Origin of the sequence: Roseovarius pelagicus (assembly GCF_025639885.1) — a bacterium.
Classification (GTDB): domain Bacteria; phylum Pseudomonadota; class Alphaproteobacteria; order Rhodobacterales; family Rhodobacteraceae; genus Roseovarius; species Roseovarius pelagicus.
Genome location: NZ_CP106738.1, coordinates 2,971,424 through 3,086,766 on the forward strand (window position 1 = coordinate 2,971,424; position 115,343 = coordinate 3,086,766).

The 115,343-nt window shown below is 58.0% G+C and carries 106 protein-coding genes, 1 tRNA gene and 4 pseudogenes (2 of these 111 running past the window's edge); 71 read left to right on the forward strand and 40 right to left on the reverse strand.

Going from position 1 to position 115,343, the window contains the following annotated elements:
• A protein-coding gene (locus N7U68_RS15740) for a response regulator (RefSeq protein ID WP_263047421.1) crosses the window boundary here: on the reverse strand, positions 1-674 show its 5' portion. It extends 343 nt beyond the left edge of the window; only the first 674 of its 1,017 coding nucleotides appear in the window; the start codon lies at positions 672-674; its stop codon lies beyond the left edge, outside the window.
• A 381-nt stretch (positions 675-1,055) separates the two neighbouring features.
• Between N7U68_RS15740 and N7U68_RS15745 the strand changes: the two genes are divergently transcribed.
• Entirely contained in the window at positions 1,056-2,063 is a 1,008-nt protein-coding gene (locus N7U68_RS15745; RefSeq protein ID WP_263047422.1) for a response regulator, read from the forward strand.
• A 233-nt stretch (positions 2,064-2,296) separates the two neighbouring features.
• Here N7U68_RS15745 and N7U68_RS15750 read toward each other — a convergent pair whose 3' ends face one another.
• The 4 genes from N7U68_RS15750 to N7U68_RS15765 form a co-directional block, all read right to left on the reverse strand.
• The gene (locus tag N7U68_RS15750) at positions 2,297-3,688 is read right to left on the reverse strand and encodes a S8 family peptidase (RefSeq protein WP_373322932.1); all 1,392 of its coding nucleotides are present in this window, start codon (positions 3,686-3,688) and stop codon (positions 2,297-2,299) included.
• A 24-nt stretch (positions 3,689-3,712) separates the two neighbouring features.
• Positions 3,713-4,375 carry a hypothetical protein gene (locus tag N7U68_RS15755; RefSeq protein ID WP_263047424.1) on the reverse strand — a complete coding sequence of 221 codons (663 nt, stop codon included), beginning with the start codon at positions 4,373-4,375 and terminating at the stop codon, positions 3,713-3,715.
• Complete coding sequence (locus tag N7U68_RS15760) at positions 4,372-5,025, reverse strand: sigma-70 family RNA polymerase sigma factor (RefSeq protein WP_263047425.1); 654 nt, start codon at positions 5,023-5,025, stop codon at positions 4,372-4,374. Before N7U68_RS15760 ends, N7U68_RS15755 begins: the two co-directional genes overlap by 4 nt.
• A 194-nt stretch (positions 5,026-5,219) precedes the next feature.
• A complete protein-coding gene (locus N7U68_RS15765) occupies positions 5,220-5,681 on the reverse strand; it encodes a hypothetical protein (RefSeq protein WP_263047426.1) in 462 nt (153 codons plus the stop codon).
• Positions 5,682-6,166: 485 nt separating this feature from the next.
• On the opposite strand from N7U68_RS15765, the gene N7U68_RS15770 reads away from it, so the two are divergent.
• The 3 genes from N7U68_RS15770 to N7U68_RS15780 all read left to right on the forward strand — a co-directional run bounded on the left by N7U68_RS15770 (position 6,167) and on the right by N7U68_RS15780 (position 11,776).
• On the forward strand, positions 6,167-7,312 hold the full coding sequence (locus tag N7U68_RS15770; protein WP_165194031.1) for an efflux RND transporter periplasmic adaptor subunit: 1,146 nt from the start codon (positions 6,167-6,169) through the stop codon (positions 7,310-7,312).
• 40 nt (positions 7,313-7,352) lie between these two features.
• Entirely contained in the window at positions 7,353-10,457 is a 3,105-nt protein-coding gene (locus tag N7U68_RS15775; protein WP_165194029.1) for an efflux RND transporter permease subunit, read from the forward strand.
• A gap of 368 nt (positions 10,458-10,825) precedes the next feature.
• Positions 10,826-11,776 (forward strand): helix-turn-helix domain-containing protein, encoded by a 951-nt coding sequence (locus N7U68_RS15780; RefSeq protein ID WP_263047427.1) that lies wholly within the window; start codon positions 10,826-10,828, stop codon positions 11,774-11,776.
• A 21-nt stretch (positions 11,777-11,797) separates the two neighbouring features.
• Here the strand turns inward: N7U68_RS15780 and N7U68_RS15785 are convergent, their stop codons facing one another.
• The 3 genes from N7U68_RS15785 to N7U68_RS15795 form a co-directional block, all read right to left on the reverse strand.
• Complete coding sequence (locus N7U68_RS15785) at positions 11,798-13,861, reverse strand: ABC transporter permease (protein WP_263047428.1); 2,064 nt, start codon at positions 13,859-13,861, stop codon at positions 11,798-11,800.
• A complete protein-coding gene (locus tag N7U68_RS15790) occupies positions 13,858-14,910 on the reverse strand; it encodes a quaternary amine ABC transporter ATP-binding protein (protein ID WP_263047429.1) in 1,053 nt (350 codons plus the stop codon). The genes N7U68_RS15785 and N7U68_RS15790 overlap by 4 nt, the downstream gene beginning before the upstream one ends.
• Before the next feature lie 61 nt (positions 14,911-14,971).
• Entirely contained in the window at positions 14,972-15,943 is a 972-nt protein-coding gene (locus N7U68_RS15795) for an ABC transporter substrate-binding protein (protein WP_263047430.1), read from the reverse strand.
• A 300-nt stretch (positions 15,944-16,243) separates the two neighbouring features.
• Here N7U68_RS15795 and N7U68_RS15800 point away from each other — a divergent pair, with 300 nt between their 5' ends.
• Positions 16,244-17,002, forward strand: a complete 759-nt coding sequence (locus N7U68_RS15800) for a sulfotransferase-like domain-containing protein (protein ID WP_263047431.1) — start codon at positions 16,244-16,246, stop codon at positions 17,000-17,002.
• 59 nt (positions 17,003-17,061) lie between these two features.
• Here N7U68_RS15800 and cysQ read toward each other — a convergent pair whose 3' ends face one another.
• Both cysQ and N7U68_RS15810 read right to left on the reverse strand, forming a co-directional pair.
• On the reverse strand, positions 17,062-17,862 hold the full coding sequence (gene cysQ / locus N7U68_RS15805) for a 3'(2'),5'-bisphosphate nucleotidase CysQ (protein WP_165194019.1): 801 nt from the start codon (positions 17,860-17,862) through the stop codon (positions 17,062-17,064).
• 36 nt (positions 17,863-17,898) lie between these two features.
• Complete coding sequence (locus N7U68_RS15810) at positions 17,899-19,611, reverse strand: bifunctional sulfate adenylyltransferase/adenylylsulfate kinase (protein ID WP_263047432.1); 1,713 nt, start codon at positions 19,609-19,611, stop codon at positions 17,899-17,901.
• 100 nt (positions 19,612-19,711) lie between these two features.
• Between N7U68_RS15810 and N7U68_RS15815 the strand changes: the two genes are divergently transcribed.
• Both N7U68_RS15815 and N7U68_RS15820 read left to right on the forward strand, forming a co-directional pair.
• Positions 19,712-19,876, forward strand: a complete 165-nt coding sequence (locus N7U68_RS15815) for a hypothetical protein (protein ID WP_263047433.1) — start codon at positions 19,712-19,714, stop codon at positions 19,874-19,876.
• Between the two features lie 2 nt (positions 19,877-19,878).
• Positions 19,879-20,676, forward strand: a complete 798-nt coding sequence (locus N7U68_RS15820) for an SDR family NAD(P)-dependent oxidoreductase (protein WP_263047434.1) — start codon at positions 19,879-19,881, stop codon at positions 20,674-20,676.
• Between the two features lie 92 nt (positions 20,677-20,768).
• Here the strand turns inward: N7U68_RS15820 and N7U68_RS15825 are convergent, their stop codons facing one another.
• The 3 genes from N7U68_RS15825 to N7U68_RS15835 all read right to left on the reverse strand — a co-directional run bounded on the left by N7U68_RS15825 (position 20,769) and on the right by N7U68_RS15835 (position 24,686).
• Complete coding sequence (locus tag N7U68_RS15825) at positions 20,769-22,088, reverse strand: aspartate aminotransferase family protein (RefSeq protein ID WP_165194011.1); 1,320 nt, start codon at positions 22,086-22,088, stop codon at positions 20,769-20,771.
• Entirely contained in the window at positions 22,085-23,620 is a 1,536-nt protein-coding gene (locus N7U68_RS15830) for a trimethylamine methyltransferase family protein (protein ID WP_263047435.1), read from the reverse strand. The genes N7U68_RS15825 and N7U68_RS15830 overlap by 4 nt, the downstream gene beginning before the upstream one ends.
• Before the next feature lie 100 nt (positions 23,621-23,720).
• Entirely contained in the window at positions 23,721-24,686 is a 966-nt protein-coding gene (locus N7U68_RS15835) for a LysR family transcriptional regulator (protein ID WP_165194007.1), read from the reverse strand.
• A 130-nt stretch (positions 24,687-24,816) separates the two neighbouring features.
• Here N7U68_RS15835 and N7U68_RS15840 point away from each other — a divergent pair, with 130 nt between their 5' ends.
• The 3 genes from N7U68_RS15840 to N7U68_RS15850 all read left to right on the forward strand — a co-directional run bounded on the left by N7U68_RS15840 (position 24,817) and on the right by N7U68_RS15850 (position 30,743).
• The gene (locus tag N7U68_RS15840) at positions 24,817-25,854 is read left to right on the forward strand and encodes a GlxA family transcriptional regulator (RefSeq protein ID WP_263047436.1); all 1,038 of its coding nucleotides are present in this window, start codon (positions 24,817-24,819) and stop codon (positions 25,852-25,854) included.
• A gap of 99 nt (positions 25,855-25,953) precedes the next feature.
• Entirely contained in the window at positions 25,954-28,341 is a 2,388-nt protein-coding gene (locus N7U68_RS15845) for a GcvT family protein (protein WP_263047437.1), read from the forward strand.
• On the forward strand, positions 28,338-30,743 hold the full coding sequence (locus N7U68_RS15850) for a GcvT family protein (protein ID WP_263047438.1): 2,406 nt from the start codon (positions 28,338-28,340) through the stop codon (positions 30,741-30,743). Before N7U68_RS15845 ends, N7U68_RS15850 begins: the two co-directional genes overlap by 4 nt.
• Positions 30,744-30,860: 117 nt before the next feature.
• Here the strand turns inward: N7U68_RS15850 and N7U68_RS15855 are convergent, their stop codons facing one another.
• Positions 30,861-31,772 (reverse strand): NAD(P)-dependent oxidoreductase, encoded by a 912-nt coding sequence (locus tag N7U68_RS15855; protein ID WP_263047439.1) that lies wholly within the window; start codon positions 31,770-31,772, stop codon positions 30,861-30,863.
• A gap of 186 nt (positions 31,773-31,958) precedes the next feature.
• Between N7U68_RS15855 and betA the strand changes: the two genes are divergently transcribed.
• From betA to N7U68_RS15900, 9 genes are all read left to right on the forward strand, one after another.
• Entirely contained in the window at positions 31,959-33,608 is a 1,650-nt protein-coding gene (gene betA, locus N7U68_RS15860; protein WP_263047440.1) for a choline dehydrogenase, read from the forward strand.
• Positions 33,609-33,674: 66 nt separating this feature from the next.
• Entirely contained in the window at positions 33,675-34,247 is a 573-nt protein-coding gene (gene betI, locus N7U68_RS15865) for a transcriptional regulator BetI (protein WP_263047441.1), read from the forward strand.
• 187 nt (positions 34,248-34,434) lie between these two features.
• A complete protein-coding gene (locus N7U68_RS15870; RefSeq protein ID WP_263047442.1) occupies positions 34,435-35,397 on the forward strand; it encodes a branched-chain amino acid ABC transporter permease in 963 nt (320 codons plus the stop codon).
• 23 nt (positions 35,398-35,420) lie between these two features.
• Positions 35,421-36,302, forward strand: a complete 882-nt coding sequence (locus N7U68_RS15875; RefSeq protein ID WP_165193995.1) for a branched-chain amino acid ABC transporter permease — start codon at positions 35,421-35,423, stop codon at positions 36,300-36,302.
• A 4-nt stretch (positions 36,303-36,306) separates the two neighbouring features.
• Entirely contained in the window at positions 36,307-37,014 is a 708-nt protein-coding gene (locus N7U68_RS15880; RefSeq protein WP_263047443.1) for an ABC transporter ATP-binding protein, read from the forward strand.
• A gap of 3 nt (positions 37,015-37,017) precedes the next feature.
• A complete protein-coding gene (locus N7U68_RS15885) occupies positions 37,018-37,761 on the forward strand; it encodes an ABC transporter ATP-binding protein (protein WP_165193992.1) in 744 nt (247 codons plus the stop codon).
• 24 nt (positions 37,762-37,785) lie between these two features.
• Positions 37,786-39,012: an amino acid ABC transporter substrate-binding protein gene (locus N7U68_RS15890; protein WP_165193990.1), complete on the forward strand. Its 1,227-nt coding sequence runs from the start codon at positions 37,786-37,788 to the stop codon at positions 39,010-39,012.
• A gap of 79 nt (positions 39,013-39,091) precedes the next feature.
• Entirely contained in the window at positions 39,092-40,489 is a 1,398-nt protein-coding gene (locus N7U68_RS15895; protein ID WP_263047444.1) for an amidase, read from the forward strand.
• Between the two features lie 24 nt (positions 40,490-40,513).
• Positions 40,514-41,956, forward strand: a complete 1,443-nt coding sequence (locus N7U68_RS15900; protein ID WP_263047445.1) for an N-acyl-D-amino-acid deacylase family protein — start codon at positions 40,514-40,516, stop codon at positions 41,954-41,956.
• Here the strand turns inward: N7U68_RS15900 and N7U68_RS15905 are convergent.
• Positions 41,929-42,861, reverse strand: a complete 933-nt coding sequence (locus tag N7U68_RS15905) for a LysR family transcriptional regulator (RefSeq protein ID WP_263047446.1) — start codon at positions 42,859-42,861, stop codon at positions 41,929-41,931. The two genes, N7U68_RS15900 and N7U68_RS15905, sit on opposite strands and share 28 nt — an antisense overlap.
• An 85-nt stretch (positions 42,862-42,946) precedes the next feature.
• Positions 42,947-43,954 (reverse strand): GlxA family transcriptional regulator, encoded by a 1,008-nt coding sequence (locus N7U68_RS15910; protein ID WP_263047447.1) that lies wholly within the window; start codon positions 43,952-43,954, stop codon positions 42,947-42,949.
• 119 nt (positions 43,955-44,073) lie between these two features.
• Here N7U68_RS15910 and N7U68_RS15915 point away from each other — a divergent pair, with 119 nt between their 5' ends.
• Genes N7U68_RS15915 through N7U68_RS15930 form a run of 4 tightly spaced genes read left to right on the forward strand, consistent with a single transcriptional unit; the run spans position 44,074 to position 47,908 of the window.
• Positions 44,074-45,060 (forward strand): TRAP transporter substrate-binding protein, encoded by a 987-nt coding sequence (locus N7U68_RS15915; RefSeq protein ID WP_165193983.1) that lies wholly within the window; start codon positions 44,074-44,076, stop codon positions 45,058-45,060.
• A gap of 21 nt (positions 45,061-45,081) precedes the next feature.
• Positions 45,082-45,576: a TRAP transporter small permease gene (locus tag N7U68_RS15920; RefSeq protein WP_263047448.1), complete on the forward strand. Its 495-nt coding sequence runs from the start codon at positions 45,082-45,084 to the stop codon at positions 45,574-45,576.
• 4 nt (positions 45,577-45,580) lie between these two features.
• Positions 45,581-46,861, forward strand: a complete 1,281-nt coding sequence (locus N7U68_RS15925; protein ID WP_263047449.1) for a TRAP transporter large permease — start codon at positions 45,581-45,583, stop codon at positions 46,859-46,861.
• A gap of 27 nt (positions 46,862-46,888) precedes the next feature.
• A complete protein-coding gene (locus N7U68_RS15930; protein ID WP_263047450.1) occupies positions 46,889-47,908 on the forward strand; it encodes a proline racemase family protein in 1,020 nt (339 codons plus the stop codon).
• A gap of 199 nt (positions 47,909-48,107) precedes the next feature.
• Here N7U68_RS15930 and N7U68_RS15935 read toward each other — a convergent pair whose 3' ends face one another.
• Positions 48,108-50,081 (reverse strand): RiPP maturation radical SAM C-methyltransferase, encoded by a 1,974-nt coding sequence (locus N7U68_RS15935; protein ID WP_263047451.1) that lies wholly within the window; start codon positions 50,079-50,081, stop codon positions 48,108-48,110.
• Between the two features lie 64 nt (positions 50,082-50,145).
• Positions 50,146-50,499 carry a hypothetical protein gene (locus N7U68_RS15940; RefSeq protein WP_263047452.1) on the reverse strand — a complete coding sequence of 118 codons (354 nt, stop codon included), beginning with the start codon at positions 50,497-50,499 and terminating at the stop codon, positions 50,146-50,148.
• 130 nt (positions 50,500-50,629) lie between these two features.
• On the opposite strand from N7U68_RS15940, the gene N7U68_RS15945 reads away from it, so the two are divergent.
• Both N7U68_RS15945 and N7U68_RS15950 read left to right on the forward strand, forming a co-directional pair.
• Positions 50,630-50,815, forward strand: coding sequence for a nuclear transport factor 2 family protein (locus N7U68_RS15945; protein ID WP_263047453.1), 186 nt, complete (start codon positions 50,630-50,632; stop codon positions 50,813-50,815).
• A gap of 75 nt (positions 50,816-50,890) precedes the next feature.
• Complete coding sequence (locus N7U68_RS15950; protein WP_263047454.1) at positions 50,891-51,520, forward strand: cysteine hydrolase family protein; 630 nt, start codon at positions 50,891-50,893, stop codon at positions 51,518-51,520.
• Here N7U68_RS15950 and N7U68_RS15955 read toward each other — a convergent pair.
• Complete coding sequence (locus N7U68_RS15955) at positions 51,517-51,912, reverse strand: SRPBCC family protein (RefSeq protein WP_308446145.1); 396 nt, start codon at positions 51,910-51,912, stop codon at positions 51,517-51,519. The genes N7U68_RS15950 and N7U68_RS15955 overlap by 4 nt on opposite strands.
• Positions 51,913-51,969: 57 nt before the next feature.
• Complete coding sequence (locus tag N7U68_RS15960) at positions 51,970-52,539, reverse strand: MurR/RpiR family transcriptional regulator (protein ID WP_308446186.1); 570 nt, start codon at positions 52,537-52,539, stop codon at positions 51,970-51,972.
• Positions 52,540-52,639: 100 nt separating this feature from the next.
• Between N7U68_RS15960 and N7U68_RS21080 the strand changes: the two genes are divergently transcribed.
• The 6 genes and pseudogenes from N7U68_RS21080 to N7U68_RS15985 all read left to right on the forward strand — a co-directional run bounded on the left by N7U68_RS21080 (position 52,640) and on the right by N7U68_RS15985 (position 56,295).
• A complete protein-coding gene (locus N7U68_RS21080; RefSeq protein WP_373322933.1) occupies positions 52,640-52,741 on the forward strand; it encodes a hypothetical protein in 102 nt (33 codons plus the stop codon).
• Positions 52,742-52,746: 5 nt separating this feature from the next.
• Positions 52,747-53,184, forward strand: a complete 438-nt coding sequence (locus N7U68_RS15965) for a glycine cleavage T C-terminal barrel domain-containing protein (protein WP_308446146.1) — start codon at positions 52,747-52,749, stop codon at positions 53,182-53,184.
• The gene (locus tag N7U68_RS15970; protein WP_263047455.1) at positions 53,181-54,263 is read left to right on the forward strand and encodes an alcohol dehydrogenase family protein; all 1,083 of its coding nucleotides are present in this window, start codon (positions 53,181-53,183) and stop codon (positions 54,261-54,263) included. The genes N7U68_RS15965 and N7U68_RS15970 overlap by 4 nt, the downstream gene beginning before the upstream one ends.
• Positions 54,260-54,577: pseudogene (locus tag N7U68_RS15975) on the forward strand (mandelate racemase/muconate lactonizing enzyme family protein); the annotation flags it as partial. The gene N7U68_RS15970 and the pseudogene N7U68_RS15975, both read left to right, overlap by 4 nt.
• Before the next feature lie 200 nt (positions 54,578-54,777).
• Positions 54,778-54,996: pseudogene (locus tag N7U68_RS15980) on the forward strand (enolase C-terminal domain-like protein); the annotation flags it as partial.
• A gap of 3 nt (positions 54,997-54,999) precedes the next feature.
• On the forward strand, positions 55,000-56,295 hold the full coding sequence (locus tag N7U68_RS15985; RefSeq protein ID WP_263047456.1) for an aspartate aminotransferase family protein: 1,296 nt from the start codon (positions 55,000-55,002) through the stop codon (positions 56,293-56,295).
• 25 nt (positions 56,296-56,320) lie between these two features.
• On the opposite strand, the gene N7U68_RS15990 is transcribed toward N7U68_RS15985, so the two are convergent.
• Positions 56,321-57,385 (reverse strand): Glu/Leu/Phe/Val family dehydrogenase, encoded by a 1,065-nt coding sequence (locus N7U68_RS15990; protein ID WP_263047457.1) that lies wholly within the window; start codon positions 57,383-57,385, stop codon positions 56,321-56,323.
• A gap of 205 nt (positions 57,386-57,590) precedes the next feature.
• Between N7U68_RS15990 and N7U68_RS15995 the strand changes: the two genes are divergently transcribed.
• From N7U68_RS15995 to N7U68_RS16035, 8 genes are all read left to right on the forward strand, one after another.
• A complete protein-coding gene (locus N7U68_RS15995) occupies positions 57,591-58,061 on the forward strand; it encodes an Lrp/AsnC family transcriptional regulator (RefSeq protein ID WP_241188235.1) in 471 nt (156 codons plus the stop codon).
• A 318-nt stretch (positions 58,062-58,379) separates the two neighbouring features.
• Positions 58,380-59,612, forward strand: coding sequence for a 3-methyl-2-oxobutanoate dehydrogenase (2-methylpropanoyl-transferring) subunit alpha (locus tag N7U68_RS16000; protein WP_263049174.1), 1,233 nt, complete (start codon positions 58,380-58,382; stop codon positions 59,610-59,612).
• A gap of 1 nt (position 59,613) precedes the next feature.
• On the forward strand, positions 59,614-60,627 hold the full coding sequence (locus N7U68_RS16005) for an alpha-ketoacid dehydrogenase subunit beta (protein WP_263047458.1): 1,014 nt from the start codon (positions 59,614-59,616) through the stop codon (positions 60,625-60,627).
• Complete coding sequence (locus tag N7U68_RS16015) at positions 60,628-62,310, forward strand: 2-oxo acid dehydrogenase subunit E2 (RefSeq protein ID WP_308446147.1); 1,683 nt, start codon at positions 60,628-60,630, stop codon at positions 62,308-62,310.
• Between the two features lie 2 nt (positions 62,311-62,312).
• Positions 62,313-63,758 carry a dihydrolipoyl dehydrogenase gene (gene lpdA / locus N7U68_RS16020; protein ID WP_263047459.1) on the forward strand — a complete coding sequence of 482 codons (1,446 nt, stop codon included), beginning with the start codon at positions 62,313-62,315 and terminating at the stop codon, positions 63,756-63,758.
• A 34-nt stretch (positions 63,759-63,792) separates the two neighbouring features.
• Positions 63,793-64,938: an acyl-CoA dehydrogenase family protein gene (locus N7U68_RS16025; RefSeq protein ID WP_165193955.1), complete on the forward strand. Its 1,146-nt coding sequence runs from the start codon at positions 63,793-63,795 to the stop codon at positions 64,936-64,938.
• 32 nt (positions 64,939-64,970) lie between these two features.
• Positions 64,971-66,572, forward strand: coding sequence for a PHA/PHB synthase family protein (locus N7U68_RS16030; protein WP_263047460.1), 1,602 nt, complete (start codon positions 64,971-64,973; stop codon positions 66,570-66,572).
• Positions 66,573-66,747: 175 nt separating this feature from the next.
• Positions 66,748-67,572: an alpha/beta fold hydrolase gene (locus N7U68_RS16035; protein WP_263047461.1), complete on the forward strand. Its 825-nt coding sequence runs from the start codon at positions 66,748-66,750 to the stop codon at positions 67,570-67,572.
• A 42-nt stretch (positions 67,573-67,614) separates the two neighbouring features.
• On the opposite strand, the gene N7U68_RS16040 is transcribed toward N7U68_RS16035, so the two are convergent.
• From N7U68_RS16040 to N7U68_RS16050, 3 genes are all read right to left on the reverse strand, one after another.
• The gene (locus N7U68_RS16040; protein WP_263047462.1) at positions 67,615-68,685 is read right to left on the reverse strand and encodes a phosphotransferase family protein; all 1,071 of its coding nucleotides are present in this window, start codon (positions 68,683-68,685) and stop codon (positions 67,615-67,617) included.
• Positions 68,686-68,687: 2 nt separating this feature from the next.
• Positions 68,688-69,878, reverse strand: coding sequence for an acyl-CoA dehydrogenase family protein (locus N7U68_RS16045; RefSeq protein ID WP_263047463.1), 1,191 nt, complete (start codon positions 69,876-69,878; stop codon positions 68,688-68,690).
• A gap of 422 nt (positions 69,879-70,300) precedes the next feature.
• A tRNA-Thr gene (locus N7U68_RS16050) sits at positions 70,301-70,375 on the reverse strand.
• Positions 70,376-70,461: 86 nt separating this feature from the next.
• Between N7U68_RS16050 and N7U68_RS16055 the strand changes: the two genes are divergently transcribed.
• The 11 genes from N7U68_RS16055 to N7U68_RS16105 all read left to right on the forward strand — a co-directional run bounded on the left by N7U68_RS16055 (position 70,462) and on the right by N7U68_RS16105 (position 80,219).
• Entirely contained in the window at positions 70,462-70,629 is a 168-nt protein-coding gene (locus N7U68_RS16055) for a hypothetical protein (RefSeq protein WP_263047464.1), read from the forward strand.
• Between the two features lie 5 nt (positions 70,630-70,634).
• A complete protein-coding gene (gene murA / locus N7U68_RS16060) occupies positions 70,635-71,903 on the forward strand; it encodes a UDP-N-acetylglucosamine 1-carboxyvinyltransferase (protein WP_165193943.1) in 1,269 nt (422 codons plus the stop codon).
• Positions 71,900-72,373 carry a DUF2948 family protein gene (locus N7U68_RS16065; protein ID WP_263047465.1) on the forward strand — a complete coding sequence of 158 codons (474 nt, stop codon included), beginning with the start codon at positions 71,900-71,902 and terminating at the stop codon, positions 72,371-72,373. The genes murA and N7U68_RS16065 overlap by 4 nt, the downstream gene beginning before the upstream one ends.
• Positions 72,374-72,392: 19 nt before the next feature.
• The gene (gene hisD / locus N7U68_RS16070) at positions 72,393-73,694 is read left to right on the forward strand and encodes a histidinol dehydrogenase (RefSeq protein ID WP_263047466.1); all 1,302 of its coding nucleotides are present in this window, start codon (positions 72,393-72,395) and stop codon (positions 73,692-73,694) included.
• A gap of 190 nt (positions 73,695-73,884) precedes the next feature.
• A complete protein-coding gene (locus N7U68_RS16075; RefSeq protein WP_165193937.1) occupies positions 73,885-74,364 on the forward strand; it encodes a UPF0262 family protein in 480 nt (159 codons plus the stop codon).
• Positions 74,365-74,368: 4 nt separating this feature from the next.
• Entirely contained in the window at positions 74,369-74,851 is a 483-nt protein-coding gene (locus tag N7U68_RS16080) for an arsenate-mycothiol transferase ArsC (RefSeq protein WP_263047467.1), read from the forward strand.
• Positions 74,852-75,163: 312 nt separating this feature from the next.
• Entirely contained in the window at positions 75,164-76,228 is a 1,065-nt protein-coding gene (locus tag N7U68_RS16085; protein ID WP_263047468.1) for a Hint domain-containing protein, read from the forward strand.
• 289 nt (positions 76,229-76,517) lie between these two features.
• Complete coding sequence (rpsD, locus tag N7U68_RS16090; RefSeq protein WP_165193931.1) at positions 76,518-77,138, forward strand: 30S ribosomal protein S4; 621 nt, start codon at positions 76,518-76,520, stop codon at positions 77,136-77,138.
• 125 nt (positions 77,139-77,263) lie between these two features.
• Complete coding sequence (gene hisC / locus N7U68_RS16095; RefSeq protein ID WP_263047469.1) at positions 77,264-78,349, forward strand: histidinol-phosphate transaminase; 1,086 nt, start codon at positions 77,264-77,266, stop codon at positions 78,347-78,349.
• A complete protein-coding gene (locus N7U68_RS16100; protein WP_263047470.1) occupies positions 78,346-79,263 on the forward strand; it encodes a prephenate/arogenate dehydrogenase family protein in 918 nt (305 codons plus the stop codon). Before hisC ends, N7U68_RS16100 begins: the two co-directional genes overlap by 4 nt.
• Entirely contained in the window at positions 79,263-80,219 is a 957-nt protein-coding gene (locus N7U68_RS16105; RefSeq protein WP_263049176.1) for an extensin-like domain-containing protein, read from the forward strand. Before N7U68_RS16100 ends, N7U68_RS16105 begins: the two co-directional genes overlap by 1 nt.
• A 50-nt stretch (positions 80,220-80,269) precedes the next feature.
• On the opposite strand, the gene N7U68_RS16110 is transcribed toward N7U68_RS16105, so the two are convergent.
• Positions 80,270-81,277, reverse strand: coding sequence for a DUF2125 domain-containing protein (locus N7U68_RS16110; RefSeq protein ID WP_263047471.1), 1,008 nt, complete (start codon positions 81,275-81,277; stop codon positions 80,270-80,272).
• A 67-nt stretch (positions 81,278-81,344) separates the two neighbouring features.
• Here N7U68_RS16110 and N7U68_RS16115 point away from each other — a divergent pair, with 67 nt between their 5' ends.
• The 3 genes from N7U68_RS16115 (at position 81,345) to N7U68_RS16125 (ending at position 85,539) form a co-directional block, all read left to right on the forward strand.
• Positions 81,345-81,875, forward strand: a complete 531-nt coding sequence (locus tag N7U68_RS16115; protein ID WP_165193923.1) for a gamma-glutamylcyclotransferase — start codon at positions 81,345-81,347, stop codon at positions 81,873-81,875.
• A 92-nt stretch (positions 81,876-81,967) separates the two neighbouring features.
• Positions 81,968-83,185 (forward strand): biopolymer transporter ExbB, encoded by a 1,218-nt coding sequence (locus N7U68_RS16120; protein ID WP_263047472.1) that lies wholly within the window; start codon positions 81,968-81,970, stop codon positions 83,183-83,185.
• Positions 83,186-83,187: 2 nt separating this feature from the next.
• Entirely contained in the window at positions 83,188-85,539 is a 2,352-nt protein-coding gene (locus N7U68_RS16125) for a peptidoglycan -binding protein (protein WP_263047473.1), read from the forward strand.
• 9 nt (positions 85,540-85,548) lie between these two features.
• Here N7U68_RS16125 and N7U68_RS16130 read toward each other — a convergent pair whose 3' ends face one another.
• The 3 genes from N7U68_RS16130 to gloB form a co-directional block, all read right to left on the reverse strand.
• On the reverse strand, positions 85,549-86,523 hold the full coding sequence (locus tag N7U68_RS16130) for a M23 family metallopeptidase (protein ID WP_263047474.1): 975 nt from the start codon (positions 86,521-86,523) through the stop codon (positions 85,549-85,551).
• The gene (gene clpA, locus N7U68_RS16135) at positions 86,523-88,847 is read right to left on the reverse strand and encodes an ATP-dependent Clp protease ATP-binding subunit ClpA (RefSeq protein WP_263047475.1); all 2,325 of its coding nucleotides are present in this window, start codon (positions 88,845-88,847) and stop codon (positions 86,523-86,525) included. The genes N7U68_RS16130 and clpA overlap by 1 nt, the downstream gene beginning before the upstream one ends.
• 159 nt (positions 88,848-89,006) lie before the next feature.
• On the reverse strand, positions 89,007-89,774 hold the full coding sequence (gene gloB, locus N7U68_RS16140; RefSeq protein WP_263047476.1) for a hydroxyacylglutathione hydrolase: 768 nt from the start codon (positions 89,772-89,774) through the stop codon (positions 89,007-89,009).
• A gap of 83 nt (positions 89,775-89,857) precedes the next feature.
• On the opposite strand from gloB, the gene N7U68_RS16145 reads away from it, so the two are divergent.
• The 7 genes and pseudogenes from N7U68_RS16145 to N7U68_RS16175 all read left to right on the forward strand — a co-directional run bounded on the left by N7U68_RS16145 (position 89,858) and on the right by N7U68_RS16175 (position 96,587).
• Positions 89,858-90,604, forward strand: a complete 747-nt coding sequence (locus tag N7U68_RS16145; RefSeq protein WP_165193911.1) for a class I SAM-dependent methyltransferase — start codon at positions 89,858-89,860, stop codon at positions 90,602-90,604.
• Positions 90,605-91,078: 474 nt separating this feature from the next.
• Complete coding sequence (locus N7U68_RS16150; RefSeq protein ID WP_165193909.1) at positions 91,079-91,645, forward strand: F0F1 ATP synthase subunit delta; 567 nt, start codon at positions 91,079-91,081, stop codon at positions 91,643-91,645.
• A pseudogene (gene atpA, locus N7U68_RS16155) lies at positions 91,646-93,185 on the forward strand (F0F1 ATP synthase subunit alpha).
• A gap of 18 nt (positions 93,186-93,203) precedes the next feature.
• Positions 93,204-94,079: a F0F1 ATP synthase subunit gamma gene (locus N7U68_RS16160; protein ID WP_165193906.1), complete on the forward strand. Its 876-nt coding sequence runs from the start codon at positions 93,204-93,206 to the stop codon at positions 94,077-94,079.
• Between the two features lie 17 nt (positions 94,080-94,096).
• On the forward strand, positions 94,097-95,521 hold the full coding sequence (gene atpD / locus N7U68_RS16165) for a F0F1 ATP synthase subunit beta (RefSeq protein ID WP_165193904.1): 1,425 nt from the start codon (positions 94,097-94,099) through the stop codon (positions 95,519-95,521).
• A 90-nt stretch (positions 95,522-95,611) separates the two neighbouring features.
• The gene (locus tag N7U68_RS16170; RefSeq protein ID WP_165193902.1) at positions 95,612-96,046 is read left to right on the forward strand and encodes a F0F1 ATP synthase subunit epsilon; all 435 of its coding nucleotides are present in this window, start codon (positions 95,612-95,614) and stop codon (positions 96,044-96,046) included.
• A gap of 190 nt (positions 96,047-96,236) precedes the next feature.
• Positions 96,237-96,587: an H-type lectin domain-containing protein gene (locus N7U68_RS16175; protein ID WP_165193901.1), complete on the forward strand. Its 351-nt coding sequence runs from the start codon at positions 96,237-96,239 to the stop codon at positions 96,585-96,587.
• Between the two features lie 38 nt (positions 96,588-96,625).
• On the opposite strand, the gene N7U68_RS16180 is transcribed toward N7U68_RS16175, so the two are convergent.
• Positions 96,626-97,642 carry a ribose-phosphate pyrophosphokinase gene (locus tag N7U68_RS16180; RefSeq protein WP_165193899.1) on the reverse strand — a complete coding sequence of 339 codons (1,017 nt, stop codon included), beginning with the start codon at positions 97,640-97,642 and terminating at the stop codon, positions 96,626-96,628.
• Between the two features lie 107 nt (positions 97,643-97,749).
• Here N7U68_RS16180 and N7U68_RS16185 point away from each other — a divergent pair, with 107 nt between their 5' ends.
• The 3 genes from N7U68_RS16185 to N7U68_RS16195 all read left to right on the forward strand — a co-directional run bounded on the left by N7U68_RS16185 (position 97,750) and on the right by N7U68_RS16195 (position 99,804).
• Positions 97,750-98,349, forward strand: a complete 600-nt coding sequence (locus N7U68_RS16185; protein ID WP_165193898.1) for a 2-hydroxychromene-2-carboxylate isomerase — start codon at positions 97,750-97,752, stop codon at positions 98,347-98,349.
• Positions 98,350-98,352: 3 nt separating this feature from the next.
• Entirely contained in the window at positions 98,353-99,171 is an 819-nt protein-coding gene (locus tag N7U68_RS16190) for an alpha/beta fold hydrolase (protein WP_165193896.1), read from the forward strand.
• 360 nt (positions 99,172-99,531) lie between these two features.
• Positions 99,532-99,804 carry a hypothetical protein gene (locus N7U68_RS16195; RefSeq protein WP_165193895.1) on the forward strand — a complete coding sequence of 91 codons (273 nt, stop codon included), beginning with the start codon at positions 99,532-99,534 and terminating at the stop codon, positions 99,802-99,804.
• A gap of 355 nt (positions 99,805-100,159) precedes the next feature.
• Here N7U68_RS16195 and N7U68_RS16200 read toward each other — a convergent pair whose 3' ends face one another.
• The 4 genes from N7U68_RS16200 to N7U68_RS16215 all read right to left on the reverse strand — a co-directional run bounded on the left by N7U68_RS16200 (position 100,160) and on the right by N7U68_RS16215 (position 103,587).
• Positions 100,160-101,200, reverse strand: coding sequence for a threonine aldolase family protein (locus tag N7U68_RS16200; RefSeq protein ID WP_263047477.1), 1,041 nt, complete (start codon positions 101,198-101,200; stop codon positions 100,160-100,162).
• Positions 101,200-101,652 carry a YcgN family cysteine cluster protein gene (locus tag N7U68_RS16205; RefSeq protein ID WP_263047478.1) on the reverse strand — a complete coding sequence of 151 codons (453 nt, stop codon included), beginning with the start codon at positions 101,650-101,652 and terminating at the stop codon, positions 101,200-101,202. The genes N7U68_RS16200 and N7U68_RS16205 overlap by 1 nt, the downstream gene beginning before the upstream one ends.
• A complete protein-coding gene (locus N7U68_RS16210) occupies positions 101,649-102,587 on the reverse strand; it encodes a bifunctional riboflavin kinase/FAD synthetase (RefSeq protein WP_263047479.1) in 939 nt (312 codons plus the stop codon). The genes N7U68_RS16205 and N7U68_RS16210 overlap by 4 nt, the downstream gene beginning before the upstream one ends.
• 85 nt (positions 102,588-102,672) lie before the next feature.
• The gene (locus N7U68_RS16215) at positions 102,673-103,587 is read right to left on the reverse strand and encodes a LysR family transcriptional regulator (protein WP_263047480.1); all 915 of its coding nucleotides are present in this window, start codon (positions 103,585-103,587) and stop codon (positions 102,673-102,675) included.
• A 146-nt stretch (positions 103,588-103,733) separates the two neighbouring features.
• Here N7U68_RS16215 and N7U68_RS16220 point away from each other — a divergent pair, with 146 nt between their 5' ends.
• Positions 103,734-104,009 (forward strand): DUF4242 domain-containing protein, encoded by a 276-nt coding sequence (locus N7U68_RS16220; protein WP_263047481.1) that lies wholly within the window; start codon positions 103,734-103,736, stop codon positions 104,007-104,009.
• A 96-nt stretch (positions 104,010-104,105) separates the two neighbouring features.
• Here N7U68_RS16220 and N7U68_RS16225 read toward each other — a convergent pair whose 3' ends face one another.
• From N7U68_RS16225 to N7U68_RS16235, 3 genes are all read right to left on the reverse strand, one after another.
• The gene (locus N7U68_RS16225) at positions 104,106-104,549 is read right to left on the reverse strand and encodes a MaoC family dehydratase (protein WP_165193885.1); all 444 of its coding nucleotides are present in this window, start codon (positions 104,547-104,549) and stop codon (positions 104,106-104,108) included.
• A 100-nt stretch (positions 104,550-104,649) separates the two neighbouring features.
• The gene (locus N7U68_RS16230; protein ID WP_263047482.1) at positions 104,650-105,525 is read right to left on the reverse strand and encodes a TIGR01459 family HAD-type hydrolase; all 876 of its coding nucleotides are present in this window, start codon (positions 105,523-105,525) and stop codon (positions 104,650-104,652) included.
• 147 nt (positions 105,526-105,672) lie between these two features.
• A complete protein-coding gene (locus tag N7U68_RS16235) occupies positions 105,673-106,593 on the reverse strand; it encodes a manganese-dependent inorganic pyrophosphatase (RefSeq protein ID WP_263047483.1) in 921 nt (306 codons plus the stop codon).
• Positions 106,594-106,690: 97 nt separating this feature from the next.
• On the opposite strand from N7U68_RS16235, the pseudogene N7U68_RS16240 reads away from it, so the two are divergent.
• Positions 106,691-107,355 (forward strand): annotated as a pseudogene (locus N7U68_RS16240) (DUF2161 domain-containing phosphodiesterase).
• Positions 107,356-107,457: 102 nt separating this feature from the next.
• Here N7U68_RS16240 and N7U68_RS16245 read toward each other — a convergent pair.
• Together N7U68_RS16245 and N7U68_RS16250 are read right to left on the reverse strand one after the other, a co-directional pair.
• On the reverse strand, positions 107,458-108,447 hold the full coding sequence (locus N7U68_RS16245; RefSeq protein WP_263047484.1) for a TraB/GumN family protein: 990 nt from the start codon (positions 108,445-108,447) through the stop codon (positions 107,458-107,460).
• 76 nt (positions 108,448-108,523) lie between these two features.
• A complete protein-coding gene (locus tag N7U68_RS16250) occupies positions 108,524-108,913 on the reverse strand; it encodes a hypothetical protein (RefSeq protein ID WP_165193877.1) in 390 nt (129 codons plus the stop codon).
• A gap of 287 nt (positions 108,914-109,200) precedes the next feature.
• Here N7U68_RS16250 and N7U68_RS16255 point away from each other — a divergent pair, with 287 nt between their 5' ends.
• From N7U68_RS16255 to N7U68_RS16270, 4 genes are all read left to right on the forward strand, one after another.
• Complete coding sequence (locus N7U68_RS16255; RefSeq protein ID WP_165193875.1) at positions 109,201-109,488, forward strand: co-chaperone GroES; 288 nt, start codon at positions 109,201-109,203, stop codon at positions 109,486-109,488.
• A gap of 72 nt (positions 109,489-109,560) precedes the next feature.
• Positions 109,561-111,207, forward strand: coding sequence for a chaperonin GroEL (gene groL, locus N7U68_RS16260; RefSeq protein ID WP_165193873.1), 1,647 nt, complete (start codon positions 109,561-109,563; stop codon positions 111,205-111,207).
• 255 nt (positions 111,208-111,462) lie between these two features.
• Positions 111,463-111,951, forward strand: coding sequence for a GNAT family N-acetyltransferase (locus tag N7U68_RS16265; protein WP_263047485.1), 489 nt, complete (start codon positions 111,463-111,465; stop codon positions 111,949-111,951).
• Positions 111,951-112,799, forward strand: a complete 849-nt coding sequence (locus tag N7U68_RS16270; protein ID WP_263047486.1) for a DMT family transporter — start codon at positions 111,951-111,953, stop codon at positions 112,797-112,799. Before N7U68_RS16265 ends, N7U68_RS16270 begins: the two co-directional genes overlap by 1 nt.
• A gap of 33 nt (positions 112,800-112,832) precedes the next feature.
• On the opposite strand, the gene N7U68_RS16275 is transcribed toward N7U68_RS16270, so the two are convergent.
• A complete protein-coding gene (locus N7U68_RS16275) occupies positions 112,833-113,270 on the reverse strand; it encodes an NUDIX domain-containing protein (RefSeq protein WP_165193870.1) in 438 nt (145 codons plus the stop codon).
• A 57-nt stretch (positions 113,271-113,327) separates the two neighbouring features.
• Between N7U68_RS16275 and N7U68_RS16280 the strand changes: the two genes are divergently transcribed.
• Positions 113,328-114,050 (forward strand): esterase/lipase family protein, encoded by a 723-nt coding sequence (locus N7U68_RS16280; RefSeq protein ID WP_165193868.1) that lies wholly within the window; start codon positions 113,328-113,330, stop codon positions 114,048-114,050.
• Entirely contained in the window at positions 114,047-115,201 is a 1,155-nt protein-coding gene (locus N7U68_RS16285) for an alpha-D-ribose 1-methylphosphonate 5-triphosphate diphosphatase (RefSeq protein ID WP_263047487.1), read from the forward strand. The genes N7U68_RS16280 and N7U68_RS16285 overlap by 4 nt, the downstream gene beginning before the upstream one ends.
• Here the strand turns inward: N7U68_RS16285 and N7U68_RS16290 are convergent.
• On the reverse strand, positions 115,165-115,343 hold the 3' portion of the coding sequence (locus tag N7U68_RS16290) for a DMT family transporter (protein WP_263047488.1). 745 nt of this gene lie beyond the right edge of the window; the window shows 179 of its 924 coding nt (coding positions 746-924); its start codon lies beyond the right edge, outside the window; the stop codon is at positions 115,165-115,167. The two genes, N7U68_RS16285 and N7U68_RS16290, sit on opposite strands and share 37 nt — an antisense overlap.

A 115,343-nucleotide genomic window follows, 5' to 3' on the forward strand; every position in this document is an offset into this window, starting at 1 on the left:
TTTCCAGATGAGGCCGCCTCTGAAATCTGAACGCTCGCTGAGTGCAACCTCGCCACCAGTTTCATAGGATCGGCCAGTTTGCTGATTTCCCGGAACCTTGCGATCCGGATGCGAAACACGCTCAATTGGTAATGCCCTTTGTCGAGCCGGAGCATGCGGTTCTCAAGCTGGTAGTAATCAAGCATATTGGGTACGTCGGAAAAGCACACTTTCTCGTTTGGATCGATTACCTCCACATCGATTCCGCATGATACAAGCGCCTTCAACGCCTTTCGCGTGCGTTTTTCCCTGTTGGTCGCTTCCACCAAAAACATTGCTGTCTTGATACGTCCGGCTATCTCGACTTCATTCAGGGGCTTTCTTAGGAAATCTGTCGCTCCGGCTGCGAATGCTGCTTCCATTGAATGCGAGGTTTGCTTGGATGTAATCATGATGATCGGCGTCGTGCGCGCCTCTATGCGTTGTCGCAATTGGCGGCAAAGCTCGATTCCATCCATTTCACCGAGCACTATGTCCAGTAGGTAGCAATCGAAGCTATGCTGCTGCTGATCTACCAGTTCTAACGCCGCTTCCGCCGAAGACGCTACAGTTATCTGCGTGAAACCCTGCGCGGCAAGCTTTGCCGTAAATAGCTCGCTGAAGATCAGGTCGTCATCGACCAACAGAATTCGCATTTATTTGCTCCCAAGTTACGCGACTTGTACTCTTACTCACCCCTAGCGAGAGATCATGGCCATTTTTAGGTTTTGGTGAGGGTTCTCGAGTCGGCTTTGAAATCGCATAGGTGATTGTAAATAAATGTTTTTTATCTCTGAGCGAGTTTCCCGACCAAGATTTCCGTCAAATTTCCGCCCCAATCTGATGTCGAGGAACCACACGCATGACGGGTTGGGCTGGGAAAAGTCTTTTATCCAAACGACATGCGCATCACGCAATGAAAATCAGAGCAGTTCATATTTTGGCCAACTTGCCCGGATAGAAGTTAGCAACCTAGTGGCTACCCGCGATGGACGAGATGCCAATAGTTTCTAAATCGACACAAAAGGAGAAACGTAATGAAAATAATGGCTGTCGATGATGATATACTTTCACTGGATTTGCTCGGTGAATGTCTCTCTGAAGGGGGATATGAGTGCGTGTCCCTTCTCTCATCTCCGAACGACGCAATTAAGAGACTAACCGAAACAGCCATTGCGTACGAGTGCATCCTTCTGGATGTGGACATGCCCGAAAAAAACGGTATCGAACTCTGCGCTGAGATCCGGAGGCTGCCTAGATACGCCAGTACACCGATCATAATGATCACAAGGCACAAGGATCGCCGTGCAATTGAGAAATCATTCTCAAGAGGAGCTACTGACTACATTACCAAACCATACGAGTTCTTTGAAGTTCTGACACGCATCAGGATCGCCGAACGATTGGTTCAGGAACGTCAAGCGGCGATTGATAGCTACTTCGCTGCTCAGAATAGCGCCCGAGGGAAGCCGCTCTTGCCAGCCACATTGCGAGATAGGAGCGCCAATAGCACGGTGATGGCGGATGATCCCGAAATCGTAAGTGAACAAATCATGTCGTTGTCGGTTTTCCAGAACTACCTAGAACAGGTCACGCGAACGGATGAGTGCACGATTGATCTGATCGCAATCAAAGTTCGTCGAATCGATGAGATATTCGCAAACACGAGCCCCGCAGATTTCGTCGGGTTCCTGAAAACTGTCGCAGGCGTCGTCGTCGAACACTTTGACTCGAAGAGAACGTTTTTGACCCATGTAGGCAACGGCACTTTTTTAAGCGCTGTAACTGGTGCTTGCAGTGCCACTTCAGCAGAATTGGAGGCGAGAATGCTGGGGCGCTTGCAAACGAGAAAATTGCCGCTTGTGTGTCTCCGGGAAATCCCTACGGCGTTAATCGTAGGAGAGCCGCTGACGTTAAAGACTGCGCCAAAGCTCAACTTCAGACGCGCAACAAAGGCGGCAATTGCCCGCGTGGAAAGCCGTGATAGCGAATTGTATGGTATGCGCCGCTCTCTGGACCGTTCCAACCTGATGACGAGCGCCTGAAGCCTTTCGTCGGCTCATTGGTGGTGGAGAACGTACACTACCAATGAACTTTCAGCTATGAACGCGCTTACAGGACATTTACTAAGCCGAGCACCATTGCAGTACAGCACCTTAAAATGCCGCCATCGGTAGGTAGCGCGGCGCGTGTTGGTCGTAGGTCATAAGGTCCAAGCGTTTGCACTCCGTGACCATGGCTTTTGACAAAGTTGTGTGTCTAAGACAGCTGGAAAGGGTTAGTTATTCAAGCCGACGATGGCCACCGCAGCGTTGGGAATGCCAGATCCGAAAACACGGTCTTTGCCCGGCTCGCCCAGATCAGTGGAACTGTTTTCCAGCATTGATCGAAGTATCGAATAGTCAGCCCCTGGATTTGCAGACAATATTAGCGCAGCAATTCCGCTAACATAGGCCGTCGCCATCGAAGTGCCCGATGAGGTCCGAAAGCCGGAGGAATTTCCCAAAACCAAGAGGCCTACACCGGGCGCGGATAGGTCAACATGTTCCCCTATATTGGCTCTGGAATATATCTTGTTTTCGCTATCGAGCGCAGTCACAGCAATCACCGCGTCATAGCCGGCGGGAAATAGTGTTGCGGCCTCGGGCCCTTCGTTCCCTGCCGCAGCAACGGGTAGAATGTTTTGTTTTTTGGCGCCATTCATCGCTTGTTCAAGCAATGGGTCGGCAGGGCCTGCAAAGCTCATGTTCAAAATATCGACACCCTGCTTGAGGGCCACATTCGTGGCTTCGAGGACTGTCCAGGTATTTCCGACGGTGTTGCCTGACGCATCCTTGGAGAAGGCGGCAATGCTGATAATCTCTGCCTCTGGCGTGACACCTGTCAGTTTTGCGTCTGCAGCCAATATACCTGCGATCGATGTGCCGTGCGGATCGACGTTGCCGCCATCATCGGTTACATCAAATGACGAGATGTTCGAGTTTGAAAATTCCGGATGCGTTCCATCAATCGCCGTGTCGATTATTGCGATGCGGATGTTGGCTCCTTTTGTCGTTGCATGAGCGTCGCTCAAATGCACCCTGTCATTGCCGAATTGGGGCAATTTATTGATGCTCTGATCCTGTTGAAGAAAATAAAGATAGTTCGGCTGGGCATTCACGACGGCAGCATTTGCCTCTAGTTGTGTGATGGCCTCCTGGACGCCGATGCCTGCGGGCAAACGGTAGCGATGCACCGTGACACCGGCCAAAAAGAACGTTCGCGCGTTCAGATGGGTCATGCCCAGACCGCGGATCGCCCGAAGTTGTGCACCGGGGGTCGACGAAAGCTGAAACCGGACGATCACTTCGTCAACGACAAACCGGGATTCACCGGCAGGTGGTTGCCCGCTCGGGGCGGATTCAACAATTCGCGGGGCTGGTTTTCGGCTTTGCCGTTTCGGCTTGGGTGAGGTGCTCGCCTCAGTCTGAGCCGTGGCACTTTTCTTTTTGCCATAGGATATCGCAGGAGCCTGAGATGTTGAAGCACTCGTCGAAGGTTTGGAATGGAGGCTGGGTTCGGGGCCGCGCCCGCCGTCGGCATGCGCAGATGGCACCGGTATTGCAATCGCGTAGACGAACATCAGAATTCCAACATAACGGATGGATGAATGGACTAATCTATCAGGCATGTTTTTCTCCTCTTCCGGCGTGGCCTAGTTCGCAGGTAAAACAAATTCAAAAATACCGGTCTCAGCCGCCATTTTTTCGGCAAGCTTATCAGCCGTTTCAAACGCCAGCTCATAAAGTCCGTCCGGGGTCGGCCCCTTTACGATCTGGCCGCGGTTCTCGCTTAGAAATGCGTCTATGTCAGTCCAAACGGCATCGGAATTGAATTTGACCAGCGTTCGCGTTTTCCCGAGGATGGTTTCCTCTTCTCCGGAAGCCGTTTGATATTGGCCCGTCTGCTGATTTCCGACCACGATTGAGTATATCACAACCGCCGGTGCGAACAAAATAAACACAGCGGCGACAACAGCATAAGCGCGTGGTCTGGCAGGAAACAAAACGGAAATAATGTGATTTATCAGGCTCTCGCCCGCTTCACGCGGTCTCGCGCTTGTTGCTGGTTCATCCTGTTCGGCATTCAGCGCCGCCTTGAACCGTTCAGCCATGGAAACGGGAACCTCTTCTTCGGAAACCAGCTCGACCACGGCCATCTGGTCTTCCAGTACAAGGTCAAATTCCCGGGCAAGCGCATCATCCTGAGCCAGCGCGGCCTCAACTTTGCGGCTGTCTTCGCTGTTCAGTGTTCCATTCGCATACCAAGGCAGCAGCAGTGACACTTCTTGTTTTTCTCTTTCGCTCAGAGTGCTCATGGCCACCCCCTATCAAGACCTTGGGCGTTCATTTCCGCAGACAGTTGCTTGCGCGCATGAAATGTCCGGGTCTTTACCGTGTTTTTCGGAATATCGAGTATCTCTGAAACTTCCTCGATAGATTTTTCATGGTAGTAAATCAGTTCCAGAACCACCCGATGATCGCGCGATAGCGTTCTCATACAACGCTTGATCGCTGTTCCCTTATCGCGCTTTTGAGAAACCATTTCCGGGTCATCTGCGTCATCTTCCAGTGTATCCAGTATCTCACCGGACTTTGAGTGAACTGGTTTTTTCTTGCGAATTTCTGATAGGGCTTTGTATCTGGCGACGCCCAGCAACCAGCTGGAAACTTTGGAACGGCCTTCATATGCCGAAGCCTTTTGCCAAACCTCTATAAAGACATCATTCGTGAGGTCCTCGGCGGCTCCAACGTCGCTGACATAACGTCGAACAAAGTGAAACACCCGTTTATGGTAACGTTGGTAGAGAAGGCCTATGGCCTGCCGGTCACCATTGGCGACTCTCTCAAGCTGGCGCTGATCATCATCCTCTGACATTCCCAACCCCGCCATTATCCACAGCATCACTTTAACCAAGTATGGTGAGCAGAGCAAAACAGGAGTGGGCGTCGCAGTCATCGCAGTCATGGTCTTCTCCTGAGGTGTCGCCGAAGGGGGCGTAGCCCCTGCAAACACCGTGATCCCAAGCGCCGGCATGGAGCCTGAGGGCGGTGGGATCCTGATTGAAATCCGGGCCAAGATAACGCCCCTATTTCTCACCGTTCGGTCATCAACAAACTGATTTGGATCATCAGACCGAACGGTGAATGTGGGCGCGGGCATTACCGGTCAGCGCCAGTGATGGTGGTGCTTGTGCCGTCCGCGTTGTGCAGGGTGACGAACGCCTTGCCCGGCTTGCTGGGTTTCGTGACGGTGCGGCTGGTGCCGTCCGCGTTGTGGATGGTGACGAACGCTTTACTAGGCTTGCTGGGTTTCGTGATCGTGCGGCTGGTGCCGTCCGGGTTGTGGATGGTCACGAACGTTCCGCGATTTTTGTTAATGCGCTTCTTGTTGACGACCTTGCCGTTTTTGGTCCGCGTGAGGGTAAAGGTCTTGGCGGCGTTGCGCGACCGAATGCTGGTCTTGCTGCCGTCAGGATTGACCGTCGAGATGGTGCTGACCCGCTCGGCTGGATCACGGCCACCGCCACCACCGGCAAGTGCCGGGTTAATTGAGAAACTGGTTGCAACGACAGTTGCAGCAAGAGTGGAAAGAACGGTCTGTTTGAAGGTTGAGTTGAACATTTTCTGTCTCCGTTTGATTGAGCCAATCGGCTTGTTTGCTTGGGTAACGGTGATAGGTCGTTTGAGGACGCGAAAAGGTTCAAAGAAAGTTTGAAAAAGGACTCAATAAACGCATAACATACTGAATAAATACATTTTTATATGGCGTTATTGCGCGGACCGGGTGGCGTTCTTGCCTCATGATCCAGTTGATGGGCATGTTGGCCGGGTTCTATGAGCAGGCAGCGTTGTCGCGTTAGCTACAAATGTCGCAGGGCTGCGTGCCGGCTCAATCACACCAAAGAGCCACAGTCTCCGACGCCCAAATCGCTGTGAGGTCCGATTTCGAATGAGGACAGACACACGAAATAGTCATCATTGATCCGGGCGGGTTGCCCAAGACGTCCAGAGGGATATAAGAGCCACCAAATGCACAGACCCCAAGGCCTGTTGCGACAGTGCCGTTTCCACCCTGGATATCGACCCGCGCCGAATGGATGTTGCCCATGTTTATCACCAATGCCGTACTACGTCCGCTGATCCTGACATTCGCGTTGCTGGCCGGGGCAGGGGTTGCCATGGCCCAGCAGGGCGACCAACCTCCGCCCGCCGTGACCGTCGTTACCGTCACGCCGCAGGATGTGGAACTCAGTACAACACTGCCCGGTCGCATCGTTGCCTCTGCCGAAGCCGAAGTGCGGCCGCAGGTGGCAGGCATAATCACCGACCGGCAGTTCACCGAAGGTGGGCATGTCAACGAGGGTGATATCCTCTACCAGATCGATCCGGCGACCTATCTGGCGGCTGTGGCGCAGGCAGAGGCCGCCGTGGCGCAGGCCGAAGCAATGGTGGGCGCGACTTCCCGCGAGGCGGAGCGACTGACCACCCTGTCCACGCGCAATGTGGTCAGCGAACAGGCGCTGGATACCGCAATCACCGAACGCGATAGCGCCGCTGCGGGGCTGCAAGCCGCCAAGGCGCAGTTACAACTGGCCCGGATCGAACTGGACCGGACCAAGATACACGCCCGCCTGTCGGGCGAAATCGGCCGTTCGATCGTCAGTGCCGGGGCGCTGGTCACGGCCAGCCAGCAACAGCCGCTGGCGATCATTCGCAACATCGACCCGATCTACGTTGACGTGACCCAATCGGCGGCTGAATTGCTGGATTTCCGGCGCGGCAATACCGAGGCCCGGCTGGGGGATGCGTCACGCGACGTGACGCTGCGGCTGGCGGATGGCAGCCTGTTTGACCAGACCGGACAACTGACTGCCGCCGAGCCGACGGTGAATATGCTAACCGGGGTTGTTGTCCTGCGGCTGGAGTTTGCCAATCCGGACAAGCTGTTGTTGCCGGGGATGTATGTGCAGGTGCAGATGCCCAATGGCATTGCGAAGGGCGCGTTTCTGGTGCCTCAGGAGGGGATCAGCCGCAACCGGCGCGGTCAGCCCACGGCGTTGGTAGTGAATGCCGAGGGCGTGGTTGAGCAGAAAGTCGTCGAGGTGATTCAGGATCGCGGCACGGATTGGGTGGTGCGCAGCGGTTTGCAAAGTGGTGACCGTATCGTGGTGGAGGGGCTGCAACGGGCCTCGCCCGGTGCCACGGTGACCCCGCAGGAACGCAGCTCGAAACCCGAGGTCGCGGCGGAGTAGAGCCGCCACCGAGACAGTATTCAGACCGGAGCCCCCCCGTATGGCGCGTTTCTTTATCGACCGACCGATTTTTGCCTGGGTCATCTCGATCTTCATCATCGGGATTGGCGTTCTGTCGATCCTGATACTGCCAGTGGCGCAGTATCCACAGATTGCGCCGCCCACGGTGACCGTCTCTGCGACCTATCCGGGTGCCAGCGCCGAAACCGTGGCCAATACGGTGACGCAGGTGATCGAACAGCAGATGACCGGGCTGGACGGGTTGCGCTACATTTCGTCCAGTTCGACCAGTGCGGGCGGCACGTCGATTACTCTGACATTCGAGACCGGGACCGACCCCGATATCGCGCAGGTGCAGGTCCAGAACAAGTTGGCTCAGGCTACGCCGCTGTTGCCTGAGCCGGTGCAACGGCAGGGCGTTCCGGTGCAGAAATCATCGTCAGGGTTCCTGATGGTGATCGCGCTGATCGCCGAAAGCGGGACCTATGACGCGACTGATTTGGGTGACTATCTGAACACCTACATGGTGAACGAGTTGAGCCGCGTCGACGGTGTCGGCAATGTCCGGGTGTTTGGTGCGCGTTATGCGATGCGCATCTGGCTGGACCCGGCCAAGCTGGCCGCGTTCGAACTGACGCCGCAGGATGTGGTGACGGCGGTGCGTGCGCAGAATGCGCAGATTTCAGCGGGCGAGTTTGGTGCGCGCCCGGCGACCGACGGGCAGGTGTTGAACGCCACGATCACCGCGCAGTCGCTGCTAACCACGCCGGATGATTTCCGCCAGATCGTCATTCGCGCCGAAACCGACGGGGGGCTTGTGCTGGTGAACGATGTGGCGCGGGTCGAGATCGGCGCAGAGAATTACGGCACCATTTCCCGGTTCAAGCGCAATCCGTCCTCTGGGCTGGCGATCAGTCTGGCGCCCGGCGCCAACGCGCTGGACACGGCCGAGCTGGTCAAGGCGCGGGTGGCCGAACTGGCGGCGTTTTTCCCCGAAGGGGTCGAATATGTCATTCCCTACGACACGACGCCCTTTGTCAAAATCTCGATCAAAGAGGTGGTCAAAACGCTGATCGAGGCAATCATCCTCGTGTTTTTCGTGATGCTGTTGTTCCTGCAAAACCTGCGCGCGACGCTGATTCCGACGCTGGCGGTGCCGGTGGTTCTGATGGGGACGTTCGGGGTGATGGCGTTCTTCGGGTTTTCGATCAATACGCTGACGATGCTGGCCATGGTGCTGGCGATCGGCCTGTTGGTGGATGACGCGATCGTTGTGGTCGAAAACGTCGAACGGATCATGGAGCAGGAAGGGCTGAGTCCGCTGGAGGCAACGCGCAAGTCGATGGATCAGATTACTGGCGCGCTGATCGGTATCGCGGTCGTGCTGTCGGCGGTTCTGGTGCCGATGGCGTTCTTTCCCGGCTCAACCGGGGTCATCTATCAGCAGTTCTCGGTCACGATCATCTCGGCGATGGCGCTGTCGGTGGTGGTGGCGCTGACGCTGACACCGGCACTGTGTGCGACGATGCTCAAGGCCAAGCACGGCGAGAAAACCACAGGTTTCTTTGGGCTGTTCAATCGCGGCTTTGACAAGCTGTTGGGCGGGTATGCCGGTACGGTGGGTTACATCGTCAAGCGGCCCGTGCGGGTGGGGATCATCTATCTGATGATCGTGGCGCTGATGGTCAGCATGTTCATGCGCACGCCGCAAGGGTTCTTGCCGGACGAGGATCAGGGGATTCTGTTCACTCTAATTCAGGGTCCGACAGGCACCACGGCCGAACAGACGCTGGACGTGGTCAAGCAGGTCGAAAACTATTTCCTCGATCAGGAGGGCGAGATCGTCGAAAGCGTCTTCGGCATTGCCGGATTCAGCTTTTCGGGGCGCGGGCAAAACATGGGATTGGCCTTTGTCCGGCTCAAGGACTGGGACAAACGCGAAGAGGCCGCGCAAAGTGTTCAGGCACTTGCGGGCCGGGCCTACGGGGCATTCAGCCAAATTCAGGGCGCGATGGTGTTTCCCATCGTGCCACCGTCGGTGATCGAACTGGGCAATGTCTCGGGCTTTGATTTCTACATTCAGGCGCGCGGCGGGCAGAGCCACGAGCAACTGCTGCAGGCGCGCAATCAGATGCTGGGCATGGCAGCGCAAAGCCCGCTGATTGCATCAGCCCGGCCCAGCGGGCTGGAGGACGCGGCGCAGTTCAATCTGGATATCGACTGGCGCAAGGCCGGAGCCATGGGGGTCAGCGCGACGGATGTGGGCAACCTGCTCGGCACCGCGTGGGCGGGCACCTATGTCAATGATTTCGTGGATGAGGGCCGGATCAAGCGGGTCTATGTGCAGGGTGAGGCACATGCCCGCAGCGTGCCGTCAGACATCGAGAAATGGCGTGTGCGCAACGCCAGTGGTGGTCTGGTGCCGTTCTCCAACTTTACCACTGCGCAATGGTCCTATGGGCCGCAAGGGGTGACGCGTTACAACGGTGTCCCGGCAATGCAAATTCAGGGCGCCCCCGCGCCCGGCGTCAGCACTGGCGAGGCGATTGCCGAACTGAAACGCCTCGCCGGTGACCTGCCACCGGGGTTCCAGATCTCGTTAACTGGTCTGTCGCTGGAAGAGCAGGAGTCGGGCAATCAGGCACCGCTGCTCTATGCGCTGTCGTTGGCGGCGATTTTCCTCGCGTTGGCAGCATTGTACGAATCCTGGTCGATCCCGTTCGCGGTGATGCTGGCGATGCCCATCGGGGTGCTGGGCGCGCTGGTCGGTGCGTGGCTGGGCAGTTTCGATAATGGCGTGTTCTTTCAGGTCGGCCTGCTGACGGTGATCGGCCTGACCGGCAAGAACGCGATCCTGATCGTCGAGTTTGCGCGCGATAAACGCGCGGCGGGCGAAACTATTTTGGAGGCCGCAGTCGATGCCGCACGCCAGCGGTTCCGACCGATCCTGATGACCTCGATGGCGTTTGGTCTGGGCGTGTTGCCACTGGTGCTGAGCACCGGGGCGGGGTCCGGTGGGCGCACGGCCATCGGGGCGGGTGTGCTGTCGGGCACGATCGCCGCGACGGTACTGGGGGTGCTTTTCGTGCCGCTGTTCTTTGCGGTGATCTCAAAGATGAGCGGCTCGCGCGGCAAGCCGGACTGATCCTCTGGACGGTTATCGCGCTGGGCAGCCAAAATATAGCCGGTTTCCCAACGCTGCGGTTCAGACGACGGCGGGTCAGTGACTGATATATCCACGTCTACGCGTAGCTCGGCCTGCATGGCCTTTGTACGGAGCGAAGTGCCAATAGACGCCATGTGATTTTATTATTAAAAATCAAGTACTTTAAGTAGCGTGAATTTTTCGGCCATGCCCCCGGAGTTAACAATGTCCATATTGATTGACGTGCAAAATGGGATGACGGAAGAGCGTAAATCTGATACATAAATCTTGTGTATCTAAGGGGGATCGCCTCGTGGATGGGCGGACGCACCAAAGACCCTATGGATGACCAAAAAACGTACCCAGATATGGCGAAGCACGAAACCCTGACCTGTTTCCGCACTGTCTTTGAAGCCGTCGGAACACCTGACTTTGAAAAGGAGCTTGCCGATGCGATGGGCAATGTCCTTGACTTTGATTTCATCACGATGGCCCGTTATTCCACGCGTGAGATGCCACGTTTTCTGATCCATTCGCATACGTTTCCCTCGCACATGGCGGAACTCTATCTGTCAGAGTTTGCCGCGTCTGATCCATATCTTGACCATTGGCGTCGGACTAGGAAGGAAGGCGTTGTTTGGTTGCAGGACTTTGTACGAGATCACAATCGCTATAGCCACTACACCGGGGGTCTTATGCCGGAAATCGGTGTCACTGACGAAATCGGTGTTTTTCTGCCCGGCGTGGCCGACAGTTCGGTTGCGATCTTTTTCAACAAAAAGGATGCGCTGTTTTCGTTGGAGGACAGTCAGGCTTTGCGCGGCATTTTTGATGCTTGCGCGGCGCTCTATCGCTTGCATATCCGCTCGCTTTTGCGGGTTAGCCCGGAACATATCGACAGCTCGCCCTCGCTTGGCTACCCGCTGCGGATCACCAATAGCGCCGGCTCTACGATCTGGGTCACCAACGAATGGAGCAAGCAAGAGGTGCCGGAGGCCGAGTTGGAGTGCTTTCCGCTGGAGGCCAGCTTTGGACTGCCCGAGCGGTTCTTATGGACATTGACGCCAAAGGATCTGTCGGATCAGCCCGCGGCCCAAACCTCGACGATTGAAAACTGGAGCAACCAGATGGGGCTGACGCCGCGCGAGAAGGATATCGTGCAGTTAATCTTTAAGGGCCACAGCAGTACGAATATTGCTCATATGCTTGATCTGTCGTTGGGGAATATCAAGAATCACAAAGGGCGAATCTATCGTAAACTGGGCATCACCAGCGAGCGGGAACTGTTCCTGATGTTCTTTGGCGCGATGGCTGAATAGGGGATCGGTGCCAAAGTGAGGTCAGGTATGGCTGTTGACGACGGCCTGTAGAATACGATCAAGGCTCATAGCGATAAGGGCCATGCCCAAGCCCGCAACGATACCCATTCCTGCATCAGCCCGGCCAAGCGCGACATAGATCGCTTGACCTAGCCCGGTGGTGCCGACCAGTGCCGCGATGACCAGCATTCCCAGTGAATAAAGCACGGTCTGATTCACCCCGATCAACATCTGTGGAATGGCTTGGGGCAGTCGTACAAGCCAGAAAAGTTGCCAACGCGAGCAGCCACCCGACACGCCAACGTCGACCAGCGTTCCCGAAACGTTGCGCAGGCCGAATTCGGTGTAGCGGATCATGGGGACGATAGCATAGGCGATGATCGCCAGCAGTGCCGTGAACTCTCCGACGTGAAAGAGCATGAGAGCAGGGATCAGCAATACGAATTGTGGCAGGGTCTGGAGCACATCGTTGATTGAGCGGATGATACCCGACATCAGGTCCGAGGCGGCGGCCCAAACTCCAATCAATCCGCCAAAGAGCACGCAAAGAAAGACCGATACAAAACATAGATAGACGGACAGCATTGCCTGCGACCAAAGCCCGTTGATGAGCAAGAACACGATTGTCCCACCTAAAAACAGGGCCAGACGCCGCCCGTCCACGGCGTAACCCAGCATGATCGACAGCAGCAGCACACTGGCCCATGGCAACCCGGTGGTGCCGAAATACAAAACGCCCATGACCACGATAATCGCAACGCCGGTTTTCCACCAACCGGAACCAAAGGCAGTGAGACAGCCAATTGCCGTCAGCGCCCAGTAGGCGGATTTTAACAGCGGGGTGAAGGTGAAGCCCCATGTGAAGGGCTGTATGACCTTCTCGAAGCCCATCTTCACGGGCAGGAGCAAATGATAGAGCACCCAGTTCTTAACGCTGGCCATCTGCGCGCCAAATCGGGTGGTAAAAGTCTCGACCGCATCGTTGATGTTTTGGGCGGGATAGACGACCCACCGATCCGGCCAGATGGTGAAGCCGGGCATAGAAACCGCCAGAGCAGATCCGATAGCTATGAGCGCTACAGCCCAAAGTGCGAACCGATCGCCTGACATTCCCACATGGCTGGCGGTTGGCAATTGTCGTGCGGCAAAAGCGGCCGTTACGCGGTCCAGCATGATTGCCAAAAGCACGATGACGATGCCAGAAAGCAGGCTTTGCCCAAACTGCGCTTTGCGCATGGACGAGAGAACCTCCCAGCCGATATCGTCGAAGCCGCCGATAATTGCTGCGATGATGATCATCGACAGTGCCGCCATTGTGGTCTGATTGACACCGATCAGCATTTGCGGCCAAGCGGTCGGCAATTCGGCCCAAAGAAATTTCTGGAACGGGGTGCAGCCCGACATGCGCGCGCTTTCGACAATGGCGGGCGGAATCCTCTGAAATCCGAGAATCGTATTGCGCACCATTGGCGGTACGGCGAACACGACGCTGGCAATCAAGCCGACCACCGGGCCAAAGCCAAACAGCAGTAGGATCGGGATCAGGTAGGCGAAAGCAGGGATCGTCTGCATCAGGTCAAGCGTCGGCAAGATTACCCGGAGCATCCGCCGAGAGCGAAACCCGACATACCCCATCAGAAACCCCAGCAACACCGACAGAGGCAGCGCGACGACCACCAGCGAGAGCGTGTTCATTGCTGCGATCCAATAGCCCGAGATCAGCGTATAGAGCAGTGCCAACACCGTTAACGCGGCCAGCCTGATCCCGCCGGCCTGCCACGCGATGAGCGCGACGAGTGAGAGTGTGATGATCCACGGAAAGCCCAGCAGAATATATTGCACGCCAACAAGGGCCAGTTGCAATGTGCTGCTGACTGCGCGGAACATCCATTGAAACTGTGGTACGAACCAATCCATGTAGTGATTAATCCAGTCGGCAATGGGCAGTGTCCACGCGTCTGGATAGTCAATGACGGCAGGCAAGGTATTACGCACTATGATCAGCGCCGCGCTGATGGCGAGGATCAAGAGCCATGGCCACGCCGATCGGGCAGCGGCCGCCAAGGTATCGACGATGCGGGTCATGTCTGCGCTGTTGTCACGTCGTCGTGATAGAGTGATCGGATCACCTCCAACGGATGCAATGACCCAAGAACACGGCCATCATCGCCGATCACATCGACGGTTTCAGTGTTCTCGTCAAAGAGCTTGAGCGCCTCATCAAGGATCGAGTTATGGGCAACGGTGGGATGCGTTTTGCCATCGGCATAGGCCGCGCCCATCACATCCTTTGCGTGGATCACCTTGGCCAGCGGCACGTCGCCGATAAAGTCCTTTACGTAATCATTTACCGGGCGCATCACGATTTCGGACGGAGAGCCAATCTGAACGATTTCTCCATCTTTCATAATGCAGATATTGTCTGCAAGTTTGAGGGCTTCGAGGAAATCATGGGTGACAAAGACGATGGTTTTGCGCAACTGCGTCTGAAGGCGCAGAAATTCGTCCTGCATCTGGGCGCGTATGAGGGGATCAAGGGCCGAGAATGGTTCGTCCAGAAACCAAATTTCCGGCTCTACTGCGAGCGACCGTGCGATGCCCACGCGCTGCTGTTGTCCACCTGACAGCTCGTGTGGATAGGACTGTTCCTTGCCTTTCAGTCCGACCAGTTCGATCATCTTACGCGCGTGAGCGCGGCGTTCGGCGCGCGGGCGACGTTGGGCCTTGAGTGGGAAGGCCACGTTCTGAACCACGTCAAGATGTGGCAGAAGCCCGAAATTCTGAAAAACCATCCCCATCTTGTGCCGACGGATTTCGATCATTTCGCGGGCGCCGGCTTTTAACAGGTCGTTGCCATCCAGAAAGACCTGCCCATATGTCGGCTCGATCAACCGTGATATGGCACGCAGAACGGTTGATTTGCCCGAGCCGGACAACCCCATGATGACAAAGATCTCGCCTTCAGAAATATCAAAGCTGACATCGGCAGCCGCCACGAAATGGTGATTTTCGCGTATATGTGCCAACCGCTCTTGGTGGCACATGGCAGGGAAATCTCTGGAAACCAATTTTTCTGGATTCGGGCCGTAGATTTTCCAGAGGTTCCGAACCGAGAGCTTTGCCGCTGCAGTCATGATGTACTTTCTTGAAAAAGACGCAGCAGCGCTGGACCGCTGCGCCGGGGATCGGAGGGGTTCACTTGCTTGCGGCGTCGATCCAGGGTCCCCAGACGTTTTGGTTCTCCGCGACCCAGGCGGCGACGACGTCCTCGACATCCCTGCCGTCCTGATCGATCGCCTTCATCATGATTTCCTGCTCTGCGGTATCCATTTGCAGCGCATCAAGCAGGGCATAGGCGGCGGGCCATTTTTCCTCGAATCCGGCCCAGGCGACTTTCATCGTGACCGGCGCCTCTACCCCACAATCGCCTGTGGCGTTCGGGTTGGGTCCCCATGAGGGGTCTGTCAGGCAGGCGTCCTCAAACGCGGGCAATTCGACCCAACCGGCCTCGATCTCGGCAAAGATCCAGTGCGGTGCCCAAAACATCATGACCAGCGGTGTCTGCTGCGCTTCTGACGATTTCAGTTCTGCAACCAGCGCGCCTTCGGATCCTGCGGGCACGGCCTTGAAATCAATCCCGAGACTTTCGATGATATCGGCAGATCGCGTGCCCCAGTCGGCAGGGTAGGCAAGGATTCGGCCCTGCGGAAAGGCATCTGGCGTCACGAGTATATCCTTGCACGCGCTCAAAGCTTGCCAATCGGGCAGACCGGGACACAGATCTTCCATGTGTTTGGGATACATCCACCCCTCGCGCGTGGTCAGACCCAGCGCGCCGATATCGACGATCTTTCCCGCTTCCTTCATCTTGGGGTAGATATCGCCGACGTTATTTGTCCAGATTTCCAGCGAGGCATGCAAATCGCCATCGGCCAGAGCAGTATGCTGCGGATAGTTGCCAGCGGTCACATAGTCCACGCTATAGCCCATCTTCTCGAGCAGATCGCCAGCGACATGCGTCGAGATGTGCTGGCCGGTCCATTCGTTGATCGCCAGTTTGATCGGCTCATCCGTTGCGCCCAGATCGGCGGCGGTTGCGGCGTTAGTGAACGTGGCCACCGTGACAGAGGCCAGAAGGGCCATGGCGCAGTTGGTTGTGTTTATCATTCTTGTTTCTCCCTTTGGATTTTTTATTGCGCACGGAGCGTTTTCCAGCCTTTGACAGCTGGTAAAGCAAGGCGACGGTTGGGGCCGGTCACCAAGCAAAAGCGCACCCGGTGCGGGCGTTCAGCTTCTAGTACGCATGCATTATGAAAAGCGGCCCACAGGGCGGATAGATGCCTTTAGGCACTATGTCGTGCGAGAGGAGGGGGCAGTGTCTAAAGGCATCATGACGGGGCCTCGTGGGTCGTACAATCTAGACCCAATGCGATCTCATCGCGCGATTCCCGGCAATGGAGGCCCCTTATGTACCCGATTATTGCGCTATGGTCGCACCCACGATCCATGTCGACGGCGACAGAACGTGTGATGCGCGAAAGGGCGGACCTGACCTGCTTTCACGAGCCGTTCATGTATGACTATTACATCAACCGCAAGGTTCGGAGGATGCCGCATTTCGAGGCGGAGAAGAACCATCCTATCACCTACGAAGATGTCCGGGATATGATCTTGGAAAAGGCGCAAAGCGGCCCGGTGTTTTTCAAGGACATGAGCTATTACGTCATGCCGCATGTGCTGGAGGACAAAGCGTTTTGCGACCGCTTGACCAATTGTTTTTTGATCCGCGATCCGATCGCGTCGATCCCATCCTATTTCAAACTCGACGCGGAAGTAACTTGCGACGAGATCGGACTAGAGGCGCAATCACGCCATTATGACGGGCTATGTGCGCTATCAGATGAGGTGCCGGTGGTGATCCGCGCAGAGGATATCCGCGCTGATACCAGCAAGGCAATCGGCGCGTTGTGGAAGCAGATTGGCCTGCCGGCTGCTGATCATGCCTTCGAATGGCAGGACGAAAAGCCAGCAGACTGGAAACAGGTTGCAGGCTGGCACGGAGATGTGAGCGCCTCGAAAGGTATCCGCCCGATCACCCCCGAAGAAGTCGCCGAGCAAAAGGTCGCTTTTGAAACCATGTGCAGCGCGCACCCGAATATGCGCGTCTATCTCGATCATCACATGCCATATTACAAGGCGCTCGGGGCGCATGCGCTAAAGCCCTGAGAAACCGCGCACGTGATTGGTCATCGGCGGCTCCCCATCTGCGAGCCGCCGGTTTCGTTTCATGTCTTGAGGTCGAAACCCGGCGCGCAAGCAATGAAATGCGGGTTCTCAAAACCGAGCTTGCCATAGGTGAGCGGGGTCAGAGTATCGGCGCGCAGGACTTGCCCACCCGCACCTTTGAGCACAGCCTGTCCTGCTGCGGTGTCCCACTCCATCGTGCGGCCCAGTCGCGGATAGAGGTCGGCCTCTGCACAGGCCACGAGGCAGAACTTCAGCGATGAACCGGCGCTGCGCATATCGGCCACGTGATACTGGGCGATATAGGCATCGGTAGCCGCGTCCCGGTGTGATTTAGAAGCCACCACAATCAGCGCGTCAGGATCGGGTTTTGACACGCTGAGCGGCCTTGTCTCCCCCACCTGATCCGCCGAGAGTGCGCCCAATTCCTCTACCGTAGTGCCGTTTTCGTCAGTGTAGAAAAGCCGGGCGCGTGCCGGGGCGTAAACCACTCCCAGCACAGGCTCGCCCGCCTCAACCCACGCGATATTGACGGTGAATTCGCCGCGTCGGTGAATAAATTCCTTGGTGCCGTCGAGGGGATCGACGATGAAAAAACTGCGGGCCGTTTCCGCATGGGTTGCGGCTTGTTCTTCGGTTACGATGGCAGTGTCGGGAAATGCCGTGCGCAGCCCATCATGGATCAGCCGATCCGCCAATTGATCAGCGAGCGTGACCGGGCTGTCGTCAGATTTGGTGCAGATGTCAAAATCGTCTCGCTCGTAGATCTGCATGATCTCGTGGCCGGCCAAAATGGCCAGCCGCCGCATCACCTGCACCTTGATGTCTGCTGGATTCGTCATCTGTTATTCCTTTCACATCTGCACCGGGTGCCTTTGTCATCCTTTAATGAGGCCCATTTGTTCCAGCTTCAGGATGACCTGATGGGCGCAGTTGTCGACTTCGACATTTTCGGTCTCGACGCTGAGTTCCGGGTTTTGCGGCGTGTCGTATGGGTCTGAGATGCCGGTAAACTCTTTGATCTTGCCTTCGCGTGCCAGCTTGTACAGGCCCTTGCGATCGCGGCGTTCGCATTCCTCCAGCGTGGTGGCGACATGGACCTCCACGAAGGCACCAAAGGCCTCCACGTCCTCGCGCACGGCGCGGCGCGTGGTGGCATAGGGGGCGATGGGCGCGCAGATGGCGATGCCGCCGTTCTTGGTGATCTCGCTTGCGACATACCCGATACGGCGGATGTTCAGATCGCGGTGTTCCTTGCTGAAGCCCAACTCGCTTGAGAGGTTTTTGCGCACGATATCGCCATCCAGCAGCGTGACGGGACGCCCGCCCATCTCCATCAGCTTGACCATCAGCGCGTTGGCGATGGTCGATTTTCCTGACCCCGACAGACCGGTGAAGAATACGGTGAACCCCTGGCTCGCGCGGGGCGGGCGGGTTTTGCGCAGCTCGGTTACAACCTCGGGAAAAGAGAACCATTCAGGGATTTCCAGCCCTTCGGACAGGCGGCGGCGCAGCTCGGTGCCCGAGATGTTCAGGATCGTCACGTCATCCTTGTCAGCGATCTCGTCCATCGGCTCGTATTGGGCGCGTTCCTGCACATAGACCATGTGTTTGAAATCGACCATCTCGACGCCGATCTCCTCTTGGTGCGCACGAAACAACTCCTGCGCATCATACGGCCCGTAGAAATCCTCGCCCTTGGAATTCTTGCCGGGACCGGCATGGTCGCGGCCAACGATGAAATGGGTGCAGCCATGGTTGGCGCGGATCAGCCCGTGCCAGACCGCCTCGCGCGGGCCGCCCATGCGCATCGCCAGATTGAGCAGGCTCATCGACGTGGTCGATCCGGGGTATTTGTCCAATACGGCCTCGTAACAGCGCACGCGGGTAAAGTGATCGACATCGCCGGGTTTGGTCATGCCCACGACCGGGTGGATCAGCAGGTTGGCCTGCGCCTCCTTGGCGGCACGGAACGTCAGTTCCTGATGCGCGCGGTGCAGCGGGTTGCGGGTCTGGAACGCCACGACCTTGCGCCAGCCGACCTTGCGGAAATAGGCGCGCAACTCGTTGGGTGTATCGCGCCGCGCGCGGAAATCGTAATGCACCGGCTGCTGGATTCCGGTGACCGGCCCGCCGAGGTAAACCGCACCGGCCGTGTTGTGCAGATAGTTCACCGCCGGGTGGGCGCTGTCATCGGCACCGAACACCTTTTCGGCCTCGCGTGATTTGTCCGGCGTCCAGCGGTCGGTCACGGTCATGGTGCCGAGGATCACGCCCTCTTGGTCGCGCAGCGCGATATCCTGACCCAGTTCCAGCGCTTCGGCAAAATCGGCGCTGACATCCAGCGTGATCGGCATCGGCCAGAGCGTGCCATCGGCAAGCCGCATGTTGTCAACGACGCCGTTGTAATCGTCTTCCGGCAAAAAACCCTTGAGCGGATTGAACCCACCATTCATCAACAGTTCCAGATCACAAATCTGCCGCGGCGTCAGGTCATGACTGACCAGATCGGCCGCTTCCAGCTTCAGCTTCTGGGCACTGTCATAGCTGACATAAAGTTCCGGAATCGGGGTGAGGTTGTGGCGCCGCATGTGATGGTCTCCATGATTGTCCGGGGCGTAGATCGCCCGATATTGTCCATGGGCATAGGGAACAAGTATGGCCGGGTCATGGTGCTAAAGGGCACTATTGATGAAGTTTTTACGCCATGAAAAGCATGGCAATCGCAGATTACATCCCACGGACGCGGCTGCGGTAGGTGACGGAATTCGCATGCCACACTACCGTGCACTGGATGAAACATCCTGTGTGATCGGCATGAAGATGATTATGAACAACGATTATTTGATGGTGTGAACATGTCTGATCTATCTGGAAAATCGGCTATTGTTACCGGCGGGTTGTCGGGCATGGGGCTGGCAATTGCCACAGCCCTGACCAAGGCGGGCGCGGATGTGTCGGTGGGGTCTCGATCCGTTGCCGGAAGGGACGATGCGCGGTATGCGGATGAACTGAAACTGATCCGTGAGGCAGGACAGAAGGTGCACGCCGCATCGCTGGATGTGACCGATCAGGCGAGCGTGGATGCCTTTGTGACAGGCGCGCGGACGGCTATTGGTCCGATCGACATGCTTGTCAACGCGGCGGGCATGACGAGCGAACACCCGGTTTGCGGCCATGACGACGCGCTTTGGAATGCCATACTCGACACCAATCTGACCGGTGCCTTTCGTATGATGCGTGCAGTCTTGCCGGCGATGATCGACAATGGGTTTGGCCGGATCGTCAATATCGGCTCGACTGCAGCCAGCGTCGGCTGGGCGGACAACCCGGCCTATTGCGCCTCTAAGGCCGGGCTGTTGGGATTGACCCGCTGCGTCGCCCTGGAGGGGGCAGCCCATGGTGTCACCTGCGTCATGGTCAGCCCGACATGGGTCGAGACCGATCTGATGCGGCGTGATGTCCAAGAGATCGTAAATCGCGAAGGCAACACGCGTACAGTCGATCAGGCGATGGCCGACATTGCTGCAGAAAACCCTCAGAAACGTATTATCCAGACCGAGGAAATCGCAGACCTTGTGACCTATCTGTGCAGCGATGCGGCGCGTGGCCTGACGATGGAGAACTTACAGGTGACGGGTGGCGCGCTTTGGTAGGATGCTTTTGTGGCGTCGAACATCTGTCGTTCGAGCGGTTAGGACGGCGCGTTATCCCGCCGCCCTAACCCAAGGGATCAAGCCCCGGTGGTTCAGTTGTTAATGTTGCTAAAGGCCCGATCCAGCCCGTCGGCTACCTGATCCACGTCCTCAAGTGACAGGCACATCGGCGGCACCATCCGCAGGCAGGATTGATAGGCCCCGGATTTCGACAGGATCAGTCCGCTCTGGCGGCTTTGCTCGAAAACGGCTGACGTGGTCTGTGGGTCGGGCTCTTTGGTTTTATGATCCTTCACCATCTCGATCGCCAGCATCAGACCGCGCCCACGCACATCGCCGATGGCGGTATGTTTTTTCTTTAGAGCGTGCAGGCGCTCTAGCAGAGCCTTGCCAACGACGCGGGCATTCTCCTGAACCTTGTCTTCCTTGATGACCTGAAGCACAGCCCGGCCAGCGGCGCAGGCGGTGGGGTTCGCGCCATAAGTATGGAACATGAATTTGTCGGCCATCGGCGCGGCAATCTCTTTGCGGGTGACCACAGCGGCAAGAGGAAAGCCGTTGCCGATGCCCTTTGCCATCACCACGATATCGGGGATGACGCCATCCGCCTCGAAGCCCCACATGTTGTCGCCGGTTCGGCCAAAGCCCGCCTGCACCTCGTCAGCGATCAGCAGCCCGCCCTTGGCGCGCACCCGTTCAGCCGCGCCGGTCATGTAGCCTTTGGGCATCTCGATGATGCCGCCGTACCCCTGCACGCTTTCGATAAAGATGCCGGCCACCTGCCCGGTGGTGGCGGTGTGGATGGTGCGCTCGATCTCGTCCAGATAGGGCTGTGCGCCGGCGTTCTGGCCAAAGATGCCGCGATATTGGTTTGGGTCGGCGACGAAGGCCACGTTGCCGGGCATGCCGGGATGACGCCACCCAGAGATCCCGGTGATGGACTGGGCTGCTGCTGTGGGTCCATGATAGGCGGATCGCAGGGCCAGCAGGTCAAGGTTGCCGGTGTAGCCGCGCGCAATGGTCATGGCGAGGTCCACCGCCTCGGAGCCGGAATTAGTGAAATGCACCACCCATTCGATATCGCCATTGGGGTTGGGCATGGTCGCGGCCAGTTCCTCGGCGAAATGTGCGGGCACCGGGTGATAGAACATGGTGGTGCAATGGGTGAGTTGCTGCGCCTGTTCCATCGCGGCGGCCACGACTTTTGGGTGGCTGTGGCCCACAGAGATACAGACATTCATACCTAGCAAGTCGATGTATTTTCGGTCATCGACGTCCCACAGATATTGCATCGAGCCTTTGCGAAAGACCATCGGGTCCTTAAAGGGGACGAATTTTTTCTGGCTTGCGGCATAGTAGTTGTCGCGCCGCTGGGCGGTTTTTTCCAAAGTCCAGTCGGTGGTGATGGTCATGTTTTTTCTCCTTCGATTTCACGGCTCCTCCGGATTATGAATTCATCCAGCGCTTCGCGGATGGCGAGATCCATTTCCGGCGGTTCATAGCCATCCAGTAGTTGTTTCACGCGGTCTGTTGCGCGTTGGTGCTGCCAGAGCCCGCCTTCGGCTGTCCATTGCTCAAACGTGCCATCATGGGACATGTTGCCCATCCAAAACGCGGTCTCAAAGTTGTCGTGGGTGTGTTGTGCCCCCAGAAAATGACCGCCCGGCCCGATCTCAAAGAAGGCATCCATCGCCTGCGCGGCTTCGCTAAAGTCGATACCCTGAGTGAAACGCTGCATGGCGGCGCAGCGGTCGGCGTCCATGACGATCTTTTCATAGCCTGTGGTCAGCAGTCCTTCGAGGCAGCCGGTGGCGTGGATGATAAAATTTACCCCCGCCATCGTCGCCCCCATCAGCTGCGCCTGACTTTCGTAACCTGCCTGCGCATCGGGGATCTTGGAGGAGGTCAGGCTGCCGACCGAGTGGAAGGGCAACCCGAGCCTGTCTGCCAATGTCTTGGCACACATCTGGAACTGTGTGCCTTCGGGCGTGCCAAAGGTGGGCGCACCAGACTTGAGACTGATAGGCGAGAAGAAAGTGCCGAAAACGGCCGGTGCGCCGGGTCGGATCAGTTGGATCAATGCAACTGACGCCATGACCTCTGCCAGCACTTGCGCAAGCGTGGCGGCAATCGACACAGGCGACATTGCACCGCCCAGAACGAAGGGCGATACGACCGTACATTGCCCGGCTCTGGCGTATTCCTTGAGCGCCCAAAGCATGGTCTCGTCCATCACCAGCGGAGCGTTGGTGTTGACCACCGAATAAAGCACGCAGTTGTTTTTGACAAAATCCTCCCCCATCGCGATCTTGCACATTTCGATGGTGTCGCGGGCACGTTCGGGAGCGGTCACCGCCCCCATGAAAGGTTTGTCATTCATGGTCAGGTGCGTGTGGGCCATATGCAGGTGACGCAAAGGCACTGGGATATCTACCGGCTCGACCACGACGCCGCCGGAATGGTTTACGGCGCCAAGTTGGTGATGCAGCTTGGTGATGTTTTTGAAATCCTCGAGTGTTGCATAACGGCGGCCATTTTCCATGTCATGCACGAACGGGCTTCCAAAGCTTGGGGCAAAAACCTGCGCATCGCCACCGATTTGGATCGACCGTGCCCGGTTGCGAGCGTTTTGGGTAAAGACAGGGGGCGCGGTCTTGATCTTGTCGCGGCACCAGCCGGGGTCGAACCGAACCCGCTCGCCATCGACGCGCGCGCCATGTTTGCGAAAGAGTTCCAGCGTTTCAGGGTCGCCGCGAAAATCCATGCCGATCTTGTCCAGAATGCGATCTGCATTTCGCTCGATGATCGCTACGGATTCTTCGTTGATCAGGCTGACCGGCCCGATCTGGCGCATGGTATACGGGGCTGCAATGCTCTGGCGGGCTGTTCGGGCTGCCATCCTCTCGCGTCTGCCGCCTGATCGTCGGGACGTAATCTGAGCCATGTCGGCCCTCCCTTATGGTCTTGTTCAGGTCAAGACATCGCAAGGAATAGCCCGCAGGCACAGCGAAACTCGCTGCCATTACAAATATTAATAATGTGAATTAGACGAAATATATTATGTCGTCGGCCACGTCCGGCATCAAACGTTCAAAGCTTTGCCGCAGGAGATGTCCGCTCTCTTTTGCGATGCTGGCGGGGATATCGTCCAATTGACCTGTGCGTGAAATTGCAACGACCGACCGTTTAAACCCTGCAAATGGCAATGGCTCAATCCGCAAGTTCATGCCCTCGGCCACAGCGTCGATCAGTAGGGTCGGAGTGAGGATGGCAAAGCATTTCCCCGTCGCCACACCCGCCACGACCATTGACGCGCGGTCTGCTTCCATCAGGCGCGGTAGATCCAGACGGCACCTCTGAAGATGTTGATCTGTACGGCGCCCGACCGGCGCATCGGAGCCGAACCGAACCAATGAAAGCCGCTTGGAAACTTCGACGATATCATCGGCGGGCCCATCGTAACTCTTTGGTAAAACTAGGTAAAAAGGTTCTTCAATGATGGGGATGCAGTCATAATCTGTCACGTCAAACTGCGGGTCAGAGGTGATTGCGATATCAACGTTCCGGGCGTTCAAGGCAATCTGGTGATCGGTTGATATACCTGCGGAAAGGCTGAGTTCAGGAATTTTCATATCCTTGCGCACAACATCCAGCAATCCGGGGGTTAGCGTGGTGGCGACCGAAGCCAGTAATGCAATCCTCAGGATCGGGATCGAGCTGGACTGGATATGACGCAATTCAGCGCGCAATTCCTCGACTTCGTTAAGAATGCGTAACGCCCTACGCCGCAATACGTCACCGGAATGGGTCAGTTCAATGGGTCGTTGGGTCCGGTTGAACAGGGGCGCGTGCAGTGCCCATTCCAGCTTTTTCAGTTGTTGCGACACCGCCGATTGCGTCATCCCGAGGCTGGCAGCCGCAGCGGTAACGTGCCGTGAATCGGACACGGCCATGAAAACCTCGAATGCGCGGATCAGGTTAACGTCCTTTTCTGACTGCTTTCTCTTCATTTTGCGCTGCATCTAATAAGTGTTTCTAATTACATCTCTGATTTCTTGATCGAATCCTTCTGTCAGTCAATCCTCCGGATGATTTTCACGAACAGCCCAACTGCGGGCCGCAGCAGAAGGTGAGCGTCAGATGAACATGCAAGTCCGACACAGGCCGGATCACGGCAACCAGATCCAGCCATCCCGATGTGAAACGTCCGAGACAGCCGCGCAAACCGTGCTGATCGCGCTGTTGCCGGGATTTCACCTGACCGAGCTATCCGCCTGTCTGGATATTTTTGCCACCGCGAATGAATGCGCGGGCCGCGCCATCTTTGAGACGCATGTTGTGTCCCCGGTCGGCGGGTGCATGACGTCTTCGACGGGCCTCGGCGTGAGCGCCGAAGACATCGGAATGCTAAAGACGCGCGCGGATTACATTATCATACCAGGCTGCGCCATCGCCGGGGATACGATGGAAACGCTGCGGCGATTACTGCGGACATATCAGCAGTTTTCTCGCCACATTATCGCGCTTTCCAGCGTGGTGGACCTGTTGGTGCGGCTTCGGGTGTTGGAAGAGACTGATGTCAGCGCGCACTGGAATTTTAGCCACCCCGCTCAGGATTACGCTGTACCGGCCAACCGTAAACTGTTTCACCGCTCGGGCCGTTATATCACTTCGGCCGGCTTTTTGGGGACCTATGACCTGCTCTTGCATTTGATCGCCAAGCAGCATGGCTGGTTTCTGGCTGGCGAGGTGTCCGACAGGATGATCAAGGGGGAAATCAGGTATGAAGACGCCCCGCAGCGTCGCCATATCAATCAGCGTATCCGTGCAAAACACAAAGGGCTGGCCGCTGCGATTGGTCTGATCGAGGAGAACCTTGAGAGCCCGGTCCCGATTTCGGATCTTGCCCGTGCGGCGGGCTACAGCGTGCGCCAATTGGAACGTGAATTTAGTAAATACTACGGCCTGCCGCCGGGGCGCTATTACAAGAATCGCCGCCTTGATCGGGCCAAGGCACAGATCGAACAGACTGCAATGCCTGTCATTGAAATCGCTTTGGCCAACGGGTTCGAGTCGACTTCGCATTTCTCGAAATCGTTTTCACAACGCTATGGTCGCAGCCCGTATCGGTTGCGCAAAACGTGCCTTGGCACCCCGGTAGGGCATGATGACCATTAGCCGCCCTACTGAACAGCAGCAGAGTTTCTTACGGCTTTGGATACAGCTTGTGCCTGCCAACTCGCCCACAGCAAATGCCCTGATGGAGTGCATGGACGTATGAAAAATATCATCATTATCGGCGGCGGCGCGATTGGTCTGTCACTGGCCTATCATCTGGCCGGGCGGGCACATGTCACGCTGTTGGAACGCAACCAATTGACCAGCGGCACCAGTTGGCATGCGGCGGGCATTGTTGGCCCGCTGCGCGCCTCTGCGAATATGACAAAGCTTGCCATGTATGCGGGCGAGCTTTTTCCGAAGCTGGAAGAGGAAACCGGGCTGTCGACCGGCTATCGCCAGACCGGAGGGTATTGGCTGGCGCGCGAGGATGCGCGGATGGACGAACTGCACCGGATCGCTGCACTGGGCCGTCACTTTGGGCTGGGCGCCAGCATAATTGCGCCTGATGACATCGGGTTGCCGTCTATGAACGCCGACGGGTTGGTAGGTGCGCTGCGGGTCGAGCAAGATGCCAATGTCAATCCGGTTGACCTGTGTATGGCTTATGCCAAGGCGGCGCGCGCGAAAGGCGCCGTGATCCGTGAAGAGGTACGGGTTGCGAGCCTGTTGATCGAAAACGGCACTGCCAAGGGGGTAACACTGGAGGACGGCACCGAGATGCTGGCCGACAGCGTGGCGCTATGTGCCGGTGCGTGGTCCAAAAAGCTGGCTGATGCTGCCGGTGTCGCGCTGCCCCTTCAGGCGGTCGAGCATATGTATGTCGTTACCGAACCCATGTCTGATCTGCCTGCGCCCTATCCTGTGTTGAGGGATCTGGACCGAGGTTTTTATGTGAAGGGCGACGCGGGGAAACTGGTGATTGGCGGGTTCGAACCGGATGCGAAAGTGTGGGATGCCTTTGGTCCCGAAGGTGATCGCCCCTTTTTGGAAATGCCCGAAGATTGGGATCAGTTCCTGCCTTTCATGGAAGGTGCGCTGGATTTGATCCCGGCGCTGGTCGACACCGGTATTCAGCATTTTATGAACGGGCCAGAGAGTTTTACCAACGACACCCGTCCCTATATCGGACAGACGCCAAATGTGGATGGGTTGTTTGTGGCTGCGGGGATGAACTCTGTCGGGGTCATGTCGTCTGCGGGGATTGGCCATGTTCTGTCTGACTGGATGGTGAATGACACAGCCCCGGTCGACCTGTGGGAGGTGGATGTGGCACGGGTTGATCCATTGACGGCTGCCGCGTCCCATATCGAGAGTCGCATGAAAGAGGCGGTTGCCGATTCCTTTAGCCTGCATTGGCCGTTTAAGCAGCCTAAGGCGGGCAGGGGGCTGCGCAAATCGGCGCTGCATGATCATTGGCGTGTCGCTGGTGCCCAGTTTGGCCTGACTGCGGGGTGGGAACGGGGGCTGTGGTACGCTCAAGACGAGGCTGAAATGGGTTTACCCTATTCGGTGGGCGATCAGTCTTGGTATCCGATCATCCGGCGTGAGGCAGCCCAGATGAGCGACGGCGCGGCGCTGGTCGATCTGTCGCCCTTTGGCAAATACGAGATCGAGGGGCCCGATGCGCTGTCGCTGTTGCAATCGCTCGCTTGCGCCAACGTGGATATGGAAAACGGTTGTGCTGTCTATACGCCGCTGCTGAATGCCAAGGGTGGGATCGAGGCGGATGTCACCATCGCCCGGATCACCGAGGCCCGATTTCGCATGACTTCGGCAGCGGCACTTCGGCAAAAGGACCTTGCTTGGCTTCGCCGTCACAGTGCCGGGTTGAATGTCAGCGTGACAGATCGCACCGAGGACGAAGTTGTGATCGGCGTCATGGGCGCGGGAGCGCGGGCAGCTCTGGCTGCGCTGTCGGATGACGATTGGCACAATTTCCCGTTTTCCACCCGGAAGGACGTGACCGTGGCCGGCGTCGCAATGACGGCGTTGCGTGTCAGTTTTGTCGGTGAACTGGGTTGGGAGCTGTATATCAGCGCGGATCAGGGCGGCCCGGTTTTTGACGCGCTTTATCGCAATGGGGCACGCCCGTTAGGATTTTATGCGCTGGATGGGTGCCGCATCGAAAAGGGCTTTAAACATTGGGGCCATGATCTGAGCACGGATATTACACCGCTTGAGGCCGGGCTGGGATTCACGATTGACTGGACCAAGTCCTTTATCGGCAAAGAGGCACTGCTGGCGCAGAAAGCGCATGGGTTGATGCGCCGCCAAGTGATGTTCGATCTGCCAACGCATCCTCTTGTTTTGCATGACGAGCCGGTTTGGGAAAAGGGCCGTATCGTTGGTCTGACAACAAGTGGCGCGCGGGGGGCGCGTACCGGACGGACGCTGGCGCTGGCGATGATTGACATCGCACCCGGCGAGAAGCTGACCGAGAGCCAGACACGGCATTTTGAAATCGAAATTGCGGGGCAGCGCCATCCGGCCAATCTGCTGATGCGCCCGCCCTTTGATCCGACAGGGGAAAGGATGCGCGGATGAGCGCGACCAACGCACAGGTATTGATCATAGGCGGCGGCGCGATGGGCGTGTCGCTTATGTACCATCTGGTCAAGGCCGGATGGTCGGATGTGGTGCTGACCGAAAAGAACGATCTGACACATGGATCTACATGGCATGCGGCTGGGTTATGCACGCATTTCGCGCATAACCCCACTATTCAGGAGTTGCGCGCGACCTCTGTGCGGCTCTACCGCGATATTCTGCCCGAGGAAACCGGCGGAACCTGTGGTTTTCATCCGTCGGGCGCGATGCGGATCACCAGCAATCCCGATCGGATGGATGAATTCGCCCATGTGGCCGGGCTGAGCCGTTTCACTGGATATGACCTGCAGATGCTGACGCCGGATGATGTTGAGCGCCTGCATCCGCTGGCCCGTACTGACGGCCTCTTGGGGGGTATTTTCGAACCGGATGACGGCCACGTGGACCCAAGCCTGGCGACCAACGCAATGGCGCAGGTTGCCCGCAAGAACGGTGCGACGATTCTGCGGTATAACCCTGTGACGTCGATCCGGCGTGAGGACGGCATTTGGGTCGTTGAAACCGAAAAGACCACCATTCACGCCCGGCATATCGTCAATGCAGCAGGTACGTGGGGCTGGGAAATCGGTCACATGATGGGGCTTAATATTCCGTCAGTGCCGATGCTGCATCAATATCTGGTGACGGATACGGTGCAAGCTGTGTCAGACCGGATTGCGCAAGGCCAGCCCGAACTGCCGATGATCCGCGACCCCGAAGAAAGCTGGTATGTCCGTCAGGAGCGAGATGGGCTGATCCTTGGGCCGTATGAGAAAAACGCCGAGGCGTGGTCGATTGACGGCTGCCCGCCGGATTTTGGTGCCGACCTGATGCCGCCCGATCTGGATCGTGTGGAAGATATAATCTTGGCGGCAATGACGCGCATTCCGGCGTTGGCGACTGGTGGCGTCAAATCAGTCGTCAATGGCCCGATCACGTTTACCCCTGACGCCAATCCGCTGATCGGCCCGGCGCATGGGCTGGCGAATGCGTGGTTGCTGACCGGCTCTTCTATGGGCGTGATGGAGGGCGGTGGCGCGGGCTGGTTTCTGGCCCATTGGATGACCTACGGCGCGCCGCCGATGGATGCGCTCGCGGTGGACAGTCGCCGCTTTGGTAGCTGGGTTGATCGCGATTACCGGGTTAAGAAGGCCATCGAATGTTTCGGTTTGCAATTCGGTGTGCATTATCCGTACGAAGAACGCCCCGCCGCGCGCGACAAACGCCTGTCACCCATTCATGACCTGCTACTTGAACGCGGTGCGGTGATGGGGGTCGCGTATGGTTGGGAACGGCCCAACTGGTTCTCAAACAAGCGCGGCGACGAGGCGATCCCCAGCTTTCGCCGGACCAACTGGTTTCAGCCGGTGGCACAAGAATGTGAATGCGTCACGAGCGCCGTAGGGTTGGCCGATATGTCGGTCTTTTCCAAGTTCGAGGTGACGGGGCCGGATGCACGCGCCTTTCTGGACAGTATCGGAGCCAACCGCGCACCAAAACCGGGGCGCATTGGTCTGACCCATGTGTTGAGCCCCGCAGGCGGTACAGAATCCGAATTCACGGTGGCCGCGATTGGCGAAACGCAATTTTATCTGACCAGCGCCGCCGCCGCCGAGGAACGCGATTACGATATTCTGCGCGCGCGGGCCGATGGGTTCGACGTGACGATCACTCGGGTCACAGAGAGCTATGGTGTGCTGGGCTTGATGGGGCCCAATGCCCGCGCCTTGCTGGAGGATTTGACCCAAGACGGGCTAGGCAAATGGTTGAGCGTCAGCCAGATCACTGTGTCGGGTATTTCCGTGCGTGCGATGCGCGTGTCCTATGTCGGAGAGTTGGGCTGGGAGTTGCATGTCGCGGCAGATCAGATGCGCGCGTTGTTTCTTGCCTTGGAGCAGGCGGGCAAAGCCTATGGGCTGGGCCTGTTTGGGGCCTATGCCATCAATGCCATGCGGCTGGAGAAAGGCTATCGTGGGTGGGGCACGGAATTCACGACCGAGCGCAGCCCGGCAGAAACCGGGGTGGGTCCACTGATCAAGATGGATCACGATTTCATCGGCAAAGCGGCGCTGGCTGACAGAATGGCCTCGGACGATCGTTGGGACATGGTGCTGCTTGAGATCGAGAGCGGTGATGTTGACCCGTTTTATGCCCACGCCGTGCTACAAGATGACCGGGTGGTTGGCGTGGTGACATCGGCGGCCTACGGTTATCGCACGGGCAAAACTCTGGCGCTGGCCTATTTGCGGGACCGCCACGCGCGCGACAACCTGACGATTAGCCTATTGGGCACGTCCCGAGCTGCCACCATTCTAGACACCCCGCCCTTTGACCCGAGCAATACACGGATGAAAGAGTGAGGTGGCGGTGCATTGGAAGCGGACGCAGATTTCGCCCTATCGTGCGTGTCGTAAGCGCCGCGTCGGGGGCTAAATCCGCGTTGATCCATGCCGGACAATTTTTGGGCGTGGCAAGCGTCACTTCTCCCAGTGGGGCACCCAATCGCCGTCCATCTGAAGTGACACGCCTGCGGCATCTTCTTCCAGCTTTACCACGTGCAATTCTCCCTTTTCCCCGCCATAGGCAAGCCGCGCCTTTTCGAACCGCTGTTGAACGAGACGTGTAAGGCTGGACTCGGTGCCTGCTGCATCGCAGGCACTAACGATAAGGCCCAAGTCTTTCTTGCACAGATCAAGCGTGAATGATGGATCATAATGCCCGGCAAAAACCGAAGGAGCATCATGATGCAGGCACCAGCTGTCAGAGGCGCCGAGGCTGAGTGCGGGCCACAAGTTAGATAGATCAACGCCCGATTTGACACCCATAACCAAGGCTTCGCCCATGGCAGTGGCATGGATGGCCCACAACTGATTTGAGCATAGTTTGGTGATTGCTCCTGTGCCGTTGCCACCCATGTAATAAACCGGCCCCATCAATTCCATCACCGGACGCGCCCGCTCTACCGCAGCTTCATCTCCGCCAGCGAATTGGGTCATCTTTCCGGCGCGTGCGCCATCGACCGCGCCCGTCACGGGTGCGTCAATTGCAAATGCGCCCTTCGCAGCGACCGCGTCGGCCAAAGCCTTGCCGCCTTCTGGCGAATTGGTGGTCATATCGACCCAAATCTGATCCTTGCGAATTTCTTGGAGAATACCGTTTTCACCGCGCACAACGCTTTCGATCTCTTTGGGGCCAAATACCATCGTAAAGATGATGTCACATCCCTTGGTGGCATCTGCTGCAGTGTTCGCCCATGTCGCGCCCATGGCCAAATGTTCTGCGCCGCGACTTTTGTCGAGGTCGCATACCGTCAGGTCATGCCCGCCTTTTATCAGATTCAGCGCGGCTGCACCGCCCATGGTTCCCAGTCCGATAAATCCGATTTTCATTCACAAAACTCCTGTGAGGATCCGCATTTAAAGCCGCCGATTTGGGCGCTTGATTGGTACTAACTGTTAATTGCATGATCATGCAACATGTGAATTGCACGATCATGCAATAAATGCTAGCAGTGCCTCATTCGCGGCGACAGGGCAGCCTGTGCCAATCACCCAAGCGCAACAGGATATTGTGAAATGGAGTTTGATTACATCATCATCGGGGCCGGGTCCGCGGGTTGTGTTCTGGCGAACCGGTTAACTGAGGATGGCAAGTCTACCGTTCTGTTGTTGGAGGCGGGCGGGAAGGATAACTCGATTTTCATCAAGATGCCGGCTGCGTTGGCCTATCCTCTGAACGGTACAAAGTATAACTGGGCCTACTGGACGGAACCGGAACCGTATCTTGATGGACGGATCATGTATTGCCCGCGCGGCCGCGTTTTAGGAGGCAGTTCGTCGGTGAACGGGATGGCGTATGTGCGGGGACATGCCAATGATTATGATCGCTGGGCCTCTTATGGATTGGTGGGCTGGGACTATGCCAGCGTTCTTCCATATTTCAAGCGATCCGAAAATCGAGAACTGGGAGGGGATGACTTCCACGGGGAAGGCGGCCCGTTGAATGTACATCGCTTGCCGATGAAAAATCCATTGCATCAGGCTTGGCTCAAGGCGGGCGAGGAAGCTGGCATCGGCCGTACGGATGATCAAAATGGCTTTCGCCAATCCGGGACAGGGCCAATGGACAACACGATTAAAGGCGGCGAACGTCTGTCGACTGCTCGTGCTTTTCTGAAACCGGCAATGGGGCGTGAGAACCTTGAGGTAAAGATCAAGGCAGTCGTTTCAAACATTGATATTCAGGGTGGCCGCGCAGTCGCCGTGAATTTCAATATTGGCAATCAAGGCTATACCGCCCATGCGCGGCGCGAGATCATCGTATCAAGCGGCACGATCAATTCGCCCCAGCTATTGATGCAATCGGGCATTGGTCCTGCGGCGCATCTCCGTGAGATGGGGATTGATGTGAAGGTCAATGCACCTGATGTCGGCGGCAACCTGCAAGACCATCTAGAGGTTTATGCGCAATATAAATGCACGCAACCCGTTTCAATCTATTCACTTACCAAGCCACTGGCGAAATTGCGCGTAGGTTTAGAGTGGCTGCTCAGACGCAGTGGACCCGGCGCATCCTGCCAGTTTGAAACCGGCGGTTTCGCAACAATTTCGGGCGGTCCGGGGCAACCGGATCTGCAATGGCATTTTCTGCCAATCGCGGTGGATTACGACGGCAAGAACCCGGTGCGAGAGCATGGCTTTCAAGCACATGTCGGCCCCTTGCGCCCCAAAAGCCGCGGCCGGATTTCGCTGCGATCAGCGGACCCCACCGCAAGGCCCCGAATACAGTTCAACTATTTGGAGGCCGAAGACGACCGCGCAGAATTTCGCCAAGGGTTGCGCCTGACGCGGAAGATCATCGGCCAACCGGCATTTGATCATTTGCGTGGGGACGAGATCCAACCGGGTGCGCATCTGACCAGCGATGAGGATCTGGATACGTTCGTGCGCTCGGCTGTCGAGAGCGCCTATCACCCTGTCGGAACATGCCGGATGGGGGGTGATCAAACGTCTGTCGTTGACGGAGCGGCAAGAGTGCGTGGTGTCGACGGTCTGCGCGTCGTAGATGCATCCATCATGCCGGATATCCCCAGCGGAAACACAAATGCCCCGACGATTATGATTGCAGAGAAACTGGCCGATGCCATTCGGGGAATTTCGCCTCTTTCCCCAACACGGGTCCAGATTTATTCTGCCGATCGGACCGCGCAACACGGTGTCAGTTGAAGGGTGCCGTCCCTTTCACCACGCAAGATTCCCATCTACAAAAGGTGAAAATCCAACGAGGGCGTTATGGCACGACCAAAATCCGATAAAAGCCAGCGGGAAACCATCGTTAACGCCACGTTGAACTGTTTTCACCAGTTTGGATATGAGGGAACAACGGTTGCCCGGATCTGCAAGGCGACAGGGTTGTCGGCGGGAAACATCCACTATCATTTTGGCGGTAAAAAGAACCTGCTGGAAGAAGCCATGCGGGTGCTATTGCGCGATGTGCGTGCCCGGATGGTTGATAGCCTGCGCAAGGCTGATAGCCCGGCCGACCGGATCACCGCGATCGTCGAAAGCAATTTGCATCCAGATCTTTTCAATCAACCGATCTGCATCACCTGGCTGCATTTTTGGGCACAAGCACCGCACGCAGAAGAACTTTCGCGGCTTGAACGTGTGAACCGCGCCCGATTTCGACAAAACCTGCGCCATGAGTTTGGTCAGTTGTATCCACGCGAACGGACAGAGCTATTGATAACCCAATTGGTTGCCATGGTGGATGGTTTTTGGATCGAAAAGGCGCAGCCCGGAGCGACGATAGATTCACAGCAAGCGATTTACGCAGTGAAGGTCTTTTTGCAGGGGCAGCGATAGCCCAAGCCTGATAGCTGTAGTGCCTGTTTGTTAGGGCAAAACCGGGCAGCGACCAAGCGTGTTTGGCCGTTATAACGTGCCGAGCAGTATATAACCAATGGTTATGAACTACGAATAAACTAGAATGAACAGTCTCTTGCGGCACATGTATAGATGATGTCGATACAATTCAGTGGTGACGGTGGAAATGGCGGACAACACGCGAAAAACGCAGCTGGGGGCGATGGCCAAACCGGTCATATGGGGCGCGATTGTAATCGTTTTGGCGGTGACATTTGCGACGGTCCCGTTTGTAACGGGCAACTTGTCGTTCATGTTTTACATGATGCTCTGGATGACGATGGCGACGGCGTTTAACTTTGTGGCGGGTTTGGCCGGATACATGCCGTTCGGGTATGTCGCGTTCTACGGTGTCGGTGCATATGCGACCGGTATTTTGTACAAAAGCGCAGGGTTGCCGATTATTGTCGCGCTGATCGGGGCGGGGGCTGCGGGCATTGTCGTGGCGCTGATCATGGCACCTACGTTGCGACTGCGCGGCGTCTATTTTGGGATTGTCAGCCTTGCCATGGCGCTGGCCGCAAAGCTGATCATCTCGCTTTTGCCGCCGAATATTACCGGCGGCAGCATGGGGCTAATCCTGTCCAGCGCCAATAACCCCATGGCCGCCTATTACACGATGTTCATCGTTCTGATGCTGGCTCTGGCTACAGGCACATGGCTGTTTTTCTCGCGTACGGGCACAGCCTTGCGGGCCATTCGCGATGATCAGGAAGCCGCCGAAGTGGTCGGCGTTAATGTGGTGCGCACCCGTCTAAAGGCTTGGGTGGCCGCGGCCGTTTTTCCTGCGTTCGCGGGTGGTATCGAGGCATGGTACACAAATGCGATTGATCTGGAATCATCCTTTAACCTGTTGGTGACAGCCAAGAGCATTGTCTACGCGATGGCGGGTGGACTGGGCTATCTGGTCGGTCCGATCGTTGGCAGTGGGCTGCTGTATGGCGTTGACCATCTGATCTGGCAGCAATTCCCGACATTGAACCTGTTGTTGCTGGGGATCGTCATCGTGGTGCTGATCCTGGCAATGCCGCGCGGTATCGTTGGTGCCTTTGCACAGCGGTTTTCGCGTCTGCGTAAATACATCCCATAACCCGCACGTAAGAGGACAGTTTTATGAACGAACTGCTACTTCAAGGATTGGTCAACGGAATCATTCTGGGAATGATTTACGCATTGATCGGTCTGGGCCTTAATGTTGTCTTCGGCGTGCTGCGGGTTGTGAATTTTGCGCATGGCGAGTTCATCATCCTAGGGGCTTATGCCGCCTATTTCCTACAGCGTTTGCTGGGTCTGTCCCCTTTTTTGGCGATGCCGTTGATTTTCGCCGGTTTCGGAGTGCTGGGGTATCTCATGTATTTCGTGCTGATCCGGCGGTTGGCGAAATCGGACGACCCCGAACATGCGTCCCTGTTGGTGATGTTTGGCGTTTCGATCGCACTTGGCGCACTGATGCTGCTGTTTTTCGAGGCGGATTCGCGATCGCTGGCCTATTCCTTTGACCCGCCGTTCCTGATGTTCGGTTCGGTCATCATTCCTACGACCAAACTGGTGGCACTTGGCGTGGTTCTGGCAATCACAGCGGTCCTAGCCTTCTTCCTGTACCGGACATTGCCGGGAAAGGCATTGCGCGCAATCATCATGAACCGCGACGCGGTGCAGATTGTTGGCGTTGACCTAGAGCAGTTGTCCGCCATGACGCTGGGGCTGGGACTGGGGCTCGCCGGTGTAACGGGTGTGCTGGTCGCGATGATCTTTCCCGCGTTCTCACCCTTTATCGGGCAAGATTACACGCTGATTGGGTTCATCGTGATTGTATTGGGCGGGCTGGGGCATCCGGTCGGGGCCATTGTCGGCGGGATCATCTTTGGTCTGACTGAACAGACGGCGCAAGTTTACATGAACGGATCAATTGCCAGCCTCATGGGATTCCTCTTGTTGATCGGGGTCATTCTGGTGCGTCCGACAGGTATTTTTGGACGGGAGGCAATGAAGTAAGCCGATGCTGAGAGTAGAAGGACTGATCAAGCAGTTTGGCGGATTGCGCGCGTTAGATGGGCTGGAGTTTGAGGTGCCCGAGCGCAGTATCCTAGGCGTTCTGGGCATGAATGGCTCAGGTAAGACGACGATGCTGAACTGTATCAACGGATTGTACCATGCGACCGAAGGGGCGATTAGCCTGAACGGAAATGACCTGATCGGACTGAACCCGGCACAGGTTTTCCGCAGGGGTGTGGGCCGCACATTTCAGGTGCCGCGCGTTTTCTCTCGGATGACCCTGTGGGAGAACCTTGCCGTTCCACTGCTGTCGATCAAGATGACGCGGCGGGACAAAGATGCGTTGCGCACCAAGTGGCTGAAAAAGGTCGAACTATATGACCTGCGCCACAACTTTGCCGAGGAACTGTCCGGCGGTCAGCAAAAGCTGCTGGAACTGGCGCGCATCATGGTGTCAGAGCCGCGCCTTGTATTGCTGGACGAGCCTTTTGCCGGGGTGAACCCGTCGCTGGCGCGCCTACTGATCAACGTGATCCGCGAAATGCCCAAGGAAACCGGTTGCAGTGTCATTCTGGTCAGTCACGACCTGACCTCAATCTATGAATTGTCCGACGACATCATTGTCATGCACGAAGGTCGACTGCTGGCGCACGGTGATGCCGAAGCGGTGAAATCAAACCCCGATGTAATCGAAGCCTATCTGGGAGCCTAAGACATGGATGGTATACGCCTTTCGATGGAGGGAATCGAAGTCGCCTATAACGGTGACATCACGGTTCTGCGCGACATGGCCGTTACCGGCGAACCGGGGCAGGTCACTGGCATTATCGGACCGAACGGGGCAGGCAAGTCGACCGTGTTAAAGACGTTCTTTGGTCTGTTACGACCAAAGAAGGGCCGTATCATGCTAGGTGATCAGGACATCACGCGCCAAAAAGCACATCAGCGTGCGCTGGAAGGCATCGCATTTGTACCGCAACATCGCAGCACATTCGCGGATTTGTCGGTGCGCGATAACCTTCTGCTGGGATGCTGGCCTTTTCGGCGCGACAAGAAGCGCATGCACACTGCGGTAGAGAGGGTTCTGGATGAATTCCCAGTGCTGCGCGAACGTCCGGATGCGCCTGCTTCGTCGCTGAGTGGTGGCCAACAGCGGTTTCTTGAAATTGCACGCGCGCTGGTGATCGAGCCAAAGGTGATCCTGCTGGACGAGCCGACAGCGATGATTGCCCCAAAGATATCCAAAGAAATATATGCGCTGATCCGCACACTGGCAGATCGCGGCGCGACAATCCTGCTGGTGGACCAGAACGTTCGGTCCTGCGCGGCGGTTGCAGACAAACTTTATATTCTCGAACTCGGTCGAAACAAGGCCGAAGGGAGCCGGGATGATTTCGCGTCAGACGATCAACTGCGCGGAATGGTGTCGGAATGGATGGATTATAAAATCGACGCCTGACCAATCCACAACAAGGAGACTGAAATGGAAAATCAAAAGAAACGTAGTTTCATGAAAGGCTTGGCGTTTGCCGCGCTGGCCCTCAGTAGCACGGCCGCTTGGGCCGCCGATCCGATCCGCATCGGTATGACAGTTTCGTCGGCCGGTAACTACGCGCTGGCATCGCAATCAGGCGTGCGCGGCGTCGAGCTGTGGGCGAAGGAAGTGAATGCGGCTGGCGGACTAGAGGTCAACGGCGAAAAACGTCTGGTCGAATTGGTAATGCGCGATGACCGCAGCGACAAACAGATGGTTGCGCGTGTTTACGAAAGCCTGATCCTGAACGACGATGTTGATCTGCTTCTTGCGCCATTTGGGTCCACCCTGACTGCGGCGGCTGCCACAACAACCGAACGCCTGGACAAGTTCTTGGTGGTTTGGTCGGCGGCATCGGACGCATTGTATGACCAAGGCTTTAAGAACATGGTGTCGGCAACGCAGATGCCGGTATCGCGGATGCCGCTGGCCAGCATGGATTTGGCAGCGGATCGTGGCATCAAAAAGATTGCGATTGTCTCGGTGGATGAACCCTTTCCTGCCGGTCTGGCCGAAGGTGCACGTGCTCTGGCCGAAGAGCGCGGCATTGAAGTGGTGATGAACGAAACCTACCCCAAAGGGACCAAGGACTTTAGCCTGCTATTGCAAAAGGCTCGCGTTGCTGGTGCAGACCTGTTTTATCCGACCTCCTATGAAGGGGATCTGATTTCGATGGTGCGTCAGATGCGCCAGATGAACGTATCGTTCCCGATGACGTTTATGGTCTATGCCTCGACACCGCAATTCATCGAGATTGGTGACGACGCGCAATACATCTTTAGCCACACCAATTTTCACCCGACGATCAACTGGGACATCACTGCTGGCATGACGCGGGACGAATTTCTCGCGGCATACGAAGCGGAGTTTCCCGATGTCAGCTATGAGCCAGATTTCCAGACTGTTCTGGCCTATGGCGCGGCTGTGATCGCTGGGGAAATCATCGAAAAGTCGGAATCGTTTGATGCCGCCGCGCTAAAGCAAGCGGCGATGGATTTGTCCGGTAACGTCACCGTTCTGGCAGGGCCCTATGAAATTGATGACACTGGCACGCAGTTGAACATGCCGTTTCCTGTGGTTCAATTGCAGCCCGGCAAAGGCCTGACAACGGTTTGGCCGCCAGAAGTTGCCGTCTCGGATCCGGTCCTGCCGATCCCTGCATGGGACGAACGCTGATCAATAGCAAACATCTGGGGCCTGTCCGTCTTTCGGCTGGGCCCCAAACAGCCTTTCGTTTTACCCTAGGACGGCAATTGTGGTGATCTCTGCTTTTTCTTCGCTGACGCAGCTTTCTGAGGCGCTGGCCGCCGGACAGACGACTTCGGTCGAAATTGTCACCAGCTATCTGGAACGCATCCGTCGCTATGACAGCACATTCGGAGCCTTTGCCGAGGTATATGACACTGCGGCGCTGACCGCTGCCGAAGCTGCCGACCGTCTGCGCGCGGCGGGCATGGTTCGGGGGCCTCTGCACGGTCTGCCCATCGCGGTAAAGGATCTGGTGGAATGGACCGGACACGGTTGCGAGTTCGGCAGCGTATCCCTGAAAGGGCGCGTCTCTCAAGAGACCGCGACAATTCTGGAGCGTCTGTTGGCGGCGGGAATGATCCCGATTGGGCGCACCGAAATGGTCGAGTTCGCCTTTGGCGGCTGGGGCACGAACCCTTTGCGTGGCACCCCGCGCAACCCTTATGATTTAGACGAACATCGTTGCCCCGGAGGCTCTTCCAGTGGTTCGGGCGTCGCCGTGGCCGCTGGGCTTAGTCCTGCGGCAATCGGAAGCGACACCGGTGGTTCGGTCCGTATCCCCGCAACACTGACAGGAATAGTTGGCTTAAAGGCCACCTATGGCCGGTTAAGCCTTGCGGGATGTCTGTCGCTGTCGCGTACGCTGGATTCCATCGGACCGATGACACGCACAGTTGCCGATGCAGCGATGCTGTACCACGCGATGCATGGTCCCGATCCACGAGATCCGACAACGTTGATCGCCCCCCCAAGCGGCGCCGATTTCAACGATATTGTGGTGGCAGGACGTCGCGTGGCCGTCATGTCGCCGCGTAGCTATCCAATCGGCCTAACGCGCGAGGTCGAAACCGCGTTCGAGCAGTCGAAACAGGTTTTGTTATCGCTCGGCGTGAACCTTGTAGAGATTGACCTGCCGTTTGATTTCGCTGAGCTGACTGACCTGAACGGACGGTTGATCGCGACAGAAGCTTATCATGTTCATCGCGCTTCAATCCATGACGAGACAGCGTTGATCGGTGAGTTTGTGCGGGGGCGGGTTTTGAACGGTCAAGCGACATCCGCGACTGATTACCTGACGGCGTTGGATACACACCGGGCCTATGTCGCGCGCTATCAGGAGTTTATGAAGCCGTATGACGCGTTGCTGGCTCCGGCTGCACCATTCGCAGCCCCGTCGATCTCTGAGGTAGACGAATCCGCAGCACCTTTGGCCCAGTTTACCCGGCCAGCAAATTATCTGGGTGCTTGCGCCCTTGCGTTGCCGGTCGGCACCGACAGCGCTGGTTTGCCCTTGGGTACGCAGTTGATGGGGCGCGCCTACGGAGAAGAGATGATCCTTGCCATCGGTCAGGCGATGGAAGGGGCGATCGGGCCTGCTCTCGTGCCTGACCTTTCTCGTTTGTAACTTTAGCCACTTAAGGACTTTCCTATGCCCACCTGCGATCTCGTGATCAAAAATGCGACCTTGTTGGATGGTTTGGGTTCCGCGCCGGTATCTGGGGGTGTCGCAGTGGAGGCTGGCCGCATTGTCGCCGTTGGTGCGGTGGATGACTGGATCGGTGAGCAGATCATAAACGCGGAAGGTGCCTGTTTGGCTCCGGGTTTCATTGATGTGCATACGCATTATGATCAGGCCATTTTGGACCAACCCGATCTGCCCTTTGCGATCACACAGGGCGTCACCAGCATTATTGTGGGCAATTGCGGTATTTCACTGGCGCCGCTGGATCGGCCACGTGACCTGCCTGCACCGTTGAGCCTGTTGGGGGCCAAGGAAAATTATCAATATCCGTCTTTCACCGAATACTTTGAAAAGCTGGTGCAGGCCCGTCCGGCATTGAACATTGGTGTTCTCGCAGGGCATGGCACCTTGCGCACTCGTGTCATGGCGGACACCGATCGCGCGGCGGATGAAACCGAAATTGAGCAGATATGCGTATTGCTCGATGAGGCGCTAGAGGCTGGGGTTCTCGGACTGAGCACAGGTCTGGCCTATCCCGTGGCCCGCAATGCCCCGACGCAAGAGGTGATCGCAATCGCCAGCCGGTTGGCGGCTTTTCCCGGCGCGCGTTACGTGACCCATATGCGCAACGAGCGCGACGAGGTTGTGGAAGCCGTCGAAGAGACATTGAAAATCGGCCGCGAAGCCGGAGTGCCCGTGGTTCTGTCGCATCATAAATGTATAGGACGGCAAAACTTTGGGCGGTCGCATGATACACTGGCGCTGATTGATCTGGCTCTGAAGGAGCAGGATGTCGCAATGGATCAATATCCCTACGATGCCAGCTCTACGGTTTTGATCCCCGAGATGGTTGGCCATGCAGATCGCGTTTTGATCGCTGTTTCGGAAACCATGCCCGAGATGGCGGGGCGCGACCTGAGCGACGTCGCCGCAGAAATGGGGTGTGATATTCAAGAAGCGGCGCGGCGGCTTGCCCCCGGTGTGGGGGTGTATTTCCAGATGTCCGAAGAGGATATTGAACGCATCATGGCGCATCCGCGTGTGATGATCGGATCAGACGGGATACCGGGGCCGAATGCACACCCCCGTCTGTGGGGCTCTTTTCCGAGGGTGTTAGGCCGCTATGTCCGCGAAAAGCGCGTTCTGTCGCTCCCCGAGGCGGTGCGGCGCATGACATCGCTGCCCGCGCAAGTGTTCGGCTTGGCCCGGCGGGGACGTTTGCAGACCGGGTTTCAGGCGGATCTGGTTCTGTTTGACCCCGATAAAGTGATCGATCGCGCCAGTTATGTCGCGCCGACCAAGCCATCCGAGGGTATTCTGGACGTATTTGTGAACGGTGAGCATAGCTTGCATAATGGGCAAAGCCTGAAGACGCGGGCGGGTCAGGTATTGCGCCGCGCGAGTGTCTGACTATTCTTGGGCAGGGTTTTGTTACGTTCGCGATAGACGCGTGTCATCAAGTCTATGAAGGCCGCCTCGGCGCGCGATTCAGCACGGCTTTCGGGTAAAAGCGCGACGATCTCAAAAGACTGCTCCGGCTCAAGTGGTTGTATGCTGAGCCCGGGCGTGGAATGGGCCGAGAACTCGTCAATGATTGCCGGGCCGACACCTTCTGCAGCGCAGGCGGCAGCAACTGAAAGGGTGTGGACAGAGATGCGGGGCGTGTAATCCTGCCCGACTTGCATAAATGCCTTTTCCAACGCTTTCCCGAGTGGGGCTTCTCGCTCCAGACCGACAAGAGATGTGGTGTCGATCTGCTCCAGCCGCATGGGCTTGTCTCTGTAGACGGGCATACCCGCGCGTTGAGGCTCGACATAGACCATGCGCATTTTGCCCACAGGAATGGTGCGAATGCCCGGCGGTGGTATCAAGAAAAGCGCCACCCCCATATCGAGCCGGAAGGACAGCAGCCTTTCTATGATCTGGTCATAGTGGTGGGTGAATATTTCAAAGGACATCGTGTCCATATTCCGGGGCAGCCGCGCCAGAACACTTGGCGCAAATCCGCCCCCAAGGCTGGGCTGAAACCCCACCCTCAGCGTTCGTTGAGGCGTGTCGGCCAGATTGCGGGCTAGATTGTTGATCCTGTCCAGCGCGTCCTGCACCCGCTGGCTTTCTGCGAACAGGGCTTCGGCCTCGAAAGTGGGTATCAGGCGCTGCTTTACACGGTCAAACAACTTGAACGTCAACTGGGACTCGGCATGTTTCAATGCCTTGCTTAGTGCGGGTTGCGAAATGCTTAGTTGGCGCGCTGCCGCACTGACGGAACCGGTGCTGCGTATCGCGCGAAAGATTTCGATTTGTCGTAAGTTCATACGTTTTCCGATCTGAATTCGGCGTGGGTCTTTGCAGTTTATTGTATCTGTTTTTGAGTGGAGCGATATAAATGGCGATGCAAGGTCAGGCAGATGCTATGGCCCCTTTGCGGTACTTTGCCGGACTGACACCATAGTGTCCGCGGAATTCGCGCTGAAAATGCGATGCGTCACAAAATCCTGAATCGGCGGCGATATCCGAGATAAGATCGGTCGAATGGATGAGCCGCCAAGCACCATACCGAATGCGCAGAAAACGGTAGTATTGCGAGGGTGTCTGGTCGAGGCTGGCGGCAAAGCGCCGCGCCATTTGCCGCCCACTGATGCCCAGACGGGTTGCCAGCCGGTCTATCGAGATTGGATCGTTGAGGGTCTGTTCCATGATGACCACAGCGCGCCGCACGAGATCATCGTGAATGTCGCGAGCTTCCGGCGAAAACTGTGCTTGTGGGTAAGAGGCTTCGCGCTGGTCGTTCAGGACCATGTGCCGCAGGCTTTGCTGGGCGCGCTCTGGCCCGCAATGTCTGTCAATCAGATGCAGAGCAAGGTCAGGTGCACCGGTAGAACCTGCGCAGGTGATGCGATTGCCGGTGTCGAGAAAGATACGGTCAGAAATGGCGCGGACCTTGGGAAATTGCGCGGCAAACTCCTGATGGACGTTCCAATGTAGGCAGGCTGTTACGCCTTGCATCAATCCGGCGCGTGCGATGTTGAATGTGCCGGTGCATAGGCCGATCAGGGGTATGCCCGCCGCTGCTGTCTCTTGCAAATAGGCGGTCACCCACGCGGGTTGCACGCGCTCGGCGTAATCATTACCCCCGACGACCGCCAGATAATCAAAGCGGGCAGGCGGCAGCGGCTCACTGTCCGGAGAAATGGCCAAGCCGCAGCTGGCGCGGACCATCCCTTTGCCCATGATGACCCAGCCACAATCAATTTGGCGACTGCGGCCACCGGTATCTGCGGCGAGGCGCAGGGCGTCGATGAATCCTGATAGCGCGTTCAGCGTAAAATTGTCGAGGAGGAGTAATCCGATACGCAGTTTTTGGCGTCCGTCACCAAAGGCCATGAGCGTAGATTGCGGGTGTGGCATGATAAAACGGCCTTATCTGACTGCTGCGTTCTACTAAATGTCTGTAACATCCTATCACGAGCCGCGCCCTATCTCTACCGTATCTGGTCAATACGCATAATCATAAGGGAGTGACTGATATGAAGACATTTACAACACTGGCCGCGCTCGCGATGGGTGCTGTTTTCGGCACTGTAGGCGTGGCCCAGGAGACCAAGTTCCGCGCGAATATGCCGGGCAACGAAGAGTCGATTGCCTATAAATCGGTCGAGCGGTTTGACGAAGTTCTACAAGATCTGACAGACGGAAACGTGGCGCTGCGGTTGTTTGCCAACAGTGCGCTTGGCGATCAGGAAAGCTCTCTTGAGGCGCTGCAAACCGGGCTGCTGGATATGGCGACGGTTGAAACGCCGATCACCTCTGTTGTGCCTGAATTGGGTGCCACGGCGCTGCCCTATATCTTTTCCAGCCGCGAACATATCGCCGCCGCGATGGATGGTGAGGCCGGTGAGCGCATCCGCGAGATGCTGGCGGAAAAGGGTCTCTATGTTGTGGCCTTTCTCGAAGGTGGGTTCCGCCAGATCACCAACAATGTACGCCCGATTGTTACCCCTGCTGATCTGGACGGCGTGAAAATGCGGACCCCCGGCAGCGCGCTGCGGATCAAGATATTTAACCATTACGGCGCGAACGCATCGCCCCTGCCGTTCAGCGAGCTGTATTCAGCCCTGCAAACCGGAGTTTATGATGGGCAGGAAAATCCTGTGATCTGGGCCAAGTCGCAAAAATTCTACGAGGTGCAGGACTATCTGTCGCTGACGAACCACCTCTATACGGTCACTTATCTGCTGATCAGCAAGGACAAATTTGATGCCCTGTCCGAAGAGCAGCAGGCGGCGATGATAAAGGCCGGCGATGCGGCAGAAGCCTATTCCGTCGAGCTTGGCATGCAAGCCGATACCGAGATCGTCGATCACCTGAAAGACCAAGGCATGCAGGTGAACGAGGCAGACATTCCCGCCTTTACCGACGCATCGGGCGCGATCTGGACAGAATGGGCCGCCGAGCAGGGGGCCAAAGCGCAAGAGTTGATCGATCTGATCGTCGCAGCGCGGCCTGCCCAGTAAATTCACAAAGGTCAGCAAGGCATGATTAATCGTCTCCTAGAAGCTATCATCGCGTTCTTTCTGGTGGTGGCGGTCGGCGTGGCCTTTACGGCTGTGATCTACCGCTACGCATTAGGCTCGGCGCTAAGCTGGAGCTTTGAGGTATCACTGGCCTTGCTGACCTATATCACCTTTCTCGGGGCCTATCTGGCCTTGCGGCAAGGGGCCCATCTGAAGGTTGATCTGTTGGTCAAACGTCTGCCGCGCGCGGGCAGGGGGCTGGCCTATCTGGTGACGCAACTGATTATCGGAACCATTGGCTGGATCATGGCCTGGCATGGGGGACGGCAGGTTTTGCGCTTTGCCGACCAGACGACCAACGTGCTCGAAATTTCGACGGCCTGGTACTATGCGGCCGTTCCTGTGGCGGGTGCCCTGATGTTGATCGACGCTGTGATCAGCGCGGGCGGTGGGGTGCTGCGTCTGTCTCGGGGCGAAGAGGCCGATCCTCGCCTTGACACCTCTTTGGAGCTTTGATCCCATGACGCTGTTACTGGTGCTTTGCATTCTGCTGGGATTGATCGGATTCGGTGTGCCCATCGCATTCGCGCTTGTATCCATCGCGGTTGGCATTTTCTGGTTTGCTGACGTTGACCAGTTGATTGTCGCGCAACGGCTGTACCGGGGTGTGCAAAGCTTTCCTTTGTTGGCGGTGCCTTTGTTTATTCTGGCGGGTCAAATCATGAGCCGCAGCGGCATCTCTGGTCATCTGGTGGAGTTTGCCAAAACATTGGTCGGACAGATGCGCGGTGGCTTGGCGGCGGTGAACGTGGTCACGTCCATGTTCTTTGCCGGGATGAGCGGCACATCCATGTCAGACACTGCCGCTGTTGGCGGCATGATCATCGAACCGATGGTCAAACGTGGCTATTCACGACCCTTTACAGCAGCCATCACTGCCGCGTCGTCGACGATCGGCATTATCATTCCCCCCAGCGTCCCCATGGTTATTCTGGGTGCCTATCTGGGCATCTCCACTGGTGCGCTTTTCGCAGCCGGGCTGATCTCGGGCCTTGTGCTGGGCGTCGGGCTGATCTTTGTGGCTTGGATCATCTCTATCAAAGCTGGCTATCCCGTCGAGGCGCCATTTTCTGCTGCGCGCACTGGCCGTGCCTTTATCAGCGCGTTGCCGGCGCTATTGATGCCCGCGATCATTCTGGGCGGAATACTGGGCGGCGTCTTTACCCCGACAGAGGCCTCTTCGGTCGCGGTGGTTTATGGCACGGCGATTGGCATGTTCTACTACCGAACGCTGACGCCGCGCATTTTGTACAAAACCCTGTGTGAGGCCGCTGTTTTGAGTGGCGCCGTGATGATGGTGACGGCTGCGGCGCATGTGATGGGCTTTGCCTTTACCTATGAGCAACTGGCCGACAGCATTCTGAAACCCTTGGCTGAACTCGATCTTTCGCCGGTGCTGTTTCTGGTGCTGCTGAGCGCGATCATGATCATTGCCGGTACGTTTCTGGACGGGATTGCGATGATATTCATCATTGTGCCGCTGTTCTTTCCAGCGATCGAGCTGTTGGGCATTCATCCGGTGCATTTCGGCATGGTGGTGGTGCTCTGCTGGGGCATCGGCCAACAAACCCCACCCGTAGGCGCGGCGCTATTCATCACCTCTGCGATTGCGCGCGTCGATATCTTCTCGCTGACCCGCGCGAACCTTCCATTCATCGCCGTGATGCTGCTCGTTCTGGCTGCGGTGATTTTGTTTCCTGAAACCTTGGTGCTGTCGGTCCCGAACGCACTTGGACTTTAAATCACAGACGAAAAAGGCTGACTTCTCATGATGACTCCGAACCGATTTGTAGATGTAATCTACACCCATACCGATGGCGAACCGACTTGCATCATTCCCGGCGGCATTCCGTATCCGCAGGGTCTGGACATCGTGGGCAAGCGCGACTTCATCCGCAAAAATTATGACTTTGTGCGTACTGGCCTGTTGCGTGAACCGCGCGGCCACCATGACATGGTGGGCGTGTTCGTCACGCCCCCGTCGAACGCTGATTACGATGCCGGAATGCTGTGGTGCGATGGCGACGATTTCATGGAGATGTGCGGCCACGGAACGATCGCGCTATCTATGGCGATGGTGTCGCATGGGCTTGTGCATCACGATGGCAGCAACGTGGCAACCATCCGGTTCGAGACACCTGCAGGTCCGGTGACATCCGAGGTCGGATATGAGAACAACCAAGTGGCGTGGACCCGGTTCCAGAACGTACCGGCCTTCGTTCTACATGCAGATGTCCCGGTCGAATTGCCCGGTGTGGGCGAGGTGCTGTGTGATATCTGCTTTGGCGGCAATTTCTTTGCAGTGCTGAAATGGCCCTATTCGCAGACACCAATCGGTCCCGACAATGGCAAGATGCTGTCTGAGATGGGTGTTTTGGTAAAAGACCAAATTAACGCCAAGATGGACATCCAGCATCCGACCGAAACGCATATCCGTGGGTTGAACTTTACCACATTCTGGCAAGAACCCGACCACGCGGACAGCCTGTATCGCAATGTGCATGTGTTCAGCGATGGCAAGCTGGATCGCAGCCCCGGCGGAACGGGCACGTCGATGATGATGGCCTATTTTGAACGTCGTGGCGAAATGGCTATTGGTGACACCATCTTTTCCGAAGGCCTGCTGGGGATGGGCCGGTTTGAAGGCAAGCTGCTGAGTGAAACCAAGGTGGGCGACGTGCGCGCCGTGGTGCCTACAGTCAAAGGCACTGCCAAGGTGACGGGCTATGCCAAGTGGTTGATCGACGACAGCGACCCGGTTGGCCGCGGTTTTGTGGTTTCGGGATAAGCCGGGACACCTTGAGACTTCCGTGTAGGATGTATTCGAGGGCACTGCTGTAGCGGTGCCCTCGATCATTTTCGCGGATTATTCGCACGCGCCTCGGTCGGTATGGGAGGCCACGAATGGCGCAAACCCGTCCTATTCAGCCCCTGACGAGGGCGGTGTTGTTGTCGGTAGCGAGGGAAGTGGGACGGCTAAGAAAAAACTACCGTACGCCCGAAGCAGCGGCGATAGGTACATCTACCGTTTCATCAAAGACGAACGGATAATCGGTGAGAACGCGTTCCATACGAGACCAAAGTGTCTCAGGCGGGAAATACCCATTTTCCAAAGAGACTGAAAGCGCTACATATTTCTTGTGATCTTCTATTATCAGACATTGATCCAAAAGCGGTTTTAGCCAGTCGTCAATCTCTTGATCCATAACATCGCGGTTTAAGAATTCGGATGCTATCGTCTTGATTTTCTCATAACTTTTGATGCTATCACATTCTTCGTATATCAAACGCTGCGGACCCCTCAGAACCGTCACAGGATTTTCGGAAATTGATCGGAAATCGCAGATGATGAGTGCATCTTCCGACGCAAAATGGAACAGGGCGCTTGACGGTTCATTCCTCTGCCAAGCCTCGATGGCTTCTTCGACGCGGTCAGCGTACTCTCTCGCCTCTTCTTTACCTTTGAAATCGCCAACGAAATAATATGACAGGCTATGCAGGTCCTCTTCTTTCAGCTCGGGGTATAAATACCGATAAGCACTGAAAGGGCGAAGATTCGAAATCCCAAACTCTGAGGGATTGGAGTGATACGGACTAAATCTGTCGATCCTGATCCATTCCATCGTCGGGGAAGAAAGATGATGGAGCGCGTTGATAATGCTCGGTTGGTTTGCATAATCTTCTTTTGTCTCTCCAGGAATACCGATCAGATAATTCCAAACCGGCTTGACCCCGTATTCCCGACACCACTTTAACAACTGGATATTTTGAAGGGCGCTAACGCCTTTTCGCAGGCCTTTCAGAATATCTGTATTGAGGCTCTCAATTCCCGGTTGGATATACCGCAAACCTACGTCGCGATAGAGTTTTACCTGTTCCTTTGTAAGATTGGCCTTGGTTTCGTAGAACAGGCCGATACCGAGCCCCGCTTCTTTTAGTTGGGGCAAGAAGGTGCGCAGATATTCGATAGGTAAAATATTGTCCACGACAGCGATCTGTCGTGTGTAATGCCCCCATTGAGCCATGATTTCAGTAAACTCAGCAAGAGCTCTGTCAGCTGACTTATGGGAGTATTTGAGAGTATCGCCATTCAAGCCACAAAAAGTGCAGTGATGCTTTTGCCCCCACCAACACCCGCGTGACGTTTCCAGCATTATGCACATCTTCTCCTGCTCCAGCGGGGTTGATTCGACACGCTGGAAAAAGAAGTCGCTAAAGTCTGGAAAAGGTATTTTATCCATATTCGAGGTGGATACGTTCCTGGCACTCGAAGGAATCGGTCGTTCCCGGTGATGTATATTAGGGTAGCTGGCGAGTGGCGCACCGTTCAGGACGTCTTTGCAAAACTTCGCAAAAAACTGATCTCCCATTCCTGTACATACGGAATCGACGAAAGGGAAATGTCGGAGAAGCGCTATTCCCATAGCCGCCTCGCAATTCGAGCCACCAAAAGATATGTGAAGGTGGGGCCATCTTTCTTTCAGTCGTTTTGCGAGGGCTAATGACGCGAAATGCTGCTGAAACATGGAGGTAAAGCCAACAAGTTTGTACTGCCCCCAGTCTATTTCATTCACGCAACGATCAAGGAACGCCTCAACACAGTGCCTGGCATCCCGGAGATCATTTGCCATCTCCTTGGCCAAGAATCGATTGACGTGATTTCTATGGTCAAGCGACCGATCCCCCAGGACATCTTCGAAGTAACCATCATGGTCTACGTTGCCTTGCCCCCAAAGGGCCTCGACAAAAAGAGATTCGCCAACAAGCTGCGCAGTCGGAAGCTCCTCAATCCTAGCAAGGATATCCAGTCCCACGACCTCTGCATACCAAATGTTCAAGTAATGAATATCAGAATCTATGCTGGCTTCTTGCAGCGCTGCCTTCAACAAACTTAAACCCAACGACGGCTGTTGTGTCGTTGACAGCGGCATGTTTACGAAAGCAACGTTCGTGTTTTTCATCAAGTCAATCAAATTTTTTCAGCGCCTAGGCGTGCGACAGGCAACCTTGGCCAACACGCTCCACTCAGCCGCGGCGGGTTCTGAACTGGTAGCTATCACCGAGCTGAAGCTTTTCACGAATAATCTGTAAATCTTGGAGATCAGACTCGGACAAGCTTCTCAATATATCCAGTTGTTCTGGTACCAAGTCTGTTTTCTCACCATACATGGCAATTGCTTCGTCCATATCACCCGTTGTAATCGCGTGATTAATCAATTCCTCAAGGGCACCGGTCTCCTCGGCGTGCACGAGGTCGGAAAGCGTGACATTGGTGATCCCAACGGCTGTCATTACAGCGCTGAACTTTGCGGCAATTCTTAGAAGTTTGCGACGATCTGGATTCGAGCTTTTCTCAGAAGGTTCTTTAAAATCAGACATAATACACTCCTTCAAAATATGGACAAACCCGGATTTCATCGCGGTTTCGACCGGTACTCTATAAGTGTTGCAACATACTTGCTGCGACTTTTCTTACATATCTTCTGGACGTTTGCAACTTTGACACGCCATGGTCAGCGCCGGGGTTCTATACTCGCGACGTGACCCGGCAGGCGACCGATCAGCACTATCCGGCGGTCTGGAATACGCTGGCACCGAAATCTTCCGACTCGACAACGCGGGCAGGATTGTCGAGCATTGGGATGCGCTTCAGGAAGTGCCTGAGACCAGCGCCAACACCAATGGCATGTTCTGAGAAGACGTTCGGAATGTTGTTTGTGGCTAAGATGGTATGGCTGGATGCCGAGACACGACCGAGGGAGATATGGCTATGGCGAAAGCTGACAAGCAGGTTCGGGCAATGATCGAGGGCAGAGCTGCCCTGATCGTGATCGACATCCAGAAGAGCACCTTTATCGACGACAGCGCAGTGCGCTCGATCGACAACATGTCTGGTTACAAAGACCGGATGCTGGCTGCGCGGGCTCTCGTCGATGCCGCGCATGCGCACGATGTGCCCGTGATCTTTGTTCAGGAGATACACCGCTCTGATCTTGTGGACTTCGGGCGCGAACTGGACGGTGACGAGGATATACATTGTCTTGACGGTGACCCGCGCACCGAGGTCGCGAAGGATGAGATGGGTTTTGTTGCCGGGGACTATATCGTTCCCAAGAGAAGATATTCGGCCTTCTTCGGGACCGATTTGGAAATCCTGCTGCGCGGGTTACGAGCGGAAACGCTTATCCTGTGTGGTGGCCTGACCGATGTCTGCGTCCACTATACCTTTGTGGACGCCCACCAGTCTGACTATTTCTGCCGGGTCGTCGAGGATTGCGTTGCCGGCTCATCGGTCGAGGCACATGATGCCGCGCTCAGAGCGATGGAATATCTGCAAACTGGCGCGCGCCGTTCCCGTGCCGAGATCCTCAGCGCGTTCAGGGAAGGTTCGGACTGCTAAGGCGATTGACCTGACAGGACGAGACGGCGTGCGCACTCGTGTTGCGCCAGTTTGCGCACGGTTTCATTGTCTTCACCGCCTACTGAATACCACGCGCGCCAGACGACCACATGGTTCGCGTCCACGGCGCGCCAGTGATAGGTGTCCAGTAAATTTCCGGGGTAGACCTGAAAACTGAACATGGGCCACAGGAACCAGCTGGAATATTCGTTCTGATGGTCAAAGCCGGATTGGATGTCATAGGTTTCGGGTTTGACCACGCCGTTGGAAAACGTCGGATGGTTGAGCGAGCAATGATAGCATTCCGAGTAATTCTTGACCAAGAATTTCCAATTGCAGTTCTCGGGGATTTCGACCCATTCCAGTGGCTTCAGCTCTGCCCAGTTGGGCACCCATTCCTCTAGCTGCGCCCGTGCCTGTGCGAACCAGTCCTCCGTGGTCAGCCCATGTCAGATCATCCATCGGGTTTGAGCCCGCGCGGGGATTGCGCGGAATTGTGTCATGCCGGTAGAGGCTAGATATGTGAAATTGCGCGCGCTGGCATTGTTTACGTCCACGCCCAGCGTACAGACGTTCCGCAAGGCCCAAATCGCCTCGGCTGCGTTCTTGAATTGGTCTGCAGACATCAAAGCAAAGCTGTCTTCGATATTCTGCAAGGCCCCCTGAACCATATCGGCATACACCCCACCAAGGTCACCGGATTTACGAATATCCTGAAGCCAGCGAACGCGATCGGGGAAATTCGCATCGCCGCGCCGGATGGCATCGCGAAACGGTTCGCGAAAGTCGCCGTAGCCCTCAAAGCCCACTTGTCGCGCCATGCGGACCACGGTGTTTGGTTTGACGCGCGCCGCCTCGGCGATTTCCCGCACTGTTGAAACGCCCACGTCTCTGGGGTTTTCCAAGACGTCGGTCGCGGCCTTGCGTGCTCGGAGGGTGAGGTCTGCCAGTTCGTCTGCGAAGCGCTTCAGGATTTTTATGACACATTTGTCGCAATACTGATTGACGATGGTACATATGTTTTATTGCCTTGTTGAGGAATTTTTCCTCGTCAGGCGCATCATGGCAGAGCAGCAGTTTTCGACCCAGGCTAGGGCTGTCATCGTTGGGAGCGGGGTCATGGGGTGCGGCCTTGCCTACCAATTGGCGCATGAGGGCTGGACTGATGTAATCTTGCTGGGGAAGCGCATGGAATATCGGATTACGGTTCTTTCGCGATGAATGTCATGCGTATGGAAAAAGCGTTCAAGGGGGCAGGCGCGTTGACCAACGAGGTGACGTTGCCAGAGGCGGACGTGATGCGGTTCGTGCGCACCGCCAAGGATTATCAGGGCAAGGAACAGACGCTGGCCGGGGCGGATGACCCGCCGTGGGTCTGCGCCTATCTTGAGATTGAGCCAGACGGGATTGAGGATAGACACGGCGGCGAAGCGGTGCTTTTGGATGGTGCGGTGGTCGGGTCGACGGCATCGGTGGTTTATGGGCATACGGTCGGCAAGATTCTGGCGTTTGCCCATATCAAACCCCATGCCACCACGCCCGGCACTGTGCTGGAAGTGATTGTCGCGGGACGGCCGCGGGCAGCATCTGTGCTGGACGAACCGGCCTATGATCCGCAAAGCGTACTATCCCGTATGGAACTGAACATGGAGGCGACACAATGACCCTGCCAGACACGATGCGCGCTATGGTCACGATGGGCCACGGCGGACTGGAACAGATGGTTTTGCACGCGGACTGGCCGCGCCCTGAGCCGGTCGCCGGAGAGGTTCTGGTGCGCGTTCGCGCCTGCGGGCTGAACAACACTGACGTGAACACGCGATCGGGCTGGTATTCCAAGACGGTCACCGATGCGACCACAGGCGGCGCGTTCGAGGAGGTGGGAGAGGATGACCCCACCTGGGGCGGGGCGCCGATCACTTTCCCGCGCATTCAGGGGGCTGATGTCTGCGGCGAGATTGTCGGCGTGGGGGCGGGTGTCGATCCCGCCCGCATCGGCGCGCGGATCATCACGGATAACTGGCTGCGCGATCCCGACGATCCGACAGATAAGAACAAGACGGGCTATTTCGGGTCCGAGCGTGATGGCGGATTTGCCGAATACACCACCATGCCTTCTGTCAACGCGATCACGATACGATCAGAGTTGTCGGACGCGGAACTGGCGACGTTCTCATGTTCTTACTCTACCGCCGAGGGTATGCTGACTCGCGCCAATGTCACAGCCAAGGACACGGTTCTGGTGCCCGGCGCATCGGGCGGTGTTGGCGGCGCGTTGGTGCAATTGGCCAAACGGCGCGGCGCACGGGTCATCGCTTTGGCCTCTGAGGCCAAGCATTCGGATGTGACATCTCTCGGCGCGGACCGGGTATTGGCGCGCGCGCCGGACGATCTGCGCGCTGCATTGGGCGAGGACAGGATTACCGTTGTCGCCGATGTTGTCGGTGGTCCGTATTGGCCGACATTGATCGACATTCTGGAACGCGGTGGACGCTATACCTGCTCGGGCGCGATTGCCGGGCCGATGGTGGATTTGGACCTGCGGACATTCTATCTGCGCGACCTGACATTCACCGGATCCACGGTGATTGATCCCGAGGTCACCAACAATCTTGTTCGCTACATTGAGGCAGGGGATGTCAAACCGGCACTGGCCGCGACTTATCCGTTGGATCAACTGCGCGAGGCGCAGGCGGCATTTATCGCGAAAAAACACACGGGCAATATTGTGGTGACGCCATGAAGATCACGCGTATCACCGTCTACCATGTCGATCTGCCGCTGGAGCATCCCTATTGGCTGTCCGGCGGGCGGCTGAAGTTTGAAGTACTGGACGCCATGCTGGTCAAGGTGGAGACGGACGCGGGGCTAACCGGATGGGGCGAGGGCACGCCATGGGGGCATACCTATGTGCCGGCGCATGGTCCGGGCATCCGCGCGGGACTGGAGACGATGGTGCCGTTTTTGATCGGTCTGGATCCTCGCCGCGTTCTGGAGGTAGAGCGCGCGATGGATTTGGCTTTGCCCGGACATCTGTATGCCAAGTCACCTATCGATATGGCGTGCTGGGACATCGCTGGGCAGGCGGCGGGCCGGCCGATTGCGGACATGATGGGCGGCGGATCGCGCACGCCCCGGCCCATTGCATCCTCGGTTGGCGCAAAAACCATTGAAGAAACGCGCAGTGTGATCGAGCGGTATCGCCAGCGCGGCTATGTCGCGCACTCGGTGCAGAGGTCTGTGCAGAATGTACGTGGGGTTCTGACATTGTTACCGCGGCGGCGTTACATTTCGCGGCCTCGACCCCGCAGGGCGCATTGCTCAACACTTGCGATCTCGCGTCTTACGTCGCGCCTCGGCTGTGCCCGGTTGCACCGACGCGCCACAACGGCCGTATTGCTCCGCCCGAAGGTGCCGGGCTGGGCGTGATGCCCGATCTAGATATTCTTGGACCTCCTATTCTTGAAATGGCCTGACACATGCAAAAACTAAACACCCAAGCCGAGTGGATGATGCGCGCGCAGGCCGTTCTGCCCGCAGGCGGGTTTGGCAATTTCGACCCCGGCATTATCATCGCAAAGGGTCAAGGCAGCCGCGTCTGGGACGAAGATGGCAATGAATATGTGGATTATCTGATCGGTTCCGGTCCGATGCTGCTGGGTCACGGTCACCCGGAGGTGATGGAAGCGGTTCTGGAGCAACTCCCGAAGGGAATGACGTTTTTTGCTAATAATACCAAGGGGATCGAACTGGCTGAGGCCATATGTGAGGCGGTGCCCTGCTGCGAGCAGGTGCGTTTCGTGGCATCGGGCGGCGAGGCTGACATGTATGCGATCCGGCTGGCCCGCGCCTATACAGGACGCGATAAGATCCTGAAATTCGAAGGTGGATACCACGGCATGAGCGCCGAGGCGCAGATGAGTCTTGCTCCGGCAAAGCAGGTGAATTTCCCGCAAGCGGTGCCCGACAGTGCAGGCATCCCGCAGGACGTGGCGGATCAGATGGTTATTGCGCCGTTCAACGATCTGGAGGCCGTCGCCACCCTGATGTCCGAAACCCCGGACATTGCGGCGATCATCGTGGAGCCGCTGCAACGCATCATCCCGGCAACGCCCGGATTTCTGCAAGGGCTGCGCGATCTTTGTGACAGGCATGGGGTGCTGTTGATCTTTGATGAAATCGTGACCGGGTTCCGCCTCGCCTATGGAGGCGCACAGGAAAAGTACGGCGTGGTGCCGGATATTTGCACCTTGGGCAAAATCATCGGCGGCGGCTTTCCCCTTGCGGCTCTGGGTGCCAGTGCAGAGATCATGCGGCATTTCGACAAGGATGCGATCGGTGACGACAAGTGGTTGATGCAACTGGGGACGCTTTCGGGCAATCCAGTTGCGGCGGCGGCGGGCCTGAAAACGATGGAGGTTCTGCGGCGTGCGGGGACCTATGACACGTTGCGTGCACATGGCGCGACTCTGCAAAAGATGCAGTCAGATGCGCTTGGCCACGCGGGCATAGCGCATCGTATATGCGGGGACGAAACCCTGTTTGACCTGTATTTTACGGATGCGGCGTGCCGAGACTACCGAACGGCCAAGCACGCGGATCCCCAGATGAATACCCGCTATAACACCAGCCTACGCCGCCATGGTGTCTTCAAGTCACCCGGCAAGCTCTACCCGTCACTGGCGCTGACCGATCAGGATTTCGAACTGACAAAAAATGCCGTGGAGGCCGCAGTGCTGGCGTTGACTGATGGAGGCAGTGCCCGGCCTGATTAGGCCGGGGTTTGATCCGGGGCCGAATTTACCGCAGCCGGGTGCCGATCAGTTCGTCCGCAACCATATGCGGCGGCTGGCCGGTTTCTGCCGCACGTTCAAAGACCTGCTCCAGTGTCGTGGCCAGCCCCGAGATGCGGCTTTCGCGATAAGAGGGATCAGAGATCTTTAGAATTTCCATCGCTACGTTCACGATGCCGCCGCCGTTCACGATGTAATCGGGCGCATAAAGTATGCCTTTGTCCTGCAACCGCTGGCCGCAAGTGTCATCGGCCAGTTGGTTGTTCGCAGCGCCGACAACGTAACGGGCCTTGAGCACGTCAATCGCATCTGCAGTCAGCGCACCACCCATCGCGCAGGGCGCGAAAACGTCCGCCTGCTGATGCAGGATTTCATCGGGTGAAACCACGGTGGCGCCAAAGTCAGCCTGCGCGATGCGCACGGCGTCATCATTGATGTCGCTGACAATCAGTTTGGCACCCGCATCGTGCAACATTCCTGCCAGACTCATGCCGACATGGCCCAGACCTTGAATTGCAATGGTTTTGTCTGTCAGGTCGTCCGAACCCAGACCGCGCTTAAGCGTCTGCTTCAGGCAGAGGAACACCCCGCGCGCCGTGACCGGCGACGGATCGCCGCTGGCAAATTCACCACCGTCCAGACCGGCGACATATGACGTGGTTTCAGAGATATATGCCATATCCTGCGTCGACACGCCGACATCCTCGGCGGTGTAGTAATCGCCGGCCAGATATTCGATGAAGGCACCAAAGGCGCGCATCAGTTCGGGCGTCTTGAGGGTTTTCGGATTGCCGATGATGACCGATTTTCCACCACCTAACGGCAGTTCAGCAGCAGCATTCTTGTAGGTCATGCCCTTTGACAAACGTTCGACATCATAAATCGCATCTTCGATCTTGGCATAGTTGAACATCCGGCAACCACCCGCAGCAGGCCCGCGTTTCAGCGAGTGGATGGAGACCAGCGCGTGCAGCCCGGTTTTGTCGTCCTTTGCCTCGACCAGTCTTTCATACCCTTTGCCGGGTGTTAGGTCGCGGATTGTCAGGCTATGTGCGACGGCGGCGTGGTTCATGTGATGACCCTCATGTAAATGTCGGTTGGGTTCGAACTGGACCCGGTCGCGCACGTAATCATATGCAATTGACCTGACGGCAGCATCGAACCTGACATTCGGGGTTTTACCGGCGTATTGCCAGAATGAGTGTTTGAATATAACTTCATCATGTCCAGATTCAAAATCTGGATTTGTCAAAGCTGGAAATATCGAAAGAAAATTCGTGAAACAGTTGGACCAGACAGATATTCGAATCCTTCGCACGCTGCAAAAAGAAGGTAATATTCCGAACACGCGGTTATCCGAGATCGTGGCGTTATCCACCAGCCAGTGTTGGCAGCGCGTACAGCGTCTGCAGCGTGATGGCTATATCATGGGTTACAATGCGGTCATCAACCACGAACTGCTTGGGTATTCGGATATTGTGTTGGTCGAAATTGCGGCGGCTCGCGATGAAGTGTCCCGCATTGCTCAGCTTTGTGATGAGCTTAGCAAGATACCCGAAGTGCTGGAGGTTCACCTGACGTCAGGCGAATTCGATTGTTTCATCAAGGTCGCTGTCGATGGGACCCGTGGTTATGAAAACTTCCTGAATCAGAAGCTCTATCGGATCAAAGGCATTCGCAATTCAAGGTCCTCGTTCTCTTTGAAGTGCTTCAAATCTGAAACCGGGTTTGTGCCAGATACGCTATAGCGCGTCAGCTAACTTTCTGAGTGCACAAAATCCTGTTCTGATTTGGCGGAAGAAGTCAAAAAATTATTTGGCTATATGGTCTGATCGCCGCGAAGAACGAGCAGAAATTCGACGCGACGACCAATATTACTTTGGCAACGACAGTGCGCTGCGAATCTGCTGGGCGCACGACTGGAAGGGAAGGGAACGATGGTCTACGCTTTGCTTGATAGCCACGACTGCGGGGTTCACTGGCGCGTGCCAGTTTGCCGCGCCACGGATCGGCTCTTTGCTCTGCCGGTTCCGATTTCTGCCACCCCAGACGAGATCGAGGACGCAATGACCGACACGCCCGCGCTTTCCCTCAACGTACCGCAGCCTGCCTGCCGACCCGGAGATACACCGGATTTTTCCAGCATTGATGTGCCTGCTGCCGGATCAGTTCGGCGGCCGCCGGTTGATGAACAGCCCGACGCGATGCGCGATCTGGCCTTTACCATCATTCGCGTACTGGATGACGAGGGGAACGCGGTTGGCGACTGGGCCGACAGTCTGACCGACGAAGAGGTGGCCCGCGGGTTGCGGGACATGATGACCCTGCGCATCTTTGACAACCGGATGATGACTGCACAGCGTCAGGGCAAAACATCGTTTTACATGCAGCATCTGGGCGAAGAGGCGGTGAGCTGTGCGTTTCAACGGGCCTTGAGCAAAGGCGATATGAACTTTCCCACCTATCGTCAGGCCGGGTTGCTGATCGCCTCGGACTATCCGCTGGAAACCATGATGTGTCAGGTGTTCTCTAACGAGGCTGACCCGCTGCATGGGCGGCAGTTGCCGGTCATGTATTCGTCAAAGGAACACGGGTTCTTTACCATTTCGGGTAACCTTGCCACCCAGTACATTCAGGCTGTGGGCTGGAGCATGGCATCGGCGATCAAGGGCGATACCAAGATCGCGACCAGCTGGATCGGAGACGGTTCAACCTCGGAGAGCGATTTTCACGCCGCATTGGTGTTCGCATCGACCTACGCAGCCCCGGTTGTGCTGAATGTTGTTAATAACCAGTGGGCCATTTCCACGTTTCAAGGGCTGGCGCGGGGTGGATCACATACCTTTGCAGCGCGTGGTCACGGGTTCGGCATTCCGTCGTTGCGGGTGGATGGAAACGATTATCTGGCGGTCCATGCTGCCGCCAAATGGGCGACCGAGCGCGCGCGGCGCAATCTGGGCCCGACCCTGATCGAGCATGTGACATACCGAGCTGGCGGGCATTCCACTTCGGATGATCCCAGCGCTTATCGTCCGAAAGCGGAAAGCGAAGCCTGGCCGCTGGGTGATCCGATCGACCGGATCAAGACATATCTGATCAACAAGGGGCTGTGGTCCGACGATCGTCACAAGCAGGCCGAAGCCGAGATCACCGATATGGTGATTGAATGCCAGAAACGCGCCGAGGCCATCGGCACGCTCAATTCCGGTCATGCGCCATCGCCGCGTGACATGTTCGAGGATGTCTATGCCGAAATGCCGGCGCATCTGGTGCGGCAGCGTCACGAAGTGGGGTACTGACATGACACAGATGACGATGATCGGGGCGATTCAAAACGCCCATGACCTAGCAATGGAGCGCGATGAGAATGTCGTCGTGTTCGGCGAGGACGTCGGTTACTTTGGTGGCGTGTTTCGCTGCACCGCCGGGCTGCAACAGAAATACGGTGCCTCGCGTTGCTTTGATGCGCCGATCAGCGAGTTGGGGATTGTCGGTGCTGGCGTCGGCATGGCGGCCTATGGCCTGAAACCTGTCGTCGAGGTGCAATTCGCCGACTATATGTATCCGGCCTATGACCAGATCGTGTCTGAGGCCGCGCGCCTGCGCTATCGTTCGGGGGGCGAGTTTACTTGCCCGATGGTGGTGCGTATGCCCACCGGCGGCGGTATCTGGGGCGGACAGACCCACAGCCAGAGCCCTGAGGCACTGTTTACCCATGTTTCGGGCTTGAAAACGGTGATCCCGTCGAATCCGCAGGACGCCAAGGGGCTGCTGCTGTCGGCAATCGCGGACCCCGATCCGGTGATTTTTCTCGAACCCAAGCGGCTGTATAACGGCCCGTTCGACGGCTATCACGACCGGCCCGTGCAGCCGTGGAAGAAACACCCCATGGGCGAGGTTGATCCGGGGTATTACGAGATCCCGTTGGGCAAGGCCGCCGTGGCGCGCGAGGGGCAAGACATGACCATCGTGACCTATGGCACCATGGTTCATGTGGCCATGGCCGCCGTCGAGGCCACAGGCATCAACGCCGAGGTGATTGATCTGCGCACATTGATCCCGCTGGACACCGAAACTGTAATGACATCGGTCCAGAAAACCGGGCGCTGCATCGTGCTGCACGAGGCGACGTTGACCTCGGGCTTTGGCGCGGAACTGGCCGCGCAGGTTCAGGCTGAGTGTTTCTATCACCTTGAGGCACCCGTGTTGCGGGTCGCGGGATGGGACACGCCCTATCCGCATGCACAGGAATGGGCGTATTTTCCGGGACCTGATCGGGTTGGGCGCAACATGAAAAATTTGATGGAGGCGTAAATGGGACTGTACACCATCAAGCTGCCCGATGTCGGCGAAGGCATCGCAGAGGCGGAATTGGGCGTCTGGCGTGTCGCAATCGGCGATATCGTCAAGGAGGACGATATCCTGACTGATGTGATGACCGACAAGGCTGCGGTCGAAATCCCGTCCTCCGTGTCGGGCAAGGTCGTCTGGCTGGGAGGGGACGCGGGGGATGTCCTGTCCATCGGTGCCGACCTGATCCGACTGGAAGTCGAGGGCGCGGGCAACACCGCCGAAACGGCGGCAGACGTCGACGCGTCCGCCGCGAAGCCAGCCGAAAATGCCCCTGAACAGGACCCTGCGCCAGTGCCGGAGCCAGCACAGTCTGACGCCGCGCCGTTGCTTGATCTCTTGATCGGGGATGGCAAGGGATTGCATGAAATCAAGGTGCCGGATGTGGGCGAGGGGATCGCTGAGGCCGAACTGACAGGGTGGAGCGTGGCCATTGGCGCGCAGGTTCAGGAAGACGACATCATCGCCGAGGTGATGACGGAGAAGGCAGCAGTCGAGATTCCATCGAATGTTTCTGGCAAGGTGCTCTATCTGGGCGGGAGCGTGGGCGATACGCTGGCCATCGGCGGGACGCTGCTGCTGTTGGAGGTAGACGGTGCGGGCAACACGACGGTTGATGCTGTTGCCAAGAAACTGGCATCCGCTGCCCCCGCATCTGCGGCTCCAACCCAATCCACAGCGCCCGTAACCAAGGCCAAGCCTGCGGCACCAGCGCCGAAAGCCAAGCCCAAGGCACCCGCGGCTGCGCCGACACAACGCCGGGCAGAGGGCGAGAAACCCCTGACGACCCCATCTGTGCGCATGCGTGCGCGTGATCTGGGGGTCGATCTGCGCCGGGTGACGGGCAGCGGACCTGCGGGACGGATCACTCACGAGGATCTGACCCATTTCCACCAGACCGGCGGGCAGGTCGCGGCGACTGGCGTTGCGAAACGCCCGCAGCGCACTGGCGAGACCGAGGAAAAGGTGATCGGTCTGCGTCGCAAGATCGCCGAGCGCATGGCGCTGTCGAAATCGCGTATCCCGCATATCACCATCGTCGAGGAAGTGGATGTCACCGATCTGGAGGATCTGCGCGGCCAGTTGAATAAGGCGCGGGCAGACAGCCGGGGTAAGCTGACCGTGCTCCCCTTTGTCATCCGTGCCATTGTTGATGCGGTGGCTGAGCAACCAAACCTGAATGCGCATTTCGAGGATGATCACAGCATCTTTCGCAAATATGAGGGTGTGCATGTGGGGATCGCGACCCAGACGCCCGGTGGCCTGATCGTCCCGGTCGTGCGCCATGCCGAGGCCATGAACCTGTGGGACAGCGCCACAGAGCTGGGTCGTCTGGCAACTGCCGCCCGCGATGGCAAGGCCAAGGCGGACGAGTTGAGCGGCTCGACCATAACCATCACGTCGCTGGGCCCACTTGGCGCGCTGGCGACAACGCCGATCATCAATTACCCGGAGGTGGCGATTGTCGGCATCAACAAGATGGAAGTGCGCCCGCATTGGGACGGCGCGGGCTTTGTGCCGCGCAAGAAGATGAACATCTCTTGCAGCTTTGATCATCGTGTCATCGACGGCTGGGATGCGGCGGTCTTTGTCCAGAAACTCAAGTCGCTGCTCGAAGCGCCCGCCCTGCTGCTGCTGGAGGATTGATCATGGAAGAACTGAATTGCAAATTGCTGGTGATCGGCTCCGGCCCCGGCGGCTATGTCTGCGCCATTCGTGCAGGCCAACTAGGTGTCGACACCATCATCGTCGAGGGCAAGGCGCATGGCGGCACTTGTCTGAACGTTGGCTGCATCCCATCCAAGGCGCTGATTCACGCGGCTGAGGAGTTTTCTCACGCCACCCAATTCAACGGCGATAACGTGCTGGGAATTTCGGTGCAAAAGCCCGAAATCGACCTCGCTAAAACAATCGCGTGGAAGGATGGCATCGTCGCGCGGCTGAATGGTGGCGTTGGTGCCTTGCTGAAGCGTGCCAAGGTGCGCGCAATCGTTGGCCACGCGCGGTTCCGCGATGGAAAATCGGTGATCGTCAAGACAGATCTGGGCGAGCAACTGATCCATGCGGAGAAAGTCGTGATCGCAACCGGGTCCGTGCCGTTCGAGATCCCCGCGCTGCCGTTTGGCGGAGACGTCATTTCTTCGACGGGGGCGCTGGCGCTGACATCGGTGCCCAAACGGCTGATCGTGGTCGGCGGCGGCTATATCGGGCTGGAGATCGGCACCGCAATGGCCAAGCTGGGCGCAGAGGTGACGGTGGTCGAGTTTGCTGCGCGCATCCTGCCGCAATATGACAGCGAATTGACCAAACCCGTGGCTGATCGGCTTGCCGCGCTGGGCGTTACCGTGATGCTGAACGCCAAGGCCGAAGGTCTGAACGGTAAGAAAGACAAACTGCGGGTTACGCTGGACGGTGGCGAAACCTCTGAACTGCCCTTTGATAAGGTTATGGTCGCTGTCGGGCGCAAGGCGCGCACAGAGGATTGCGGCCTAGAGGAACTGGCGCTGAAGATGAACGGCCCGTTCATCAGTATCGACGACCGGTGCCAGACCTCAATGCGCGACGTTTATGCCATCGGTGACGTGACCGGAGAGCCGATGCTGGCGCATCGTGCAATTGCGCAGGGCGAGATGACCGCAGAAATCGTGGCGGGCGGACCGCACGCATGGGACAAGCAGTGTATCCCGGCCGTGTGTTTCACCGATCCCGAGATTGTCACCGTAGGTCTGTCGCCGGATCAGGCACGCGCGCTGGGGCATGACATCGTGTCACCGGGCTTCACGCCCGAGGAGGACACGGTACTGAATCGCGAGATCATGATCGGCAAGTTTCCCTTTGCCGCCAATGGGCGTGCCATGACGATGGAGAATGAAAGCGGTTTCATCCGCGTCGTCGCCCGCGCCAGTGATCATGTGATCCTCGGTATTCAGGCGACGGGGGGCGGTATTTCAGAACTGGCGGCGGTGTTCGCGCTGGCCATCGAAATGGGTGCGCGACTGGAAGACATTGCAGGTACGATTCATGCCCATCCGACGCAAAGCGAAGGCTTTCAGGAAGCCGCGCTAAAGGCGCTGGGGCATGCCATTCACATCTGACACCACCATCTGAACGGACCGAAAGGCGGACGTCATGGATTTTGCACCAACAGAAGAACAGAATGCCATTTTCGAGATGGCGTATGAATTCGGGCAGCAGCATATTGCGCCCTTTGCTCTGGAGTGGGAAGAGCAGGGTACCATCCCCAAGGACCTGTGGCCTCGCGTCGCGGAATTGGGGCTGGGTGGTGTTTATGTCTCAGAAGAACACGGTGGTTCCGGTCTAACCCGGCTGGATGCGACATTGGTGTTCGAGGCGCTCAGCATGGCCTGCCCGGCGGTTGCGTCGATGCTGTCGATTCACAACATGTGCGGTGGCATGATCGACAAGTTCGGGTCGGAAGAGACTAAGGCAGAATGGCTGCCGAAGCTGTGCAGCATGGATAAGGTGTTCTCTTATTGTCTGACAGAACCGGGATCGGGGTCAGACGCCGCCGCGCTGCGCACGCGGGCTGAGCGTACGAATGACGGCTACAAGCTGAACGGCACAAAGGCGTTTATATCCGGCGGCAGTTACTCGGACGTATACCTGACGATGGTTCGCACGGGGGATGCCGGACCGCGCGGCATTTCGGCAGTGTTGATCGAGGCAGGCACCAAGGGCCTCAGCTTTGGCGCGTTGGAGCGCAAGATGGGCTGGAAAGCACAGCCGACCGCGCAGGTACAGTTCGACGATTGTGTGATCCCAGCTGCCAATCTGGTGGGCGAAGAGGGCCGGGGGTTCACCTATGCGATGGCCGGGTTGGACGGTGGACGGCTGAACATCGCGGCCAGCGCTTTGGGCGGGGCGCAGGCGGCGCTAAAGGCGGCGCTGGACTACACGGGTGAGCGCAAGGCATTCGGCAAGACGATCGATCAGTTTCAGGCGCTGCAATTCCGGCTGGCGGCGATGGAGATCAAGCTGCAATCGGCCCGCGTATTCCTGCGGCAGGCCGCATGGAAGCTGGACCACAAGACCCCCGATGCCACGAAATACTGCGCAATGGCCAAGACATTTGTGACTGACGCGGCCTTTCAGGTCGCCAATGATGCGCTACAACTGCATGGTGGCTATGGCTATCTGGCCGATTACGGCATGGAAAAACTGGTACGTGATCTACGGGTGCATCAGATCCTTGAGGGCACCAATGAGATCATGCACCTGATTGTTTCGCGGCAATTGCTGGCCGAGCGCGGCTGAGCGGGAACATATCGAGGAAAAGGAGAAGACCGATGGATCAGGATATCCTGAAAAAACTGTCCGAAACGATGCTCGAGGCGACCCGGTCGCACCCGGTTTTCAAGGGGATGGAACAGGGCGAACTGGCCGATTTCGCCAAGGCCTGGTCCGATGCTGCGCAGATGATGATGGTGCCAAATGTCGATGCGTGGGGTGCGTGGGTCGACGCATGGTCCAGCTATCAGTCCGACATGACCAACCTCTGGCTGTCCGGTTTGCGTGGCGATGCGGTTGCGGAGCCTAGTAAGGACCGCCGCTTTGGCGATGAGGCGTGGAACGTGGGGGCGTTTCCCCTGTTGCGCCAGTCCTATGAGCTGGCCGCCAAAGCGATGGTGGATATCGCTGACAAGGCTGGCCTGCCCGATCACGAGCAGCGCAAGCTGAGCTTTTACGCGCGTGTTACCGCTGACGGGCTGTCGCCCTCCAATTTTGCGTTGACCAACCCGGAGGTGATGAAGCTGGCCAAGGACACCAATGGTCAAAGTCTGGTCGACGGGGTTCGCAACATGCTGGCCGACCTTGAAAAAGGTTATATCACCACCACCGACGAAACCACTTTTGCGCTGGGCGAGAATCTGGCCACGACCCCGGGTGCCGTCGTCTATCGCAACGAATTGATCGAGTTGATCCAGTACACACCGACCACGACCAAGGTGCGGACGACCCCGATTCTGATCGTGCCGCCCTGCGTGAACAAATTTTACATCTTCGACATCAACGAAAGAAAGTCGATGGTGCGATATCTGCTGGAGCAGGGGAATTCGGTTTTTGTCATCTCGTGGCGCAATGCCGGGGACGAAACGCGGGACTATGACTGGAACGATTACATCACCAAAGGCGTGATGACCGCGATGGATGCGACCGCCGACATCGCCGGGACCAAACAGATCGACCTTCTGTCATGGTGCAATGGCGGCACTTTGTTGCTGGCGGCATTGGCCGTGATGCCAAAGGCGCAGAAATCGCTGGTCGGATCGGCCACGTTCCTTTCGTCGCTGCTGGACTTCAGCGACCCCGGCGAAGTCGAGGTGTTCATTGATCCGGCGCAGAACCAAGCCTACAAGCAGCGGCTTGCCACGGCGGGTGTGGCCCCGGGGCGCGATATTGCACGGGCGATGGCGATGTTGCATGTGAACGAAAGCATCTGGGGTTTCGTGGTCGGCAATTACCTGAAGGGCCAGACTCCACCGCCCTCTGATATCCTGTACTGGAATGCTGACACTTCGAACATGCCGGCCCCGTGGTATTCATTTTTTGTCGACGAGATGTATCAGGCCAACAAACTGAAAGAACCGGGCGCACTGACCCTGTTGGATCAACCTGTCGATTGCGCCAATATCGACGTGCCCTGCTGCTTTGTCGCCGCGACGGGCGATCATATCGTCCCGTGGAAAACCTCGTATTCATCGACCGGGCTATTGCCGAACGTGACCGAATTTATCCTGACCACGGGCGGGCACGTTTCCGGAACGGTCATCAACCATCCGGACCGAAACCGCCGCAGTTTCCTGTCGGGGGGGATCGTTCGGGCGATGCGGATACATGGCAGGCATCAGCAGAGCGCACTGAGGGAAGCTGGTGGCCGCATTGGCTAGCATGGCTGGAGCAGACGAGCGGCGCGGATCAGCGCAACGCACCGCGTGCGCTGGGTAACAAGAGCCATCCGGAACTGGCCCCGGCGCCCGGAACTTATGTGCTAGAAGACGTGCCTCAGGACGGATAAGCTAGCCCATAGACGCGACGCAGACCCGACGTTCGGAGGCCTATTACGTGCAAGATACCCATGAGGCGCCGAAAAACGGTCAATACCAATTGTTGCCTATCGGGGATGTGACCTTGCGGGTCTATCGCGCGGGGCTGGACTGTACGGGGGTGCCGCTGGTCATCTGCAACGGTCTGGGGCAGTCGGTTGAAATCCTGTACCCGTTGATGCATGAGTTCCCCGGTCGCCCGATCATTGCCTATGACGCAGCGGGCGTCGGTGAATCCACGGTTCCCGATGATGTGACGACAATCCCGCAACATGCCGTCATGCTGCGCAGGCTACTGGATAAGCTGGACGTTGCCGAATTCGATATACTGGGCATTTCATGGGGCGGTGCTGTGGCCCAGCAGATCAGCCATGATTTACCGGATCGTGTGCGCAAGCTGGTGCTGGCGATCACCTCGGCGGGAGGGCTGGGCAGTTGGTGGGGTTCACCTATCGCGCTGAGCGAAATCATGTTCCCGATGCGTTATCTGAACAAGGCCTATGGTAATGTTGTCGGCCCCTTTATGTATGGCGGCGAGGCGATCATGCACCCCAAGTTGTTTCGGGAATACTCCAAACATGCCATTCGTCCGACATATCAGGGGTACAGTGCGCAGGTACAGGCGATGTGTTCATGGACAAGCATCCCGTGGCTTGGCAGTCTGACCACACCGACGCAGATCATCGGCGGCGCGCTGGATACACTTATTCCGATTGCCAACCAGATGCTGTTGGCGACGTTGCTGCCGCGGGCCGACTTCAAGGTCTATAATGCCGGGCACCTGCTGATGTATTCTCGCCGCGCACAAGTCGGCGGCATGATCACAGAATTTCTGGACGGCTAGCGCTGTGCTGAAACTGTTCTGCCAGTTGCGGTGCGCCAGCGGTCATTTGCACGCTTCTGCGGCATCCAGCGCCAGTTTGACCAGACGGGGATAGGCTGCCACCCGCGCCTCTGCATGAAGTGAGGCTGCCGACCCGCGAGCGACCCGGCCCTTGATCCCATGAAAAATTGCCGCAAGCCGAAAGAAGTTGAAGGCGATATAGAAATCGTAGTTCGGGATATCGCCACGACCGGTATTCTTGCAATATTCTGCGATATATTCTGCTTCGGTTGGCAGGCCTAACTCGGCTGGGTTCGCCCCACCCAGCCCTGCCACGATGTCGGGCGGCATCCTGTACATCATCGAATGATAGGCAAAATCCGCGAGCGGATGGCCCAGCGTCGACAACTCCCAGTCGAGCACAGCCAGAATTCGTGGCTCATGTGGGTGGAAAATCAGATTGTCACAGCGAAAATCACCATGCACGATCGACACTTCGTCGCCCTGTGGTATCGCGTCTGGCAACCATTCGATCAACGCGTCCATGTCGGCATCTCGGCCTGCGTCCTTGTCCATATCATAGCTTTTGGTCCAGCGCCCGATCTGACGCTCGAAGTAGTTACCATGGTGGCCAAAGCCCCCAAGGCCGACGGCGCAGGGATCCAGACAGTGCAAGTTTGCTATCGTCGTGTTCATCGCCGAGAAATACGTCCTGCGGTCCGTCACCGGAACGGCGTTGAATGTTGCATCCCAGAAGATACGACCTTCGACCATACTCATGACGTAAAACCAGCTGCCCAGTACGGCATCATCAGTGCAGAGGCCATGCAGCTTGGCCACTGGAAAACCTGCCGGACCCAGCGCAGAAAGTATTCTGGCTTCGCGATCGACGGCATGCGCACCTTTTGCCAAGTGGCCGAGCGGCTTGCGGCGCAGAACATAGGAGGCGCTTGGCGTAACGATCTTGTAGGTCGGGTTCGACTGACCGCCTTTGAACTGCAAGAGGTCAATCGGTCCCTCGAACCCGTCTACATTCTGCTGCATCCAGCGCGTCAGCGCCGCAGTATCGAGGGCAAACCCGTCGCGTACGTCCATGGTACCTTGGTTCGCTGCATCGGATACCGCATCGGGCATGGTCACATCTCCTGACTCGTCTTCCAATGGCGTTTGATCTTCTTCGCCAATGACCATTTATGCACTTCGGTAGGACCATCATAAATGCGAAAGGCGCGCACCTCGCGAAACACCTGCGCAACAATCGTGTCTGCTGTCACACCTTGCCCCCCCATGCATTGCACGCAGCGATCGGCCACGCGCATCAGCGCCTCGCTGACTGCGATCTTGGCCATCGAGCTTTGTGCCCCGCCGGGATCGCCGGAGTCGAGGATATCCGCGCACCAGTTAATCATCAGTTCGGCCTGTTTCAGGTCAATGAGGTTCTCGGCGAGCATGAACCCGACGCCTTCGTGATCGATCAGAAGCCGACCGAATGCCGAACGCTTGTTGGCATAGTTGGTGGCAATCTCATTCGCGCGGATACAGGCGCCCAGCCAGCGCATGCAATGCGTCAGGCGCGCAGGGGCCAGACGGATCTGCGCGTATTGAAACCCTTCGCCGCTTTGCCCCAACATCTGGTCAGCCGATACGCGCAGATTGTCGATGGTGACAATGGCGTGGCCGCCGGGCATCGAGCTGTCGATCGTGTCGAGGATACGGTCGATCCTGATCGCGGGGTCGGGCAGGTCGACGATGAACATGCAGGCACCATCATCGGATTTGGCCATAACGATACCGACGCCCGCCCCTTCGGCACCGGTGATATAGGCCTTTTGACCGTTGATGACCCAATGGTTCCCGTCCGGCGCGCAGGTGGTCAGCATCATCGACGGGTCTGAACCCGCGCCGCCATCCTCTGCCGGTTCGGTCATAAAGAATGCCGACCGTTTTTCGCCTTTTACAATCGGATCAAGGAAGCGTTCCCTGATCTCAGGCGAGGCAATCTTGCCCAGCAGATACATGTTACCTTCGTCCGGCGCCGCAGTGTTGCAGGCCAGCGGTCCCAGCGGTGACAGGCCAGTTCGGATCAAGATAGCGGCGGTTTCGCGATGTGTCAGGTGGCTGCCGTCCGGCAGGATATGCGGGGTCAATACACCAGCCTTGCGGGCGAGGTTCTTTAGCTCGAGCGAAAGTTCGTCAGAGGGTCCGTGCGAATCGAGGCGCGGGTCATTCTCGTAGAGTGTGACTGTCTTGCGGACAAAGGTCTCTACCCTGATTGCGATTTCTTGCGTGCGTTCAGATAGATCTGTTTCATTCAGAAAAAGGTTCATCTCGGGGCCATTCGTATTGTGTCATCCAAGCGGTGCGTTTGACCGTTCAGCATCGGATTGTCGCGCATGTTGTCCGCGTCGACGATAGCAGTTTGCGCTTCAGTCCTCATCGCGTATCTCCCCTCTGTGTTTCTACCAATGACCGATCCGGCGCGACAATGGGTTCACTGCCTCAATCAGTTCTTGTCGCACGATCGCATAAGATACAAAAACTACGCGATTTTGTTCGAAGCTTTCGCCACAATACCCGAAATCCCAGCAAGTTATTGTATTATAGGGGAAACAAATATCTCTCCTGCCAAAACCGATGCGTAAAGGGTGTTTTCGTCACCATTTCGATTTGGTCAGGATGGGATGTGTTGAAATCCGAAATAGTAATTCCCTATCAGGCGCTTAGGAAACTATCGGGATTTCCGTAGAAATGGTGCTGCTGGAGAGAATCGAACTCTCGACCTCTCCCTTACCAAGGGAGTGCTCTACCTCTGAGCTACAGCAGCACGCTGTGGCGGGTGAATTAGACGCTTCTCGACCTTGGCGCAAGCCTAATCTGGACCCCTCCGGACACCTCATGTAGAGAAGTGCCATGACCCGCAAGGACGCCCCGAAAAAGCCCGGCCAGATAGGCAATGCGCGCGAGGACAGGCTGAGCCGCGCGCTGAAGGCCAATCTGGCACGGCGCAAGGCCCAGAGCCGGGCGCGCAGCGTAGACAGCACCAATGCGGGTGACAAAAAAGAGCAGGACAAAGGGTAGCGCAGATGGATTCGATTTTGGTGACAGGCAATGGCCCTCTGAGCGGGACAATCCCGATCGCGGGGGCCAAGAATGCATGTCTCACGCTGATGCCTGCAACGCTCTTGAGCGATGAGCCGCTGACGCTGACTAACGCGCCACGATTGAGCGACATACGCACCATGACTGCACTGTTGGCGTCGCTCGGGGCCGAAGTGCAGGCGCTGCAGGGCGGTCAGGTTCTGGCGATGTCGAGCCATGATTTGACCAGCCAGCGCGCCGATTATGACATTGTGCGCAAGATGCGGGCGTCGATCCTTGTACTGGGGCCGTTGCTGGCGCGGTTTGGGCAGGCTCAGGTTTCATTGCCCGGTGGCTGCGCCATTGGCGCACGCCCGGTCGATCTGCACCTGAAGGCGCTGGAGGCGATGGGCGCTGAGCTGGAGCTGCGCGACGGTTATGTGCATGCGCGCGCGCCCGGCGGGTTAAGGGGCGGTGTGGTCGATTTCCCGTTCGTGAGCGTGGGGGCGACGGAAAACGCGCTGATGGCGGCAACGCTGGCCAAGGGAACGACGGTTCTGAATCAGGCCGCGCGCGAGCCGGAAATCGTCGATCTGGCGGATTGTCTGCGCAAGATGGGCGCGCAGATCGACGGTGATGGCACCGACACGATCACCATTCAGGGGGTCGAGCGGCTGCATGGTGCGACGCATCCGGTCGTCACGGACCGGATCGAGCTGGGCACATATATGCTGGCCCCGGCGATCTGTGGCGGCGAGGTAGAATGCCTTGGCGGGAGGATTGATCTGGTCGGCGCGTTTTGTGAAAAGCTGGATGCCGCAGGGATCAGCGTCGAGGAAACGCCTACCGGGCTGAAGGTCGCACGCAAGAATGGTCGCATTCGCGCGGTTGATGTGGCGACAGAGCCGTTCCCCGGTTTTCCCACTGATTTGCAGGCGCAGTTTATGGCTTTGATGTGTACCGCCGAAGGGACGTCCGTTCTGGAGGAGAAGATTTTCGAGAACCGGTTCATGCATGCGCCCGAACTGATGCGCATGGGGGCCAAGATCGACGTGCATGGTGGTCATGCCACGGTCACGGGGGTTGAACGGCTGAAGGGCGCGCCAGTCATGGCGACTGATTTGCGGGCCAGTGTTTCGTTGATCCTCGCCGGATTGGCGGCGGAGGGCGAGACGATGGTGAACCGTGTCTATCATCTGGATCGTGGTTATGAGCGGGTCGAAGAGAAGCTGGGCAATGTCGGTGCCAAGATAGAGCGGGTAAAAGGCCAATGACCGAACGCGATGCGACATTCGAGGATGGGCGCGAGGCGCCACTTAATCTGGGCGCTTTTGACCCTGAGGATCTGCAAATACTGTCGAGCCTGACGCAGGATGCCGTCTTTCCCATCACCGAGATGTCGTGGCGTCCGGGTGCGCGGCGCTTTGCACTGTTGGTCAATCGATTCCGCTGGGAGGATGCAGGACGAGAACGCCACGAGGCCGAGCGCGTGCAATCGTTGCTGGTCGTGGACAATGTGCTAGGCGTGGCGAGCCAAGGTATCGACCGGGGTGATGCGGACATGATCCTGTCGCTGCTGTCGGTCACGTTCGAGCCGGGAGAAGAGGGCGCGGGGCATGTCCTGCTGACGCTGGCCGGTGATGGTGCGATCCGATTGGAGATCGAGGCGTTGGAAGTGACGCTGAAAGATGTCACGCGCCCCTACCGCGCGCCATCTAAGAAGGCACCGAGCCACCCCGAGTGACCCTTTCCAAGGACTGAGAATGCCCAAGTTTCTAGATTACAGCGCGCCGGATTTCGAAGCTGCGTTTTCTGCACTCTTATCTGCCAAGCGGGAGGACAGCCCGGATGTCGATGCTGTTGTTGCCGGGATTATAGCGGATGTGCGGGCCCGTGGCGATGCGGCGCTGATCGAGTTGACCGAGAAATTTGACCGCGTGTCGCTGACGCCGGACACGATCCGGCTGAGCGCCGAAGAGGTGGCGCAAGCCGCGGATAAAGTGCCCGCCGAGGTGCGCGAGGCGCTGGAACTGGCTGCTGCCCGTATCCGCGCCTACCACGCACGACAGCTGCCCGAAGATGACAATTGGACCGACGATACCGGTGCGACGCTGGGCTGGCGGTGGACACCGGTCAGCGCAGCGGGGCTATATGTCCCCGGTGGATTGGCGACATATCCCTCGTCGGTATTGATGAATGCAATTCCGGCCAAAGTGGCGGGGGTCGGGCGTCTTGCGATGGTGGTCCCGACACCGGACGGTGCGCTGAACCCGGCCGTTCTGGCGGCGGCTCGGATCGCGGGCGTGGATGAGATTTACCGCATCGGTGGGGCGCAGGCGGTTGCGGCACTGGCCTACGGCACAGCGAGCATCGCGCCGGTGGACAAGATTACCGGGCCGGGCAACGCCTATGTGGCAGCCGCCAAGCGACGGGTCTTTGGCAAGGTCGGTATAGACATGATCGCGGGTCCGTCAGAGATATTGGTGATCGCGGATGCGCAGAATGATCCCGATTGGATCGCGCTGGATATGCTGAGCCAGGCCGAGCATGACGACAGCGCGCAGGCGATCCTGATCACGGATGACGCCGCGTTTGGGCGCGCGGTGGCGCAGGCCATCGAGGCACGGCTGGAGACGCTGGAACGGCGCGCGATCGCAGCGGCCAGCTGGCGCGATTTTGGCGCGGTGATCACGGTGCCAGACCTGGCGATCGCGGCAGCACTGTCGGACCGCATCGCGCCCGAGCATCTGGAGCTTTGCGTCGCGGACCCTGAAGGCCTTAGCGCGCAGATCACCCATGCCGGCGCGATTTTTCTAGGCCAATGGACGCCTGAGGCGATTGGCGATTATGTCGGTGGGCCGAACCATGTCCTGCCCACGGCGCGATCGGCGCGGTTTTCGTCCGGCCTGAGTGTGATGGATTTCCTCAAGCGCACGACGCTGGCGCACATGACACCCGCGGCATTACGCGCGATTGGTCCAGCCGCAGAGGCATTGGCGATTTCAGAGAGCCTAGAGGCGCATGGGCTGAGTGTGCGGGCACGGCTGGATAAGCTGAACGGGTAAAAGGCTGTCTGGCGCCGTTGCGTTCGCGGCACTTGGTTGACTGGCGCGGAATTGTGACAGGCGCAGACGACAAAGGCTTGTGCGCTATCTTGGCCGTTGACTTGGCCCCATAAAGTCCCGACTGATAGCCCGCGTGCGGCGATGGACCGTCGCCGTGATCGAAATATCTGCAAGAAAGGTCCATAAGGCCATGAGCCGTATCAGCCATATCGCGCTCGATGATGCGAACCTGCCCCCGCCAACGCCCGAAATCGAGCAAGAGCGCAAGGTGGCGATGTTTGATCTGATGGAAGAGAACACCTTTGATCTGCCGAAGCGGGATGACCGGCAGGTGCCGGATGGTCCATATCGCGTCGGCCTGTCGATACGTGAGAAGCGTCTGGTGTTTGCCGTGGCGACGGAGAACGATGGCCCGGCGGCTGAGTTCCACCTCTCGCTCAGCCCGTTCCGGCAGGTGGTCAAGGACTATTGGGCGATTTGCGAAAGCTATTTCGACGCAGTAAAGAACATGCCGCCCAGCCAGATCGAGACGATTGATATGGCGCGCCGCGGCATCCACAACGAGGGCGCACGCATTCTGGAAGAACGTCTGGAAGGCAAGGCAATGATTGACAACGACACTGCACGGCGCCTGTTTACCCTGATCTGCGTGCTGCATTTCGGCGTTTGAGGACATGGCGCCAGAGCTTCCTCAATCGGTTCTGTTCTGCTGCGATTACAACGCGGTTCGCTCGCCCATGGCCGAAGGGTTGATGAAGCAGCTTTATGGCACCGATACCTATGTTCAATCAGCAGGGGTGCGCAGCGAGCAGGACATCGACGGGTTCTCTATCGCGGTCTGCGAGGAAATTGGGATCGAGCTGTCGCGCCACCGGGTCCGCAGCTTTGACGAAATGGAGCAATGGGGCGACGACCTCAGTTCTTTTGACGTGGTTGTGGCGCTGAGCCCCGCGAGCCAGCGGCGGGCGCTGGAACTGACACGGGTATTCCATCTGGAAGTGGTTTACTGGCCGATCATGGACCCCACCGGACTTGGCGAGACGCGCGAGGCCAAATTGAGTGCCTACCGTCAGAGCCGGGACCAGATCCGCGCCCATATGATCGAGCGGTGGGGACCGCCGAGAGGAGCAGCGGGATCAGATCCCGGTTTGACCTGAATGAGCGCCTGCGGCGCGCTGGTGAGTTGATTGGTGTCAAGAAAAGATCCTGGCGTTCAAAAATTTTCGTTTTTCGTGCCGGGCGGTTCCGCATGGATATTCATGGCCAAAAGGTACGGCAGATAGAGATTGCCTTCGACTGTTTGTGCCGTTGCTGGTCAGGGCCTTGAAGCCGACGGGGAGAGGCGGCTGGCAAAAGCGTTCAATGACATGTGTGTTTTTGAACACAGCAGTCTCAGAGAGGCTTCCCAGCGTGATTCGTTTTTGCTAACCTGTCCCCAATAAAAAGAATAATGGGCAGGCAAAACAGGCATGAAAACGGGCTTTCGAGGCACGTTTGTCATCTCCTGGTCGCAGACGGAAGTGGACGGTTTTAAAACCGACGCAGTGCAGTCGATCTCGGTTGGGGCCACATGGTCCTGGCGCGGTGATGCTGTACGCGTGGATGGGCCACCCGAATTGCTGCGACTGGAGCAGGCAGACGGTGATAAAATCAGCCGCAAGGGTGCGGCACGTATGGTCAGGCGGCTGGTTGGGGCGGCTCTGAGCAATAGCAGAAACATCGATCAGATCGCAGTGGACGAACCACTGATGGATCGAAGCTTTGTCGTCACGGATGGCGCACAAAGCTATACGGTCACAGTGATCGAGGTGGGCGGTGGTGCGCCACCCTTGCTGATGTTCATCGACGAGTTCCCCCCGAGGGATACCGAGATGTGGGTGGTCCATCATACGCTGGAGGGGCCGCAGGCCGTCTCGACCGGGACGGCGGCGGGCGGTGTGATCTGTTTTACGCCGGGGACGCGGATTGAAACGCCAGAGGGGCCACGACTGGTCGAGGAACTGCGCGAAGGTGACCGGGTCCAGACCAAGGATTGCGGTGCCGAGGAAATTCAGTGGATCGGCAGCCGTCGGATGACCGGCGCGCGGCTCTTTGCGATGCCGGGATTGCGTCCGATCCGCATCCGCAGTGGCGCGTTGGGTGTAGAGCGACCGGACGAAGAGCTGTCGGTATCTCCCGAGCATCGGATGCTGGTACAAGGCGATGTGGCGCGGGCGCTGTTCAACACGTCCGAAGTTCTGGTGTCGGCCAAAGACCTGATCAACAACGGCACGATCAGCGTCGATTTGTCAGTTCGCGAAGTGACCTACATTCATCTCCTGTTGCCGCGGCATCAGATTCTCTGGGCCAATGGGGTGGAAACTGAGAGCTTTCATCCCGCGAGTGCGGCGCTGTCGACGCTTGATCAAGCGGACCGACTGCGCCTCTTGGCACGGTTCCCTGCGTTGGAGTTTGAACCGCACACTTATGGTAACTTTGCGCGCCGCAGCTTGAGCGGCCCAGAAGCGGCCATTCTGGCGCATGAGGCGGCCTGACGTGATTGCGCGATTTTAAATCGGAGTTCTCCGTCGTCTTTCAGCCAGAAGGACCTGTCGCGTCTTCTGGCTGAAAATATCCTCGGCTAAGGCACGAATCTCTTTTACGCACGGGTTGTTCACAGGGCTGTTGACTCTGTAGCGCGGGCGCGTATAAGCGCGGCTTCATTGGTGTTGGTGGCCCCCGCAAGGGGAGGCCTGTCGGGAGCAATCCAAAGGACAACGCCCTTCATCGCCGCAAAGATGCCCCGACGGGTGGACGCGCGGCCCATAACGAAGGAATCCAGCCGTGACCAAACGCACGTCTGCCAAGTACAAGCTCGATCGCCGCATGGGCGAAAACATCTGGGGCCGCCCCAAATCTCCGGTCAATCGCCGCGAATATGGCCCCGGTCAGCACGGCCAGCGTCGCAAAGCCAAGATTTCCGATTTCGGTATCCAATTGCGCGCCAAGCAGAAGCTCAAGGGCTACTACGGCGATCTGACCGAAAAGCAATTCAAGCGCATTTACGCCGAAGCGGCGCGTGTGACCGGTGACACAGGCGAAAACCTGATCGGCCTGCTGGAGCGCCGTCTGGATGCTGTTGTTTACCGCGCCAAGTTCGTTGCGACCATCTTTGCCGCGCGTCAATTCGTGAACCACGGTCATGTCCGCGTCAACGGCACCCGCGTCAACATCCCCTCCTACCGCGTAAAAGAGGGTGATGTGATCGAAGTGCGTGACCGTTCCAAGCAAATGGCGGTTCTGCTGGAGGCCGTGCAATTGGCCGAGCGCGATGTTCCCGATTACATCGATGCGGATCATTCCAAGATGAAAGCCACGTTTGTGCGCACTCCGGGGCTGGGCGATGTGCCGTACCCGGTGATGATGGAACCGAACCTCGTCATCGAATTCTACGCGCAGAACTAAGCCAACCGCTTTTTCTGCCAAGAATGTATTTCAGGGCCGAGGCGGGAAACCGCCCCGGCCCTTTTGCTTGGTTCTGGTCAAGCGTGGGGCCCGAAGTTAAGAACCTCGGGCAGGGAGATTGCCGAATGACGAAGATAACACCGCAGCCGGGTATTCTGGATATCGCGCTCTACGAGGGCGGTGCCGCCCATATCGAGGGCATCCAGAATGTTGTGAAGCTCAGCTCGAACGAGAATCCCTATGGCCCAAGCGACGCCGCCAAGGAGGCGTTTCGCAAGGCGGCCTATGACCTGCACCGTTATCCGTCTTCGGACCACGGCGCGCTGCGTCACGCGATTGGCGAGGTGCATGCGCTGGATAGTGACCGTGTCATCTGTGGCGCGGGTAGTGACGAAATCATTGCCTTTCTCTGTCAGGCCTATGCCGGACCGGGGGATGAGGTGATCCACACCGAACATGGGTTCGCGATGTACCGCATCAGCGCGATGGCCAATGGCGCGACCCCGGTCGAGGTGCCCGAACGCGAGCGTGTTACGGATGTGGACGCGATTTTGGCGGCATGTACGGCGCGGACACGGTTGGTTTTTATCGCGAATCCGAACAATCCTACCGGCACAATGGTTGGTGCATCAGAATTAGCGCGTCTTGCGGACAACCTGCCTGCGCATGTCCTGCTGGTGATCGACGGCGCCTACGCCGAATATGTCGAGGGCTATGATGGTGGGACGGCATTGGTCGATGCGCGCGAGAACGTGTTCATGACGCGCACCTTTTCCAAGCTCTATGGGTTGGGTGGGTTGCGTATCGGCTGGGGCTATGGCCCTCGGCATGTGATCGACGTGCTGAACCGCGTGCGAGGCCCATTCAACCTGAGTCAGGCAGGGTTGGCCGCCGCAAAGGCCGCTGTGCGCGATACGGCTTGGACCGAAAAATGCCGCGCGGATAACACCCGGATGCGAGCCTGGCTGGCCGAGGCGTTAGCCGAACATGGGGTTCCGTCAGATACGTCGACCGCGAATTTCATCCTTGCTCGCTTTGCCAGTCAAGCAGAGGCCGAGGCGTGCGACGAGCATCTGAAGGCGGATGGGCTGATCGTGCGGCGCGTGGCGGGTTACAATCTGCCCAATTGTCTGCGCATCACCGTAGGCGACGAAGCCAGCTGTCGCCGCATTGCCCATGCTGTGGGCCAGTTTATGAAGGTTGCCCGATGAGCGTGTTGTATGATCGCGTGGCCCTGATCGGGCTGGGCCTGATCGCGGGCTCGATGTCGCTGGCGATGAAGCGTGCCGGACTGGCTGGCGAAATCGTTGGCTATGCCCGTTCCGCCGAGACGCGGGAAGTGGCGCGCGAAATCGGATTGTGCGACCGTATCGAGGATACAGCAGCCGATGCGGTCAGGGGGGCGGATCTGGTGGTCTTGTGCGTGCCGGTGGGCGCGATGAACGCAGTTGCGGCAGAGATTGGGCCAGCCTTGAAGTCCGGTGCGACAGTCAGCGATGTAGGGTCTGTGAAGCGCGCGGTGATCGAGGCCGTTGCACCGCATATCCCCGAAGGCGTGCATTTCATTCCAGCGCACCCACTGGCGGGCACCGAACATTCGGGACCGCGCTCGGGGTTTGCCGAACTGTTCGACGAGCGTTGGTGTCTGATCGTTCCGGTCGATGGGGCGGATGAGGACGCAGTCGAACGGGTGGAAACGCTCTGGCGTGAGATGGGCTCAAACACTGATCGGATGGATGCGGATCACCATGATCTGGTTCTGGCGGTCACCAGCCATGCGCCTCACCTGATTGCCTATACAATGGTGGGTGTGGCCGATGATCTGGGCCGTGTCACCGGCAGTGAGGTGATCAAATATTCCGCTGCCGGGTTTCGCGATTTTACCCGGATTGCCGCCAGCGACCCGACCATGTGGCGCGACGTGTTTTTGAACAACAAGGACGCGACGCTGGAGATTCTGGGGCGGTTCACCGAAGAGCTGTTTGCGTTGCAAAGGGCAATTCGCACCGGCGACGGGGAGCATCTGCATGATTATTTCACCCGCACCCGTGCGATCCGGCGTGGCATCATCGAGGCGAGGCAGGACACGGATGCCCCCGATTTCGGACGGGGTAAGCGGGTATGATGCGCGGTTTTGTCACGACGGGCACCATCGCTGGTCTTGTGCTTGTGGCCGGGCTGGCGCTGGCCAAGGCACCTGATACGTCGTTGCGCCCTGTCGCGCGCCCCGGCTCTGGTCAGGTAGAGCGGGCCGAGACGGCACCACCGGTGCCACAATCCACGGCCAGTGCAACACGTCCGGAGACGCGGCCGGAAACGGGCGCACAAACCGTGGCCAAGCGGCCAAAGTCGCGTCCTGCGCAATCTGCGGTTACGCGCCGTGACGAACGTGGGCATCTGGAGGCCCGAAAACCGCAGCGCGACCAAGAGCAGGTGATAGTCGTCGCCCAACCACAGCAGAGCACCGAGCGGCGCGGCCTGTTCCGGTCTTTGCGTCCACTATTGCGCCCGCGCGCGGTGGGCAAGAAGGCGATCGCACGCAAGAACGAGTTGGCGCGCGGGGCGGTCTGCGGCGATGTGGCGATCCAGGGCGTCGAGATCGGATCCGTTCCGGGCAAGCTGAACGGATGTGGTGTGATTAAGGCCGTGAAAGTGCGCGAAGTCAGCGGTGTCGGACTAAGCCAGCAGGCGGTGATGGATTGCGTGACGGCCAAGGCGCTGAAGCATTGGATCAACAACGGCATGAAGCCCGCCGTGGGTAACCATGGTGGTGGAGTGGCCCGCATCCGTGTGGCGGCGCATTACGCCTGTCGGACCCGCAACAACCAACGCGGGGCAAAGATTTCAGAGCATGGGCGCGGTCGGGCGATTGATATTTCGGGCTTTACGCTGCGCGACGGTTCAACCATCACAGTGCTGACGGATTGGAACAAGGGCGGCAAGGGTAAAGCCCTGCGTAATATGCACAAATCTGCTTGTGGCGCTTTCGGTACGGTTCTGGGACCAGAGGCGAACCGCTATCATCTGGATCATTTTCATTTCGATACGGCACGGTATCGCAGTGGATCATATTGCAGATGACCGGCGGGCCGGGCTGAAGCCCGACCTACCATCTGCGGATGGGTTCGCTTTCAGCGCAGGCGTAGCACGGGTGCCTTGGCGATAGGCACCGGACCGAGCCAGACGCGCCCCTTTGCAAATTCCAGCGGGATATCCAGTGTCTTGGGGTTGCCAGCCAACCGAGAGAGCAGGGTCAAGCCATCCTCCAGCGGGTCTGCGACCTGTGCTGGCACCGCGCCGGAACGGCGCGCCAGTTCCAGAATATCGCGCCAGTTCCGGGCCTTTATCGTCACGGCCCCGGTGGGAACCCCTGCCGCATCGACAGCGACTTCTCCCGCCGCCTGCAATGATAATTGCCCCCACGTCGCCTCAGCGAGGCGCAGCCGGATTTGCTGTGGCTGTGGGCGAGCGGCCTCGATGGCGCTGCGATCCCATGGCTTGTCGAAGCGGATCGTGAGATCGGCATGCAGCACGGTCAAGATGTCGGGCAGGGTCCCATTCGGATCCACACGCGCGGCCCACGTGGCCGACGGGACCAGATCATCAGCACGCAGGCCGAGGTGATAATGTGCATCCGCATCGGCCGGCACACGTTCTGCTGCCAGTGTCAGCCCGTCCACCGTGAGCGGCGCATTGTTGCCCTCAGGGACGACGGTCAGGTGTTGCGCGGTCAATGTCGCGCGATCCAGCGTAAGGCCGGTCGACGGCTCCAGCACCAAACTGGCGCGCATGTCGTCACTTGTCAGGCGATACTTTTCCAATGGAGTTGCGATCAGTTGCTCGCTCGGCCAGACCGCGATCACGTGGTTCGGTTTGTAACTGAGTGCGAGCAGTTGGAAAAAGGGCGCTTCCCACGCGAGGCCGGTACCGGGATCGGCCAAGGCCACATCGGTAAAGCTGGCATCGAACCGGTTGGGAAAGCCCCGCAGGTCGAGGTCGGCATATTCTGCGACCCAGCCTTCGGCGCGGCGGGCGTCGAACCAAGCATCGAATCCGGATTTGGCAGTCCCCGCCCCGATGAACCAGTAGCCGCCCCAGCCGAGGCTGGCGAGAATGATGATTCCTAGCAATGCCCGCATGGATTGCCCCCTTTTATGGCGTGCTGCGATGGTGTTTATAGGGCGAAATGCGCGAGGGAACAGCGAAATGACAATGTGGGTGTTCGGCTATGGATCACTGGTGTGGAATCCGGGCTTTGAAACCGAAGAACAGGTGATCGCAACGCTGCCGGGATACACGCGCAGTTTTTGCATGCGCAGTATCCATCATCGGGGCACGGACGCCAATCCCGGTCTGGTTCTGGCGCTGGACGAGGGCCCCGAGGCAGCCTGTCAGGGGGTTGCTCTGTCTGTTCCGGGCGATCAGCAGGATGCCGTTCTGGCCTATTTGCGCGAACGCGAGTTGGTGTCGTCGGCCTATCTGGAGCGGATGCTGGATGTGCAACTGGCGGATGGGCGGCAGGTGACGGCTGTCGCCTATGTCGTGGATCGGGATCACGTACAGTATTGCGGTGGTTTGCCACTGGAGGAGCAGGCACAAATCATCGCCCGAGCGGTCGGCGGGCGCGGGCCAAATACCGAATACCTCTATAACACGGCCAGTCATCTGACCGCTCTGGGGATCGACGATGCCGATCTGTGCTGGCTCTCGGCGCGGGTCCGCGATATTGCGGCATAACCCCTTGGCTTAAAGGGGCTGAGCGCGTAGTCTGGCCCCGAGAAGAGCGCGCAGCAAGGCGCCAGTAGCAGTAACGTGTCGGGAGCGTCCAGATGGACCAGCCGGACCGCAAGGTCGAGCAGCAGTTTTCACATCCCGTTCGCCAGATCGTTCTGATGCTGGGAGTGCTGGTGTTGACAGGGTTTGGCTCTTTCGTGGCACTGCCACGGGTGCTGCCAGTTTTCGAGGCGAACCCCTATCTGAACGGGTTCATCATCTTTGTCTTTCTGATTGGTGTCGTGTCCTGTTTCTGGCAGGTTTTTCAGTTGATCGTCTCGGTCCGCTGGCTCGAAGGGTTCGCCGCCGAGAACGCCGGACACGAGATGACCAAGGCGCCGCAGCTGTTGGCGCCACTCGCCACGCTGTTGCGGCAACGTGGCAAGCGGATGCAGATCGCGCAAAGCTCTGCGCAGTCGATCTTGGATTCGGTGGTCCAACGGATCGACGAAGTGCGAGAGATCACGCGGTATATCGTCAACCTTCTGATTTTTCTGGGACTTTTAGGAACGTTCTATGGGTTGGCCACGACGGTGCCCGCCCTCGTGGACACCATTCGCAGCCTAGCCCCGCAAGAAGGTGAAGCCGGTGTTATGGTCTTTAAGCGGCTGATGACTGGGCTTGAATCACAGTTGGGTGGCATGGGCGTCGCATTTGCGTCGTCTCTGCTGGGACTTGCTGGATCGCTGGTTGTCGGGTTAATGGAGCTTTTTGCCAGTCAGGCGCAGAACCGGTTCTACCGCGAGTTGGAAGAGTGGGTGTCCACTATTACCCGCGTTGGGTTTGCTGGGGCCGAGGGCGAAGGCTCGGCCGAGCAGAACCTGCTGGGCGGTGTGATCGACCACATGAGCGAGCAAATGGAATCACTGCAGATGATGCTGACGCAGTCGGATATCTCACGCTCTGCCGTGGATGAAAAGCTGGGTACATTGGCCGATGCGGTGGCGCGGCTCACCCACCGCATGGAAAGCGTCGGACAGACCAACGAAATTCTGATGCGGGTCGCCGAAGGGCAGGAACGTCTGATCGAACGGTTGGCCGTGCGACCCGAAAGCGGCCATGAGGGACTGGATGCCGAAAGTCGAATGCGCCTGCGGTCGATCGACGTGCAAATGTTGCGTATCCTCGAAGAGATCAGTGCAGGACGGCAGGAGACAATGACCGAGCTGCGCACTGATCTGGCCACATTGGTGCGGGCGCTTGGTCACAATCGCCCTGATGCAGCAGCACCCGCGCGACGCAGACGTGGCCCAATGCCGGAGCAGGAGGGCTAATCATGGCCCTATCGCGGCGCACCGGGCAGCGGTTTCAGGCCTCGATCTGGCCGGGCTTTGTCGATGCAATGACTGGCCTGCTGTTGGTGCTGATGTTCGTCCTGACCATTTTCATGGTGGTTCAGTTCGTCCTGCGCGAAACGATTACCGGACAAGAGACCAAACTGGATGCGTTGTCGGCGGAAGTGGCGGCTTTGGCGCGCGCGTTGGGGTTGGAACAGGACAAGAATGCGTCCCTGACTGAACGTGTTGGCGCGCTGACCACTACGCTGAGCGATGCGCGCAAACGGCAAGAAGAACAAACCGCGCTGATTGCGTCGCTGCGTGCGGAGCGTGACAGTCAGGCCGCAGCGTTAGGTGCGGCAGAGGCGCGCATCGCCAGCTTTGAAGAACAGGTTGCAGGGCTGTTGGCCGAAAGACGCGTCGATCGCGAGCAGATCGCAACGCTGGAAAGCGAACGCACAGAACTGTTGACAGAACAGCAAGCGATGCAGCTGGCGCTGGCCGGGCTGCGCGATGAGATCGACACACAGGCTGAGGCAGCGCGTCTGGCCGCAGCGCAGGCCGATGCGCTGGAGGCGATGATTGCTGAACTGAGGCGCGAGAATGCACAGGCGGCGGATGCGCAAACCGCGCTGAACACCCAAGTTGAAGATTTGCAGGCCGATCTGAGTGCCGAAGAGGCCGCGCGTTTGGCGCAGGCTGCGGCGGCACAGGCATTGCGGGAAAAACTGGAAGGCGCGCAAGCCGAACTGACGGCGATGACATTGGCGTTGGAAGAGCAACGCCGAGAGGCCGAAGAAACACTTACATTGCTGGCGGCGGCCCAAGACGCGGGTGAGGATCTGAATGATCAACTGGCCGCTGCGTTGCTGACTGGACAAGATAACAAGTCGCGCATTGACGAATTGCAGGCGGCGCTGGATGCGGCGCAGCGCAAGTTGGCAGAGCTGGAAGCTGCTCGCACGGATACAGTGGCAACACTGGCTGCCGAAAAAGCCGATCTGCAAGCTGCACTTCAGTCAGCTAAAGAGGAAATTTCCGAGCGTGAGGCCTCTATCGAAGCGTTGCGCACGCGCCTTGCAGAGGTTGAATCTGCCTTGGCGAATGCCGAAGCGCAGGCAGAAGCGAACAGTGCCGCAATGAGCGCAGAGCGACAGGATTTGCAAACACAGCTTGAGACAGCATTGGCTGACGCGCAGTCGCAAAGTGAGGAAGTGAACCAGTTGCGCCTGAGGCTGAGCGAGATCGAGGCGAGCATGGCCGACCTAGAGGGGGCCGCACGTCAGCAAGAGGCCGAACTGGCCGCGATGGTTGCCAACCTCGAAGAGCGTCTGGCGGCGGCGCTTAAGGAAATAGAGGGCCGGGATGCGGAACTGGACGCACTACGCCTATCGCTGGCAACGACCAAGGAAGAACTGACATCGGTCAAGACCCGGCTTGCCACACTGATGGCCACCACATCCGAACAGACGCTGACCGCCGAAGAAGTGCGCGAGAAGCTGGCCGCTGCCCTCGCCGCCAAGGTGGCAGCCGAGGCCGATGCCGCCAATCAACTGAGTGCTGCCGAAGAGCGTGCGGCATTGCTGGCGGAAGCACGCGCAGAACTGGCCCAGCAAGAAACCGTGACCGAGGCGGCGCAACGCGAGCAGGCGTTGCTGAACCAGCAGGTCGCGGCACTGCGGTCACAGCTATCAGAACTTCAGGCATTGCTGGACGATGCACAGGTGCGCGATGCGGCCAATGATGTGCAATTGCAGATGCTGGGGCGTGATCTGAATGCGGCGCTGGCACGGGTCGCTGCCGAGGAACGCCGACGCCGGGAAGCGGAAGAAGAGAAGAACGCGCTGCTGGAGGCCGAAAAGGAACGCTTGGCCGCCGAGCGCGAGGATCTGGAAAAATATCGGTCCGAATTCTTTGGCAGGTTGCGGGATGTTCTGGGCGCGCAGGATGGTGTGCGGATCGAAGGTGATCGCTTTGTGTTTTCGTCCGAGGTATTGTTCCCGCCGGGGCAGGCGACCCTGTCGGAATCCGGGCGTGGAGAAATCGCGAAGGTGGCTGAAATCCTGCGCAATGTGGCCGATGATATTCCCGAAAATATTGATTGGGTGATCCGTGTTGACGGGCACACCGACGACGTTCCCATTCGAAATTCTGCTGAATTCGCCGATAACTGGGAGCTTAGCCAAGCCCGTGCCCTATCGGTGGTTCGGTACATGATCGACTTCCTCGGGTTGCCGCCAGATCGTCTGTCGGCCAACGGATTCGGTCAGTATCAGCCGGTGAACACAGCCGATACCAAAGAGGCGCGGGCGCAGAACCGGCGGATCGAGCTGAAGTTTACGGAAAAGTAGAACGTCGGATCATTCGATATCCGTATGACCCTGCATACGGTCGATAACCTTTCCATCTCGGATCAGTTCAACCACCACCTTGTAACGTCCGACGGGCCATCCGGTGCCGCGCAGCCTGCGACCCGCGGCACGAAACAGTTGCGCCTGCGGCTTTTTCAGCAACGCGTCGTGATCGAACACAGGCCCTTCGGGGCCGATGATGTCGATACGGACGATGTCCGCCTGTTCCCCGCCAAAGGCATAACCCCACGCGACCAGTGCGGGGGCAGTTGCGGGCAGTTGCGCGCTATGGGCATGACCTGCGCGGATAACCTCAAACTCGGGGACTTCAACGCCCAGACCAACAGCAAGCAGGCCACCGGGCTGATAGGCTGGCGGGTCGATCCAGAGTGTATCGGTCGAGGGGGTGCCACAGGTGATCGCGCCGTCCGGATCAAAGGGATCCACCACTGCGCCATCCTTGCGGACGCTGAGATGCAGATGTGGAAACTGGGTGCGCCCGGACAGGCCGATCTGGCCAAGCGGCGTGCCGCGTTTGACCTGATCACCGGCGCTGACAGTTACCGATCCTTTGGCCATGTGGCAATATTGGGTTTCCCAACCATCGCCGTGGTCGATAACGACGCCGTTGCCGCAGGCGCGCCCCTGTAGCCCTTCGGCCATATCGTCAGTATAAAGACGGTCCGGCATATCATCGCGGATACCGCGCACCGTGCCCGGCGCTGTGGCGATCACGTCGACGCCTGCATGCATATCGACATAGGATATCAGGCCGAAATCCGTACCCTTGTGACCATCGTAACTGAGGTTGCGGCACATGAAATCATGCTGCCCCGGACCGGGATCGTAATCTACGTATTGCTGGATATGACAGTTTTTGCCCAGTTCGCAATCAACAGGCAGACCGAGTTCGAGGCGTTCCGAGGTCAGGCCGGGTGTGGCAATGAGGGCGGCGGCCAGCGCCGCCCAAGCCACGTCACGCATCAGTCGGCTGTCAGCAATGGAGGTTTCTTGCCGGTCAGGCGCGGATGGTCCGGGCCCTCTACCTTGAGGTCGATCTTGCCATCCTTGATGCCAACCTTGACCACACCGCCCTTGGCCAGTTTTCCAAAGAGCAATTCTTCGGCCAGCGGCTTCTTGATATGCTCCTGAATCACGCGGCCCAGCGGGCGTGCGCCCATCTTGTCATCGTAGCCTTTTTCGGCCAGCCATTCTGCGGCGGGTTTGGTTAGCTCGATCGTGACATTGCGATCCATCAGCTGCGCTTCGAGTTGCAGCACGAATTTTTCGACCACTTGCAGGATGACGTCCTTGCCCAGCCGTGCAAAGCTAATCACCGCGTCCAGACGGTTGCGGAATTCCGGCGTGAAGGTGCGTTCGATGGCGGCGGTATCCTCGCCCTCGCGACGATCACGGCCAAAGCCGATGGCCGATTTCGCCTGCTCGGCAGCGCCTGCATTGGATGTCATGATCAACACCACGTTGCGGAAATCAACAGTGCGCCCATTATGATCGGTGAGCGAGCCGTGATCCATAACCTGAAGCAGGATGTTGAATACATCCGGGTGCGCCTTTTCAATCTCGTCCAGCAAAAGCACACAATGAGGATGCTGATCGACGCCATCGGTCAAGAGCCCGCCCTGATCAAACCCGACATAGCCCGGAGGCGCGCCGATCAGGCGGCTTACTGCGTGTTTTTCCATGTATTCGGACATGTCAAAGCGCAACAATTCGACCCCGAGCGTATCAGCCAACTGCTTGGCAACCTCCGTCTTGCCAACGCCCGTGGGACCGGCAAAGAGATAGTTACCAATGGGTTTTTCCGGCTCGCGCAAACCTGCGCGCGATAGTTTGATCGCAGAGGATAGCGCTTCAATCGCTGCGTTCTGTCCGAACACAACGCGCTTTAGCGATGCTTCGAGATCGCGCAGAACCTGCGCGTCGTCCTTGCTGACGTTCTTGGGCGGTATGCGCGCAATTTTGGCCACGACCGCCTCGATCTCCTTGGCGCCAATGGATTTGCGGCGTTTCGAGGCCGCGACCAGATGCTGTGCTGCGCCTGCCTCGTCGATCACGTCAATTGCCTTGTCGGGCAGCTTGCGATCATTGATATAGCGCGAACTCAGCTCGACAGCGGATTTGATCGCGTCATTGGTATATTTGACGCTGTGATGTTCTTCGAAATATGGCTTCAGCCCCTTGAGGATTTTTACCGCATCCTCGACCGAGGGTTCGACCACGTCGATTTTCTGGAACCGGCGGGCAAGCGCGCGATCCTTTTCAAAATGCTGGCGGAATTCCTTGAACGTGGTGGACCCCATGCAACGCAGTTTGCCACCCTGCAGCGCGGGTTTCAGCAGGTTGGATGCGTCCATTGCGCCACCCGAGGTGGCCCCGGCACCTATCACGGTATGAATTTCGTCGATGAAAAGGACTGCGTCAGGATGGCTTTCCAGTTCGGTCACGACGGCCTTGAGCCGTTCCTCGAAATCGCCGCGATAGCGTGTACCGGCCAACAAAGCGCCCATATCGAGCGAAAAGATCGTTGTGCGGGCCAGCACTTCGGGTGTTTCGCCCGAGACGATCTTGCGCGCGAGTCCCTCGGCGATGGCGGTCTTGCCAACGCCGGGGTCACCGACCAGCAGGGGGTTATTTTTGCGGCGGCGGCAGAGTACCTGAATGCACCGCTCGACTTCGCTATCGCGACCGATCAGCGGATCCACATCGCCTTGGCGTGATTTCTCATTCAGATCGACACAGTATTTTGCCAGCGCAGATTCGCCCGCCTCGACGGCATCGCTGTCCATCTTGGCATTCTGTTCTTCTTCGTCTGCGCCAGAGACTGACCGGGCCTCGCCGAATGCGGGGTCCTTGGCGACGCCGTGGGCGATAAAGTTGACCGCATCATAGCGGGTCATTTCCTGCTCTTGCAGGAAGTAGGCGGCGTTGCTCTCGCGTTCGGCAAAGATGGCAACCAGCACGTTGGCACCGGTCACTTCGGTGCGACCCGACGACTGGACGTGGATCGCGGCGCGCTGGATGACGCGCTGGAAGGCGGCGGTAGGCACCGCTTCGGATCCTTCGATGTCGGTCACGAGGTTCGACAGATCGTCGTCGATGAAATCTACCAGTGTGGTGCGCAACTCCTCCGTCTCGACGCTGCATGCTTTCATAACGCGGGCCGCGTCGGGTTCGTCGATCAGAGCCAGCAGAAGATGTTCCAGCGTGGCGAACTCGTGCTGACGGGCATTGGCTAACGCCAGTGCCGCGTGAATGGACTGTTCTAGTGTTGTCGAGAATGAAGGCACGTCTGGTGCTCCTTCTTTTTCCGGCCCGGCGATTTGCCTGCGACCATGGCCTGATAACATTAAAGTTTGGTCGATACCGTCTCAGCTTCAAGGCTTTTCTGTCTGTTTCCGATCACTTTTGCTGGATTTTTCTGTGTCGTGCTGAATTTGACTCAGATTTCAGAAGCGATCCTTGCGGGTTCGGATCTCGGCAAAGACGTCCGCGTCGGAGGCATCGAGCATCCCAAGTCCGGCCCGGATGGCCGGATCTGAGGGGCGTAAAAAGGGGTTGGTGGCCAATTCTTCGGCCAAGTTGGAAGGAACGGTCGGCCGTCCCGCATCATGGGCAGCGGTAACGGCGGCTGCACGAGATATAAGTGCGGGATTGTCGGGGTCAATGCTGAGCGCGAACTTTGCGTTGGCGTGGGTGTATTCGTGGCCGGAGTAAATAGTCGTGTCGGCAGGGAGTGCTGCCAGTTTGCTCAGGCTGTTCCACATCTGATGAAACGTTCCCTCGAATACGCGCCCGCATCCCAGCGCCATAAGACTGTCGGCGGTAAAAGCCGCCTGCGCGTTGGGGATATGCATCGCGATATGACCAACGGTGTGACCTGAGACATCCATTACCTCACAGTCATGCCCGCCGAAAGTGAACGTATCGCCATCGTTCACCGTCAGATCGAGCGGCGGCAGGCGATGCGCATCTGCGGCTGCGCCGATCACCTTTGCCGGGTGTGATGCAAGCAAGTCGGGCAGGTCCTGTACGTGATCGGCATGGTGATGGGTCAGCAGTACATGGCTCAATGTCCAGCCTCGATCCGCCAGTGCGGTCTTGATCGGGCCGGCTTCGGGTACGTCAACCACCATCGTGTCGCCGCTATCCGCATCATGGGCGATGAATGCGTAATTGTCGGCAAGGCAGGGGATGGTCAGAATTTCGAGAGGCATATGAGGTATCCGGGTCTATTGGCGGTTTTACCGCGATTGGGTTCGCGTTAACATCAGAGTGACGGAACAGGGACCGGTCTGCAATGCATCTCGACGTGCAGGAACTTCGTAATTTCTATTACCGCAGCGCATTGGGACGCGCGGCACAGAAAACCGTGCGCGAGCAACTGTTGGAATTCTGGCCTGAGGCCAAGGGTCAGACGGTCGTGGGGTTTGGCTTTGCCGTGCCGTTTCTGCGGCCCTATCTGGCAGATGCCCGGCGCGTGATCGCGCTGATGCCCGCACCGCAGGGCGTAATCGGCTGGCCTCAGGGTATGCCGAATGTCAGCGTGCTGTGCGACGAAACGCATTGGCCACTGGAAACCGGACATGTGGACAAGCTGCTGGTGATTCACGCGCTGGAGGCCAGTGACCGGCCATCGGAACTGCTGGAGGAATGCTGGCGCGTGCTGGGGCCGGGCGGATCGGCGATGTTTGTGGTGCCCAACCGTGCGGGCCTGTGGTCTCGCAGTGACGTCACGCCGTTTGGGTCTGGTCGCCCCTATTCGCAGACCCAGCTGGAGGCACAGCTGAAAGGGCACAATTTTCTTCCCGAGCGACATATCACGACGCTCTATCAGCCGCCCAGTGCGCGCCGGTTCTGGCGCAAGACCGCCGGCATGTGGGAACGGATGGGCGGCTCGCTATCTATTATTGCAGCGGGCGGAGTATTGATGGTGGAGGCCACCAAGCGGGTACAGGCCCCCAGTGGGCGGCGACTAAAGGCAACCGTGCGCAAGCCGCTGGAAGTGCTGAAACCCGCAGCCAAGCCGGAGGTGAAACCGGTATAGCCGGGCCATCTGGTTCAGGGTGGTCTGCTCAAGGGGCAGTTGCATCTGGTGCTGTGACGTTGGTTGCTGTGATGTGTTTGGGCAGTCGTCGCTGCAAGCATTCGAATCCCCCTCCACTGTGGCGCGTCGAACCGGGTGGAGGTGCATTGAGAAAGGAAGCGATCGGCAGCGATGCGTGTGGTAGCGATAACAGTTCGCCTCGATTAATACGCCGCGTGGATGCAGGAATCGGGAAATGCCGACAAAAACATGAGTTTTTGTGTCTGAAAATATGGTTCAAACGGTCGCATGTTTGTTAAGTTATTGATAATTAACGATTAACAACCTTCTTACTTCTCCGTATAGCAACTTGCCCGCGAATGAAGGCTCTGCTAGACCCACGCCGGATTACAGTGATATGAGTGCTCTGGTGCTTGCAAACGCCCCCGGAGACGCAAACCATGCGTCGGATACCGGGGCCTAACTGTCGGAAGGGTGGACGTGTCCGAACCAGCTTCGATTTCCTCTGGTATTGCCGAGCGTTATGCGACGGCGATTTTTGAGCTCTCTCAGGAGACCAAGAAACTCTCTGATCTTGAGGCCGGTGTCGATGACCTGGCTGCCGCAATGGATGACAGCGCCGATCTGCGCGAAGTCATTTCCAGCCCGGTGATCAGCCGCGATGATCAAGGCAAAGCCATTGCCGCCGTCGCAAAGAAGATGAAACTGTCTGCAGCACTGGCGCAGGGACTGGGCGTAATGGCTGAAAAGCGTCGCCTGTTCGTGTTGCCACAGCTGATCGCGCAATTGCGCGCGCTCATAGCAGACCAAAAGGGCGAGATTTCCGCCGACGTCACCAGCGCCAAGGCGCTGACCAAGACACAAAGTGACAAACTGGCCAAGACGCTGAAGGCGCGCGTCGGCAAGGATGTTAAAATCAATGCGACCGTTGATGAAAGCCTCATTGGCGGTCTTATCGTAAAGGTGGGCTCGAAGATGATCGACACGTCGATCCGATCCAAGCTCTCTTCCCTCCAGAATTCAATGAAAGAGGTCGGATAAATGGGTATCCAAGCGGCAGAGATTTCTGCAATCCTGAAGGACCAGATCAAGAACTTCGGGCAAGAAGCCGAAGTTTCCGAAGTTGGTCGGGTTCTGTCCGTCGGTGACGGTATCGCCCGTGTGCACGGTCTGGACAATGTGCAGGCCGGCGAGCTGGTCGAATTTCCCGGCTCGATCATGGGCATGGCCCTGAACCTCGAAGCTGACAACGTCGGCGTCGTGATCTTTGGTTCGGACCGTGACATTAAAGAAGGCGACACCGTCAAGCGGACCAAGTCGATCGTGGACGTGCCAATCGGCGACGGCCTGCTGGGTCGTGTTGTTGATGGTCTGGGTAACCCACTGGACGGCAAGGGCCCGATTGAAAGCACGACGCGCGGTTTGGCCGACGTTAAGGCACCGGGCATCATTCCGCGTAAATCGGTACACGAACCCATGGCAACCGGCCTGAAGGCCGTGGACAGCATGATCCCCGTTGGCCGTGGCCAGCGCGAGCTTATCATTGGCGACCGTCAGACCGGCAAGACCGCGATCGCGCTCGACACGATGCTGAACCAGAAATCGATTAATGACGCCGCTGGCGACGACGAGATCGAAGAAACTCTACTGCGTTTACGTTGCGGTTGGCCAAAAGCGGTCGACTGTTGCGCAGTTGGTGAAGAAGCTGGAAGAAAACGGCGCGATGGAATACTCCATCATCGTCGCGGCCACCGCGTCCGATCCCGCACCGATGCAGTTCCTTGCGCCTTATTCGGCGACCGCGATGGCAGAGCATTTCCGCGACAACGGCCGTCACGCCCTGATCGTGTATGATGACCTGTCCAAACAGGCCGTCGCCTATCGCCAGATGTCGCTGCTGCTGCGTCGTCCGCCCGGACGTGAAGCCTATCCTGGTGACGTTTTCTATCTGCACTCTCGCCTGCTGGAACGTTCGGCCAAGCTGAACGAAGACAATGGCGGCGGTTCGCTGACGGCTCTGCCGATCATCGAAACCCAAGGTGGTGACGTTTCGGCGTTTATTCCGACCAATGTGATTTCGATCACTGACGGTCAGATCTTCCTTGAAACCGATCTGTTCTTCCAAGGTATCCGCCCGGCTGTGAACACAGGTCTGTCGGTGTCTCGTGTGGGCTCGTCCGCTCAGACCAACGCGATGAAATCCGTCGCGGGCCCGGTTAAGCTGGAGCTGGCGCAGTATCGCGAGATGGCCGCCTTTGCTCAGTTCGGTTCCGATCTGGACGCCGCAACCCAGCAGTTGCTGAACCGTGGTGCGCGTCTGACCGAGCTGATGAAGCAACCGCAATATTCGCCGCTGACCAACGCAGAAATCGTTTGCGTGATTTATGCCGGTACCAAAGGGTATCTGGACAAGATCAAGGTCAATGAGGTCGGTCGCTTTGAAGCTGGCCTGCTGAAGCACCTGCGCGGCAAGCACGCGGCACTGTTGGACATGATCACCAAGGAAGACCCGAAGATCAAAGGGGACGCCGAGGAAAAGATCAAAGCAGCGCTGGACGAATACGCCGCTGATTTCGCTTAAGGGAAAGGACAAGGGCACATGCCAAGTCTCAAGGACCTTAAAAGCCGGATCGAGTCGGTCAAATCGACCCGCAAGATCACCAAGGCCATGCAAATGGTTGCCGCGGCGAAACTGCGCCGCGCGCAGGAAGCTGCCGAAATGGCCCGTCCCTATACCGAGCGTTTCAACGCCGTTATGGGGCGGCTGTCGGCTGCGGTTGGCGATAATGAAAGCGCGCCCAAGCTGCTGGCTGGTACGGGTAAGCAAGAAACCTATCTGCTGATCGTGATGACCGCCGAACGCGGTCTTTGCGGTGGCTTCAACGCCAACATCGCCAAGCTGGCCAAGCAAGAGGCGAGCGATTTGCTGGCCAAAGGCAAGACAGTCAAGATCATCACGGTCGGCAAAAAGGGCCGTGACGCGATGAAGCGTGATTTTGGGAAGTATTTCGTGCATCACGTCGATTTCAGCGAAGTGAAACGCGTAAGCTACGGCGACGCACAAATCGTGGCAGCCGAAGTGCTCGACCGGTTTGATGCCGGCGAGTTCGACGTGGCGAAAATCTTCTTCTCACGCTTCGAGAACGTCGTCTCTCAGCACCCTACGGTGCAACAGATCATTCCGGCGGATTTCGATGCGCCAGAAGAGAGCGATGGTGGCACGTTCTACGATTACGAGCCCGACGAGCAGGCGATCCTTGCTGATCTTCTGCCGCGTGGCGTCGCGACCGCAATCTTTAGCGCATTGCTGGAGAATGGCGCGTCCGAGCAAGGTGCGCGTATGTCCGCAATGGACAACGCGACCCGCAACGCAGGCGAGATGATCGACAAGCTGACCATTCAGTACAACCGCTCGCGTCAGGCTGTGATCACGAACGAGCTGATTGAAATTATTTCGGGCGCGGAAGCGCTCTAAAGAACCGGAGACGAAACATGGCAAACGCAAAAGGCAAAATCACGCAGGTGATCGGCGCCGTGGTCGACGTTCAGTTCGGCGACCACCTGCCCGAGATTCTGAACGCGCTGAACACCGAGAACAACGGCAAGAAGCTGGTTCTCGAAGTGGCACAGCACTTGGGCGAAAACACTGTACGTACCATCGCGATGGACGCCACCGAAGGCCTCGTTCGCGGTCAGGAAGTGACAGACACCGATGGTCCGATCACTGTGCCCGTCGGCAACGCGACGCTGGGCCGTATCCTGAACGTCGTGGGCGAGCCCGTGGACGAAGGTGGCCCCGTCGCCGCAACTGAAACCCGCTCGATCCACCAGGACGCGCCGACCTTTGCCGAACAGGCAACCAGCTCGGACATCCTTGTGACCGGGATCAAGGTCGTCGACCTGCTGGCTCCTTATGCCAAGGGTGGTAAAATTGGCCTCTTCGGCGGTGCCGGTGTGGGCAAGACGGTTCTGATCATGGAACTGATCAATAACATCGCCAAGGTTCACTCGGGTTTCTCGGTTTTTGCCGGTGTTGGCGAGCGGACGCGTGAAGGGAACGACCTCTATCACGAGATGATCGAATCCAACGTCATCAACCCCGATGATCTGGAGAAATCGCAGGTGGCACTGGTTTACGGCCAGATGAACGAGCCTCCGGGAGCGCGGATGCGTGTTGCTCTGACTGGCCTGACATTGGCCGAGCAGTTCCGCGACCAGTCCGGGACCGACGTTCTGTTCTTCGTTGACAACATCTTCCGCTTTACACAAGCGGGCTCCGAGGTGTCGGCGCTTCTGGGTCGTATCCCGTCTGCTGTGGGTTATCAGCCGACACTGGCGACCGACATGGGCGCGATGCAGGAGCGCATCACCTCGACCAAGGCCGGTTCGATCACGTCCGTGCAGGCCGTTTACGTCCCTGCGGATGACCTTACCGACCCTGCGCCTGCAACGTCGTTTGCGCACCTTGACGCCACAACCGTTCTGTCGCGTGCGATCTCTGAGCTGGGTATTTACCCTGCTGTTGACCCGCTCGATTCAACGTCGCGTCTGATGGACCCCGCCGTTGTTGGCGAGGAGCACTATCAGGTTGCACGTGACGTTCAGGGTATCTTGCAACGTTACAAATCCTTGCAGGACATCATCGCCATTCTCGGTATGGACGAACTGAGCGAAGAGGACAAATTGACCGTGGCCCGCGCCCGGAAAATTCAACGCTTCCTGTCGCAACCTTTCGACGTCGCGAAAGTGTTCACCGGTTCGGATGGTGTGCAGGTTCCTCTGGAAGAAACCATCGCATCGTTCAAAGCCGTGGTTGCCGGTGAATACGATCACCTGCCCGAAGGCGCGTTTTACATGGTTGGCGGCATTGACGAAGTCAAAGCCAAAGCCGAGCGTATGGCAGCCGACGCCGCATAAGCAAGTGGTGGGCTGAAAGCCCATCCTACGGCAACGATCCAGATGTAGGGTGGGCTTTCAGCCCACCTTCCATCGCAAGAGGAGGCCAAGATGGCTGATAAAGTGCAATTCGATCTGGTGTCGCCCGAGCGTTTGCTGGCGTCCGTCGAAGCAACCGAGGTGCAAATCCCCGGTGCCGAAGGCGACATGACCGCGATGGCCGACCACGCCCCGCTGATCACCACACTGCGCCCCGGTATCGTGCGCGTAACGGGTGGCGATGGCGCTGGCGAATATATCGTGACTGGCGGCTTTGCTGAAATCAACGCAACCGGCGTGTCGGTTCTGGCCGAGCGTGCTGTGGCGCGTGCGGACGTTACGCAAGAAGACTATGATGTCATGGTCAGTGCTGCCAAGGCCGCGCTGAAAAAGGCCGAAGATACATTTGTGAACGAACCCGGTCCGGTCGACGATGCTGCCAAACTGCTGGCGGATATGGTCGCTCTGGGTGATGAGATCGGTCTATCGGCGAGCTTCTCGGCGTAAACCGACTTGCCTTGACGACTAGAGGGGCCTGCTGACGAGCGGGCCCTTTTCGTTGGTGGCCTGATGCGTTGCACAGTCGGGACGAAACTTCGGATCAAGGTGCCGTTACGATTGCATTTTCCGTCCCGGCATCACATTTTTGCCGAATTGGGCGGCTAGACCTCGCCCCGAGGGTAGCAGTGAAGACATAATGAAGCGATTTGACAACAAGCTGATTGGGATCGATCAGGGCGAGATAGTCCTGTTTTCAGATTATGAGAGTGACGGCGATATGTGGGTTGGCGAGGGTGATCGCACGCGCCTACATACGATCCGGTTCACCGAGCGGTTTCGCACGCCGCCGGTCGTGCATTGCGCTCTGTCGATGTGGGACATCGACAGCGGTACGAATGCCCGTATCGAAGTCAGCGCCGAAAATATTGCCGAAGAGGGATTCGAAGTCGTGTTTCGCACTTGGGCGGATACCCATGTCGCACGCGCGCGCGTGCGCTGGATGGCAATCGGCGAATTGCATCACGACGACGACTGGGAGCTTTACTGACGTCAGGCAGGGCAGGCTGAAGCCCGGCATTCGAACGGTCAGTTTCCGAACTGTCCCTCGTAAACTGGCTCCAGTGTCGGTGTGTCAAAGAGTGACGAAACCGATGTGCCGTTCCAGATATTCAGAATTGCCTGCGCAAAAACCGGCGCGGTGGGTATAATGCGGATGTTTGACGTCGCGCGCACGGCGTCGGTGGGCGCGATGGTGTCGGTGATGACCATGCTTTTCAGCACGGAATTGGTGATCCGTTCCACGGCCGGGCCGGACATAACCCCGTGCGTGGTGTAGGCGTGTACCTCTGACGCACCGTTTTCCAGCAACACTTCGGCGGCTTTGCAAAGCGTACCGGCGGTGTCACACATGTCATCGACGATGATACATTTTTTGCCCGTAACGTCGCCGATCACGGTCATTTCCGCCACTTCGCCCGCTTTCTCGCGGCGTTTGTCCACAATGCTAAGTGGCGCAGAGATCCGTTTGGCCAATTCACGGGCGCGGGCCACGCCGCCGACGTCAGGTGAGACGATCATCACGTCGTCGAGGCTACCTTTGAACTGCTTCATGATATCGAGGGCAAAAACCGGAGACGCATAGAGGTTATCAACCGGAATATCAAAGAATCCCTGAATCTGCGCTGCGTGCAGGTCCATCGTCAGTACACGTTCGATACCTGCCTCGACGATCATGTTCGCCACCAGCTTGGCCGAGATCGGCGTGCGTGCCTTGGACCGGCGATCCTGTCGTGCGTAGCCGAAATACGGGATCACCGCAGTGATCCGCTGGGCCGAGGAACGGCGCAGCGCATCGGCCATGATCAGGAGTTCCATCAGGTTGTCATTGGCCGGATTCGAGGTCGGCTGAATGATGAACATATCCTCGCCGCGCACATTCTCGAACACCTCGACGAAAATCTCGCCATCGTTGAACCGCTCAACTCTTGCATCGACCAGTCCGACATTCACCCCCCGATGCATCGACATGCGCCGCGCGATGGCCGTGGCGAGCGGCATGTTGGCATTGCCCGAAATCAGCTTCGGTTCTGGTGTGGCTGGCATGTGAGGTGTCCCCGTGCGGTGGCTGAATGACAGATTCGTGACGTTGACACCGCTTAGCATGCGCGTAGGGTCTGGCAAAGCAGCACAGCCGTGGAAGGAGCCGGAAAATGGCCCATATTGACTACTTTTTCTCTACGATTTCTCCGTTTACCTATCTGACGGGCACCGCTTTGGCAGAAATAGCCGAGCGCAATGGCGCCAGTGTAACCTATAAGCCGCTGGATATCATGGCGCTGTTTTCGCGCACCGGGGGCACACCGCCCAAGGATCGGCACCCATCGCGGCAGGCCTATCGGTTGCAGGACATGGAGCGGCGCGCCCGGCGGCTGGACAAGCCACTGAACCTGAAACCGGCGCACTGGCCGACAAATTCGGCGCCTTCCTCCTATGCGATCATTGCGGCCCAGAACGCGGGTGGGGGTGATCTCGCGGGGCTGGTGCATGCGTTCGGTCGTGCTGTCTGGGCAGAGGAACGCGATATCGCTGCGGATGACGTGGTGCGTGATTGCCTGACTTCTGCGGGTTTCGACGCTGGACTGGCCGATAGCGGGTTGCTCGAAGGGGCGGACACCTACGCCACGAACCTTGAGAGCGCGGTCAAAGAAGGAGCGTTCGGCGCACCGTTTTACATCGTGGACAGCGGCCAGTGTTTCTGGGGGCAGGATCGGCTGGAGGATCTGGATCTGCATCTGGCTGGCAAACTCTAGACGATGCCGCGCGGGCAAAAGGGCGGTTTTGACGTTTTTTGGACAACCTATGGGCAGGGACCGCGTCAGGCGGTTCTGATCCATTGTGCCCTCGCGCAATCGGCTGTCTGGGGTGGCATGGCGCGACATCTGTCCGGCGCGTTGACGATGACCGCGTTTGACATGCCTGGACACGGTCGCAGTGGGGCGTTGACGGCTACGCACGGCGAATATCAGGCCCTTACGGCTGGGATCGCTGCGGATTTTGCCCAGAACGGCCCTGTGGATGCGATCGGTCATTCCTTTGGCGCGACTGCTGCATTGCGAATGGCGGTTCTCTGGCCCGAGCGGGTTCGATCGCTGGTCCTGATAGAGCCGGTGTTCTTTGCCGCTGCGTATCGCGCCTATCCCGATGTCGGTCAGGCTCATCAGGCTTTGGAAGCCGAGATAAACACGGCGTTGTCTCAAGGGGATCTCAGGTATGCAGCAAAGTGCTTTCTGGCGATCTGGGGCAATGGTGTCTCGTGGGAGGATCTGGAAGAGGCGCAGCGTGTGGAATTGTCGGGGCAAATGGCGCTGATCGAAGCGACGCATCCCGCGCTCTACGAGGATGTGGGTGGGATGCTGGAGCCGGGTGTACTGGAGGGCCTGAATATACCGGTGCTGCTGATCGAAGGTAGTAAATCCCCAGCGATCATCGAGGCGATAAACGAAGTGCTCGCCTCACGGCTGCCCAATGCCAAGCGATCAATGATCGTTGGAGCGGGCCATATGGCCCCGCTCAGCCATCCAAGCCAGATCAGCACCGAAATTCTGCGGTTTTTGCGGCGCGCCGAGACCTAGACGGTTCCGCAAGGCAGGGTGAACCAAGGTCGCAAGAAAACGTGCTGTGTATGGCATCGGACAAATTGAAATGTGTTCGATTTCCTCGTGAGCAAATCGTCATATGCAATCTTGGGTTGATCGAAGTTTGACGAAATATTCTGAAAGAGCGACGCCTTACGCGGCGTCGAAGTTAGCTAGAGCGCTAACAAGATTGCGAAGGGTCTGAGTAGATGGGTGGTACGCCAGTTTCGTTGGCGGGTGATCCAGACAGCACAGCGACAATGCCTTGGGCGCTGGAAAAAGGGCATGAAACCCGAGCTGCTGCTGTTTCAGTTCTTCAACGTATGACAGGACGGCGAGATCAAATCAGAGATGAACGTGGCCGACGCGCTAGAACCACGGCATCTGGTTGTTGACTTCAAAGGCACCTACGCGTCCGTGGGCGGTGCCCCGCCTCCACTGCACGGTTCGAACCCGATTGCGGATAAGGGTCCGTATTTCCCAAAAAGTCTGCCCTTTGCCATGTCGATTATTTTGCCGCTGACAGCATCAATCGCCCATTTTCGTAACTCGCGGCAGGACCTGTGGGGTGAAACCAAGAATGATGGCCGGGGAAAACATGAATACAGACCGGAATTCTCTAAAAAATAGCAGAAGCTATGAACGCTTCCGAACCGGACAAGGAGGGCATCGAGATCGTCACACTGATTTCGGACCGCAATAAATGACAGGTGATGAAGCGGTAAGAGGGGTGCGAAGCTCTCTTTGGTCTGATGTGGTTATGTATCAAGGACGGCCGCGTTCAATGCGGCGCTTGCTTTGCGCGCAGGGTCGCGGCGAAAGTTGCAGGTCTCAAGGATGTGACCGACTACCGGGACAATACGTTTCCCGTTGTGTTGACCATAGTAGAGTTGGCACACCCTGACCGGATCAGTGAAAACGATGGGGGCATGTCGCAGCAAGCCCATTGGACCAATTAGTTACGCGATCGGTAGCCCTGCGGATATCACTCCTTGAGCAATGCCAAGAAGGTGTCGATCTGGTCGCGGGAAATGGACCAGTCGCAGACCAACCTCATTTTTATGGGCTCTTCCGGGTCGCCATCAAGCGCCCCCCAGAGGCCGTAAACCGCGCCTGCGGCATGCAATCGTTTATGGGTCTTGCGGGGCAGGGTGGCAAAGATCATGTTGGCCTGCGGTTCTGCCACAAACGTTAGTTCGGGCACATCGCGCAACCCCGCGGCCAGATATGCCGCATTGGCATTGGCGGCCCTAGCAGCCTCTTGCCAAGCGTCGTCTTGCAGATAGCCCTGCATCTGTGCCGACAGATAGCGGTGCTTTGAGAACAGATGCGCACCTCGCTTGCGGCGCAGCTCGAACTCCCACGCGTGGGCGGGGTCAAAGAATATCACGGCCTCGACACCGGCGCAGCCGTTTTTGGTGCCACCAAAGCTGAGCGCGTGAATCCCTGCCTTCCATGTCATTTCGGCAGGCGAACAGCCGAGCGCGACCAGAGCGTTGGAAAAGCGCGCACCGTCCATGAAACACGGCAAGTCGTAATCGGCGGCTACTTGTGTCAACGCGCGCAGTTCGTCCAACGTATAGACACGACCCATCTCGGTCACTTGCGTCAGCGCAATCGGGCCGCGCTGCGAGGCATGCACGTCCCCTTTGGGCCAGTCTTCAATGGCGGTGCGCAACTGATCGGGCGTCATCTTGTCATCGTCGCCGACAAGCGTCAGCTTGGCGCCGCCGGTGTAGAATTCGGGTGCGTGACATTCATCCCGGTGGATATGGGCGAGTGGAGAGCAGAACACTGTCTGCCACGGTTGGGTCAGCGTCGCCAACGTCAGCGCGTTGGCTGCGGTGCCGGTGGCGGCCAGATAAATCGCGGCTTCGGGGGCCTCGAACATATCGCGCAGGCGGCTGCGAACCTCGTCCATGATCGCGTCATCGCCATAGGGGACGGCATGCCCTGTATCGGCGGCGATTAGCGCGGCGCGCACGGATGGATGCATCGGGCCTGCGTTGTCAGAGGCAAAAAACATCAGGTCGGTTCCTCGATTATGTGATCTTCCCAGTCGTCCTCGTCGATCTCGAACTCGGGGACTGTACGGCTTTGCATTGACACTCCGGCGGCATGAACCGTTTCGGGATCACCCGAAATCAGGGGGTGCCAGTCAAATAGTGGCTTGCCCTGCCAGAGCAGTTTGTACGCGCAGGTATCGGGCATCCAATATAGGTTCGCGTCCATATTGGCGGGCTTTAGCACGATGCATTCGGGTACGAACTGGTGGCGGATCGGGTATTGGGCACAGCGGCATGTGGTGTCGTCAAACAGGCGGCACGCCACGCGGGTCAGCGCAACTTCGCCGGTGTCTTCGTCTTCCAGTTTGTTCATGCAGCATTTACCGCAGCCGTCGCAGAGTGCCTCCCATTCGGCGCGTGTCATGCGCTGGAGCGATACCGTTTCCCAGAAACGCGGGCGCAATGCGGTCATAGCCCCGCCAAAATCGTGCGGGCGCGCAGGCAATCGGCATCCATTTGCGCGATGAAAGTATCCAGCCCGTCAAATGTCTCTTCGGGACGAAGGTAATCCACCAGTGCGACCGACAGATCGGTGCCATAGAGGTCGCCCGAGAAATCAAAAAGGTAGGTTTCGAGGTTTGGGATCTCTCCGCCAAACATCGGTCGGACACCAAGAGAGGCCGCGCCGTGATATTGCCCCTGATGTGGACCATCCAGCACGTCAACCAGCACGGCATAGACACCAAAGCGTGGTTGATGCAGCCCTTCGATGGACATGTTCGCGGTGGGATATCCCAGCTCGCGCCCGCGTTGCTCGCCACCCACAACAGTCCCTTCGATCCGGTGCCAGTGCCCCAGCATCGCTGCTGCGTCACGCGGGCGCCCATCAGTCAGGGCTTGACGGACCGCGGTCGAACTGACTTCGCCCTTTTCGCCCGCTAGCAGGCGGGCGATGCTGACGCCAAAGCCCATCTCGGCGCCGAACCGTTCCAGATCGGCCGCGTTACCCGCCCGCCCTTTGCCAAAGCAGAAATCGGCACCGACAACGACGTGACGCAGACCCAGCCCCTCGGCGAGCACGTCTCGGGCAAAGGATTCAGGCGGAAGCGCCGATAGGGCTGCGTTAAAATTCAGTTCATAGAGCCGTTCCACCCCCAGCTTGTGCAGTCGGTGGGCGCGGGCCGTGCGGCCCATGAGTCGAAAGGGTGGGGCGTCCGGGGCGAAATACTCACGAGGGTGCGGCTCGAACGTCAGCACGCCCAGAGGCGCGCCGATTTTCTCGCCTGCCGCGCGGGCGATGTCGATCACCGACTGGTGGCCGATATGCACACCGTCAAAGTTGCCGATAGCCACGCTGGCGCCTCGGTCGGATCGGTCCACATAGGTATAATCGCGGATTATTCGCATTGCGCAGGGGTAGCGCGCGGCGATGAGCGGTGCAAGCGTCGATGGCGGTGTGGAACGGTGATTTTCAGCTCTGGCCCCGCAGTCGTCAGGTGGTCATCTCATCAATCTGTGTTTGTGTCTCGCGGGCCTGTTTCATCAGCCAGGTGACAAAGCATTGAACCTGTGGACGGCTCTCGGCACTGCTGCGCTGGTTCAGGCGGTAGGGGTGCGGAGCAGGGATGTGATGCGTTATGGCAAACGGCGTGACAACGCGTCCGCTATCAAGATCAGGTAGGGTCAGTGACAGGCCGCATATCAGGAAGCCCACATTCTGGCGCACAGCCTCTAGCGCGTGGCGCGCGTGTTTGTAATGCACACCGCGGTCAGGGCCGGACTCGCGATGCCCATATTGCGCAAACCATTCAGGCCATCCGGGACAGGATGGGTCGTCGCGCTGCAACTGAAGATGTAACAGCGGCATGCCTTCCATCTGCAGCACCGGGTCCCAATCGGCAATTCGTCGCGTGTTGTCCGGGCCGGTCACAGGCAGGAACACGTCACGAAAGAGAGGCGCACCATCACCGCCCCCATAAGTGATGCGCAAATCCGGTGTGCCCAGCCGGAGCGGGACATCGCCCGCGCCATTGATGCAAAACAGGATGTTTGGGTACTGGTCGCGAAACGCGGGCAGGCGCGGGGCGAGCCACAGTTCGCTCCAATCGGGGTCTGCGACGATGTGGATTTCGCTGACCCGCTGGAAATCGAGTGTTTCGGTCACCCGCTCAAGCGCTGAAAACGCATGGTGCAAATCGTCGAGCGCCTGTTCCAGTTGCGCGGTGGGACGTAACCCAGAGCGTGCGCGCAGCAGCAGATCAGAACCGAGATAGTCCTCCAGCGCCCGAATTCGCTGCCCGACAGCAGCAGGTGTGATGCCCAGCCGTCGGGCCGCTGCTTTGAGCGAGCCTTCTCGGATTGCCAATTCGAGCGCCTGAAGCGATTTGAGATGCGTGACAGGTGGCATTTGATAAAGATTATCTTTAGTTGAGAAATAATCAAGCTTCTCAGAGAAAGCTTAGCTTTAAGTCGCTAAAGAAAATTGAATTTGGGTGTTGGTGAAACTGCCGCCATGCTTCTGTCATCACGACACTGATGTTGAAGGAGACGAAAATGAAACGCTACATGATCGAACGCGACATACCGGGGATTGGCGAGTTTTCCGTGACCGAACTTTGCGGAGCCGCACGGGCCTCAAACCAAGCATTGGCAACGATCGGCCCCAATATTCAGTGGGTTCATTCCTATGTCGCCGGGGAAAAGACGTTTTGTGTATATCTTGCGAAGAGTGATGACGAGATTAGGAAACACGCGGATATCAGCGGTATTCCCGTCTCGAAAATTACCGAGGTTTCGCAAATCATCGATCCGTTGACCGCAAACAACTAATGCCGAATGCTAAGGTGCAATAGAAAACAGCGCGGTGTGACACGCACCGCGCTGTCGAATGAAACGGCGATTGGATCAGGTTCGCCGTCTGCCGTTCTAGTCGAATCTGCTCGAGGGCGCCAAAACCGTTGCCTCGCCAATCAGAACCTTCTTGCCGTTCACTGTGCAACGACAATCAAGCTGCACACGACGTTTGGCTGGGTCGATGCCGATCACTTCGACCTCGGCGCGGACCATATCGCCGGGACGCACGGGACCGAGAAACTTCAGGCTTTGGCCCATGTAGACAGTGCCGTGACCGGGCAGTTGTTCGCCGATCACTGCTGAAATCAGGCCGGCGGTCAGCATGCCATGTGCGATGCGACCCTCGAAAATCGTGTCACGGGCATAATCATCATCCAGATGAACCGGGTTCCGGTCGGTGGAAACCTGCGCGAACATTTCGATGTCTTCGTCCGTCACCACCTTTTGCAGATGGCGGACCATACCCATTTCGATTTCTTCGATGGTGATGGTTCCGCGGGGCAGATTGTCCAACATTGGGCCCTCCCTTGGTTCTGCTGGGTAATATTCGGACGTAGATATGCCGATGGTTGGAACTTTATTACTTCGCAGATGCAGAAAATCAAGGCCTAATTTGTCAGCGCAGATGCCCGATCGCATAGGTTGGGTTAGACATTTCTTTTTTTAAATAATGGCTTAGGGCGTCAGGGTCAGGCTGTTCGACGGTTCGTGTCTCTTTCGCGGCGAGCCCGCCCGAGATGAAGAGCGAATCGATATCTTCGCCCATCGCACCGCGGATATCAGTCAGCGCCCCGTCACCGATGGCAAGAATCGCCGTATTGCCAACGTCCTTGCCTAGCTCGGTCAGACGGCGACGGGCCAGATCGTAAATCGGCGGATGCGGCTTGCCAAAATACAGGCTCTCGCCGCCCATTTCGGTATAGAGGCGCGCCAATGCGCCCGCGCACCATTCGCGACGGTCGCCACGATCCACGACGATATCAGGGTTGGCGCAGAGCAGTTTCAGCCCCTTCTGCTTGGCGTAGAGAAAATCGGCGCGGTTTTCGGACGGGTCAGCCATCGGATCGAACGGGCCGCAGCAAACAATACCCTCGGCCTCGGTCAGCGGAACGCGGGTGATCGGGGCAGGATCACCCACGATACCGATGGGCTCAAAGAACCCTGCATCACGGGCCCATTCTCCCATGAAGTAAACCGATGAACCCACGACGCCCCGGAACATGGCGGTGCGCGCGGAATCGCCAGAGGTGGCGATGGTGTCATAGGCGTCCTCTGGCACGCCAAATTGCACCAGTTGTTCTGCAACCCCGGCCCGCGGTTTAGGAGAGTTGGTGACCAGCACCACCTTGCCACCCTTGGCTCGATAGGTTTGCATTGCCGCGACAGCATCCGGAAAGGCGGTGACGCCGTTGTGCAAACATCCCCAGAGATCGACGAAGAGCGCCTCGTAGCGGTCTGAAATCTCTGAGAGCGATTGGATGATCTGGGTCATTGGGGTCCCCCGGACATGTCTGTTTCGCACCCAGATATGGCAGGCGACGTGCGGCCTGACCAGAGCGGATCAGCGAAGTTCGCAGTGTATTACCACCGGGGCCGGTATTCGCGGTCGCGGGCCGGGCGAATGCCCGACCCACCGATGCTACAACTTCAGATTGGGGATGATCTGTTTCTTGCGGCTCATGATGCCGGGCAGAACCACGGCGTCGCCGGACACGTCAGCAGCAAAAGATTTCTCGGCGATGGCTTTTACCATGTCGTTGGGGACCAGCAGCGTCGCTTCTTCGTTAAGGATATCCACGATGAAGAGCAGGACCTGATCGACGCCGTCCTCACGTGCGACATCGCCCATGGATGCCATAAGGCTGTCCTTGCGATCCAGTATGGCGGCTGGTGCAGTCGTTTCCAGTACCGAAACCCGGAATTTGGTGCCATCCAGATCAAACTCCTTGCTGTCCATCCGCAGTAATTCGGCGTCGGAGAACGCCGAAACGTCGGATTTCGCTGCAAACATCTGGGCGGCGTAGTCGCCGATGTTGATCCCCAGATCGTTGGCCAGTTGCTCAGCCACATGGCGGTCGTGGTCGGTGGTGGTCGGGCTGCGGAATTCCAGCGTGTCGCTGAGGATGCAGGTCAGTGCGGTGCCTTTAGCCCAATCGGGCATCTTCGCCGCGTCATCGCCCATCAGGTCAACCATGATTGTTGCAGTGCAGGCCAGCGGGCGCACTGTCATGTCGATCGGGCCTTTGGTCTCCAATCCGCCGACAATGCGGTGATGGTCGATAATTGCCCGCACGTCTGCGTCGTTGATCGATGCGGGCAACTCGGCCGGGTTGTTGGTGTCCACCACGACGCAAATCTGTCCTGCCTCCACGTCCTCGATGATCCGTGGTTTGGGCAGTTCCCAATGTTTCAGCAGGAAAGCAGCCTCGGTGTTTGGTTCGCCCAGCAGAACGGCCTCGGCATCCCCGCCTTTGATTTCGTTCAGATACCACGCCCACAGGATCGCCGATCCTGTGCTGTCGGTGTCAGGAGATTTATGGCCAAAAACGAGCGTTGTCATATTACGGTATCCTCAAGGGCAGAAGTCATGTTTGCGCGCGTTATAAAAGCCGCTGCCGGGCTTGTCACGCGCGCAGAGTGCGGCCAAATTGCCCGCTATGTCCAAACCCGCCGAAACTGATCTGTATGCCCCGGTCAAAGCGTTTCTTGAGGCGCAGGGATATCACGTGAAGGGCGAGGTCGGGGCCGCGGATGTGCTGGCGCGGCGCGCGGATGATCCCCCCTGATCGTCGAGCTGAAGACCGGGTTTTCGCTGGTGTTGCTACAACAGGCGGTTGCGCGGCAATCGGTCACCGACACGGTTTATGTTGCTGTGCCACGTTGGTCAGGCAAATCGGGCTGGCGCGCGTTCAAAGGTAACATTGGCTTGTGCAAACGGCTGGGCATCGGGGTGATGTCGGTCCGCCTGAAAGATGGTGTCGTTCAGGTCCATTGTGAACCGGCACCGTTCCGGCCGCGCAAGTCCGCCCCCCGCCGAGCGGCCCTGCTAAAGGAATTTGATACGCGCGAAGGCGATCCTACCGAGGGCGGCACCAATGGAACGATCATGACGGCCTACCGGCAAGATGCGCTGCGATGTGCCGCGCATCTGGCGCAGGCAGGCATTGCGAAGGGGGCAGACGTGGCAAAGGCAACGGGCGTATCCCGCGCAACGCGCATCATGGCGGACAATCATCATGGCTGGTTCTGCCGCGCCGCGCGCGGGCTTTACGCGCTTAGTGACACTGGCGCTGCCGTGCTAGAACCCGAGATGAAAGATTGATGCTTCTTCTTGCTGAAAATATCCTGGGGGACGTTGAATTTTTTCAAAATTCTACGGGGGGCAACGCCCCCGATGACAGCCCAAAGCAGAACACCAACGGCGCTATTGTTGAAACGGCAGCCGGGAGATGACAAAACCGCGCTGTGCCAAAAGGTTCAGCACACCAAAGTCGCCGGGCAGGTGGGCGGCACCGGCGGCGACCAGAACATCTCCCTGCACTGCGTTGCTTGCCAGCAAGTCAGCCCAGGCAAGGTTTCGGTCGGTCAGCAGAACCTGTTCGGACAAGGCAAAGCTCGCTTCAGCCTCGGGGCCGCCGCCCTCTAACGAAACCAGGCGGGAATATTCCCAGATCAGCGCGATTTGCTGTGCCAGATACCGCTCGCGCAGGGTGTAGGCCACATCGTCGGGATCGACATTCCAGTGCAAAAACAGTCGGATCGCGTCCAGTTGGTCCTCCAGCGGGAATCCATCGAGCAGGGTCAGGACCGTCGCGGCATCTTCGAGCGATCTGGTCTCGTGTCCCAACTGCATCGCATGTTCGCCGATCAGCGAATCGATCCCCGCTGCCTCAAGCGCGCCCGAGCGGGCCTCGCAAGGACCAATACCCAGCATCATCGACGCCCAGATCGGCTTGAACTTTGCTGCAAGAAAGGATGGGAAGCCGCGTCGTGATAGCTCATCCGACAGTGTCTGCCAGTCCTCGTCGCCCAGCAGATCGGGCAGCGTTGGACCCTCGGTGATGAACATCAAGGACGGATCCGAGGCCATCTGTCGTCCCAGCCGCTTTTCATCGGCTTTCGACATTTCCAGATAGACGAGGTCGGCAGCCTTGATCATGGGTTCGAGGGCGGCCAGATGGGTTTGTGTCTGGGCATGTTCAAAATGATAGGTGCCAAAGAGCGTGATGCGGGTATCGCCTCGGGTTGCGCGCCATAAAAGACCTTCGGCATAGGGGGTGGCTTCTGCGGCCTGCTCCAGAGCAGCCCGCTGGCCATCGGATAGGGCATCGATCAGATCAGAACCCTTGCAGCGCGCTGCGGCCGGGAGGGGTAGCAACAGGAGGCAGGACAAGAGACAACAGGAAAGTTTCAAGACAGATAGCCCCGCATTTGGCGTGTGAACGACCCTCAAAATGTCGTGGTTCGCGCGCAGGATCAAGCGGGTTCGGTCAGGTTCCGGGGGCAGGCGGTGTTGCGTAGCTGCGCAGCCAACTGGTCATTTGCCAGCGGATGAGGAAATCGCGGGTTGTGCGCCGGTATTCAACCCCGGCTCGGCTCGCGGCTGCGGCGATGCGGGTCTCGTAGGGACCTATGCGCCCGTCACGATCTATCATCAGGATCACAGGTGTCTTGCCCGTCAAATCAGCGGCAAAGAGTGCCTGTTGGAGGCTGTCGAGGGAACTGCGCGAGTCAAGTCCGACCTCAATCACCTCTGTCGGTGTCTCGCAGTCGACGCGGATCATGTGCAGGTCATATCCAGCAGAATATCCATGCGGTACCTCAGTCTCTCCGCCCGCGATCAGCAGGCAATAGATGGCAGCCAGCGCCACTTCGTTCATTGCATCCTCCGTATGCCTGAATCACGAACCCCACAGCAATGCGCCATGCCGCAGCCTGTCGCGAGGGCGTTTGTTAATAAAGGTTAACGAAAAGTTAACGAAACGGAAGGATGTTTCGTCCGAGATGGCTGGGAAGTGCAAATTTTCACCAACGGGTTGTTGACTCGGGTCGAGGCACTCCTTAGCTAAGCGTCGTTAGCACTCACACAAGACGAGTGCTAACGGCCCCACCAAACTATCTGGGGAGGGGCCAGTTGGAAGTAACTTTGAGCCAAGGAGCCTCAGAGATGGCATTTAAACCGCTACATGACCGCGTGCTTGTCCGCCGCGTTGAAGGCGAAGAAAAAACCAAAGGCGGGCTGATCATTCCCGACAGCGCCAAAGAAAAGCCCAGTGAAGGCGAAATCGTCGCTTGCGGCGACGGCGCGCGCAAGGACAGCGGCGAACTGATCGAGATGGCTGTTGCCGCTGGCGATCGCGTCCTGTTCGGCAAGTGGTCCGGCACAGAAATCACCATCGACGGTGAAGAGCTGCTGATCATGAAAGAGAGCGACATTCTGGGCAAAATGGCCTGAGGCCACGTCCTGACGTTCTGAATGGTGGGTCTGACCCATCCTACGAAACACAAATTCAAAGGAAATCGAGATATGGCTGCTAAAGACGTCAAATTCGATACCGATGCCCGCAACAAAATGCTGCGCGGCGTGAACATCCTGGCCGACGCGGTCAAGGTTACGCTGGGCCCCAAAGGCCGCAACGTGGTTCTGGACAAGTCGTTCGGCGCACCGCGCATCACCAAAGACGGTGTGTCGGTTGCCAAAGAGATCGAGCTGGAAGACAAGTTCGAGAACATGGGCGCGCAGATGGTCAAAGAAGTGGCCAGCCGCACCAATGACGAAGCCGGCGACGGCACCACGACCGCGACGGTTCTGGCTCAGGCCATCGTCAAGGAAGGCATGAAATCGGTTGCAGCGGGCATGAACCCGATGGACCTGAAGCGCGGTATTGATCTGGCGACGGCGAAAGTTGTCGAAGCGATCAAAGCTGCAGCACGTCCCGTTTCGGACAGCGCCGAAGTTGCCCAAGTTGGCACCATCTCGGCAAATGGCGAAGCAGAAATCGGTCAGCAAATCGCGGACGCGATGCAGAAAGTCGGCAACGAGGGTGTCATCACCGTCGAAGAAAACAAAGGTCTGGAAACAGAGACCGATGTTGTCGAAGGCATGCAGTTCGACCGTGGCTACCTGAGCCCCTATTTCGTGACCAACCCGGACAAGATGGTTGCAGACCTCGAAGACTGCATCATCCTGCTGCACGAGAAAAAGCTCTCGTCGCTGCAGCCAATGGTTCCGCTGCTGGAGCAAGTTATCCAGTCGCAAAAACCTTTGCTGATCATTGCTGAAGACGTCGAGGGCGAAGCACTGGCCACTCTAGTCGTCAACAAGCTGCGCGGCGGCCTGAAAATCGCTGCTGTCAAAGCGCCTGGTTTCGGCGATCGCCGCAAAGCCATGCTGCAGGACATCGCAATTCTGACCGGCGGTCAGGTCATCAGCGAAGATCTGGGCATGAAGCTGGAGTCCGTCACGATGGACATGCTGGGTTCGGCTAAGAAAATCACCATCACCAAAGACGAAACAACCATCGTTGACGGTGCGGGCGAAAAAGCCGAGATCGAAGCGCGCGTCGCACAGATCCGCAACCAGATCGAAGAAACCACCAGCGACTATGACCGTGAGAAGCTGCAAGAACGCGTTGCCAAACTGGCAGGTGGTGTTGCTGTTATCCGCGTTGGCGGCATGACCGAAACCGAAGTCAAAGAGCGTAAAGACCGTGTCGATGACGCGCTGAACGCGACCCGCGCTGCCGTTCAAGAAGGTATCGTGGTCGGCGGCGGTGTTGCCCTCGTGCAAGCGGGCAAAACGCTCGAAGGCATGACCGGTGACAACAACGATCAGACTGTTGGTATTGGCATCGTCCGCAAGGCGCTGGAAGCGCCGCTGCGCCAGATCGCTGAAAACGCAGGTGTCGACGGTTCCGTTGTCGCAGGCAAAATTCGCGAAAGCAGTGACGCCAAGTTCGGCTTCAACGCGCAAACCGAAGAATATGGCGACATGTTCAAATTCGGTGTGATTGACCCTGCCAAAGTGGTGCGTCACGCGCTGCAGGATGCGGCCTCGATCGGTGGTCTTCTGATCACGACCGAAGCAATGGTTGCCGACAAGCCTGCCAAAGAAGGTGCCGGCGGTGCCGGTGGCGGCATGCCCGACATGGGCGGCATGGGCGGCATGATGTAAGCACGTCGTATTCGCATCAGCGAATTCGACGGGGCGGCAGGTGTAAGGTAGTGATTCCGAACACCGAGGTCCGCAGACGCCAAAAACTTAAGGGGTCGCCTTCGGGCGGCCCCTTTTTCGTATCCGATGGGTCGTCTCAGAAGAGCTTTTGTGCTTTGGGCGGGAATATTTCCCGGTCAGAAGATGTCCCGTCGCTTTCTAAGGAATTGCCTGCGTGTTAGGCCATGAGTGAATCCTGTTCTGAGGCACGTCATCATGTTGCAGACCCCTGAATTCAGCCGAGAGATGCGGCGTGGTGAAGAAGACGCGGTGGCAGAACTGCTGACTCTGGCGTTTGACGGCGATGCAGAGGCGCGGCTTGTGGCTGCATTGCGTAAATCAGGGGCGATGGCGGGCGAGGTCGTCTTGCCATACCAGGGCGGTATCGTTGGCTACTACGCGTTATCGCAGATGCGTGAGCCTACAGGCTGGCTGTGTCTCGCTCCGGTAGCGATCCATCCTGACTGGCAGGGACGCGGACATGGGCGGCGTATGATCGGGATGCTGACCGAGTGGGCGCGGCTGAGCAAGACGAGTGTTGTCGTGCTGGGTCAGGTGCCGTTCTATGAATGCGCGGGGTTTAGCGCGGCGCGCGCGCGCGAGCTTGTTTCGCCGTATCCGGTTGAACATACTTTGTTGGCTGGCGCAGGTGAGGACATCCCACATGGGAATTTGATCTATCCGCTCGCATTTGAAAAACTCTGATGCGCCTCGTTCTTCTCACCACGTTGACGATGGTTGCCTTCGCCGCAAACTCTGTCCTGAATCGAATGGCGTTGGCAGGTGGTCATATTGATGCGGTGAGCTTTGCCATGATCCGCCTGGCGGGCGGCGCGGTCGCGCTGGCGTTGCTGGTTCTGCTCACGCGGGGGCGGCTGCGGTTCGGTGGGGTCGGGCGAATGCTGGGTGTCGTGTCACTTTTGATTTATCTCTTTGGGTTTTCAACGGCCTACACTGATCTGGATGCAGGTCTTGGGGCACTCGTCCTCTTTGGTGTGGTACAAATCACCATGTTCGTTGGGGGGCTGGCCGCCGGGGAATCCACGCCGCCACGGCGTTGGGTCGGGGCGGCGCTGGCGTTTGGCGGGCTGATCTGGCTGCTATGGCCGGGGAACAGCGCGGAAATCAGCCTGACCCACGCCGCACAAATGGCGTTGGCCGGGGTCGGCTGGGGCCTATATTCGCTGGCTGGTCGAAAAAGCGGCGACGCGTTGATGGGTACGGCCGCGAATTTTGTACTGGCTGCGCCAATCGGGTTGGCGATCGGACTGATGCTACCGGGCATGGTGGACGTATCGGCGGTGTGTAATTGGGGTGTCGCTCTGGCGATCATGTGCGGTGCAGTCACATCGGGTCTGGGCTACGCGCTATGGTACACAGTGTTGCCGCAACTGGCGTCATCCACTGCCGCCGTGGCGCAGCTGACAGTTCCGGTGATTGCGATGGCGGGAGGGGCGGTCCTGTTGGGCGAGATGCTGACGGGGCAGTTTGTTATTGCGGCCTTGCTGGTACTGGGGGGCGTGATGGTCTCGGTATCGGGCGGGCGGCGGTAACCAGCGGACCGCGTGCCGGCACCGACGCGCGATCTACCGCACAATGCGTTCGAGTGGATCGTAGTGATACCTGTCCGAGAACGCGATTTGTGGCAAGCTGTCCGGTTTCAAGCGAATATTCTGCAACTCTGCCTGACTGAACCAGCGCCGCGTGTTCACCACCCCCTCGGGATCGATCCAGTCTGGGCTAAGCTGCCCCGCGATGGCATTACACCGGAAAAAGAGATCAACCTGATGAAACCCGCGATCGGGGTCGTGAAATTCATTGACCATACACGGATGCCCAACGCTGATGCGCAGCCCGGTTTCCTCATACACTTCGCGCGTCAGGTTATCGGGCAGCGAGGCGTGGGGATCCGCACCGCCGCCGGGCGCGCACCACAGGTCGCTCTGCCCGCCGGGGTACGCATTGACCAGCAACAGCCTAGCGTTTTCGACGATCACCGCACGCACAGCGAGGCGAATGGACATGATGGATCACTTTCATTGGACTTTCAGCCGCGTGCATTTGCGCATATCTGGAGGGGTATGAAAATGCTCGGCTTCCTTTTTGCGCTGCTCTGGCCTGCCTCGGCACTGGCCGATTGCGCGATTTTGCTGCATGGGCTGGCGCGCACAGACGCTTCTTTTCTGGTGATGCAGGAGGCGCTGGAGCGCGAAGGTTACCGCGTGGTCAGCCCCAGCTACCCGTCGACCGAGGCGCGCATCGCAGTGTTGGCAAACCAGACCCTGCCGCGGGCGGTCGCGACCTGTGGCGACGCGCCAATACATTTTGTCACCCATTCGATGGGCGGTATCCTGCTACGGGTGTGGTTGCGGGATCATCGCCCGGAGCGGTTGGGTAGGGTGGTGATGCTGGGCCCGCCCAATCATGGCTCGGAAGTGGTGGATGAACTGGGCGGTCTGGAGCTGTTTGAATGGCTCAATGGCCCGGCTGGTATGCAGCTGGAGACCGGGCAGGACACGTTCACCGAAAGCCTGCCGCCCGTGGATTTCCCGCTGGGAGTGATCGCGGGAACACGGTCGCTGAACCCGTATTTCTCGCTTTTGATCGAGGGGCCGGATGATGGCAAGGTATCGGTTGCCTCGACACGGGTGGCCGGTATGGCGGATCATATCCAGCTCCCGGTGACGCATACCTTTATGATGAACAATCCGATGGTGATCGCACAGGTTTCTGAATTTCTGACCCATGGCGCGTTCGATCACGATCTGGATATCACCGACCTCTTTTGGCGAGGTGTCCAATGACCGGACTGCATGTGCGTCTGACCGGCGCCGACGTGTTGACGCCGGACGGATTGCAGAAGGTGCCGCTGATACTGGATGCAGGACGCATTGCGGATGGCGATGGGGCCGCGCGCGAGGTCGACTTGAGCGGCTACATTGTCCTACCGGGAATTGTTGACGTACACGGGGATGGGTTCGAGCGGCATCTGGCACCCCGACGCGGTGCGATGAAGGATATTGATCAGGGGCTGGTGACAGCCGAGGCAGAGCTGGCAGCGAACGGGATCACGACGGCTGTATTGGCGCAGTTCTATAGCTGGGAAGGTGGGATGCGCGGTCCCGAATTCGCAGAACGCGTGATGACAGGAGTGGCACAGGTCCGCGGTAACGTCGTCACGGACCTGCACACGCAACTGCGGTTCGAGACACCGATGCTGGACGACTATGGTGCTGCTCTGGAATTTATTGATCGGCACAGCGTCGCATACTGTGTCTTTAATGATCATCTACCCCATGTCGCGTTGGAAAAGGGTAAGCAACCCAAAGGGTTGATTGGAAAGTCGCTGCGCATCGGGCGCAACCCCGAGGTGCATCTGGCGATGATGCAGGAAATGCATGCGCGCCGTGCCGAAGTCCCTGCGGCAGTGGACGGATTGAGTGCGGCGTTGGCAGCACGTGGGGTTCGGATGGGCAGCCATGACGATCGCAGTGCCGAGGCCCGCGCGGAGTGGCGTGCAAGGGGCGCGACGCTGGCGGAGTTTCCCGAAACGCTGGAAGCGGCAGAGGCGGCGCGCGCCGGTGGCGATGCCGTGATCATGGGCGCGCCCAACGTAGTGCGTGGCGGCTCTCATAACGGCAACGTGAGTGCGGCGGATATGGTGATGATGGGGCTCGTTGACGCACTGGCTTCTGATTATCACTACCCGTCACTGCGCCGCGCGGCGTTTTTCCTGCTGGATGCCGGTGTTTGTGATCTGGCGACAGCATGGGGATTGATCTCGGCTGGGCCTGCGCGAATTTTGGGGCTGTCGGATCGGGGTGCTCTGGTGCCCGGTATGCGGGCCGATCTGTTAGTGTTGGAGATGCGCACGCGCCGGGTCGCGGCGACGCTGGCTGGTGGACGGATCAGTTATCTTCAGGGGGATGTCGCGCAGCGGTTCTTAGGCGGGTGACGCGCGCGCATCGACAGAAATCCGGCGGCGCAGATCATGCCGATGCCCACCGTCGTCATCATGTCGGGAATATCGGCGAAAAACACGATCCCCCAGAGCACCGCGAAACCCAGATAGGTGAAATCAAACACGCCGACCACTG

Coding starts and splice junctions, on each gene's coding strand:
- N7U68_RS15745 (WP_263047422.1), top strand. CDS start 1,056: ATGAAAATAATGGCTGTCGATGATGATATACTTTCACTGGATTTGCTC.
- N7U68_RS15750 (WP_373322932.1), bottom strand. CDS start 3,688: ATGCCTGATAGATTAGTCCATTCATCCATCCGTTATGTTGGAATTCTG.
- N7U68_RS15755 (WP_263047424.1), bottom strand. CDS start 4,375: ATGAGCACTCTGAGCGAAAGAGAAAAACAAGAAGTGTCACTGCTGCTG.
- N7U68_RS15760 (WP_263047425.1), bottom strand. CDS start 5,025: ATGACTGCGATGACTGCGACGCCCACTCCTGTTTTGCTCTGCTCACCA.
- N7U68_RS15765 (WP_263047426.1), bottom strand. CDS start 5,681: ATGTTCAACTCAACCTTCAAACAGACCGTTCTTTCCACTCTTGCTGCA.
- N7U68_RS15770 (WP_165194031.1), top strand. CDS start 6,167: ATGTTTATCACCAATGCCGTACTACGTCCGCTGATCCTGACATTCGCG.
- N7U68_RS15775 (WP_165194029.1), top strand. CDS start 7,353: ATGGCGCGTTTCTTTATCGACCGACCGATTTTTGCCTGGGTCATCTCG.
- N7U68_RS15780 (WP_263047427.1), top strand. CDS start 10,826: ATGGCGAAGCACGAAACCCTGACCTGTTTCCGCACTGTCTTTGAAGCC.
- N7U68_RS15785 (WP_263047428.1), bottom strand. CDS start 13,861: ATGACCCGCATCGTCGATACCTTGGCGGCCGCTGCCCGATCGGCGTGG.
- N7U68_RS15790 (WP_263047429.1), bottom strand. CDS start 14,910: ATGACTGCAGCGGCAAAGCTCTCGGTTCGGAACCTCTGGAAAATCTAC.
- N7U68_RS15795 (WP_263047430.1), bottom strand. CDS start 15,943: ATGATAAACACAACCAACTGCGCCATGGCCCTTCTGGCCTCTGTCACG.
- N7U68_RS15800 (WP_263047431.1), top strand. CDS start 16,244: ATGTACCCGATTATTGCGCTATGGTCGCACCCACGATCCATGTCGACG.
- cysQ (WP_165194019.1), bottom strand. CDS start 17,862: ATGACGAATCCAGCAGACATCAAGGTGCAGGTGATGCGGCGGCTGGCC.
- N7U68_RS15810 (WP_263047432.1), bottom strand. CDS start 19,611: ATGCGGCGCCACAACCTCACCCCGATTCCGGAACTTTATGTCAGCTAT.
- N7U68_RS15815 (WP_263047433.1), top strand. CDS start 19,712: ATGAAGTTTTTACGCCATGAAAAGCATGGCAATCGCAGATTACATCCC.
- N7U68_RS15820 (WP_263047434.1), top strand. CDS start 19,879: ATGTCTGATCTATCTGGAAAATCGGCTATTGTTACCGGCGGGTTGTCG.
- N7U68_RS15825 (WP_165194011.1), bottom strand. CDS start 22,088: ATGACCATCACCACCGACTGGACTTTGGAAAAAACCGCCCAGCGGCGC.
- N7U68_RS15830 (WP_263047435.1), bottom strand. CDS start 23,620: ATGGCTCAGATTACGTCCCGACGATCAGGCGGCAGACGCGAGAGGATG.
- N7U68_RS15835 (WP_165194007.1), bottom strand. CDS start 24,686: ATGAAGAGAAAGCAGTCAGAAAAGGACGTTAACCTGATCCGCGCATTC.
- N7U68_RS15840 (WP_263047436.1), top strand. CDS start 24,817: ATGAACATGCAAGTCCGACACAGGCCGGATCACGGCAACCAGATCCAG.
- N7U68_RS15845 (WP_263047437.1), top strand. CDS start 25,954: ATGAAAAATATCATCATTATCGGCGGCGGCGCGATTGGTCTGTCACTG.
- N7U68_RS15850 (WP_263047438.1), top strand. CDS start 28,338: ATGAGCGCGACCAACGCACAGGTATTGATCATAGGCGGCGGCGCGATG.
- N7U68_RS15855 (WP_263047439.1), bottom strand. CDS start 31,772: ATGAAAATCGGATTTATCGGACTGGGAACCATGGGCGGTGCAGCCGCG.
- betA (WP_263047440.1), top strand. CDS start 31,959: ATGGAGTTTGATTACATCATCATCGGGGCCGGGTCCGCGGGTTGTGTT.
- betI (WP_263047441.1), top strand. CDS start 33,675: ATGGCACGACCAAAATCCGATAAAAGCCAGCGGGAAACCATCGTTAAC.
- N7U68_RS15870 (WP_263047442.1), top strand. CDS start 34,435: ATGGCGGACAACACGCGAAAAACGCAGCTGGGGGCGATGGCCAAACCG.
- N7U68_RS15875 (WP_165193995.1), top strand. CDS start 35,421: ATGAACGAACTGCTACTTCAAGGATTGGTCAACGGAATCATTCTGGGA.
- N7U68_RS15880 (WP_263047443.1), top strand. CDS start 36,307: ATGCTGAGAGTAGAAGGACTGATCAAGCAGTTTGGCGGATTGCGCGCG.
- N7U68_RS15885 (WP_165193992.1), top strand. CDS start 37,018: ATGGATGGTATACGCCTTTCGATGGAGGGAATCGAAGTCGCCTATAAC.
- N7U68_RS15890 (WP_165193990.1), top strand. CDS start 37,786: ATGGAAAATCAAAAGAAACGTAGTTTCATGAAAGGCTTGGCGTTTGCC.
- N7U68_RS15900 (WP_263047445.1), top strand. CDS start 40,514: ATGCCCACCTGCGATCTCGTGATCAAAAATGCGACCTTGTTGGATGGT.
- N7U68_RS15905 (WP_263047446.1), bottom strand. CDS start 42,861: ATGAACTTACGACAAATCGAAATCTTTCGCGCGATACGCAGCACCGGT.
- N7U68_RS15910 (WP_263047447.1), bottom strand. CDS start 43,954: ATGCCACACCCGCAATCTACGCTCATGGCCTTTGGTGACGGACGCCAA.
- N7U68_RS15915 (WP_165193983.1), top strand. CDS start 44,074: ATGAAGACATTTACAACACTGGCCGCGCTCGCGATGGGTGCTGTTTTC.
- N7U68_RS15920 (WP_263047448.1), top strand. CDS start 45,082: ATGATTAATCGTCTCCTAGAAGCTATCATCGCGTTCTTTCTGGTGGTG.
- N7U68_RS15925 (WP_263047449.1), top strand. CDS start 45,581: ATGACGCTGTTACTGGTGCTTTGCATTCTGCTGGGATTGATCGGATTC.
- N7U68_RS15930 (WP_263047450.1), top strand. CDS start 46,889: ATGATGACTCCGAACCGATTTGTAGATGTAATCTACACCCATACCGAT.
- N7U68_RS15935 (WP_263047451.1), bottom strand. CDS start 50,081: ATGAAAAACACGAACGTTGCTTTCGTAAACATGCCGCTGTCAACGACA.
- N7U68_RS15940 (WP_263047452.1), bottom strand. CDS start 50,499: ATGTCTGATTTTAAAGAACCTTCTGAGAAAAGCTCGAATCCAGATCGT.
- N7U68_RS15945 (WP_263047453.1), top strand. CDS start 50,630: ATGGTCAGCGCCGGGGTTCTATACTCGCGACGTGACCCGGCAGGCGAC.
- N7U68_RS15950 (WP_263047454.1), top strand. CDS start 50,891: ATGGCGAAAGCTGACAAGCAGGTTCGGGCAATGATCGAGGGCAGAGCT.
- N7U68_RS21080 (WP_373322933.1), top strand. CDS start 52,640: ATGGGGTGCGGCCTTGCCTACCAATTGGCGCATGAGGGCTGGACTGAT.
- N7U68_RS15965 (WP_308446146.1), top strand. CDS start 52,747: ATGCGTATGGAAAAAGCGTTCAAGGGGGCAGGCGCGTTGACCAACGAG.
- N7U68_RS15970 (WP_263047455.1), top strand. CDS start 53,181: ATGACCCTGCCAGACACGATGCGCGCTATGGTCACGATGGGCCACGGC.
- N7U68_RS15985 (WP_263047456.1), top strand. CDS start 55,000: ATGCAAAAACTAAACACCCAAGCCGAGTGGATGATGCGCGCGCAGGCC.
- N7U68_RS15990 (WP_263047457.1), bottom strand. CDS start 57,385: ATGAACCACGCCGCCGTCGCACATAGCCTGACAATCCGCGACCTAACA.
- N7U68_RS16000 (WP_263049174.1), top strand. CDS start 58,380: ATGACCGACACGCCCGCGCTTTCCCTCAACGTACCGCAGCCTGCCTGC.
- N7U68_RS16005 (WP_263047458.1), top strand. CDS start 59,614: ATGACACAGATGACGATGATCGGGGCGATTCAAAACGCCCATGACCTA.
- N7U68_RS16015 (WP_308446147.1), top strand. CDS start 60,628: ATGGGACTGTACACCATCAAGCTGCCCGATGTCGGCGAAGGCATCGCA.
- lpdA (WP_263047459.1), top strand. CDS start 62,313: ATGGAAGAACTGAATTGCAAATTGCTGGTGATCGGCTCCGGCCCCGGC.
- N7U68_RS16025 (WP_165193955.1), top strand. CDS start 63,793: ATGGATTTTGCACCAACAGAAGAACAGAATGCCATTTTCGAGATGGCG.
- N7U68_RS16030 (WP_263047460.1), top strand. CDS start 64,971: ATGGATCAGGATATCCTGAAAAAACTGTCCGAAACGATGCTCGAGGCG.
- N7U68_RS16040 (WP_263047462.1), bottom strand. CDS start 68,685: ATGCCCGATGCGGTATCCGATGCAGCGAACCAAGGTACCATGGACGTA.
- N7U68_RS16045 (WP_263047463.1), bottom strand. CDS start 69,878: ATGAACCTTTTTCTGAATGAAACAGATCTATCTGAACGCACGCAAGAA.
- N7U68_RS16055 (WP_263047464.1), top strand. CDS start 70,462: ATGACCCGCAAGGACGCCCCGAAAAAGCCCGGCCAGATAGGCAATGCG.
- murA (WP_165193943.1), top strand. CDS start 70,635: ATGGATTCGATTTTGGTGACAGGCAATGGCCCTCTGAGCGGGACAATC.
- N7U68_RS16065 (WP_263047465.1), top strand. CDS start 71,900: ATGACCGAACGCGATGCGACATTCGAGGATGGGCGCGAGGCGCCACTT.
- hisD (WP_263047466.1), top strand. CDS start 72,393: ATGCCCAAGTTTCTAGATTACAGCGCGCCGGATTTCGAAGCTGCGTTT.
- N7U68_RS16075 (WP_165193937.1), top strand. CDS start 73,885: ATGAGCCGTATCAGCCATATCGCGCTCGATGATGCGAACCTGCCCCCG.
- N7U68_RS16080 (WP_263047467.1), top strand. CDS start 74,369: ATGGCGCCAGAGCTTCCTCAATCGGTTCTGTTCTGCTGCGATTACAAC.
- N7U68_RS16085 (WP_263047468.1), top strand. CDS start 75,164: ATGAAAACGGGCTTTCGAGGCACGTTTGTCATCTCCTGGTCGCAGACG.
- hisC (WP_263047469.1), top strand. CDS start 77,264: ATGACGAAGATAACACCGCAGCCGGGTATTCTGGATATCGCGCTCTAC.
- N7U68_RS16100 (WP_263047470.1), top strand. CDS start 78,346: ATGAGCGTGTTGTATGATCGCGTGGCCCTGATCGGGCTGGGCCTGATC.
- N7U68_RS16105 (WP_263049176.1), top strand. CDS start 79,263: ATGCGCGGTTTTGTCACGACGGGCACCATCGCTGGTCTTGTGCTTGTG.
- N7U68_RS16110 (WP_263047471.1), bottom strand. CDS start 81,277: ATGCGGGCATTGCTAGGAATCATCATTCTCGCCAGCCTCGGCTGGGGC.
- N7U68_RS16115 (WP_165193923.1), top strand. CDS start 81,345: ATGACAATGTGGGTGTTCGGCTATGGATCACTGGTGTGGAATCCGGGC.
- N7U68_RS16120 (WP_263047472.1), top strand. CDS start 81,968: ATGGACCAGCCGGACCGCAAGGTCGAGCAGCAGTTTTCACATCCCGTT.
- N7U68_RS16125 (WP_263047473.1), top strand. CDS start 83,188: ATGGCCCTATCGCGGCGCACCGGGCAGCGGTTTCAGGCCTCGATCTGG.
- N7U68_RS16130 (WP_263047474.1), bottom strand. CDS start 86,523: ATGCGTGACGTGGCTTGGGCGGCGCTGGCCGCCGCCCTCATTGCCACA.
- gloB (WP_263047476.1), bottom strand. CDS start 89,774: ATGCCTCTCGAAATTCTGACCATCCCCTGCCTTGCCGACAATTACGCA.
- N7U68_RS16145 (WP_165193911.1), top strand. CDS start 89,858: ATGCATCTCGACGTGCAGGAACTTCGTAATTTCTATTACCGCAGCGCA.
- N7U68_RS16160 (WP_165193906.1), top strand. CDS start 93,204: ATGCCAAGTCTCAAGGACCTTAAAAGCCGGATCGAGTCGGTCAAATCG.
- atpD (WP_165193904.1), top strand. CDS start 94,097: ATGGCAAACGCAAAAGGCAAAATCACGCAGGTGATCGGCGCCGTGGTC.
- N7U68_RS16170 (WP_165193902.1), top strand. CDS start 95,612: ATGGCTGATAAAGTGCAATTCGATCTGGTGTCGCCCGAGCGTTTGCTG.
- N7U68_RS16175 (WP_165193901.1), top strand. CDS start 96,237: ATGAAGCGATTTGACAACAAGCTGATTGGGATCGATCAGGGCGAGATA.
- N7U68_RS16180 (WP_165193899.1), bottom strand. CDS start 97,642: ATGCCAGCCACACCAGAACCGAAGCTGATTTCGGGCAATGCCAACATG.
- N7U68_RS16185 (WP_165193898.1), top strand. CDS start 97,750: ATGGCCCATATTGACTACTTTTTCTCTACGATTTCTCCGTTTACCTAT.
- N7U68_RS16190 (WP_165193896.1), top strand. CDS start 98,353: ATGCCGCGCGGGCAAAAGGGCGGTTTTGACGTTTTTTGGACAACCTAT.
- N7U68_RS16200 (WP_263047477.1), bottom strand. CDS start 101,200: ATGTTTTTTGCCTCTGACAACGCAGGCCCGATGCATCCATCCGTGCGC.
- N7U68_RS16205 (WP_263047478.1), bottom strand. CDS start 101,652: ATGACCGCATTGCGCCCGCGTTTCTGGGAAACGGTATCGCTCCAGCGC.
- N7U68_RS16210 (WP_263047479.1), bottom strand. CDS start 102,587: ATGCGAATAATCCGCGATTATACCTATGTGGACCGATCCGACCGAGGC.
- N7U68_RS16215 (WP_263047480.1), bottom strand. CDS start 103,587: ATGCCACCTGTCACGCATCTCAAATCGCTTCAGGCGCTCGAATTGGCA.
- N7U68_RS16220 (WP_263047481.1), top strand. CDS start 103,734: ATGAAACGCTACATGATCGAACGCGACATACCGGGGATTGGCGAGTTT.
- N7U68_RS16225 (WP_165193885.1), bottom strand. CDS start 104,549: ATGTTGGACAATCTGCCCCGCGGAACCATCACCATCGAAGAAATCGAA.
- N7U68_RS16230 (WP_263047482.1), bottom strand. CDS start 105,525: ATGACCCAGATCATCCAATCGCTCTCAGAGATTTCAGACCGCTACGAG.
- N7U68_RS16235 (WP_263047483.1), bottom strand. CDS start 106,593: ATGACAACGCTCGTTTTTGGCCATAAATCTCCTGACACCGACAGCACA.
- N7U68_RS16250 (WP_165193877.1), bottom strand. CDS start 108,913: ATGAACGAAGTGGCGCTGGCTGCCATCTATTGCCTGCTGATCGCGGGC.
- N7U68_RS16255 (WP_165193875.1), top strand. CDS start 109,201: ATGGCATTTAAACCGCTACATGACCGCGTGCTTGTCCGCCGCGTTGAA.
- groL (WP_165193873.1), top strand. CDS start 109,561: ATGGCTGCTAAAGACGTCAAATTCGATACCGATGCCCGCAACAAAATG.
- N7U68_RS16265 (WP_263047485.1), top strand. CDS start 111,463: ATGTTGCAGACCCCTGAATTCAGCCGAGAGATGCGGCGTGGTGAAGAA.
- N7U68_RS16270 (WP_263047486.1), top strand. CDS start 111,951: ATGCGCCTCGTTCTTCTCACCACGTTGACGATGGTTGCCTTCGCCGCA.
- N7U68_RS16275 (WP_165193870.1), bottom strand. CDS start 113,270: ATGTCCATTCGCCTCGCTGTGCGTGCGGTGATCGTCGAAAACGCTAGG.
- N7U68_RS16280 (WP_165193868.1), top strand. CDS start 113,328: ATGAAAATGCTCGGCTTCCTTTTTGCGCTGCTCTGGCCTGCCTCGGCA.
- N7U68_RS16285 (WP_263047487.1), top strand. CDS start 114,047: ATGACCGGACTGCATGTGCGTCTGACCGGCGCCGACGTGTTGACGCCG.